We start from the raw sequence: 115,343 nt of genomic DNA, 5'->3' as shown, positions 1-115,343 counted from the left end.
CGCGACCGGCGTCGGATGCCATGTACGACGAGCTGACTCGCGACGCGCTGGCCCGTTGGGTCGAATCCGCCTTCGGCCTGGACACCGAGCGTGGGACGGGCCGGTTGGTGCGGCGTCACCCGACCACGGTGCAGAAGGCGGCCGCGGGCCTCGCCGCGTTCATCGGTACAGACGATGAGGCGGCGTGCGCCGAGGCGATCCGTGCCACGCTGGACGCGGGTGCCCGCGCCCGGCATCCGGAGACCGACCGCCCGCTGTTCGCGTTCCGGCTGCACCAGTTCCTCTCCAAGGGGGACACCGTCTACGTCTCCCTCGAAGCCGGAAACGTCCGCCACATCACCCGTGACTACCAGCTTCGGGTGCCCGGGCAGCCCGACAAGCTGCTGCTGCCGCTGGCGTTCTGTCGCCAGTGCGGCCAGGAGTACCTCACCGTCGCGCGGGTGGAACAGGCCGGGCGCACCGTTATCCGGCATCGGCGCGACGGCGACGGCGACATCGGATACCTCTACATCTCGCAGGAGTCGCCCTGGCCGGCCACACTCGCACAGGCCTTCGAGGAACAGCGGCTTCCCGACGGATGGCTCACGGCGGACGCGGGCGGCAACCCGGAGGTCATCCCCTCCCGGCGTAAACACCTTCCCCAACCGATGCGGGTACGTCCTGACGGCAACGTCGTCGACGGTGTTACCGGTGCGGCCGACGGCACGTACGCCGCCTACATTCCGGCTCCGTTCGGGTTCTGCCTGAGCTGCGGAGTCGCGTACGAGCAGACCCGCGGCAACGATTTCGGCAAGCTGGCCACCCTGGACCGGGAGGGGCGCAGTTCGGCCGTCTCGGTGCTCAGCGGCAGCATCGTCCGCAGCCTCAAGTCGGTGCCTGAAAGCGACCTCAAGCGGGATGCCCGCAAGCTGCTCACCTTCGTCGACAACCGGCAGGACGCCAGCCTCCAGTCGGGGCACTTCAACGATTTCGCCCAAGTTGTGCAATTGCGTGGTGCCTTGTACCAGGCCGCCCTCGATGCGGGAGACGAGGGTCTCCACCACGAGAACGTCGCTCAGCTGGTCACGGCCAAGCTGGGCCTGGGCCACGCCGACTACGCCGCCACCCCGGGTGAGCTGACCACGCAGCGCAGGCGTACGGACAAGGCGCTGCGCGAGGTGGTCGCCTACCGGCTCTACCTCGACCTCGAACGCGGCTGGCGGGTCACCATGCCCAATCTGGAGCAGACCGGTCTGATCGGGATCGACTACGCCGACCTCGACGAACTCACGGCGCGGGAGGAGACCTGGAAGACGACGTACGGGCCGCTGCGGGCAGCGACGCCGGAGAAGCGCGGCGAGCTGCTCCGCATCCTGCTGGACGAGATGCGCCGCGTACTGGCGATCGACGTCGAATGCCTCAGCGAGCTGGGCTTCGAGCAGATGACGGCGCTGTCCCGCCAGCACCTGAAAGACCCGTGGGCGCTTCCTGACCGGGAACCATCGCCGGTGGTCGGGGCCGCCTTCGCCCGGGCAGGGAAGGCCGGTGGCCGGCGTGGGGACCTCTACCTGTCGGGCCGCGGGAAGTACGGGCGGTACTTGCGGCGGCCGGGTCAGTTCCCCGGCTGGATCGACACGGTCGACGTGGAGGACGCCCAGCGGATCATTTCGGATCTGCTCGGGGTGCTGGCCGAGCACGGGCTGGTGGTCGTCGGCGTGCAGCCCAGGGACGGAGGCGCCCCCGGGTACCGGATCAACGCCTCCGCCATCATCTGGAAGGCGGGCGACGGCGAGTACGGCGCGCCCGAACCGTTGCGCTGGAGGTTCAGCGGCCCGGACGCCCGCCCGCGCGTCAACCCGTTCTTCCGCGACCTGTATCAGAAGTCGGCGCGTGGCTTCGCCGGGCTGTACGCCCGTGAGCACACCGCGCAGGTGCCCGGAAAGATCCGTGAACAGCGGGAGGAGGCTTTCCGCTCGGCGGTACTTCCGCTGCTGTACTGCTCGCCCACCATGGAGCTCGGCGTGGACATCGCCGGGTTGAACGCCGTGGGCATGCGCAACGTGCCGCCGACTCCCGCGAACTACGCGCAGCGCAGCGGCCGGGCGGGCCGGTCCGGACAACCGGCGCTGGTCACGACGTACTGCTCCAGCGGTAACAGCCACGACCGGTACTACTTCCGCCGGTCCGACCGCATGGTGGCCGGCTCGGTGGCCCCGCCGCGTCTGGACCTGGGCAATGAGGATCTGATCCGCTCGCACGTGCACGCCATCTGGCTGGCCGAGACCGAGGTCCGGCTCGGACGTGCGATGACCGCGTTGATCGATGTCGCGTCGAAGAGCCTTCCCATCCATCCGCACCAGTGGGTTCAGCTGGAAAGCGAGGAGGCGCAGCGACGGGCGCAGCTCCGTGCGGAGAAGGTGCTGGCCCGGGCCGTGGAGGCGCTGGAGAAAGAGACGTCGTGGTGGGACGACCGCTGGCTGGAGAACGTCGTACGGGCCGCGCCCGGTGCGTTCAACGAGGCCTGCCAGCGGTGGCGTGGTCTGTACGAGAAGGCGCTCGCCGACCGGGAGACCCAGCACCAACGGATCCTCGACCACACGCTGAGCTTCAAGGCCCAGCAACGGGCCAAGATCCGCCGCGCGGAGGCGGAGACGCAGCTGCGCCTGCTGAAGAACGAGCAGGACGGCGAGACGCTGTCCGACTTCAACCCCTACCGTTACCTCGCCTCCGAGGGATTCCTGCCCGGCTACTCCTTCCCCCGGTTGCCGCTCGCCGCCTACATTCCCGGTACGGGCCGTAACGGCAGCGACGGCGACTACCTGCACCGGTCCCGCTTCATCGCGATCCGGGAGTTCGGGCCCGGCGCACTGATCTATCACGAGGGCAGCCGCTACCAGGTCAAGCGGGTCCAGCTGCCCACCGAGTCGACCGGCGAACTCGTCACCGGCGAGGCCCGCCGCTGCGGCGAGTGCGGGTACCACCACGCCCCGAGCCCTGGTCTGGATCGTTGCGAGCACTGCGGGACGCCGCTGCCCATCCCCATGGCCAACCTGATGCGCATGCACACGGTGTTCACCGAACGCCGCGAGCGAATCACGTCCGATGAGGAAGAACGCCGCCGCGCCGGGTTCGACATAGAGATCTCCTACCGGTTCCACGACCATGGCGAACGCCGCGGCCGGCTCGACGCACAGGTCATTGATCAGGATGGGGTGACGCTCGCGGAGCTCAGCTACGGCGACAGCGCCACCGTACGCGAGACGAATCTCGGGCACCGTCGCCGGAAGAACGAGGTCGGCTTCTGGCTCGACACGGTGAACGGCCGGTGGCTCGCGGCCAAGGACGCCGGTAAGCAGCGGAATGCTCCAGGTGTCGAGCTGACGGATGAGGAGACTGGCCTGGTCGACGGTGAGGCCGAGGACGTCGTGCGCAGCATGCGCGTGGTGCCTTTCGTCGAGGACCGCCGCAACATCCTGGTGCTGCATCTCTCCGAGCCGGTGTCGCAAGAGGCCGCGGTCTCGCTGCAGTACGCCCTGGAGCGCGGCATCGAGGCGGTGTTCCAGCTGGAGGACTCCGAACTCGACACCGAGCCGCTGCCGCCCGAGCACGGCCCCACCCGCGAACGCATGATCTTCATTGAGAGTTCGGAGGGTGGCGCCGGCGTGCTCCGCCGGTTGCAGGACGAGTCCGACGCGCTCGCGCGATCGGCCCAGGAAGCGCTGCGCATCGCCCACTTCCACCCGGACACGGGCGAGGACGAGGGCGGCCCCAAGCCCGAGACTCGCTGCGAGAAGGGGTGTTATGACTGTTTGCTTTCCTTCGGCAACCAGCTGTCGCATCACCTCATCGACCGGCATGCTGCCAAGGACCTGCTGTTGGCCATCGCGCGCGGCAGCGTCGCCCGTGACGAAGACGCCGAGAAGCTGCGGGAGAACGCCGACAGCCGTCTTGAGGGCGAGTTCGTCACCTGGCTGCAGGAACACGGCTACCGGCTGCCCGATGAGCAGCAGGTGCTGGTCAGCGAGGCGCTGTCCCAGCCGGACTACGTCTACCGGCCGCCCGGCAATGCCGCCGTCGCCGTCTTCGTCGACGGTCCCGCGCACGACGCCATCCCCGTGTCGCTGCGTGACGCGGAGGCCGAAGAGCGACTGATCGACGCCGGATGGCACGTCATCCGGTTCCGCCATGACCAGGACTGGTCCGAGGTGGTGCGGGCGAACCGCAGCATCTTCGGCCCCGGCACCCGTTAAGCTCCCCGGCCCCGAGAGGAACCCCCCATGAGTACGCCCGCGCCGGAGGCCGCGGCTTTCGTCCCAGGTGCGCTGGTAAGAGCCCGAGGCCGGGAGTGGGTCGTTCAACCCGGTTCCGACAGCGAGGTGCTGGTGCTGCGGCCGCTCGGCGGTGCCCAGGACGACCTGGCCGGAGTGCTACCCGCTCTCGAGCCCGTCGAGTCCGCCGGCTTCCCGCCGCCGGGTGCCGCTGATCTCGGGGACCAGATGTCCGCGCAGCTCCTGCGCTCGGCGCTGCGCATCGGTTTCCGCTCCGGCGCGGGACCGTTCCGGTCGCTCGCCCAGCTCGCCGTCGATCCACGCTCTTACCAGTTCGTCCCGCTGCTGATGGCGTTGCGGCAGGAGACCGTACGGCTGCTCATCGCCGACGACGTGGGCATCGGCAAGACCGTGGAATCCGGGTTGATCGCCGCCGAACTGCTCGCCCAGGGGGAGGCGAAAGGCCTGGCCGTGCTGTGCAGCCCGGCGCTGGCCGAGCAGTGGCAGGAGGAACTGCAGGAGAAGTTCGGCATTCTCGCCGAGCTGGTGCTGGCCTCCACCGTGCCGAGGCTGGTACGCACCCTCGACATCGGCGAATCGCTGTTCCGGCGCTACCCGAACGTCATCGTCTCCACGGACTACATCAAGAACCCCAAGCACCGCGACGAATTCATCGCGCACTGCCCGGACCTGGTCATCGTGGACGAGGCGCACACCTGCGTCGCCGACACCTCCACCGGTCCCCGCGGTGGCCGGCAGCAGCGCTACGACCTCGTACGCCAGATCGCCAAGGATCCGAACCGGCATCTGCTGCTGGTCACCGCGACCCCGCACAGTGGCAAGGACGATCCGTTCCGGAACCTGCTCGGCCTGCTCGACCCCGCGCTGGCCACCGTCGAGCTGGACAAGGACGCCGGTCGCCGCAGGCTCGCCCGGTACTTCGTGCAGCGTCGCCGTGCCGACATCCGCAAATACCTGGTCGGCACCGACCTCGAAGAGGACACACCGTTTCCGAGTGACCGGGAGAGCCGGGACGTCTCGTACGCGCTGACCCCGGAGTATCGCAAGCTGTTCGACGCCGTCCTGGAGTACGCCCGCGAGCAGGCCCTCGACAAGAGCGACGGCGTCGTACTGCAGCGGGTCCGGTGGTGGTCGGCGCTGGCGCTGCTGCGTTCCCTCGCCTCGTCGCCGCGTGCCGCCGCGCAGACCTTGCGCACCCGTGCCGCGAACCTGGACGCGGCCTCGAAGAAGGAGGCCGACGAGCAGGGCCGCGCCGCCGTCATGGACCTCATCGACGACGACGCCACCGCGACCATCGACGCCGCGCCGGGCGCGGACCTGGACGAGGAGGGCAGCGGCCCGAGGCAGCGGCTGCGCCGTATGGCCAAGCATGCCGATGCACTGGAAGGAAAGGCGGATGCCAAGCTCGCCGAGCTGATCAAGATCGTCAAGGCCTCGCTCGCCGATGGATACCACCCGATCGTGTTCTGCCGGTTCATCCCGACCGCTGAGTACGTCGCCGAGCACCTGCGGGAGAGCCTCGGCAAGCGGACGGCCGTGCAGGCGGTCACCGGCACCCTCTCGCCCGCCCAGCGCATCGACCGCATCGAGCGCCTGGTCAGCGGGAAGACCACTGAAGACGATGAGGATGACGAGCCCCGCGCGGAGCGCCGGGTCCTGGTGGCGACCGACTGCCTGTCGGAGGGCGTGAACCTCCAGCAGGGCTTCGACGCCGTCGTCCACTACGACCTCGCCTGGAACCCGACCCGCCACGAGCAGCGGGAGGGCCGGGTCGACCGGTACGGCCAGCGCACCGACATCGTGCGGACGGTCACGCTGTACGGCCGGGACAACCAGATCGACGGCATCGTGCTGGACGTCCTGCTCCGCAAGTACACCGAGATCCGCAAGGCGACCGGCGTGTCCGTCACGGTCCCCGACGACTCCGACAACGTCATGAACGCGGTCCTCGAAGGACTGCTGCTGCGCCGGGAACAGGCCGACCAGCTCACCCTCGACTTCGGCGTCACCTCGCAGCGCGACGAGCTGCATCGGAAATGGGTCAGCGCCGCCGAACGCGAGCAGGCGTCGCGAGCACGCTATGCCCAGAACGCGATCCACCCCGACGAGGTGGCACGCGAGGTCGCCGAGGTCCGGGCCGCACTCGGCTCGGGCGCGGAGGTCACCGAGTTCACGCGCACCGCCCTCGGCAGGCTCCGCGGGCAGCTGTCCCCGATCGCCATCGACGGAACGTTCACCGCCGACACCGCCGGACTGCCATCCGCGCTGCTCAGCGGCATCGAAGCCGTGCTCGGGCCGAAGAACGCGCAGAACATCGCCTTCCGCCCGCTGCCGCCCGCCCAACGGGGTGAGGCCGTGCTGAATCGTACGGACGCGACGGTCGGCACGATCGCCCGGTTCATCCTCGACGGCGCGCTGGACCCGAAGATGGACGCCTGGCAGCGGCCCGCCCGCCGGTGCGGCGTCGTCAGGACGCGCGCGGTCTCCGTTCGTACGACGTTGCTGCTGGTCCGTTACCGCTTCCACCTGCAGCTACCCGCCAGAGACGGGACGACGCGACAGCAGATCGCCGAAGACGCTCGCGTCCTCGCCTTCCGTGGCAGCCCAGCCAAAGCCGATTGGCTGCCCGAGGCAGATGCCCTGGCGCTGCTGGAGGTACGGGCGGATGAGAACACCGCCCCGGAGTTCGCCTCCGCCACGGCCGAACGAGTGATCGGCGGCCTGGACGCCCTGCAGCCGCACCTCACGGTGTACGGGGAGGAGCTCGCGGGCGCCCTGCGTGAATCGCACAGTCGGGTGCGGGAGGCCTCCGGCGCCGCCCGGCGAGGGCTCCGCGTACGAGCCGACGGGAACGCCGACGTGCTCGGCCTGTACGTCTACCTGCCCGTGACGGGAGAGAGCCGATGAGCCGCCGTCCTGCCGCGTTGCCCGTCGGCGTCGCCACCGTCGGTGCGCTGCTGCCCGACGAGACCCTGCTGCGCATCATGGGAGGCAAGGACCTGCCCGGCACCAAACCCGCCGACTACCACCTCGGCGCCGGGGAGACCGTCAATGAGGCGGCCGAGCGCTCCTGGTCCTACCTGCGCGGAAAGTACGCCGCGCTGCGTGACAAGCTCGCCGAGCTGCCCGATGGCGATCCGGCGATCGGCGTCACCCGGGAGTACTGGCTGACCCGGCTCTTCAACGAGCTCGAATTCGGCCGGCTGCCGCTGGTCGGGGCCGGTGGGCTCGCCTCGGACGACGGCGAGAAGCAATTCGCGATCAGCCATCACTGGCAGCACGTCCCGATCCATCTGCTCGGCTGGGGTGTGCCGCTGGACAAACGCAGCAAGGGCGTCGCCGGGGCCGCCGACGCCGCCCCGCAGTCGCTGGTGCAGGAGTACCTCAACCGCAGCGCCGCCGCGCTGTGGGGGATCGTCACGAACGGCCGGCTGCTGCGGGTGCTGCGCGACTCCAGCTCCCTGGCCGGCGTGGCTTACATCGAGTTCGACCTCGAGGCCATCTTCGATGGCGAGGCGTTCGACGCGTTCGTCCTGCTGTACCGCGTCGCCCATGCCTCCCGCTTCGAGGTGCAGGGCGAGGACGCCGGCCCGGCCACATGCTGGCTGGAGAAGTGGCGCTTGGAGGCCATCGACTCGGGCGCACGCGTTCTCGACCAGCTCCGGGTGAGCGTCAAGGAGGCCATCGAGACGCTCGGCACCGGCTTCATCCAGCACCCCGACAACGGCGTGCTGCGTAAAGCCCTGGCCGACCGGGACGACAAGGAGGTCACCCCGGAGACGATGCACCGAGCGTTGCTGCGCGTCGTGTACCGGATGCTGTTCGTGTTCGTGATCGAAGACCGCGATGTGCTCTTCGCGCCGGACACCCCGTTGGCGGCACAAGACCGGTACATGGCGTTCTTCGCCACGGCGCGGCTCCGCCGTATCGCCGCCCGCCGCCACGGCGGCCCGCACTCCGACCAGTGGCAGGCCCTCACCCTGATCCTCGACGGCCTCGGCCGGAAGGACGGCCTGCCCGCGCTCGGAGTGCCCGCCCTGGGCGGCATCTTCAAGCCGACCCACGCCGACCAGCCCTTGTTCGGCTGCGCACTCGCGAACGAGCACCTCTTCAAGGCCGTCCGGTCGCTCTCGCGCGTACGGGATTTCAAGGCGCGGCGCATCCGCCCGGTCGACTTCCGTCACCTGGGTGCGGAGGAACTCGGCTCGGTGTACGAGTGGCTCTTGGAGTACGTGCCGAAGCACGATCCGGCGCAGCGGACGTTCACCCTGCTCGAACTCAGCGGCAACGACCGCAAGAAGACGGGCTCGTACTACACGCCGGCGTCGCTCGTCGACTGCCTGCTCGACACGACCCTCGATCCGGTGATCGACGACGCCGTGAAGTCCGCCCGGACGAACGAGGAGCAGGAGAAGGCGCTGCTCGCGCTGACGATCTGCGACCCGGCATGCGGCTCCGGTCACTTCCTCGTCGCCGCCGCCCGCCGCGTTGCGAAGCGCCTCGCATTCGTCCGTACCGGCGACCCCGAGCCGAGTATCGAAGACGTACGACACGCGCTGCGCGAGGTCGTCTCCCGCTGCATCTATGGCGTGGACATCAACCCGATGGCCATCGAGCTGGCCAAGGTGTCCCTCTGGCTGGAGGCGATGGAGCCCGGTAAGCCGCTCGGCTTCCTCGACGCCCACCTCAAGTTCGGCAACGCGCTGCTCGGCACGACCCCGAAGCTGCTGGCCGGCAACCTGCCGGACGACGCCTTCAAGCCGATCGAGGGCGACGACAAGAAGTGGGCCGCGGCCCTCAAGAAGCGCAACAAGGCCGAGCGTGAGGCGTACGAGAAGCGAGCCTCGCAGATGCAGGGCAAGCTGTTCGACGACTTCGGCCTCCGATCGGGCAACGCGGACCTGGCCGCGGCGGCGACCGGCATCACGGAGTCCGGCGACGGCACCTGGGGCGACATCGCGGCGCAGGAGAAAGGCTTCCAGGCCCTCCAGGAGTCGGCGGCATACGTCGACAAGAAGCGCATCGCCGACGCCTGGTGCGCCGCGTTCGTCTGGAGGAAGGTCGAAGACAAGGGTTACGTCAACGCCCGGCGGCACCCGCCCGCGATCACGATGGACAACCTGCTCGACATCAGACGTGGCGCGGTCGCTCCCGAGATCGGGGCCGAACTGGAGAATCTCGTCGAGCAGTACCGTTTCTTCCACTGGCACGTGGAGTTTCCCGAGGTCTTCCGCGTACCCGACGACGAGGAAGCGCCGGGCGTCGACGAGCGAACCGGCTGGACCGGCGGCTTCGACTGCGTCCTCGGCAACCCGCCATGGGACAAGGTCGACTTCGAGGACAAGAAGTACTTCAGCGTCGTCAATCCCTCGATCGCCGCCATCTCCGGCGCCGCACGTCGCACGCGTATCGCCGAGTGGATCGAAGAGCACTCGGAGGAAGGGGAGCTTTACCTGGCAGCACGCCGCACCGTGAAGGCCACCTTCCACTTCGCGAGCCAGTCCGGGGCATTCCCACTGTGCGCGGAGGGCCTGACGGTGAAGGGCGTCAACTCACTCCAGACCGATCAGCTCTTCGCCGAATGCTTTGCGTCCATGACTGGGCCTGAAGGTCGTTTCGGCTGCATCGTCCCCACGGCCATCGCCACCGGAGCGGGAGCCCAACATCTCTTCCAAGATTTCACTCGGCGTGGTGCGATCAAAGCCCTGTACGACTTCGAGAACCGCAAGCCGATCTTTACTGCTGTGCACTCTAGTTACAAATTCTGCATAATTTCTTTGGCGGGCAGGGCATCGCGCGAGTCCATGGCGAAACTTGCGTTCTTCCTGTATGACGCGCTTGACCTCGACGACACAAACCGCGTCTTCGAGCTCAGCCCCGAGGAGATCATCCTCATCAATCCGAACACCGGAACCCTTCCTGTTTTTCGCTCCCGACGCGATGCTGACCTCACTACGTCGATCTATCGCCGAGTGCCAGTTCTGTGGAACCAATCCGATCCGGCAGGAAATCCCTGGGGAGTTTCGCTTAAACGCCTCTTTGACATGACGGACGATTCGGAGCTCTTCCGCACAAAGGATGCTCTGGAGGTCCAAGGCTGGAGGTCTGACGGTAACGTATTCGTGCGTGATGGGGAGCGAATGCTGCCGCTATATGAAGGACGAATGGGACACCAATTCAATCACCGATTCGCTGACTCTATCGGGGAAGGGTCCGGTAGCTCGCCTGACCAGTTGGCCGATCCCCGCTTCGTTGTTCAGCCTCAATACTGGATGTCCGAAGAAAACTTTAGCAAACGTGTAAAGAAGCGGAAGCTGGAGGTCCAACCGGCCCTCCTGGGACATCGTAGAGTGGCGCGCAACACGGACGATCGGACTCAGATTGCCGCGATCATTCCGTGGGGGCCGGCATCTTATGGATGGATCGTGTCGGTCGGCCCAAATCTTAGAGAGCTATTTGTTCTTTGTGCGATCTATAATTCTTTTCCGTATGACTACCTTTTGCGTAACCTGATTTCGCAGCCTAGTATCCCGCAAAGTACCTCAGAGCAGATCGCGGTCCCAAGTCAATGCATGATTGATATTGCGGACGCCTGGTTGGGGGATGTGGCTAGAGAGTGGATTATCTCTCGTGTATATGAATTGACATATACTTCATATGACTTGCAAGATGTTTCAAATGAATTTGGGGGCGGTTGGCCATTTTTGTGGGATTGGGAGCGGCGTCGATTGTTGCGGGCCGAGCTAGACGCATTCTTCTTCCATGTGTACGGGATCGAGCGGGACAATGCTGCCTATATTATGGAGACCTTCCCTATCGTGAAGAGGAAAGACGTGGCAGCGTTCGGGTCGTACCGGACCAAGGAACTGATTCTTGAGGTCTATGACGCTATGCATCAAGCTATCCGTACCGGGCGGCCATACCAAACCATGCTTGACCCGCCTCCTGGGAAAGGGCGTCGGCATCCGGCGCCGACTGATACGTGACGGCCCAAGCTGAGTGCTTTCGCTTGTCGCGATCGACGGCCGAGCCGAAAATACGTAGTTCGGTCGATAGCCGCGTTGACGAGCTGTTCGGTATTGCGGTTACCTGGTGCCCGGATTGGGCAAGAGGGGCCGTCTCCGGGCGGGGGAGGACATAGGCGTGGGCATTGACCGCACCAGTGGCGGCAGCGCCGACGAGCCTGACGGCGCGGATCAGGGCAACGAAGAGCCCGACCAGCCCGAGTACCAGCCGTCGCCCGGCCGACCGCAGGAGCAGGTAAATCCCTCGCGCGTCGACGCAGGACGAGCGGGGATGGAGGCCAGTCGGCGGCCCGTTGAGAGCACTACCGAGACGAGTGACGGGAGCAGCGGGTCCAAGGACGCCCCGAAACCGGTGCGAGAGGCACCCCGGCAGAATGAGCAGGGTGGCGAGAACCGCGACGACACCCCCCAGAAGGATCGCAAGGAGTCGGACGCCACGCTGGGAGCGGCCGACACAGGTCCGGGGCAGGACGACGAACACAAGCCCCCGGACGCATACGCGTCCTCATTGGAACAGGCGCCGTCCTACGGTGGCTTTGCGAACCTGGGCGAGGAGTTCGAAGCTCGTGCCAAAAGTCGAGAGGCCGCAGAGCAGTACAACAACGCCGCCAATGATCGAACCGTCGAGTCCGACTCCAAGCGTGACCTTGCCTCGCCCAAGCTGGATGAGAAATCGATCAGGGAGCAGATCGACCCGTTCGCGCCTGACCTCGACAAGGTCGAGGGGCGCAAGGAGCCGTTCCAGCAGACCATCAGGGACAACGACGCTGAATGGACCGAAGGCGTCGACCGCTTCGATGATCTCCCGCCCGGCGAGAAGTTGACGGAACGGGGCGAGGACGAGGCAGAATCTAATACGGACAAAAATGTCGATCAGGATAAGCGGTCGCGGCGCGAAAAGCTACGCGATAAGCTATTCGAGCATGGTGACGACGCTCTCGACGGGACACAAGAGGGCGTCAATGCAATCGGCGGTATTTTCGATCGACCGCAACCAACTGGCAGTCATGCCATCGCGAAAACAGATCAGCCGATTATTGAAGCTTCACCTCATGGGGTCGATGCAGGGGAAGCGGCAACTGCGCTGATTGCTGGAGCGGTGGTAGCCAGCAAGCTGTATGATTGGGGGCGCGAGATGGTGGCTAGAAAGAGGCGGGATGATGACGGTAACGCCTGATCAGGTGGCGACGCTACGCGCGCTTCTGGTTGGAGACATCGAGGGGCATAAACGAGCATTTGGTCAGCTCGATCGCGAAGCTGCGAAGACTGGTTACACGGCACTGCTCGCCGCTGCATTCGCTGAAGCTGTCGAACGTAGATTCGCCAACGGCGGCACGAAGCCCGACGTGGTTGCTTTCGTTGGCAACGTGAGGGTACGTACAGAAGATCTGGCCGACTCGATTGAGCCGCACATAGCCGAACGTCTCATTCTTGCGGTATTTACCGACGAAGAAATCGACGACATTGATGCGGCAACTAAGTATCGTCTATATCCGACCCTTCTAGCCGGTCTCATCGTTGACGAACAGTTCTCTGGCCCGGAACTGGACGCGTTTCTAAGCGAGGCGCGGGAGCTGGCCGATGAGTGGTTGGCGTGAGAGCATAGGCAAAATTCCCTCTGCCTCCCCGTGGACGTTCGGCGCCTGCCAGCGGTTTCGTTGACGATCTTTGCGACCCCGACGCAGGATTCGTTCGGCTTCCTACGGCGGGACTTGCGTTACCGTATGGAATCCACGGTCATGGTAGGCCCCATGGTGTTGCGGGGACTGGAGCGCTTTGGCCGGTGGCGGGAGTCTCGCGCTCGGCGGGTGCTTCTTCAGTGAGCTTTGCTACCTCGACGCACGATGCGTTTGGCTCGCTCCATCGCGACTTACGCCATCCTGCGAGATCTGTCGTCATGTATCGAGTTCTACATCGTTAACGATCTGGTCGGCAAGCTCGCTGAGGTAAGTAAGGCTGCTTACTTCCGAGAGCGCGGTACCGAGTACATACTCGTACCTCCGTAGGTGCCGTGATACCTCCTTGGGATCAGTATGGAAGATGTCTGTGGAGACGGTTTCCGTGACTGCCAGTGGAGGATCGCTCGCGTCTGGAAAGGCGAAGAGGATCAGCTGTGACCTTGGCATGAGGCTCGTGGCCATGCCGGTGATCACAGGGAATACGCGTACCGTGACGCGAGCGTGGGTTTCGGCGATCTTGATGACGTGGTGGAGCTGGGCGTACATGACGTCGGGTGGGACGCTGAAGCGGCGGAGGCCGACCTCGTCGAGAATGACCTCGTACTCGGGGCCGCCGGGGCGGAGGACGGTGCGCTGGCGTTGGAGTCTGGCTTCGACGAGGCGTTCGGGGATGTAGGTGATCGGGCCTTCGGCCTTGGCGTGCTCGATCAGCGCCCAGATGTAGTCCGGGGTCTGCAGGATGCCGGGCATGGCGCCGGGCTGGTACTCGCGGATGGTCTTCGCGCCGGACTCGATGTCGGCGTACAGCCGCTGCCGGTCGCCCATCGCGTCGCCGTACGCGTCCCACCAGCCGCGTTCGGCGGCGTCGCGGGCGATGCGGACGATCTCGTGCCACTTCTCGCCGGTCACGCCCAGCACGTCGAGGATCTTCATGACGTCGGCGAGGTCCGGGCGGACGTGGGCGTTCTCCAGCTTCGAGATCTTCATTCTGGACTGGTGGATTAAACAGGCGAGCCGGTCGGCGGTCATGCCGCGTTCCTCGCGGAGCGTGCGTAGCTCCGCGGCGAGCCGCCGGCGGCGGACGAAGGGGCTGGTCACCGTCGACCTCCCGAGGCCGTCGATCACATGGGGGACTGGCTTTCGATTACAGCATGTGTTGTTCGAACGACGCTCCGGAATCATCGGACATCTCCGCTGGTCGGGGTGTCGGGCCGTTCCAGAGAAGAACGTTCGGATCCGGGACGCTCCGGCCGGCACTCCCGATGAACGCCGCCCGTCGACGAGCCGGGTTCGACCCGTGCGCGCGGGGGTTCGGTTCCCCAAGTGGCCTTGTCCGGTCAGGGCTGTGAGCTTCCGACCCGGCCCCGTTGCGGTGGGTGCGATGACGAGTTGAGGGGCTGGAGAACTGCCCACGGTGCACGGCGAGATGCGGGCTCACTATGACCGGCTGGCGGACAGCTACAACGAGAACTGGGCGTACAGCCCCGAGTTCATCGGCTGGATGACAGGTCACATCCTCGACCGGCTCGTCCTTGAGCCCGGCGATCGGGTGGCCGATGTCGGATGCGGTACGGCCTGTACGCGCGGGGGCCGGCTGCCTGCGTGGCGATGTCGACCGCCGTTGTCGCGACAGAACTGGTGTCTCGTTAGGTTCGTGTCCTGTTCAGCGGTATCGACCGGCTGTTCAACGAGCCCATGAGGTGGAAGCTCCCGTGTCCTGATTCCAAGGATGAAGGCGTAGCAGGACCGTAGCGGATGTCCGCCTTCGCCTGGGACGCGCTGGCGAGTGTGGAGTGAGCTTGTTACCGCTCGTCCTCGTCGGGGTCGGCGTCCCAGAGGTGTGTTCCCAGGCGTCGAGGTCGGAGGCGTGGCGGGTGCAGCCGGGGGCGTGGCCGCGTTCTTCTTGGGCGTGACCACCGCCGGTCTCGGGGCCTTTGTCGGTGACGTGCTAACCGCAGGTCCGGCATTTCCAGTAGACCGACACCGAGCCCGAGTAGGGGCCGGGCCGCAGCTCCACTCAACGAGGAGGTGGTCAGGGAAGCCGCCTCAGGCGAGGGATGGGGTAGACCCGAGGCGGCGCCGCCCAATCTTCCCAGAACTCCCGCTTGCAAGGGGGATCGGTGCGTCCATCCGCCCAAACCGTCACGGCCGTCTTGGGCGGATGGACATAGACATCTACACCTTCGGTGTCGATACGCCGGGGCGAAAACCTCGCGGGGCGTGAGCGCGCCGGCGGGTCCCGGACGGCCGCCCGGGACCCGCGATCTAGCGTCGCTCGGCAGATCCGGACGAGCGACGCCGGCGACGCCACCGGTCGACGAACCACCGCACGCCCAAGCGCCCCAGAACCCGCCACTCCTCAAACCGAAGCAGCCTGTTACCTCGCAACCGTCACTTCCTCGCTTCCCAGCCTCAAACCAAACCGCCCCACCCTTTCACCTCGATCCCACGGCCCCGCCACCAACCGTGCCCCCCGAGGCGCTGTTAGTGATCAAGGATGCTGAAAGTGCCGTAACCTGAGTACCGCCCGCTGTGACCGCGAGCGCCGGCGGGGGCTGCCCCCGCGCCCCTCGCCCTGGCAACCCGACCCCGGTCACGGTGTGACCCCCTCGCCGCGAGCCTCCCGCGCCCCCCGTAAGCCGAGGCACCCACTCGGCCGATGGACGTGGCCGGCGGCCGGCGGGGCCCGCATTGGGTCGATCTTGGTCGAGGAACATCGGAACCGTCGGTGGCGCTCCAGGCGGTACACCAGGGCCGTTACCGAGGTCGAGTTCAGGGACAGCCGTAGCGGCGAGATTGATCTTGTCGATAAAGGTCTGTCGACACTCGGAGTCCGACGACGCTTGCCCAGGTCAATCCTGTCGAGAACTCATGCCGGGATTCAACGTCGGCGAACCCCCGGACGGCGCACTCTCGACAGTCGGACGTGGCCTCAGCGTGCCTCGGGCCGAGTAAGAACCGCCGACCTCTGGGGCATCCACGCAGATTGGCCACCGTGATCATTCTCACCGCTGATGGCTGTTCCCAGTCTCAACTCACTTGTTCGCGGCCCTGTGTAGTCCTCTCCGTGCCGGGGGAGTCAGCCGGTCATCCACGCGTCACGATATGGCTAGGTGGTCACAGCGCGGCTGCAAATGACTACCACGACACCGGTAGCCTCGATGGCCATGAGTGAAGGTGTGGTCGTGGACGTGGCGCAGCTGGAGGAGGCGTTGCTGACCCGGGCGATGGGCATCGTGATCGGCCTGGCCGACATCGAACCCGACCCGCGCGCGCCCGACGTCGACGCGGAGGTCTTGGACGCCGCGCTGGCAGCGGCCACCGGCCTGCACCAACTGCTCGCGTTCCGCCGCGCCGGCACCACCGCCACCACGTTCGCCGAACAAGCCGAGGCCACCGCCGGCCTGCAGTCGGCGACCGAGCAGCTGACCAAGGCCGCCGAAGCCGTCACCGGCCTGCTCGAACTCGCCGAGTACGCCGCACGCGCCGGCGCGCAAGACCTGAACTGATTCACTGGGGCGACGGAAACGCGCTGTGCGGCACGGAGAGCGCCGCGCAGCGTCCATCCGGGCGAAGAGCATTCGTCCGGGATAAGAGCATCCATCCGGGATCTTGAGGCGCTCAGCGGGTTTGTTGGGGGTGCTAGCGGACACCGGGTGTGGAGGCTGATGGACACCACGGTGATGATCAGCGGACATGAAACCTGGCTGGTGCGCGGACGGCGGGCTGACGGTAGGCACGCGGACGGCGAAAGTGCAGGTCCTTCGATCGAGGGTACGGTCGGGGCCCCTCTTCCATCGGACATCTCCGCTGGTCGAGGCGTCGATCCGTTCTCTACGCGAACGTTCAGATCCGGGATGCTCCGCTGCGGACCGCGCCCAGGTGGGGTGTTCGCGAACCACGCGTGCGAATCGCGGTTTCCGGCGGGTGTAGGGCGCGACTGCCTGTGACCACCGATGCGTCCGGTGTGAGCTGAGGAGCATTCCGGCGGTCCCCCTGGAACGGTTCGCCGCCGACGACTTCCCGTGAGGTGTCAATGCTTCTCGTGCACTCCCGGCCGGACGCTACCGTGCCGGCCATGTACTGGCGCCGGACCTTTCCCGGCCGCCGGGATCAGGCTCACGCGGCCCGCGAATTCGTCACCGCCCTGCTGCCCGACCGGTCGCGTCTCGATGAGGTGCTGCTCGCGGTCGGCGAGCTGGTCGCGAACGCGCTGCGGCACAGCGCGTCGGGCCAGGGCGGTTCGTTCGCCGTGGGCGTCCGCCACGCCGCGGGCTGTACGGCCGTATCGGTCGCCGACGAAGGCGGCCGAGCCGAGCCGGTGGTCACGGACGCCGACGACCTCGCCGAATCCGGGCGCGGCCTGCGTACGGTATCCCTCCTCGCCGACAGCTGGGGCTGGCACGGTGATGACACCGGCCGTACGGTCACCGTCATCTTCGCGGCGGAGGCGCCCGGCACAACCCCGGGCAGTGAGCCAGCGTCGGCGGATGAGGACGACGAGCCGACACTCCCGCTGATTGCCACCGTAGACGAGCCGGCTCGGGTGCACGCCGACGGTCTGACGGCTGGGAAGCCATGACCAGCGAGTACGAGCGAGAGCTCGCCGAGCTCCGCAAGGCACTCGAGCTGCCGATCGTCGGTCATCCGCGCCGCGACGCCGAGCTCGCCGAGCTGCGGCGGCTGGTCGGAAAGTACGTCGACGACGCACGGCGGCTGGTCGGCGAGGTTGGCGACGAGACCTCGTGACGACGCGCGGGATAGAGGGGATCCGATCTCGGCTGTGGTCTGTCCGTCAGTGGTGCCACCGCGAATGCCATTCGCCATGCATCGAGGTTGCTGCAGAGCCTGTCGATGCGGGGCCTCCCGGCAGTCAGGAGCGGCTGCGGAGACTCCGGTAGAGCAGTGCGGAGGCCACGCCGAGTCCTGCCCAGAGCAGGCGTGCTTTCTTGCCGAGAGGGTGCTTCACGGTCGTTCGAACAGGCGGGCTGGGCGTTGCCAGTAGTCGTGCTCGCTGGTACTCCTCGTCGAGGATCTCGTGGAAGCGCCGCTCGCGGCTGTTCGCCGACGTGGAGAGGCGAGCTTCTCGTGCGCTCTTCCAGTAGTGGCGTCCGACGCGGCCTTGGAACATCTCGTTCGCGATGGCGCGGAGGCGCACTTCGGGAAGCGCTCTTGTCTCGAACGACAGCGACCACTCGGCAATGATCATGTTCGTGTAGAGCAGTTGCTTACGCGTTCTGGGGTCATCGGGTGATGGGACCGGTCCCCAGCATTCGTCGAGGTCGGGGTCCTCCATCGCCATCTTGAGAAGGTCGCCAACGGCCTGGCGTCGAGTCTCTTCCCGAGCGAGCTTGGCCTCTCGTGCCTGGTAGCTCAGCGTGACAACGATGCCGACCAGTGCGAGCACCGAGACGATGGCGGACGCCGCGCCGTACGTCTGGCCGATGAAGCTGAACCGCTCCCACTTGTTGGTGGCACCATGGAAGACACCCAGCGCAATCGGGGAGATGCCGATCAGAGCGACCGCGGTCAAGATGATGAGCAGTAGTACGACCGGGGTCAGCGTGCTTCTGATCCTGCGGTTACCGATTCGTTGGCGCATGCCGCTCAATTGTCGTCGCGGTCGCTACCTCGTTGGTAGCAGAGGCTCAACCTCGCGTGCGAAGTACTGCGGGAAGGGTTCCGCCAGTTTCCAGAGCGCCGCGATCTCTTCGATCACCTGACGGATGACGTCTGGGTCGTCGATGCGCCGAGCACCGCACGCCTTCCAACCCTCGTCGTATCTGACGTGGTAGAGCGCGTGTTCGTCGACCAGGATTTCAGGGATCGGGGTGTCACGTTCCAGGTCGCGAACCTGCTCGGCGTTGAGAACGCGGATCGACGTGCCTTCCTCAGCCAGGATCTTGAACCACTGCGTCTCCCACAGGAGATACCGTGACACCGGTCGCTCGACGATGCGCAGACGGCGAAGCTCGCTGCCCTGCCGCGCGTATTTCTCCGTCTCGCTGCGCGCGTCGGCTCGCTCGTTCTCGAACACGGTGAGCACCCGAGACCAGTCGCCGGCGAGGAAGGCCTGCCAGCTGGGATCGTCGTCCGGTTCGTGGAAGTACTGGGAGCGCTCGAGCTTCCAGATCGGTCTGGTGAGGTGCTCCGTCTCCTGGCGCCGCAGGGCATGGTAGGAGACGACGTCGAGCGTCTTCCCTGGTACGTCTCTTACGCGCTCAAGCATCCGGGATATCCGGTTTGGCGGCACTCAGCATGTTTCGGGGAATGACCACGAGGCGTTCGTCGGCGCCGATCCGGACATCCGGTGGCAAACGATCAGCGAATGCCGTTGTCACGTCACGGCCGACGATCGCTATGTCGCCGTTGTCGAGCTCCCAGATGTCCGGGCAGTCGTTCGTGGTGCGGCTGTTTCCTAACTCGGCTGCGGTCTTACCGAGCCGGCGTCTGAACTGAGCGTGAGGATTTACTTCCCATGGTCGGGCCACGGCCTGACTCCCCGCCTGTGAGGACACCTTCAAGAACTGTCGCATGCCATGGAGAGCGGAACAAGCTTCTACCGATGTCCTCTGGCCGTAGTGGTCGAGACGCCAGTTGCGGCGCTTAGCGCTTCGTGGCAGCACTCCCCGACTTACGAGTATTTCCACGGATGGCTGAGGCTGGCACGGTGATGACCGGTCGTACGGTCACCGTCATCTTCGCGGCGGAGGCGCCCGGCACAACCCCGGGCAGTGAACCCGCGTCGGCGGACGAGGACGATGAGTCGACACTCCCGCTGAATGCCGCCGTCGGCGAACCGGCTTCGGCACACGCCGACGGTCTGGCGGCCGGGCAGTCATGACCAGCGAGTACGAGCGGGAGCTCGCCGAGCTCCGCAAGGCACTCGAGCTGCCGGTCGTCGGTCACCCGCGCCGCGACGCCGAGCTTGCCGAGCTGCGGCGGCTGGTCGGCAAGTACGTCGACGACGCACGGCGGATGCTCGGCGAGGTGCACGCCGAGAACGCGTGACGGAGCCCCGGTCTTCCGACACGCTGAGTCGATGGCGAGCTGTGTCTTCGCTTCGGCTATTCGGGAGTTCGGGTCTCCACCTGCCTTGATCGGTTCAGGCTGGTGCGGTGCGGGCCTTTGTTCAGAACCGGTACATATCGCGGCTGGCCATCAGATAGCGGAGTGCGCCGCGCAACTCGTCCAGTTCGATCGTATGCGCCTCATAGGCAACCTTTTGGAGGTTGAGGATGAGGTTGCAGTAATGATCCTTCTTGGTTTCGGCGACGCCCGGCGCGAGGGGTGGCCAGACCTCGCGCAGCTCCCGGTCGTTAATGGCCATCTTGATAAGGTCGGTGTGCAACTGCCGGAGCGCGATCTCGCTGCTTCGCTGCTGTTCTTCCTGTGTGACGGATAGTTCTTCTCGCTGGTTCTGTAGCTCGCGTCTCTGGAGAAGGAGCGTTAGGGCGATCCCGATGAACGCCACGCCTGAGAAGAAAACGCCGACGGGCTCAAGCGCCTGTCCTATCTGGGACCAACGGCTCAGGGGCTTATCGTCGACGCGCAAGAGCAGGGCGACAGGAACAACCAGGCTGGCGGTGACCAGCGCCAGGCCGACCAGAAGGGCGGCGCCGATGGCTGCGGGCCTCGACCATCGGCGACTCACCAAACGACCATAGCGGGCAGGCAAAGATGGTCGCCTGTCCTTGATCGTTACAGCAGGCGACTATCCAGATCAGACGAGTCGTATCTAGATCAGGTACTCCTGTAGCGGGATGGCCTTTCGGCGGAGGCTCGATACGGTCTCCTCCAAAACGGTGATGACACTTGGTTCGTGTGTTAGCCATCCGCCGGCCTGCAGGCCGACCTCGCCCGCACCGTAGTCGTGGATGAGGGCGGTGTGCCGGTCGAACAGGAGGAAGTCGAAGTGTCGCTCGTCCGGCAGGTATAGAGCCGGATCGCAGCGGACGACCTCGATGTTTTCCCCCATGTCGGCGCGTATGCGGTAACTCAGCAGTTCATACTGGAGATAGGCGCTCAGTGGCTCCTGTATGAGGCGTACCCGCGCGTACTCGATGTTTCGCCGGCTGACCTCCTCATACAACGGTCGGTCAAGCTCTGCCTCCTGGCGAAGGAGCTCGCGGGCGCTCTCGATATCACCGCGTTCGTACACCTGCTGCGACTCGTTGGCTTCCAGTTCGCGGTATGTCTGCCAGCATTCGAGCTTCAGGAAGCGCGACTCTATCTGCAACCAGGCGCCCGCGAACGCCTTGCCGAACTCCTCAAGATCTAGCCTCGCGCTGTCCGTAAGCGCCCATGCCGGCGGGTACATTTAACCTTCTGGAATGTCGGTTTTGGCTGCGGTGAGTGTGTTGCGGGGGATCCTTACCACTCGCTCGTCCGGAGCGCAGCGAGCGCCGATGACGTCGAGATCGCCGATTCGGTCCGTGATGTCGACACCGATCACGGCAAAGGCGCCATCATCCAGCTCCAAGATGTCGGGTGAGCCGCTGACGCCGGTGGTGTTGCCGAGCTCGGCCGGGGTCTTTCCCAGACGACGAACCGCGTTCATGCGACACACTCCTCGCCGAGAGTAATGATGGGGATGCGCGCAGCGTAACATGAGGTTGCGTTAGCGCCAATGCATTTAGCCCTTGGCCGGCTAACGCGGTGAGATGCTCATGCTGTTCGATTATTGAAGAAAAGCGAGTGGTTTTGAGAGCACAACTGCGACGTAAGGCGGTGAAGTTCGCAGCGTGGCGCGTAGTGCACCACGCTGGAACTCGCGCCGGGTTTCTGAGTTCACGTTGAAGTCACTCGGAACAACTCGGTGGGGCGGAGTTCGGTGCGGTGGCCGGTGCGCGTCATGATGCCGGCCACCCGGACCTCGAGGCCCTGTCCGTTCGCCCGCAGAGCGCGGTCGTAGTCGTCTCGTCCGAGGGGCACCCAGACCTGGCGGCGGTAGCTCATTCCCCCGGCCGTGATCGTTCCCTGGACCACGACCCATCCGGCTTCGTTCGGGTCCTCGCGGTGCAGGCTCTTGATCTTGCCGCGCATCTCCGCCCGGGTGGTCGTCTGTCTGCGTCCCAGATCGTCGGCGGCGTGGCCCAGCATGGTCACCTGATCGGCGTTGAAGCGTATGGGCTTATCAGGCAGCCCGGTCGGCGCGGCGCCGGCCCACGCGAAACGCATCTCGATCGGGCGGTCGTGCTTGCCGCCCCCGAGCCGCGAAAGCGCCTTGCACATGGTCCTCGATATGCCATCCTCGGAGTGCTCCTCGAAGGGGGAGAGGTCGGCGGCATTGTCGGCCTGCGCGGCGGCCGTCTGGGCGCTGATCACGACCTGCCGTAGTTTGAGGAGCGCGCGTCGCTCGAACGACGTCGCCGGGAAGAGCTGATGGGCGCGGGGAAGCTCGACGTGGGTCGCGATGACGAAGCTGCCCGGCCCTGTCGTGACCAGGGCACGCTCCGGGAACTGCTCGACGACTCTCGGTTTCCGGCGCGGCAGGACCAACTCGGTGCGACGGGTCTCCTCGACGTACGCCGCCGCGATCAGCATTTCTCGGACGCCCTGGAACGCCTCGGCGGCGTCGGCCGCCGGGATCATCCCCGAAGGCGCGTCGGGGAACATGCGGAAGTACTGCCGGTCGACGTACGGCGCGGTGACGCTTCGGATGATCTCCGGTTCGGGGCGGGACTCCGCCTCGGCCAGCGTGCGGACCACCTCGTTGATCCGCTGCGGGTAGTCGCGGAAACGGGTGGAGACCGGGACGATCACCTCGAGCTGCTCGGGCTCGAGCGCCCAGATCGTGGCCCGGCCGTTCAGGTCTCCGGCTGGCCGCCATCCGGACCCGCGAAGATACTGCGCCATGTCCTCAGGCGTGAGCCGCTCGAGCTCCGCTCGGCTTGCCGTCATGACGCCTCCACGCGAGAGTGGGGAGCGCTTACCAGCGTACGAAGCGAATCTACGGTCAGCAGATTGGCTTTGGGAACGCTGACCCTCTTCTTCGTGCCTTTCGCCGCGCCCGTTACCAGGTCTTCGCCCTGTAGCGAGTGCCAGTACGCGGCTCTGCGCAGCAGCATTCCGTCCGTGGTCGCCATCGCGTACTCGCCGGCATCGCGGGGCACGACGACCAGGAACAGGTACGTCGGGAACACCGTCTCCGGATCGGCGAGAGCGTTGAAATGCGGGACCTCCAGACGGTAACGCCAGTGCGTCGCGTTCTCGTCCGCCACCGAGTCGGACTTCACCTGCACGTTGATGGGCATCGACCGGGCTCCGCGGAGTGAGCCGACGCGGTCGGGCCACAGGCAGAAGTCGATGCCGTCCAGGTCCGGCTCCGGCTTGGCGAGCCGGAGACCCGATGCGGCGATCAGCACACGGATGAACGCCTCTCCGTAGCCGCCCTGATGGTTGTTCCGATCCATGGACTCGAAGCGCCTCCCCGAGTCTAGGGTTACGGTATTGGTCAAGGAGACGTCAAGGTGTGATCGGCCGATCACATCTTTTTGTCGTCCGTGGGTGTCGGTCTTCTGTAACGTCATCGGTTGGCCGCTTGCGGCCAGCGGGCGCTCGGGATGGCATGCGTCGGCGCGCTGCAGTCAAGGCGCTGTCATTGCGTCATTACGCTTTGTTCCTCACATATCGGCCATCGCTCGATCGTCCAGGGAGAATTAGTGCCTCAGCTCGCCTTCGCCTCGAGCTTCCTCGACGAGTACGAGCGCTTGGAGAAGCCGATCCGGCAGGGCGTCCGCGCGGCGATGGAGAAGTTCCAGCAGCTGACCGTGGCCGAACTGCACGCCGACAAGGGGCTTCACCTCGAACAGGTGGACAAGGCCCGGGACCCGCGCATCCGTACGATCCGGATCACCGGCTCGTGGCGCGGCGTGGTGCTCGCTCCCGACGACGGCAGCGGCACCTTCCTGCTGCTGAAGGTCATGCAACACGACGACGCGTACGCCTGGGCGGTCAAGCGCGTCTTCACCGTCAATTCGGTGACCCGCGGCCTCGAGGTCCGCAACATCGCGGCCATCGAAGAGCTGACCCCCGTCCTCCAGCAGGCCGCCAAGTCCGCCCCGGCGTTGCTGTTCGAGAAGCACTCCGACACCGTCCTGCGCGACCTCGGCATCGACGACGGCGTGCTCCCCGCCGTACGCACGATCGTGGACAAACAGCAGCTCGAGGCCTTCGCGAAGCTGTTTCCCGAAGACCAGTACGAGGTGCTGTTCTACCTGGCCGAGGGCTACGACAAGACCGAAATCTGGCGCGACGTCGTCACGGCCCGGCGTGCGGCGGCCGAGGAGGGTACGGCGGGCTCGCCGGACCTCGCCACGGCCATCGCCAACACCCGTGACCGGATCGCGCTGGTGTCCGGCCCGAAGGAACTGGAGGACATCCTCACCAAGCCGTTCGACGCCTGGCGGATCTTCCTGCATCCGACGCAGCGCCGCGTCGCCTACCGGCCGTCCTACAGCGGAGCAGCTCAGGTCTCCGGCGGCCCGGGCACCGGCAAGACCGTCGTCGCGCTGCACCGGGTCAAGCATCTGCTGGAGAAGAACGATGACACCCGGATCCTGCTGACCACCTTCACCAACGCGCTCGCCGAATCGCTCCGGGACAACCTCGGCCTTCTCCTCGACGAGCCGGCGCTGCTGGAGCGGGTGGACATCACGACCGTCAACGCCGTCGCACGGAAAGTCGTCGACGAGCACGGCACCGTGCCGATCCTCGTCTCGGACGGCGACGCCGACACACGGCGGCGCTGGCAGCGGATAGTCCGCCGCCTCGACCTACCGTGGAACGAGCAGTTCCTGGCGCTGGAGTTCCGGCACGTCGTGCTGGCCCAGAACATCCGCTCGGTCGAGGAATACGCCATGGCGTCACGGGTCGGCCGGGGCGCATCACTGCGGGCCAGTCAGCGAGTGGACGTGTGGCGGGCGATCGACGAGTTCGTACGGCAGCTCGACGCCGAGGGGAAGCGGACGTACCTGCAGCTGTGCTCCGACGCCGCCGACCTGCTGAAGACCGCCAGGCCGAGATACGACCACGTGGTCGTCGACGAAGCGCAGGACCTGCATCCGGCGCAGTGGCGCGTGCTGCGTGGAATGGTCGCGGAAGGACCCGATGATCTGTTCATCGCCGGCGATCCGCATCAACGGATCTACGACACGAGGGTGTCCCTCCGGGCGCTGGACATCAAGGTCATCGGGCGATCCAGCCGGTTGCGGATCAACTACCGGAGCACCCAGGAGATCCTCACCTGGTCATCCGCCATCATGACGGGCGAGCGAGTCGATGATCTGGACGGCGGATCCGACACGCTGGCCGGCTACCGCTCCGCGCTCCATGGCGGACGCCCCACCGTCTCTTCGGCGAGCATCCAGGCCGCCGAGATCGACGCCTTGATCACCAAGATCCGATCGTGGCTGAAGGACGGGGTCGAGCCTTCTGAGATCGCGGTGGCGACACGTTTTCACCAGCTGGGCTCTCGCGCCAAGGAGCGATTGGAAGGGGAAGGCATTCCGGTCGTGGCCCTCAAAGACGGGCCGGATGCGTCTGCGGAGGGCGTACGGATCGCCACCATGCACGCGATGAAGGGGCTGGAGTTCCGATGCGTCGCCGCCATCGGCGTCAACGACCGTGCGTTCCCCTTCGACGCGGCGGTGACCCCGGTCGATGTGGACCGGATGCAGCATGAGGTCGACATGCTCGCCGAACGCTCACTCCTCTTCGTCGCCTGCACCCGGGCCCGCGATGACCTTTACGTTTCCTGGCACGGCAAGCCCAGCCCATTCCTGCCGATCGCATGAGCGGGACGGGGCAGACGTTTCCGCCTGGCCCTCGAGCATCGTCGGGACGAGGCCAAAGCCCCGGCGGCCGGAGCGCCGGTGACGCCGCGGTTCAAAGCCTGGTACCACAACCGATGCCAGGCGGCCGGCTGCAGAGTCTTGGCAAGGCGTACTCGATAAGGAACGGGTCGCGCTTCAGCGTTGTCTGAGCGGCCGTAACGATGCCGATACCCCGTGACCGTCGAGGGTCACAGGCCGCGCTGATCAAGGATTCTCATCAGGTTGCGCTTGCGCTTCTGCACGGTGCGGAGGGCGGCGAGGTACGCGGCGAACTGCTCCTCGGTGCCCAGCCGGCGATGGCAGTCGCGGGCCAGCAGAAGCAGCCGTGCGATCTCGTAGTAGTTGCCGTCCCCGGTGCGGCGGGTGCGTGGTTCGATTGCCCGCCGGTACACCTCCAGCGCGTCGGCCGGGTGTTCGTCACGTACGAGATCGGCGAGTGCCAGCCACTGCCGCTCGCTCGCCTGTCCCTCGGCGGCCCGCCAGGCGGCGTCGATGTCCCCTTCGTAGATCAGCACGTCTACCAGCACGGACCCGTCGTAGTGGTACAGGTCCGCGTCATCCGGCGGCGTACGCCGCTCGAGCCGGTCCAGGGCCGCCGCGCGTTCGGTGTCCCAGCACCCGGCCGTGCGTGCCGCGTCGCGCAGCTTCCGATACTCCTCGAGCGTGGGAGCCGCACTGAACCGTTCCCGACGTACGGCGACCGCGTCGGCGAGCCGACCTGCCTGCTGGTACCGGTCGACGACATAGTCCGCGAGGGGATCGACGTGCGGCCGCCGGGACGTGTCGCGCAGCCCGCGCTCGGCCCATTCCAAGGCCTCGGCTGCGCGTCCCGCACGGTCGAGCTCGTGGGCGATCCTCAGATGCGTCGCGCCGAACGGGTCGGGGTCGGCCGCGAGCGCGGCGACCAGCGCGTCCACGTTCCCTTCGACACGGGCGATCTCCTGCTTGAGGTACTTCGCGGTCCAGCCGGATCGGCCCCGTGGTGCCTCGGCGACCCGTTCGATGAATCTGGCCTGGCCCGCGTCGCCCAGCATGGGCCAGTAGCCGCCGAGGTCGATCTCGGGCAGGTTCGACCAGTCGCCGAGCATGTGGTCTGCCAGCCATTCGGCGGTCTCGACCGGGTCGATGTCGGAGGCCGCGCAGGCCTCCTGGTGCGCCGTCTCCAGCTTGTCGGCGGCCTCACCGACCGCTCCGTCGGAGTCGTCGATCTGTTCGTAGGCGTCGCACAGGAGCGCGATGGCCTCCCGGGCCAGCGTCACCACGTAGGGCGCCCTGTCGGCGGCGGTCAGCGACCGCAGCACGCCCGCCACCTCTTCGACCTGCGCCGCATAGCCGTCAACGTCCGCATACTCGACGTAGCCGTATCGGCCGAACGGTGTTATATCGAGCAGTGTCCTGATCTGGCTGCGCAACGATGCGATGTCGAGGTCGGCGTCCGCCTGCTCGGCCGCGGCCCGTACCTCCAGGCGGCGGCGCAGACTCCGGTCGTCGGCGATCTGTTCCCGCAGGAGTGCGAGCAGCCGCTCGCGGGGGAGGGCCTCCAGCCAGGTGTCCAGCCTCTGACCGCGGCCGGCGGCGTCGGCTCCTGCCTGCCGCAGGTCCAGCCCACGCTGCAGGACGACCAGGCCGACCGCGACGCAGTGCTTGCAGAAGTTGCCGTCCTCCCCATACGGGCAGTCGCACTCCCCGGACAGTTCCCCGTCGGCATCGACGGTCAGCGTGACCTCGTAGTCGTCACTGCCGTAGACGGTGGCGGTGACGCCGCCCTCGGTGACCTCCAGGCCGGCGACCGCGTCGAGATAGCCCTGAGCCCTCGCGAACGATCGGTCACCCGCAAGGTCGAGCAGGTCATCCTTGGAGAACGCTGGAACGCTGACCATGCGCACTATCCAAGCGAATTCGGCCGATTCCGGCAGACGAACGCGCGGGATGCGTGCGGGATCTACTGCGCCACGACCGGCCTGCCTTAAACGCGATCGACTCAGTCGGGTGTGACCATCCGGATGCGATCGGGAAGGCCTTCGATCAGGCCGCGTCCGGCCAGGCCGGTCAGATCGTCGGTGAGTGCGGCCCGAATGTCACCGCCCATACGTCTCCAGCCGAACACCCGGGCCACCGCTCTGCGCAGCTCCTCTTCGGTGATGCCGGGGGACTCCTCGACGGTCCGCAACAGGGCCGTCTCTCGTTCGATCACGGGGACGTCGCTGATCCGCCGGGAGACGTCCTCGGTGTTGAACCGGGGGACGACCTTACGGCCGCGAAGGGTGATCACATGATCGGCCGAGTTCTGAGCGATCCGGTCGACGTCGGGGTCCTGCCGGAGGAAGGCCTTCAGCGCGGCCTGCAGGGATTCCCGGATCCGTGGGCCGACCCGGGTGACGCCCCAGGCATCGGCGACGCGGCGGAAGAGGAGATCCTGCATCATGGGTGCCTCCGCCTCGATCACCGTGCGGAACATCCGCGTCAGCATCGGCCTCGCCCGCGGATGGTCGAGCGAGAAACCGTCCGCCACGGTGTCGAGGTGGGCCCGTCGGTAGGGCACCGCCCACGACGCGTCCGGGTCGCTGTCGACCGTGACCATGCGCACCCGGGGGGCCGGGGTTTCCGGCCGGGCGGGCGCCGCCTCGTCCTCGGTACCGGCGGGTGTCTCGGGCAGGATGGGCGACGGCTCGACGGCTTCCTCTGCAGGAGCCTGCGGCGCCGACTCCGTGCGCATGCGCTCGATCGCCTCGTCGACGGCGGTGCGCAGCCGCTGCGCGGCCTGGGCTCGTTCGCGATACCAGTCGGTGCCCCAGATGCGGTGCAGCGTCCACCCGAGGCCGCGCAGCACCCCTTCGCGGAGCCGGTCGCGGTCACGGGCGGCGCGCGAGGAGTGGTACATGGCGCCGTCGCACTCGATGCCGATCGCGTACCGGCCCGGCTGGTCCGGGTGCCGTACGGCGAGGTCGATCCGGTAGCCGGCTACCCCCACCTGCGGCTGGACGTCGTACCCCCATTCTCCGAGCGTGTCGAGGACCGACTCCTCGAAGGGGCTCTCCGGGCCCGCCTCCACAGAGGCAGGGACCGTGCGCAGCACGGCCTGACCGCGTTCGGCGTAGTCCAGGTAGCGCTTGAAGTGGTTAAGACTCGCGTTCTCGCTCTCCCGAATCGCGCCGCCGGAGATGGACGAGATGACCTCCACCCGCTGCCGGGCCCGGGTAACGGCGACGTTGAGCCGCCGCCAGCCGTCCTGGCGGTTCAGCGGGCCGAACGTCATCGTCGTCTTACCGGTCGCGTCGGGTCCGTAGCCGACCGACAGCAGGATGACGTCGCGTTCGTCGCCCTGCACCGTCTCCAGGTTCTTCACGAAGAACCCGTTGAGCCGGTCCTGGTCATCAGGGAAGAGGTGATCGAGGTCGGGGCGTTCGCGCCGGGCCTGGTCGACGGCCTCTTCGATCGCGCGTGCCTGCGCCTCGGACATCGCGATCACACCGAGGCTGAGCTTCGGCCGCGTGGCGTAGTGGTGCAGCACGCGTTCGGCGACGGCCTTCGCCTCGATCGCGTTGGTCCGGCTCCCGCCCCGGTCGTAGACGCCGTCCACCTTCGTGAAGGTGACGCCGAAGTCGTCGCCGGTGTCCCACGCGCTGGGGAAGGACACCAGCTTGTCGTCGTAGAACTCGCTGTTGCTGAAGGCGATCAGCGACTCATGTCTGCTGCGGTAGTGCCAGCGCAGGGACAGGGAGGGCAGGACGCCGACGCCCTTGCACATGTCCAGCAGCGATTCAAAGGAGTCCGGCGCCTCCTCGTCGTACTCGTCGTCCTCATCCTCGGTGTGGGCGAAGAAGTTGGTGGGCGGCAGCTGCTTCTGGTCGCCGGCGACGATGAGGGAACCGGCCCGGTAGACGCAGTTGATCGCGTCCTGGGGGAGGACCTGTGACGCCTCGTCGAAGACGACGACGTCGAAGTGGAACGACGGTGGCAGGAACTGGCTGACCGTCAGCGGGCTCATCATGAAGCACGGCTTGACCCGCTGTACGACGTCGGCCGTGCGTTCCAGCAGCGAACGCACCGGCATGTGCCGGGTCTTCTTCTGCGCCTCGTTCCGCAGGATCGCCGCCTGGCCGACGTTGGGGCGCGGCCGCCGCGCGTTGCACGCCGCGATGACGTCCGCGCGCGCGTTGGAGACGAGCGTCCGGTCGAGGTCACGGAACTCCTCGACCAGCCGGTCCCGCCCCACGGCCCGCAGCGAACCGAACCGTCCGTCCTCCCTCAGATGGTGCTCCACCCATGCGTCGAGCACCGATCGCCGCACCACGTCGGGGAACCGCCCGGCGTCGAGCCCGAGCGCCGCCGCCCGGTCGACCATGTCGTCCAGGCCGTACGCGCGCAGCACTTCCCGTCCGGCGCGCACCGCCTGCCATTCCTCCGGCCCCGAACCGTCGGCGCGCAGCGCGTCGATCGCCGCGCGTACGTCCGGAAGCGCGCCGGTCACCGTACGCCGGAGGTCGGGGCGCTCCTCGAAGAGACCACAGAAGCCGTCGAGGGCCTCCCGCCACGAAGCGTGGAGGCGGGCGAGTCCCGGGTCGGGCCGGGCGTCGAGGAGGGCGTGGGCCGTGTCCGGTGGCATCGGCCGGTCCTCACGGCGGACCGACGCGGCCCAATCGACGGCACGGCGCAGCTGATCCAGCTGCGTTGACCGGCCGGCGTACAGGTCGCCGAGCAGCATCCGGTCGTCCGCGGCGGACCGCTCGAACTCCGCGGCCCTCGCGCGGTGCGCCTGGACCCGCGCGATCACCTCCCGCGCGCGGGACAGCGTCGGCGCGGGCTCATGAGCACAGATGCCCTGGGCCAGGGACGCCGTCTGCGCGGCGGAGCGGAACACCTCCACATGCGCGGCGTACCAGCGGGCGGCGTCCGCGAGTGTGCCCTGCGCCAGCCGAGGCCTGCCGCCCGGCCGGGGAGCGGGCACGAGCCGGGCGTACCAGTCCGCGAGTTCGGCCTGGACGGCGTCGGCGGCGTCGACGGTCTCCGCCTTCGCATGGCCACCCGCCGTGACCTGGCTCGCCAGCGTCGTACGGTCGATGGCGTTCGCGGTCAGCTCTGCGATCCGTGCGGCGGCGGTGAGCGCCTGCCGGATCGCGCCGAAGTTCGTCTGGCGGTCGGCCCAGTAGCCGCCGAGCGTGCCGCTGTGCACGGCGATGGACCGGCGGAGGCGGGCGTCGGCCTCCTGCCAGGCGACCGCTTGCGGAAGACGGGCGATCACTGTCTTGTCGCATTCGCCGGTGACGGTCAGCTCGGCGACCCGCTGTTTGTCCGCGCGGTACGCGCCGGTGAGCCGGCGCACGCCGTGATGCTCGTCGGCGAACCTTCGCGCCAGGTCGGCCAGGTCCGTGGCGGCCAGAACCTTGTCGGTGAACACGCCGGCGGCAGCGGCCTCGGCCGCCGCGTGCGCGACCAGGTCCCGTTCGAGTTCGTCGGCGGCCCGCTGTGCGTCCGCCCGGCCGTCGCCGCGCAGCCACTGTTCCTCGGGACGGTCGGTGGCGCGCGAAATGGCGGTTAGCTCGTGCAGTGCGAACGCCTCCGGCAGCGTCGCCGGTGCCGACATTCCGAAGTCCGCAGCGATGTCGGCGAGCGTGTCGACGTGGCGGGCGAGCATGCGCGCGGTTGCCTCGAACTCGTCGGCCAGCGTGCGCAGCTGCGATGCGGTGAACGGCGCCGGATCGACCCCTTCGGGGACCAGCCCCGCCAACGCCGCCTCCGCCGACGGGACGCCCGGCTCGACGTCTCGTGGCAGCAGATCCCACCGGTCGCTGAGCTCGTCGGTCAGCGCCGCCTCTTCGGTCCGGATGGCACCGAGCCGGTTCGTGAAGTCGGCCACGGCCGTACGGAACCGGTCCAGCGCCGGGGCGGTGAGCCACGATACGGGCACCGGCGGTCGATCGGCGGTGGCGTCGAGCAGGTCGATCACCTGGCCCGTGTCGTCGAGCGTCTCAATCAGCAGGTACTCGACCAGCGCGCGATATGTCTCCAGTCGGCGGCCGAAGGCATCGGTTCGTTCGGCGAGGAGGTCCAGCGCGAAGCGGGGGGAGCCGGAGACCGTGAGGCCCCGCCAGGCGAAGCGCGCGCCCTCGGCCACGGGCCGCCAGGACTCGGCGATCCGTTCCGCGGCCGCGACGATCGCGTACAGCGACTCGCCGGTCAGCGCCTCGGGCAGCCGGACCGGCAGAGAGGGGACGTCCCGCAGCACGTCGATCACGCCGATGACGTCGTGCGCCGACCGGTTCAGTGGCTGCCGCACCTCGTTCATGGCGGCGGCGTAGGCGGACAGCTGCTCCCGTACGCCGCGCAGATGTCTTCTGCCGTTGTCGTCCATCCGGCCGACCGCGACAGGTCGTTCGAGCACGGCGTCGCCCAGTGCGGTCGCGACCTGTTTACGGGTGGCTTTGTGACTGTGGAGGGGCAGGATGAACGACCCGAGCCCGACGTCTTCGAGCCGGTTCTGCACGACGTCCAGCGCGGCGGCCTTCTCGCTCACGAACAGGACGCTCCGCCCCGCGTGCATCAGTGCGGCGATCATGTTGGCGATGGTCTGGCTCTTGCCGGTGCCCGGCGGGCCGTCCATGACGAACGAACGGCCGTCGAGCGCCGCGGCGACGCACTGTCGCTGCGAGGTGTCCGCGTCGAGGACGAGTGGTATCTGTTCCGGTGCCTGCAGCTCGTCGATTCGGTCGGGGTCCACCGGGTCGAAGTCGAGCGCGTCCCCTGGCAGCTCAGCCTTCGGCCCGAGGGCGATCACCTGCACCATCGGGTGGTCCAGCACCTGGTCCTCATGGTCGAGGAGATCCCGGTACATCGCCTCCTTGTGTGACTGGAACGTCGCCAGGACCACGCGATCGGAGACCTCCCAGCCGTCGCGTCCGCGGATCACGGCGCGTACGGCGTTCAGCGTCCCCGGCAGATCCTTCATCTCATCCGGGTCGGGCCAGGCGAAACCGAGCTGGGCCATCTTCACGGCCAGTGCCGGATTCGGGATCGGGTCCTCATCCTCCGCCGCGCGCAGGCGGTAGTCGCCGTGTTCGTCACGTTCCAAAGCGACCGGGTAGAGGAGCAGCGGGGCGCTGTTCACGACCTCGGAGCCCGGCTCCCGCCAGTCGAGGAATCCGGCGCCCAGCTGGAGCACCCACAGACCCGTGTCGTTGAAGGCCTGGGTGGCGATGCTCCTCAGCCGGTGCAATGCCGAGCGCAGGCTGCCATCCGTCTCCTTCTGGGTGACGATCGCGAAGTCGATGAGGCCGGCGTCGAAGTCGTCATCGTCTTCGGGAAGCTCCGCGAATTCCCAGCCTGTTTGAAGCCGGTCCAGAAATGCCAACGCCTCAGGCCGCTTGATCTCCAGAGTGGCAGTCCGCGTGTGACGAAAATTCAGTAGACGATTGCGTCCACTGATATCGATCAGACTGTCCCGCCAGGACTTCAGAGTCCTCTGCAGCTGCGCACGCTGAGACTCATTCGTCATCCGCACCCCAAGATCAAATTGGCTGGGCAGTCGTCCGACCTCGGACGGCCTCCCCGTACGTCCAGCCCGTCGGAGAGCGCGAACACCGACGGCAGCCTACTATCTTGACATATGGCCATGACGCGAGCGAGTGACGATGCTGTATCGTGACGTCGCCTTCCGCGCGGGATGCTCGGCCGCGGCGTCAATCCGCCGGCTACTCCGCGGCTCCTTCCGGCACCGGTCAGACGATTTCAATATCTCTTTGTAGACCTGATATTCCGGGTCCTTTGGCTGGTAGCTCCAAATGGCGGTGTGGAAGTGCCGATGGTGCTCGCAGATGAGACGCCCGACATGAACACCCGGTTGCTAGGCGATCACGCCTCGGCGGCGCTCCACCGGTCATGAAGATCGCGCGCTGTTTGCGCCAGCAGCGGTATGAGCCGGTGGCGACTGCGGCCTCGCGTCTTGACCGCATGGCAGTCGGGGCATAGCGCGATCATCTGGATCGGGTGGTCACGGCCGCCATCGCTGATCTGGTCGACGTGATCGACCTCCAGGACCGGCTCTCCGCGATCGTTGACGTCCGGAGCCGGGCTGCCGCATTCGGGGCTCTCACAGCGACCTTCGCTGCGGATCAGGACCGCGCAGCGTGCGGCGGCGAGCCGGATCGGGTCTTCGGTGTTGCTTGAGTGACGCCGTCCGCGCGTGCGCGCCTCCGAACGTGCGACCGACTCGCACAGTCGGGCGTAGTCACCTTTCGGGTCTGTGGTGACGTGCCTCGGCGCCGTCTTCCGGTCGGAGGCTGCACGAGGCGAGGGCTCGTCGGTCGCGACGTCTTCGTCGTAGAGGCCGACGGCGGCGAGAAGACCGCTCTCGTCGAAGTCGTCGAAGAACCGCGCGGCGATCGCCTCGATGAAGCGGATTCTCGCCACACCCGATTCGCGGGCGAGCGCGTACAGCGACGCCGACGGACCGCCTTCGGGCGAGTGCTCGGCGAACCAGGCCTTCAACGCGGCGTCGCCGTGGGCGCGCGGGACGTTGGTGTGGCCCGGCAGGTCCCAGAGCCCGGCGTGGCACAGGGCGGCGATCGGGTAGTCCGGCCGGCCCTGGCGACGTTCACCGTCGCGACGAAACTCCTCCAGCAACGGGGCCAGCGCCGCGACGGTCTCCGTCCAACGCATGAGGCGGTCTTCTCCGGTGCGGGCGCGGCCGATCGCCCACAGCAGGACGACGGCCTGCTTCAGCATCGGCTTGCCGCTGTCCGGAGCACGTCGGAGCCTCCCGATCGTCCGGACGATCTCGTCGTCGGTTCGCGGTGCGGCGGGTTCGCTGATCACCTCGAAGCCCAGCCGTTCCAGAGCGGTGACCGCGTGACCGATGCCGCCAGAGAGGTCGCCGACCGTCAGCGGAGCGTGGCCGGGCAGATGGCCGTGGGCGGCACCGGCGATGGCCTTGGAATCGTAGAGCCGTCCGTCGTACCGGAGCACGTAGCGCAGGGCGCGCCGGAACCCGTACTTGTCCAGGAAAGCGTCCCGTCCCATGCGGTCGCACTCGGCGACCGCAGCGAGGACTGCTTCGCGCGTGATGTCGGAGAGTGCCATGATCGCACCGTACGCCCGATATCCGACATAAGTGGCGCTGGCGGTTACGCGGACACCGGTCCTCCGCTGCAGCTTTAAGAGGTAGTTCACCTGGCGGTGGGCTGTTCATTCCCCGCCGAGAGGGCCGGAGCGGTCGACTATCCGGCGAATAATCCCCATATGTCTACATGGAGGTCGTCCATGGCGCGTCCCAGATGGATTGTCGCGGGCATGGCCCTACTCACCGCGTCCGTGACGGTGGTCGCCGGACCGGCCACGGCGGCCACGCCGTCGGGCGCGAACGCGCTGCCGTGGAAATCGGCGACGGTGACGTGGACGTCCACGTCGCCCGTTCCAGGGGTGGAGGTCCGTACCGCGTCGGTCTCCGTACCGCAGGCGCATCCCGTGTGGACCGTGACCGTGCAGGCTCCGGCCGTGAACCGGCTGACCGGCGCCGCCACCTGGGCGGAGCTCGGAGACGCCCAGTGGGCCGCCAAGACCGTCGCGCAGCTGGCCGCAGCCGGGATCGACGCACGCACCGAGCAGGTGCCGTGGCCCGCCTTCTCCGACACTCCGCACGGCACCGAGGGGAACCGCGTGCGCGTCGGCGGGTTCGCCGCCCAGGCGGACGCGCAGCGGCAGGCGGCCGCGGTCACCTCCGCCGGCCTGCACCCGGCCGCCGAGTGGACCGGTTACGACGTCGACCAGGCGCCCGACCGAGAGAGCGTCCACCTCGGCATCGTGGACCCCGCGCGGTTCCACGGGAGCGTCGTCGCCGATCACGGCGGTGCGGTCGCCGGGCGGGTGACGACGTCCGCTCAGGCCCGCGCGGCCGGCTCCGTCCTGGCGGTCAACGGCGGCTTCTTCATCACCTCCGACGCCGACGGCGTCCAGGGGACGCAGTCGAGCCTCGCCGCCTACGGTGGCACTCTCGACGCCCAGTCCGCCGGCGACCGGGCCGCTCTGATCCTGCAGAACAACGGCCACCGTAGCCGCGTCGCGAACCTCGTCTCGCGCGCGAGTGTCCGCGACGGTGCGGCGTCGTACGCGATCAATGGCGTCAACCGGGTGCCGGGCAAGATCCGTGACTGCGGCCGGCCGGGAGTGTCACCGACCGAACTACCACGTCAAGACTTCACCTGCACCAGCGCCGACGACCTCGTGCTGTTCACCCCGCACTACGGAGCGAACCTGCCCACCGGGGCAGGCGCGCAGGCCGTGCTCGACCACGGTGGCCGGGTGGTCGGTGTGGGGACGGGCGGCGGTACGGTTCCGGCCGGGGGCTCGGTGCTCCAGGGGATCGGGACGGCCGCGACGTGGCTCAAAGCTCACGCCGTCATCGGACGGCGGCTGGCCGTCGACGAGCGGGTCCGCGACTCGTCCGGAAAGGCCGTGCCGTTGGCCGGCAAGACCGGCATCGTGAGCGCCGGGCCGATTCTCGTACGCGACGGGCGCCTGTCGATCGACGCCGCCACGGAGGGGTTCGTGGATCCGGCGGACCTGTCCTTCGGCTACGCCTGGGCGGAACAGCGCCAGCCCCGGACCCTCGCGGGCACGGACGCCCGGGGACGGCTCATCCTCGTCACCGTCGACGGCCGCCAGCCAGGTGTCAGCGAAGGCGCGACGATCCAGGAGGCCGCCGAGCTGATGCGCGGGCTCGGCGCCGTGAACGCGTTGAACCTCGACGGTGGAGGATCGACCACGATGGCGGTCAACGGCACCCTGGTGAACAAGCCGTCCGACGCGACCGGCGAACGCCCTGTCGGCGACACCGTGCAGGTTCTCCCGCGCTGATCCGCCCGGCCGCGTCACCTGCGTGATCACGATCGGTGACTAACCGAAGAGCAAAGAAGCGGCGGTCACCCCGGCCGAAAAGCCGAGGTGACCGCCGCGTGCTTCACGAGATCGGCCTGGTCACGGCTTCAGCCGTACGACCTGGGGGTCGTGGTCGCTCGTCTGGTTCGTGTACTCGGCGTTGACGTGGACCACCTGGTACCGCACCCCGCGAGTGCTTGGGGTCACCAGGATGTGGTCGAGCACCTCCGAGATGCCGCTGTACACGTAGGTGTACCGCTCGTTCACCGGAAGCGTGGCGATCAGATCGGTAAGGATCGGCGTGCCGTGCCCGCTCGTGGAGCCCGTCTTCAGCGCCGCCAGCGCGGGGCTGAACTGGTAGTCGTTCAGGTCGCCGAGCACGACCACGTCGGACTTCTTGTCCACCTTCAGGATCCGCTGGACGAAGGAGTGCACCGCCGTCGCCTGGGCCGCGCGCTGGACCGCCGACGACTGCGCCGGGTACTGGTAGCGGCCGTCCGCGTTCTGGTCGCCGAGCTTGGAAGCGAAGTGGTTCGCGATGACGAACACCGGCTTGTTCCGGAACCGGAACTCGCCCGCGAGCGGCTTGCGGCTGGAGTTCCAGGCCGTGTTGGCCGGGTCGATCCGGCCCGGCGACAGGGTGAGGGCGGGCTTGCCCTTGAGCTTCTCGACCGCCGTCGGCGTGGTCGAGCGGTCAACGGACGAGGCGCCCCGGTCGACGAAGGACACGCGCGCCGGGTTGAACAGGTACACCACCCGGATGTTGCCGCCCGGCTGGCCGCCGTCCTTGTCGTTGACCGGGTCGATTTCGCGCCAGTCGTACTTCGGACCGCCCGCGGCGACGATCGCCGCGGTCAGCTTGGTCAGCGTCTTGTCGGCCGCGACCACACCGTCGTCGGTGGCGCCGGTGTTGTCCTGTACTTCCTCGACCGCGATGATGTCGGGCTTGGCGAGGTTCTTCACGACTCCCTGGGCGAGCCGCGTGTACTTCGTGTCGGGGTCGCCGGGCGCGAGGTTCTCGACGTTGTACGTCGCGACCGCGAGCTGCTTGCGGCTCTGCGGGGTGGCGACGACGGGCGGCAGGTTCTTGTGCTGGACCGCGCCGACCTGCGTCGCGGCGATCGTGTAGCCGCCGAACTGGGAGTAGTCGACCGGGCCCGCCGTCGCGCCCTGGAGGACGTCGCCGACCGAGACGCCCGGGTTGCTGCCGTCCGCGGTTGCGACCTCGATACGGCCGGAGGGTACGGCGTTCTCGGCGAGGAGTTCGGTGCCGCCGCGGTACGTCGTCGCCTGCGCCGGCTTGGTGGTGACGAACTGCTCACCGTACTTGTTGGACGGGCCGACCACCCGGGCGTCGTCGACCTGCACCCGCATGCCCTCGCGCGACTCCCAGAAGTCGAGGGCCGAGCGGGCCGGGTCGATCGGCGTCGACTCGATGTTGGCGCCGCCGAGGTCCGGGGCGTACTTGCCGGGGACGGTGTCCGGCTTGATGACCTCGGCCGCCGGCAACGCATTGTCGTGGGAGAGCACGGACGCCGTCGAGCCGCTGATCTCGGTGACCGACAGGTTGGAGGTCTTCTCGACCGTGTCGCCGCTGGACAGCGGGTAGTAGTCCTTGACGGTGCCCGACACGAGCACGGAGTCGCCCACCGCCACGCCCGGCGAGGAGCTGTAGACGAAGATGCCCTCGCTGGTGGCCGGGCTCGCGTCCGGTGTCGGGTCTTGGATCCAGTAGCCCTTGCTGCTGCCCGCCGACCGGATCGCGGTGACGACGCCGGGCACGTTGGTGACCTTCTCGCCGTTGTGCGGTGAGAGCCAGCTCGCGCCCTGGATGTCGTGGATGCGCAGCGGACCGGGCTCACCGCCGCCACCGCCGCCGCCTCCGCTCCCGGCGTTCGCAGCGCCGGGGGTCGGGTCGCCGGCGCTGAAGTCGGCGGAGTTGTCGTCGCTGTCCGCCTTGCCGCTTCGCTGTACGGAGGCGGTGTTGGACGCGCCCGCCGCCGGTGCCGTCTCGTTAAGTGCCGCGGTGCCGTAGCCGACGAGGTCGACCGAGGCGCTCTGGCACGCCGCCGAGTCCGCGCACGTCAGGGCGGTGGTGCCGTGGACCAGGGCGATCGTGCCGGCGGTGGCGGACATCGCGATGGTTCCGGTGGCCTGCATCGCCGGGAGCGCCTGCGTACCGCCCGCGCCCTTCGCCTCACCGACGAGGTAGAAGCCGCCCGGCGCGATCGAGCCGCTCAGCGGCGTGACCTGCCAGGCGCCGGTCGCGCCGCCGGAGTGGTACTGGACCGACCAGCCGTCCAGGCTGACGGCCGCGCCGCTCCGGTTGGTGAGCTCGACGAAGTCGTTGGTGTAGGTGGCGCCGGAGTTCCCCCCGCCGCCGTACACCTCATTGACCACTACCGACGTCGCCGGTGTCGCGGACGCCGGTGAGTCGCCGACGGCGACCAGGGTGGCGAGCGCCAGGCCGCCGACGGCGACACCCGCGATCGCCCTCGTAGACCCGGGCAAGACATGGACGCGCAAAAGTTCCTCCGATGACCGTTTTGTGTCGGCCACCATAATGGTGGTGGAACGGCCGCGAGGAAATGGCGCGTGAACGTATTTCTCGGGAACGGATCGTCGACTCTCGCCGGTGCGCACGAGCGTAGAGTCTCCGGCCGGAGAATCAGTCCGGAAACCGTCCAACGCAAAGTGATCAGACGGTCACGGAAACGGTTGGCAGTGACTGATTCCACCAAATCGACGTCACGGGAATCGGCGGGTTCTGCCAGTTCGGCCACGGACTCGACGGCGTGACCACAAGCGGCCGGGGCGCTTCGCATATCGGGTCGGCGAATGGCCTCCGGACATCGACGAGGTCGTGCAGGGAACGGTCCTTCGGGCGCTGTGCGGCATTTCCGGGTTCGGGTGGCCGGTCTCCTGCAGTCCTCGCCGGTCACCCGAGCCGCGAAAGCCGAGTTGCGGCGGCTCGTCGGCAAGTACGTCGACGAGGCTGAAGGGAGGGCGTCCGTCGCAATAGTCGTGGACGATCGCCCTCAGAGACCATGCTGGTCGAGGATTTTCATCAGATTCCGCTTGCGCTTAGAAGTCGCGTACCGACTCGGCGAACTGGCCGAACTGCGCGAAGAGCGTCGAGACGCGGTCCAGCGCCTCGCGCGGATCGATGCAGGCCGGCCGTCCGGTCGACTCCTGCAGCTCGGCCGGCCCCCGGACCACGAGGGCGAGCAGTCCCCGGTTGACCTCTCGCGCGGCGTCGGCGTTGACGAGGATCTCGTCCGCCTGCCGCTGGATCCGCTTCCCGAGGGCGGCTCGCCGTGTCTGCGGTCCGATGTGGTCGTACGATCGCCGCCGCTCCCGCCCTTGAACATGGCCGATTTTCTTATAGACAATAGTATCTGTTTGTTTGCTAGGCTCCGTGTCCAGGTCTGATGTCGCTGGAGGACGTGCGTGCAGCCGCTTCAGGCTGGGGACCCGGCCTGGGTCGGCCGGTACCAGCTGCTTGCCCGGCTGGGTGCCGGCGGCATGGGAACGGTCTTCCTGGCCCGGTCGCCCGGTGCCCGGCTCGCGGCACTCAAGCTCGTGCGGTCGGAGTTCGCCGCGGACGAGGGTTTCCGTGCGCGGTTCCGGCGGGAGATCGCCGCCGCCCGCAGGGTCAGCGGCCTGTACACGGCGCCGGTGCTGGACGCCGACGCCGACGCGTCGCTGCCCTGGTTCGCGGCCGGCTACGTGGCGGCCCCCACGCTGGCCGAGGCCGTCACCGCCATCGGCCCGATGCCGGAAGCCGCGCTGCGCGCGCTGGGGGCCGGGCTGGTCGAGGCTCTGCTGGCCATCCACGCGGCGGGCCTGATCCACCGCGACCTCAAGCCGGGCAACATCCTGCTGGCCGAGGACGGCCCCAAGGTCATCGACTTCGGCATCACCAAGGCCATCGACGCCTCGCAGCTCACGGGCACCGGTGGCGCGGTCGGGACGCCGGCGTACATGTCGCCCGAGCAGATCACCGCCAGCAGGGACGTGGGCCCGGCGTCCGACGTGTTCTCGCTGGCGGGTGTGCTGGTGTACGCGGCCACCGGGGTCGGGCCGTTCGGCGCCGGCGACTCGGCCTCCCTGCTCTACCAGGTGATGTACGGGGAGCCGCGGCTGGACGGGGTACCCGCGCCGCTGCGCGGGCTGCTGGCCGCCTGCCTGGACAAGGAGCCGGCCGAGCGCCCGGAGCCGTCGGCCGTGCTCGACGCGTTCACCCCCTCTGATCCCGGGGCGCTGATCTCCCCTGCGCTTCGCCGGGAGGTGGCGGCCCGGGAGGCGGCGGCCGCCGCGGTGTCCAGTGGACCGGTCACCCCGCCTCCGCCGCTGCCGCGGGTCGACGAGACGGCCGCGGGCGACCCGAGCCGGCGGCGCGTCCTGCGTCTGGCGGCTGCCGCGGCCGTCGGGGTGGTGGGTGCCGGCGGCGGCGCCACGGCCTGGGCACTGACCCGCAAGAGCGCGAAGCCCGTCAAGCCCGCCCCGCACGCGAGCGGCCTCGTGCCCGCTCCCGCATCCGCCTGGGCCCTGTCCTGGCCCGCGGAGTTCGCCGACCGACTGGAGCTGAGCGTCTCGGTGGCGGGCGGCACGGTGGTGTGGCGCGGGAACAAGGGGTTCTGCGGGGTCGATGCCGCCTCGGGCCGTCGGCTCTGGACCCTCAGCCGCCCGACCGGGGACATTTTCACCCCGGGGTACCGGGTCTTTGGGAGCACGGTCTTCGGCCTCGGTGCCAGAGACACCTCCCAGTCGAACATGATCTACATCATCGATCCGGCGACGGGGGCCGCCAGATCGATCGAACTGCCCGGCGACATCACCAACCTCACCGATGCGTACGGAATGATCGGCACCACGGTGTTCGTGGGCGCGAACGTGGACCACACCGGCAAGCAGATGATCGTGCTCGCCGTGGACATGGGCAGCGGGCGGGTCCTGTGGCGCTTCCCGAGCAACGCCCAGGTCATCGACGGTGTCGCCGACAGCGACTCGGTGTACATCATCACCCCCTCGAAGATCTTCGGCATCGACGCCGTCACCGGGGCCCGGCGGTGGGTCAGCACCTGGTTCACGGGTAATGGCAGATCCACGGCGTATCCCCTGACGCTCGGGAACGGCCTGCTGTTCTTCTGCGCCACCGGCGACTCCAGCTTCCAGGCGGTCAGCACCCGCGACGGGGCCGTGGCGTGGAAGAAGTCCGATTTTCTCCAAAGGCCCGTGCTGCCGTTGGGTTCCGCTGTGATCACGGTCGGGCAGACCGGGTTCTACGCCTACGACCAGGCCACCGGAGCCCTCCGCTGGCAGCGGACCTCCAGCCCTACCGCCCTTGACTACTTGGTGGCCGACGCCTCCGACAGCGGCTCCTCCCGCCTTCTCGTCGCATCGTTCTCCGACGGCAGAGACTCGGCCGGCACGAGCAACAACAGCGGTTTCTTCGTCGCCGGCACCGCAGGCGGACCGTCATGGGCGCACTGGGGGCCGTCCTACAACGACGGCGGCTGGGGTCTGGCCGTGTCCGGATCGACCATCTACGCGACCGACAACAGGCAGCTCTACTGCTTCCGGGGAGGCACCTGATGGCTGCTCTGGAGCCGGGTGATCCCGGACACGTCGGCCGGTACCGGCTGCTGAGCCGGCTGGGTGAGGGCGGTATGGGCCGGGTCTACCTGGGCGCGTCCCCTGCGGGCCGGGCGGTGGCGATCAAGGTGGTGAGGCCGGAGCTGGCGGGTGACCCGATGTTCCGTGCCCGGTTCCGTGCCGAGGTGGAGGCCGCGCGAAAGGTCAGCGGCGCCTTCACCAGCCCGGTCGTGGACGCTGATCCGGAGGGGACCGTGCCCTGGCTGGCGACCGCGTACGTGAACGGGCTCAGCCTGAAGGACGCCGTCGAGCGGTACGGTCCGATGCCCGAGGATCGGCTGCGGACCCTGGGCGCGGGACTCGGCGAGGCGCTGATCGCCATCCACCGGACCGGGCTGCTGCACCGCGACCTCAAACCGGCCAACATCCTGCTGGCCAAGGACGGCCCGCGGGTCATCGACTTCGGCATCAGCAGGGCCACCGACGGCACCAGGCTCACCGCCGAGGGCCAGGCCATCGGCTCGCCTGGCTACATGTCGCCCGAACAGATCCGCGGAAAGGACCTGGCCCCGGCCGGCGACGTGTTCGCCTTCGGCGCGGTTCTGGCCTTCGCCGCCACCGGCCGCCCGCCGTACGGAACCGGGCCCGTGCACACCGTCATCCACCGGACCCTGCACCAGCCGCCCGACCTGGACGGCGTGCCGCAGTCGCTGGCAGCGATGGTCGCCGCCTGCCTGAGCACCGACCCCGGCCGCCGCCCGCCCGCGGCGCTGCTGCCCCAGTTGCTCGCCGCCCCGCCGCTCGCACGCGGCTGGCTGCCCGACGCCATCGACCGTGAGCTTCAACAGCGCGAGCACACCCTCGTCCTGGACCTGCGAGCCGTCGCCCGTGCCAGGACACGGCGTCGGCTGCTGCTGGGCGGAGCCGCGGCGGCCGGGCTCGCGGTGGTCGGCGGCGGCACCGCCGTAGCCCTGGCGGAGACGGCCCGGAGCGGGCGCGTTTCTCCGCCCAGATTCCTGTGGCGAGCCACACCCCCCGCCACCGGAGACATCACGGCGCCCCAGGTCTTCGCGCGTACGGTCGTCGTCTTCGGATTCCTCGACAAGTCGACGGCCTTCGACGCAACCACCGGACGGAAACTGTGGTCAGCCAAGATAAGCGGCGCCGGCAGCGATAACACCCTCATCTACGCGCAGCCCGCCCAGAGCGGTGACTTCATCGCGATGGACCCCTATTCACGGGCGCAGCGCTGGAGCTTCCCCCTGCCGTCCGGCTTCAACCTCCAGCACGTGTCCGGCCCGGCCGGCGGGCTGCTCGGCCTGGCCGACAGGAACGGGACGATCATCGGTCTTGACGTCCGTACCGGCAAGCAGATGTGGACCCACCACGCTCCCGCGGCGACCGATCTCCAGGGGATCCAGGGCGGCAGCCTCATCGCAGCGTCCGGCAAGGACACCAGCGGAAAGCTGTACTCCACCCTCTTCGCGCTCGACCCCGTGACCGGCGCGGTCCGCTGGACCCGCCCGTACGCCACGCCGGGGATGACCCTGCCCGGCAGCGGAGACCTGGTCTTCAGCAGCCCCGCCCGTAACGTGCTCGACGCACTGTCGGCCGCCACCGGCCGGACGGTCTGGACCGCCAACGTCGCGGACGCGTCCGGTAATCCTGGGAGCGGGAGTCTCACGATCGCCGCGGCGAACGGGATGGCCTACCTGGGCGGCGCAATCCTCTACGCCCTGGACCTGGCCACCGGGCAGCAGAAGTGGGCCTACGAACCGACCGTGTCAGGATCCCAGGACCGGACCTTCCTGGTGAAGGGCAAGTACGCCTACGTCCTCGACAACCGGCACCTGATCGCGCTCGACGCGCGCACCGGACGGCGGCTCTGGTCGGCCAACACCCCCGCCGACGACACCGCCCCCCTGGTCGCCATCGGCGGACTGGTCTGCACCGGTGTGGCCGGCACCACGGGCCCGGGTCTCTACGGCTGGAACGCGGTCACCGGAAGGCTGGTGTGGAGCCACCCCGGGGAGGCTTCCGACAGCACCGACCAGTGGACCCTGACCAGCACCGGCCCCGTCCTGGCGGCCTCCCAGATCGCCACCCTGTTGGCCTTCCGCTTCGCCCGTGCCTGACACCGCCACCATCATTCATTGTGTCCAGGCTCGAATTCGGTGATCGCGGCGAGGACTGCTTCGCGCGTGATGTCGGTGAGCGCCGTGATCGCACCGTAGGCCCGCTACGCGACGGATGCCGCGTCGACCGGAACCTCATGGAGTGGCCCGCGCGCACCATGCTCGACGTTCGCCTGTACTGATCCCCCGTGGAGGCCTGGCGGCGAGCCGACGGCCGAACGTTCCGCGCGGTGACGCGCCGGCACGGGGCTCGTCGGACGGTGGCGTGCCATGGCCTCGCGTGCGAATCACGGTTCCGGGCGTCCGCGTTCGCCTACTGACTGTGATGGTCCGTGCGTCCAGTGTGAGCTGAGAAGCACTCCGGCGGTACGCCGCCGATCGACCACCCCCACGAGGTGTCCATGCTTCTCGCGCATCCGCAACCGGCTGCCCTCGCGCCGGTCATGTACTGGCGGGCGGTGTTCCCCGGCCGTCCCGACCAGGCCCATGCCGTACGGGCGTTCGTCGCCACGCTGCTGCCCGCCCGGTCGCGGCTGGACGAGGTCCTGCTGGCCGTCGGTGAGCTGGTGGCGAACGCATTGCGGCACACCCGCTCCGGGCAGGGCGGCTCCTTCACCGTCGCCGCCTACCACGCCGCGGGCCGTACGGAGATCTCCGTGACCGACCAGGGCGGCCCGGCCGGGCCGGCGGTCGCCGACGCCGACGAACTCGCCGAGTGTGGACGCGGACTGCGTACGGTCGCGCTCCTCGCCGACAGCTGGGGCTGGCACGGCAACGACCAGGGCCGTACGGTCACCGCCGTCTTCGCCGCGGAACCGTCCCCGACGGCCATCCTCCCCTGCCCGGACTCCGGGTCCCACGCGACCGCTGGAGGGAGGTGAAGCCATGGAAGACCAGCTCAGCGGCGTGACGACGTGGATCAAGGCGACACGGTGCGGCGGCTACACGGGCGAGGACGGCGAGGCATGCGTGCTCGTCGCCATCGTCGAGACAACCGGCGGTGAGTGAAAAGCAGCGGCCTCGGGCATCGTCCCGGGCCGCGCCCACGGGATGGGGCCGCGCGCACTTTCACGCGTACGGCTACCGGGGGTCCGGTGAGGCCGTCCGCCCGTACGACCCAGCGCGGTCGCCGGGCGGGATCGGGTTCGAGACCTCGCCGGTCGCGCCTGAGCGTACGGCCGCCTGGCTGGCCAAGCCCGCCCGCTTCATCAAAGGCACCTGGGACGACCCGGTGGACGCGGTCGCCTGGCTGGAGCGGCAGTACGCCGAGGTCGAGCCGTCCATCGCCCATCCGGAGTTGAGACGGCACGCACCGACCGTACGGACGATGGCCGCGACCGCCCTCGACACTCTGCGGCGGGGTAACGACATGGTGTGGGCCTGGTGGCTGACCGGTGGCAACTACGTCGACCTGGCCGTCGTGTGCTGCCCGAACCGCGACCGCGACGCCTGCTGCCCGCTCGGCCGGCGTTGAACCCGAGCGACCGGCCGATGCGCGCCTTGCGTGGCGTGACGTCCATCGAACGTCGCCGAGCCGGGTTCTTCGGCGTCTCTCAGAGCCTGCTGACAATCAGAGCCTGCTGACAAAGGGCGGGCGTTGGAGAACGTTGAGTGGATGCCTGGAACGTGCAGATGCGCGCCAACGGATGCGTAGGGTGGCGCCGTGACGGAGACAGCGGCCACGAGCTATGACTGCCTGTCATCTCGCCTGGTCCCGGAGCCCGAGCTGCGGACGTTCCTGAAAGATTGTTTCGAAATCGCCGAGCATGAGTTGTTCGTTGGACATGCCGATCGCATCGCCGACGATTTGCGGGATGTTCCGCGGGACGTGGTGTTCGCCGCGTTCTGCGCGTACGAGCAACAGGTGTCCGGGCACTTCGCGATGGGCTTCAGTGTCGGCATCGAGGGTCGCCTTGTCGACCGGGTCGGCCGCCAGGAGTTCGCCGAACGGTTCGCCGCGCACTTCGATGCGTACGTGCTGTACGGCGACACCGAGCCAGCAGGACTGTGGACGGTGGTCCTGCCGGACGGCAGCCGTCTTCGGGCCGGGACGGAGGGGGACGACGACCGGTGTGTGCTCTATGTGGCCACGGCGCCGATGCCAGGATTGCCCGAGGTCCGCGTGGACGAGAGTCTCTGGCAGCGCCGATGAGCCGCCGCCGACTCCTGGTGGCTGAGAGCGTTGAAGCGACTCTGCAGCCTGATCACTGTGTCAGCAGGTTCTCAGGGGAGAGCAGGTCGGCGAGGCGGAGTTCGAGGGCCGACACTCCTGGACGGAGACGCCGAGGGCGCCGCAATGCCGGTCACGGCCCATGCGCGCCCGCCTTTCGGTGCCCGTCGCGACGCCGCGACGGGCACACCATCGCGCGACGCGCCAGAGCCGCCATGTCGCGGTGCCTGTTCTTCCTCCTGCGGAGGCTCGAAACCAGGCTTGCGTGAGGACAGGTCTCCCTCCATGGTCAGCCACCGTACGCGCCGAACCGTGTTGGAACGGACGGCTCGCCGCGTCCGCGACCCGATGTGGCCGTACGACCGCTGCCACCCCGTGAGTGACGCCCCTGCTCGGGGCCATGGTGGTCAGCCGCCGATCGGTACTTCGGCTTGGTAGACCTCGCCGGTGGCGGGCACGGCCAAGGCCCATGACTTCAGCGAGCCGTGTCCCTCCCAGGGCAGGTGGTCGGAGATGCCGGTCAGCTGCTCGCTCGCGTCGCCGTTCAGCACGGTGACCTCGTCGATCGGGCCGTTCGGCATGCGGGCGCAGAAGGAGTACCACCAGATCGGCCGGTCCGGCAGCGCGTAGCCACCGAAGAGCCGATCGGCCACGACGGTGGACGGCGGGCGGTCCACGGCTGCCCGCTGCGTCGCCTGGCCCAGGCCGCCGAAGTCGCGTACGGCCAGGGGGCCGTAGTGGATCCGCAGCGCCCGCTGGCCGTCGAACCGCAGGTCCGTGTGCACGTTGCCCGCGAGTTCGCTGCCGGGCAGGGCGAACGCCGCGAACACCGGGAACACGTTGTGCAGCCAGCCGTTCAGCGCCTCGGCGACCGGATGGATCCCGTCACGGGCGATGCCGACCGACTGGTCCCAGGCCGGGGTGTCGCCCCACGCCGGGTGCTCGACCCCGACGGGCAGGCGGGCGATGAGACCGTTCGGCTGCAGCTCCGGCGTTCCGACGGCCACGGTGAGCGCGGCGTCCGGGAGCCGTACGACCGGCCCGTCGAGATGGGCCGCCATCCCGTGGCCCTCGCGGAACATCCTGGCGAGCAACTCGGCCGTCGATGATGCGTCCATGTGATCCTTCCTCGCGATGTGAACGCGAAGTGAGACGCAACGACCGTTCGACCGGGTTCCGGCGGAAGTGGCCGGGACTGCGCGGCGGTGCCCCTCGCGTCCCTTCGGCAGGGAAAGACCAGGTCAGAGCTGCTGGTACGCTATGTCAAAATTTTTCCAACCGTGTCCGGGTCACGCAAAGAGTTGACCATCGCGGAGATGTGCCGCTCGTGAACGACCGCGCCGCCAGGGTGCCGTCAACGAGACGGGCGTGTTCCACAAGATCCCCCTGAGGAGCATCCTCATGTCACGGCCCCCGTCGCAACACAAGATCGGCCGCGAGCGCCTGCTCGCGGCGGTCGGCGTGCCGATCATCGGCTCGGCCGCCCTGGTGACCCTCGCCCCGACCTCCGCGGTCGCGAGGCCCGCCTACGGTGCCGCCGACATCACCTGGCAGGCGTGCTCGCGATACGTCGGCGCCGGCTTCGAGGGTCTGCGCATGGGTCGGATGCCTCGCGTCCGGCCGCTGATGGCCCGCATGGAGTGCGGGACCCTGCGCGTTCCGCTGAACTATGACCAGCCGAACGGGCGGAAGATCAGCATCGCGGTGACCAGGCTGCCGGCCACCGACCCGGCGCATCGCCTGGGCAGCCTGGCGGTCAACCCCGGCGGCCCCGGCGCCAGCGGCTACCTGATGCCGATCAAGCTGATCGCGCGGAACCCCGCCAATGCGGGGCTGAACGAGCGGTACGACCTCATCGGTTTCGACCCCCGCGGAGTCGGCCGCAGCAGCAGGGTCGACTGCCCGGAACTGAGGCGCGCGGTCACACCGCCGCACGGGCCGCTGACCGAGCAGGCCGTCAGGCAGGCGTACGCACGGCAGGTCGCGGCCAACCAGGCGTGCGCGAAACACGACCCGGCCTTCCTCTCCCACCTGACCACCGCCAACGTCGCGCGCGACCTCGATCAGATCCGCGCCGCGCTGGGGGAGACCACGATCAGCTACCTCGGCACCTCGTGGGGGACCGCGCTCGGCGCGAACTACCGCAGCCTGTTCCCGAACAGGGTGGCCCGGATGTGGCTGGACAGCGTGATGGGACCGGACTTCCGGCTGGACGCCTACGGGGACACCACCGCCCAGGCCAAGGAGCAGAACTTCTCCCGGCAGGCCGCGTGGATCGCGAAGCGGAACGCCAGGTACGGGCTCGGCACCACGCCCGAAACGGTCAAGGCCGCCGTACTGCGTCTGGAGCGCGCCTACGACGCCGATCCCCAGAGGTACGCTCACGCCTTCATCGACGGTGGCATGATCGCTCGGCTGGCATCCCAGGCGAGCGGGCACTGGGCACCGGCCGCGGAGGCGCTCAAGGCGCTGACGAATCCGCCCGGCCCCGTCGCGCCGCCCGCGCTGGCGAGGATCTTCGAGACGTTGAACCCGCCCGACGGGTCCGACGGGGGCGACAACGCCATGTTCCGGGCGACGGTCTGTAACGAGGAAGCGGGACAGCGTGACTTCGCCTCCGCATGGACCGCGTACCAGCGGCGCCTGGCCCGTTACCCGATCACCAGCCGGCACGCCGACCCTGTGCCCACCTGCGCGGGATGGCCTTTCCCCGTGCAGCGGTGGCCGCTGAAGGCCGGAGGCGGATCGCTCCAGCTGTCCGCCCACCGGTACGAGACCACCACGCCGTACGTCTGGGCGAAGCAGATGCAGGCACTGATCGGCGGAACGGTGCTGACCGTCGACGACGACGTCCACGCCTCCGCCGTCCAGGCCCCCGAGTGCGCCGCCCACATCGTGGCCTACTTCGACACCGGACGCCCCGACGCCGGACAGTGCTCAGGTGCCCCGGAGCCACCGGACGCCCCGTGAGGCCGCCGAGCGCCGAGGCCGTGCCCGGCCCGACCGGGCACGGCCACCCGCTCGCCACCGCCGATCACCCTGAACGGCTCACCGCCGAGGCGGCGGAGGACTAGGCGGCCGGGACCCCGCAGATGCGTACGAGCTCTCCCGCCGCCCATCGGATGGACGGGTGCTCGTCATCCTGCAGGTGAAGGAGTGAGGGGACCGCGGCCTTGACGGCCTCGCGTTCCTCGCCGGGACCGTCGGCGATGTCCGCGATGAGGAGCAGCAGGGTGTTGCGCGCCCGGTTCGTGGGGATGAGCATCCGTTCCACCAGGAACGGCACGGCGGGGGCGGCCGCGGCGATGGAATCGTGTTTGGAGACCAGGAGCTCGTAGAGCCTCTTGACCGCGGCCTGAGCGGCGTCCTCGTCGTCGGAGGCCACCTTGGCGATCAGGCCGGGGATCTCGTATCCGGGGCCGCGCTTCGTCCAGAGGGACGCCCAGTCGATCTCGTCGAGCCGCAGCCGGAACCTGCGGGTCGGCCACAGCCGGTCCAGGTCGAGCCGGAGCGCCGCAGTGCCCTGGCCGGTGGTCACGTACAGCAGCCCGTCGGAGTCCAGGGTGAGGGCCTTGATGCCGGTCCCGATCCGCAGGTCCGCGACATCCATGGAGCGCAGGTCCCAGACTCGCGTCAGCCCGTTCGCCCAGGCGGCGGCCAGGGCCGGGCCGGTCTCCAACTGCGCGGAGGTGAGCGCGGCGACCGGCGACCTTCGCCGGTCGAACGCCGCCCGTGAATTTTCACGGCCGGTCACCCAGTGGCGGAGCACCCCATGGGCGTCGCCGCTCACGACGGCGCAGCCGCCGTACGCCGGCTGGTAGCAGGTGACGGCCGTCACCGGCGCGCGGTGCAGCGCCCGGTCCGCGGTCTCTGAGCCGTCGGTCGCCCAGACGTGCACGCGGCCGGTGGAGTCTCCCGCGACGACCGTCGTCCCGTCCTGGTCGGAGGCGGCCGCCGTACGTCCCGGCAGTTCGCCGAGCCCGGGGACGTCGGGCACGGCCGGCACCGGCGGCGTGGCCGCCGTCGAGATGGCCGTCCACCGGAGCCGGTCGTCCGTGCCGCCCTCGGTGAAGGACGCGGGGCCGAGGTCCTCGACGGGAGAAGGCACTTCGCTCGGTGCCTTGATCTCCTCGTCCGTCCAGGTGAGGCCGAGGGTCTCCGCGACCTGGACGACGGCCTCGCGGGTCCGGCCCTGGATCACGATCGCGTAGTCGGCGCCCGGGCCCCGGCCGTGGCGGATGAGCGCGTCGGGAGCGCCGTAGGTGAGGGCGTCGGTGCCCATCTCCTGCCAGGGCAGCAGGCCCAAGTCCCGGTACGACGCCTTGAGCCGCTCGACGATCGCGGGGTCGTCGTCGACGACCGTACGGCGGACCCGCAGGCTCCAGCCGAAGTGCGCGGGAAGCCGTTCCATGGCCAGTTGCAGGAAGAACTCGGAGATGGAACGGCTCTGCACCACCCAGCCGTCATGGGTGTTGACCATGACCTGCGGGTCGGGAAGGTGCGCCTCGGAAGCGAGGTAACCCCACTGGTCGACGTACTGGTACTCGGCCATGATGACGCGGATCTCGTCATCCGGCGGATTCTCGACCGAGTCGGGCCCGGACGGCGGCCACTGCGAGTGCGTCCAGTACAGGCGTGGCCGGAAGGCGAAGGAGTTGACGGGGGAGTCCCACCATTCCACGAGCGCCGCCGGGACGGGATCCGACTCATCGAGCTCGTACCCCGGCGCCTCGCCCTCTCGCGTCACGAGGGGTTCGCCGCCGGGATCCTCGTAGCCCCACTCGCGCTGCACCTCGTCGAGCAACTCCCAGCGCGTACGCTGCGGGGCGAGCCGTTCCGCGAACCGTCCGTAGTCGATGATCTCCGCCATGTGAGCATCCTAGGAACGTTCCATGGTAAAGATCGCAAAATCGCGGAGTTTCCGGCGAGACCTTGGCCACTGGATGCGAGCCGCCCGCAGGAGCGCAGCGGCTCCGCTCCTGCGACGCGAGACCCGTTCCGGCCGGGCTCCGAGCGCGCCGGGCTCCGAGCGCGCCGGGCTCCGAGCGCGCCGGGGTTCAGCCGCGCCAGGGCTGCGCCGCGTGGAACGCCGGGTGCACCTCGATCGTCGGAGCCATGGTCTGCAGGAGCCGGCGGGCGCGGGACAGCGGATGCTGCGGGAAGTGCTGGTCCCACCACGGATCCTCGGACCAGTTGCGCGGGAGACCGCCCTGGACCTCGGGCGCGTACGGGTGCTGGGCCCAGTAACCCATCATCTCGTCGGGCGTACGGCCCTTCCCGTGTTCCGCCATGAATCGGTCGAACGCGGCTGCGTCGCGCATCCCGGTCACGCCCTGTTCGATGCACAGGAATTTGAAGACCAGGCTGCGGTCGGCCCGCGGCAGGGTGAAGGACGCGATGTAGGCCACGCCGGGCCGGTCGGGCAGCGGCAGCTTGACGATCTGCTGGATCGTGGGGAGGCCGTGCAGGCTGACCAGGTCGAATTCGATCAGGCCTCCGCCGGAGGCGGCCGTACGCGCCACCGTGTCGCGCCGAAGCTTGTCCAGGTCCTCCAGCGGCGCCGTCAGGTCGGGAGGGATGTCGAAGACGTGCAGTTCGGCGATGTCGCCGTCGGAGTTCTGGAAGGCGCCGGGCTTCAGCTGCTCCCAGCCGGCCGGGTCGAAGCGTAGGGACATGAGGCGGCAGCTTAGTCAAAAGGGACATTCGACACCTGATCCGACCCACTGCGCATCAGGTCGACATCCGGTCGCGGGCGGAAGGTTGTCTCGCGTGAGCGGAGGTCGTCTCGCGCGAGCGCGGGCTTAGGGTTGCAAGACGTTCGCGTGTCGCGGAGAGGCCGGCTCGCGACATGCTGACGCGACCTCTGGCGGATCATGGACAAGCTCGCTGAGTTCACCGAGAACAGGCCGCGGCTGTTCGGCCTGGCATACCGGCTGCTCGGGGAGGCCGCCGAGGCCGAGGACGTCCTGCAGGACGCCTACCTGCGGTGGGAGGCGAGCGGGCCGGTCGAGGTTCCGGCGGCGTGGCTGACCAAGGTGGTCACGAACCTCTGCCTGAGCCGGCGGGGCTCGGCGCGCGCCCGCCGGGAGAAGTACGTGGGGCCGTGGCTGCCGGAACCGGTGTTCACCGACGACGGCCGGCTCGGGCCGCTCGAGACGGTCGAGCAGCGGGAGTCACTCTCGCTGGGTGTGCTCGTACTGCTGGAGCGGCTGACGCCCGCCGAGCGGGCGGCGTTCGTGCTGCGGGAGGCGTTCGGCTACCGGCACGGGGACGTCGCCGACGTACTCGACATCGACGAGGCGCACGCCCGGCAGCTCTACCGGCGGGCCCGCGAGCACGTGGGCGAACACCGGCGGCGCTTCGCCGAACGCCCCGGCCAGCGCGAGGAGATCGTGCGCCGCTTCGTCGCCGCGGCAGGGGACGGCGACGTCGCCGGGCTGGAGCGGCTGCTCGCCGAGGACGTCATCGCCTGGTCGGACGGCGGCGGCAAGACCTCCGCCGCGCGGCGCCCGGTCGTGGGGCCGGCCGCAGTCGCGCGCCTGTACTGCGGGCTGGCCAACCACCCGCGCGCGGTCGACATCGAGGTGTCGATCCGGGCGGTCAACGGCGAACCGGCGATCGTCGTGCACCAGGCGGGCGAGCTGTACCTGATCGTCTGCGTCGACGTCGCCGGAGACCGGGTCGTCGGCGTACGCGGCGTCCTCAACCCCGACAAGCTCGCGTACGCGTCGGCGCAGGAGACTCGCGCGGACCCCCGGCAGGTGTGAGCGGCAGGCGACCCGGGGCCCGCTGCGCGTCCGTGCACGCGAGACGTGAGCGTGGTGTGGGCGTGGCGCCGCGAGTGTGAGCACGGTCACCAGGCGCGATCGTCACGAAACGGCACGGCTGCCGAGTCACCCCCTTGACGGCACATCGTCGACAGAGGGGAGCGTGAGATGACGACGCGCATTCTGGTTCTCGGCGCGGGTTACGCGGGACTGGTCGCGGCCGGGCTGACGGCGCGGCACCAGGACGCCCGGGTGACGTTGGTGAACGCGCGGGACCGGTTCGTGGAGCGCGTACGGCTGCATCAGGTCGCGACCGGTCAGCGGATACGGACGCGGCCGATCGCGGAACTGCTCGACGGTAAGCCCGTGGACTTCGTCGTCGGCCGGGTCACCGCGATCGACGCCGTGGGGCGCGAGGTCGAGCTGGACGACGGGCGGCGGCTCGGCTACGACACCCTCGTCTACGCGCTCGGCAGCGGTTCCAACGCCGGCGCCGTGCCCGGGGCGGTCGAGCACGGCTACCCGCTCGCCACCGCCGAGGACGCCGAACGGCTGCGGGAGCGGCTCGCCGCCGACGGCACCGTCGCGGTGGTCGGCGGCGGGCTGACCGGGATCGAGGCGGCGGCCGAGCTGGGGGAGACGCGATCACGGGGGACCGTGCGGCTGGTGACCGCCGACCGGCTCGGCCCGGCGCTGTCCGAACGAGGCCGCGAGCACCTGCGGCGCGTCTTCGCCCGGCTCGGCGTGGACGTCCGGGAGAACACCCGGGTCGCCGAGGTTTGCGCGGACGGCCTGTCACTGGCCGACGGTGAGAAGGTCCCGGCGGACATCGTCGTGTGGGCCGCCGGTTTCCGGGTATCCGCGCTGGCCCGTGACGCGGGGTTCGCGGTGGACGAGCAGGGGCGGATGTTCGTGGACTCGGCATTGCGCTCGGTGTCGCACCCGGAGGTGTACGCGATCGGCGACGCGGCGGTCCTGCGGCGGCCGGACGGGCACGAACTGCGGATGGCGTGTGCCACCGCGCTGCCGTCCGCCCGCCAGGTGGCGCGCGCGGTGGGCGACGACCTGGCCGGGCGCGAGCCGGGCCCGTTCAAGTTCCGGTACGTCAACCAGTGCATCAGCCTGGGGCGGCGCGACGCCCTCGTGCAGTACGTACGGGCCGACGACAGCCCGGTCGAGCTCGTCCTCACCGGCCGGATCGCCGCCCTGTACAAGGAGGTGATCGTACGAGGGGCGTTCGCCGCGCAACGCCATCCCGCGATGGTCGTGCTGACCCCCGGTGGTGGCCCTTCCTGATGCCGGATCGGCCGCGCCGCAGATCCGGCGCGGCCGACGCGGGACCGCCCGTCCGGCCGCGGCGCCGATGGACCGTGTCGTCCGTGGTCCGTCGGCTCGTTACGGTGGGTGGGCCGAATATTTTTCTGGCCGGTTGTCGATTTCGGCGGGGGCCGCGTGTCGTGATTGATGACAGGAGTCGTTCGGCGGCTCGAGTGACACGCGAGGGAGACCGGAATGTCCAAGGACTTCGAGGTGCACTGGGAGGGACGGCTGCCCGCCGCTCCCGAGGTGGTGTGGGACGCGATCACCGTGCACTGCGGCGGCTGGCTGTGGCCGATCACGTACGAGCCGGGCGTCGGCGGCGCCGAGGGGGGTCTGACGGCGGCCGGCGGGACGGTGATCGCGTGGGAGCCGTCACGGCACTTCGCCACGCGCGCGGCCGACGGTACGGGGTTCAACGAGCTCGACTACCGGCTCGAACCCAGCGGCACGGGCACCTACCTGCTGTACCGGCACCGCGGTGTGATGGGCGGGGACTACGCGCTGGAGCTCGACGCCTGCCGACGGCACACGGCGTTCTACTACCACTCGCTCGGGCAGTACGTACGGCACTTCGCCGGCCGCGAGGCCGTGTACGGCACCGCCGAGGCACCCGAGATCTCCGCGCACGGAGGGTTCGCGACACTGCGGCGGGCCCTGGGCGTCGCGGACGACGTCGCCGTCGGGGACCGGGTACGGCTGACCCCGGCCGGCCCCGAGCCGATCGAGGGCGTCGTCGACTACGCGGACGAGACGTTCCTCGGCGTACGCGGGACCGACGCGCTGTACCGCTTCTACGGGCGCGACGCCTGGGAGTGGCCGGTCGGCGTGGCACACCACCTCTTCGCCGACGGCGCCGACGGCGCCGACGCGGCCGTCGGAGAGACCTGGCAGACCTGGCTGGACGGCGTCTTCGCGACCGAGGCGGTGGCGTGATGGCCCAGTACGCGGTGCTCATCTACGAACGTGAGACGTCCGCCGACCTCCCGCCGGAGGTGCTGCGGGAGCATGAACGTCTGCCCGACCGCATCGCCGAGCAGGGCGGCCGGGTCGTCGCCGGGATGGCGCTCGAGCCGAGCGGGACGGCCACCGCGATCCGCGGGAGCCTGGTCACGGACGGCCCGTTCATCGAGACCAAGGAGGCGCTGGCCGGGGTGTTCGTCATCGAGGCCCGCGATCTGGACCACGCGCTCGCCCTGGCCCGGCTGACACCGATCGTCAGCGGCGGCGTCGAGGTCAGGCCGCTGGTCGGTTTCCACGTGCTGGAGGAGAGCTGAGCGACGTCGAACGGGCGGTCGCCGACGCGCATCGTCGCGAGTGGGCGTACGTGCTCGCCGCGACGGTGCGCACGACGCGTGACCTCGACGCCGCCGAGGAGGCCGTCCAGGACGCGTACGTCCAGGCGCTGACCGCCTGGGCACGTGACGGCGTGCCAGACCGGCCCGGCGCGTGGCTGACCACCGTCGCCCGGCGGATCGCGCTCAACGCACTCCGCCGCCGACGGGCGTTGCAGGCCAGACTCCCGCTGCTCGTGGAGGGGGAGAGCGATGAGCTGCCCGACCGCGACGCCATCCCCGACGACCGCCTACGGCTGATCTTCACGTGCTGCCATCCGGCACTGGCACCCGAGGCACAGGTCGCGCTCACACTGCGGCTGGTGTGCGGGGTGACGACGGCGGACATCGCGAAGGCGTTCCTCGTCGCTGAGGCGACGATGGCCGCCCGGCTCACCCGGGCCAAGAAGAAGATCGCCACGGCGCGCATCCCGTACGCCGTGCCGTCGCCCGATGAGCTGCCCGCACGCGTCGACGCGGTGCTCACCGTCATCCACCTGCTGTACGCCACCGGGCACACCGCGCCCTCGGGTACCGACCTCGTACGCGAAGAGCTCACCGGCCGTGCGCTCGACCTGGCCCGGATGCTGCGCGCGCTGCTTCCCGACGACGGCGAGGTCGTCGGCCTGCTGGCGCTGCTCCTCGCCCAGCACGCGCGCCGGGCCACGCGGATGGACGGGCAGGGTCGGCTGGTGCGCCTGGAGGACCAGGACCGCTCCCGATGGGACCGAGAGCTGATCGCCGAGGCGGACCGGCTTGTCGTGGGAGTGCTGCGGGCCGGTCCGCCGGGGCGTTTCACACTGCAGGCGGCGATCGCGGCGCTGCACGCCCAGGCCCGCGACTACACGGAGACCGACTGGCCGCAGATCCTGACGCTGTACGACGAACTGCTGCGGATCTGGCCGTCCCCGGTCGTCGCGCTGAACCGGGCGGTGGCGGTCTCGATGGTCGACGGACCTCAAGCCGCGCTCGCCGAGGTGGAGTCGCTCGAACGCGGCGGCCGGTTGGCCGGCTACCACTACCTGCCCGCCACGAAGGCGGATCTCCTGCACCGGCTCGGGCGCGACGAGGAGGCGGTCGAGCAGTACGAGGCGGCGCTCGCCCTCAGCGGCAACGCCGCCGAACGCGAGTTCCTCACCGAACGCATCCGGTCGGCCGGACACTGAACGGACGAAGCCCGATCGGCGTGGCGTCGGCCAGGGACCGTACGGACGAAGGCCAGGCCGCGCCGGGCCGTCCGTATGGCTGGGCGACCGTCCGTATGGCTGGGCGACCGCGATCCCGTCGCTCGGGTGTCGGCCGTGTCAGGGAATGACGTCGGCGCTGATCGTGGTGGTGGAGGTCCGGCAGGTGGACATCCGGCCGGTGATGTTCGTCTGGGCGGCCGAGTTACTGGCGCAGAGCCAGCCCCGGACCGTCGCCACGCCGGCGCTGCCCTGCTTCGGGGTGTCCCTCCGGTAGTAGGTGCGGAAGACGGCCATCGCCGTCGCGCAGGCGACGCGGCCTTTCAGCACGCCGACCGCGGCCGTGGGGCCGTTGCCCGGGGGCTGGACCGTTCCGCAGTTGGTTCTCGGACCGGCGAGCTTCGGCGTATGGGCGGAGCGCGACGGGGAGGCGGGCCGGTGCGACTTGGCATGGGTCGCGGTCGGGGTCGGAGTGGTCGTCGTAGGGCTCGCCGTGGGGCTCGCCGTGGAAGACGACGGGGAGGCTTTCGAGGCGGTGCCGGGCTCGGAACCGTCACGGCAGGCGTTCAAGGCGAGCAGAACGAGCGGGAGGAGGACAAGGGCGCGACGATGCACAGGCGAGGACTCCCGGGGGCGACTGCAAGATCGGGACAGTTTCCCAGACGCGTCGTTCCTCGTCGGATCCGGGGCGTAGCACGCTTCGTCGACAGGACGCGGCAGCCGTTCGGAGAGACGGTGGGTCCTCATCAGCCCGGTGCATCCCTCCCTCCCGGCCCGTTGGTGCGGTATGCCCACGGTCCCGGGGTCCGCCTGGAGGGAGATGAAAGCATGGAAGAGCAGCTCAACGGCGTGATGTGGCACTGGTAGACGCGGCGAGCGACCCATGAGCACGGGCGGCCGTTCTGAGGGTCCGTCCCGAGGTCGCCGCCAGGTGAGGGGGCGACGTGCACTTCCACGCGTACGCCTACCGCGGGCCCGGAGAGGCCGTCCAGACCTTCGACGCCGTACGGTCGCCGGGCGGCATCGGGTTCGAGACCTCGCCCGTCCCGCCCGAACGTACGTCCGCCTGGCTGGCCAAGCCCGCCCGCTTCATCAAGGCCACCTGGGACGATCCGGCGGAGGCGGTCGCCTGGCTGGAGCGGCGGTACGCCGAGATCCAGCCATCGCTCTCGCATCCCGAACTGCAACGTCACGCCCCGGACGTACGGACCCTGGCCGCGACCGCCCTCGACACCCTCCAGCGGGGCAACGATGTCGTCTGGGCCTGGTGGCTCACCGGTGGCAACTACATCGACATGGCCGTGGTGTGCTGCCCGAACCGCGACCTCCGCTGCCCCCTCACCCGCCGCCGATCGGGCGTACGCGGTACCGGATCGAATCGGCGCGCGGAGCGGCCAGAAGCGGTTGGTAAAGGTTACTTTACGTTCTCTCGACTCGCAGTCAGGATTCTTCTATTTTGTATGCGTTGCACAGCCTTAGACGGGGGTCTGTGGTGTGATTCGTGTTGCCGTGTGCACACCAAGTGACGACTATGTGGCAAACGGTGATGGCAGGAGTGGAGAGAACGAGGATGACGGGGAATCCGAGTGACCAACATGAACCGCTTAGGCTCCCCGGCTGGTGGCCTGGGGCTCGCGGGGACGTTCGGTTTCCAACCGACGGAAGCCTGCCTACGGCCTCAAAGGCGTTGGACGGACATCTCGATACCATCGACGAGGCCATGAGGATATTGGCTGGTGAAGGATTCGTCACTGCTGAGGATGTCGGGGACTGGGATGCCGGGCAAGAACTGACGCGAACGGTCAAGGCTGCGCACGAGCATATCCTTGCGGTATATCGAGATTTTCAACGCCAACTCGCGGCGACATCTCTACTGCTCGTTAAGCAGCACCGCAGTCAAACTGACGCTGAGGAGGCATCAGCCAAGGCGTCTCGGCGACTGGACGGTGCTGACGTTCCTTCTCCACCACCGATTCTTCCGACGCAGCAGAATACGCCGTCCATGGATTAACGGGGACAGTAATGAGCGGTTCGAGGACGTATACGATCAAGACGGGTGCGCAACCGGCCGGGAATCCTGCCAACTACAACTACGTTCGGATAAAGACACTGATCGAGGCCACGAATCACGAGAAGGTTTCGGCGGCCGGTGTGGCGTTCAACAACGCGGCGAAGATCGTGGCCATGGCTGCTCACGAATTGTATCTGGTCGGCACCAAGCTGTCGGAGAAGTGGGAAGGCGCCGATGCTGATGCGGCACAGAAGGCGCTTGGACAACTGTACGCGACGGCGAACGAGTTGTTCGGGCGGAGTCAGCAGACCGGCTATGCATTGCAGACATACGGTGCAGCACTGAAGCAGTTCAAAAGTCTTCAATGGCCACAGTGGCCGGCTGATGACAGCCCGGTTCAGGACCAGCAGCGTCAGCGGGCTGCTGAGAAGGTGATGCAGGCCGTCAACAAGCAGATCGCTGCGGCCTGGAGTTCCATGCCGGAGAAGGTCCAGCAGAACCTTCCCATCCTTGATGATAAGCATCGAGGTACGCCCTACAGTTCTGGTGCCCCCTCCCCTGGGGTCGGTGGCCCTGGAGGTGGCGGTCGCGCTCCGCGTGGCGTCACTCTGCCGCACTCGTCGCACTCACCTGGATTGCCGAATTTGTCGCACGGCGGTGGAGATGGGCTTCCCATAAGCCGCGGTAGTGGACACGGTACGGACCTCGCCGGTCTTCCATCGACAGGCGGTGGGTTGGGAGCACCTCCGCCTTCGACTGGGGGGCCGTTGCCTTCCGGATCGCCTGGTGGTATTCCTTCGCTTCCCGGCGGTGGCCTGCCGTCTGGAGGTGACAATGGGCCGTCGTTGTATCCGGGCCCTGGCTCGATGCCTCAGACCGGTTCGGGCTCCAGCAGAGTCCCGTTGGAGGAACCCTCGTCCTCAGGCGTGACCAATGACGAGGCGGCGACGTTCCGGACTGCCGCGATGGAAGAGGCCGAGGCATCTCAAGCAGCGCGCAATGGACTGATGGTGACACCAGGCGCGCCAGGCGGCGCGGCAGGGACGAAGGACACCGAACGCGAACGCACCACATGGCTCGCTGAAGAAGAGGAGACCTGGGGCGCTGAGGACGACGCCATAGGCCAGGCGCTGGGGGCGCCGGCGGCGGCCGACTCGGTTGACGAGACGGAGACCGAAACGGGCCGGGAGATGTGGCTCGCAGAAGACCGAGAGGTCTGGACCGGGGGAGTGGAATCGGTGTCCGGCACGATCGGAGAGGCACCGCCGCAGCGCGACGAGACCAACACCGAGGCTCTGCTCGACAAGAGCGAGGAGACCGACATCCTGGATCCCGAGCGGCTCCAAGAGCTGCTGGACGTCATCACCGCTCCGGAAGAGGAGACACCCCGCGGTTCGAAGAATACGGTCGGTACGTCCCCTGGTCTCTTGGATGATCTGAGTAGTGAAGAGGTCAACGACATCGACCGGTTCCTGAATGGCTAGGTACCCCGCGACGTGGATGCGGCGCGCCTTCGCGATGGCCGGTGCGGTCACGGTCACCTTCACCGCAACGCCTGTGGCCGGGGCGACTCCTCAGCCCCGGAATGAGGAATGGTGGTTCTCCACCTGGGACATCCAGAAGAAGGTCTGGCCCCTTACGACCGGCCGAGGGATCACTGTCGCGGTGCTCGATACGGGGGTGAACGCGAAGCTTCCCGATCTGGCAGACGTTGTTCTCCCCGGGACCGACCTGACGGGGCGTAAGGACGACGGCCGCATCGACTTCGACGCAGCGGGCGGTGGTCACGGTACCGGGATGACGGCTCTGATCGCGGGTCAGGGGCCGACGATGGTGGGTGTAGCACCAGGAGCCAAGATCCTGCCGATCACCATCTCCCGCGAACATGCGAACTACAGCAGTACCGACGCTCAAGCGAAGGGGATCCGGTACGCCGTCGACCACGGGGCCAAGGTGATCAGCATGTCCACCGGCGGCATAAGCCCAGATGGACCGCTGCGGTGTGATTACTACCTTCAGGGCGCCGTGGATTATGCGATCAAGCATGACGTCGTCCTGGTCGCCGCAGCCGGGAACGATGGAGACACCACCAACGCGCCGGCCTCTCCAACGGCATGTCCGGGCGTCGTCGGCGTCGGCGCCGTCGACTATCAGGCGAGACCGTGGGTGCAGACCGCACGACAGCCCTACGTCGTGGTCGCTGCGCCTGGGGTGGACACCGGGTCGATGGGTAGAGCCGGGGTGTTCAGCAACAGCTCTGGGACCAGCGGGTCGACCGCGCTTACTGCAGGAGCGGTGGCGCTGGTGCGAGCGAAGTTCCCGCAGATGTCGGGACAACAGGTCGTCCAGCGGATCATCGCATCGGCACTTGATACCGGGCCTCGCGGAGTCGATCTCCAGACCGGCTATGGCCTGCTCCGCCCGTACCACGCCCTCATCGACCGGGTGGCAGCCGACGCGCCGAATCCGGTCTACGACCGCTGGGACAAGGCACAGCGACAGAGTGGGATGACCACCACGCCGTCCACCAAACCATCCTCCATCCAGTCGGTCGTTGCGAAGCCGCATCGAAAGTCCGGCGGCTCATCTTTCATCCGGTACACAGTGGCAGGACTCGTGATCCTGTCACTGGTGGCCGGGGTCGGTGTGGTCGTCTTTCGCCACAGACGGGAAGTCCTCTCATGACGGTGGAGGGTGGGAGATGGGAAGGCAGAAGAAGTCACTGCCGCCGGGCTTCGGCGTAAAGCTGAATCAGCTTCAGAAGAGGAGCAAGCAGGATCTGCGAAGGCAGGTCGCTTTCGCCGTATTCTTCTTCACTGCGTTGTTCCTGGTGCCCGGCGTTGTGACGTTCACGAGCGGCGCATCGCCTGATCTTTCGGTCCATAAGCTCCCCGCTTGGGGATTGTTGGTCGCCATTATTGGCCTGATGATTGGTGGCGACGTTCTCGCGGCGATGTCCATAAGTGGAGCCAGAGACGAGCATCGCAAGAACCGTCTGTGTCTGGTCGCATTCTGCCTTGTAGTGGCGGCTTATCTCCTGATCGCGGTGTTCGCATCCGTGTACACCTGACGCACGAGACTTGGGAGTAGGGGTATTGGATGGCCACTCTTTCCGTACGGCCGACTGATCTCGAGCACTACGGCGCCTTGGTCTCACGTGTCGGGGTCGCTGCGAAAAAAGCGCAATCGTACGTTGATGAGCACGGAGCAGACTTCGGCGGCGCGTCAGGGCGGATTTGGTCTATTGTTTCCCGCTCAAACGACGGCGCCATTGGCGCTGTGAACAAGATGCTCGGACATCTTGAAGAGATTGCCAACGCATCCAACGGTGGTCTGAGGAATGCGGCAAACTATTATCGGACGACAGAACATGACACTGCTGTCAAGGTTGATGCGACATATCCGGTGAAACGTCGCGCATTGTCGGAAAAGGATCTCACCCTTGCCCACTATGAGGATCTGACCGGCAGTCCGCTCGCGACCCACAACTTTGTGGATACGAACAATGCGCTCGCCACTCTCGTAGAGCCCGATACCACGGAACTTGGGCCGTTCGAGAAGTTCGTCAATAACCCTGGTGGTGTCTTCGACTATCTTAGTCCGTCGAATGCGGCGTGTAAGGTCATAGAGCTCATCATCCATCACGACCCGATTGAGTGGTTCTTGGAGTGGTTCGACGGTGATTGGAAGAAATGCTACGAGTGTGGGGGTGCCCTGGAAAACGTCGGGAAAATGATGGGGGCGATCTCCATTAATACGGACCGTGGCGCCAACGAGCTCCACAACCTGTGGCTGGGCAACGCTGCTGATTCCGCATGGGACTACTTCGACGGGTTGAGTGATGCAGTCGGTGAACAGCAAGAGGTGCTATCTCAACTTGGCGAGAGATACAAGGTAACGGCCATGGGAATCTGTCGGCTCCAAGAGACGGCCGCTGGGATAATTAAGGGAATGATCGACGCCGCCCTGATCGCGTCGGCTGCGGCGGCGGGTGGCACGGTTACGGTCGAAACCGGAGCGGGGCCTGCTATCGCCGGCATCATCTCCGGCGTCGAGGCGGCGCGCATCTGGGAGATGTGGGAACGCGCAAAGATGATTCCCGAGAAGGCGACCCAGGTCGGCAACAGCTTCGTGGGGTTTGCTCAATCGGCCTCTTCGAAGACCGCCAACTTCGCTAAGCATCCGCTGCCTAAGTCTGGATATAAGCCTCCCATGAAATAAGCGAACTATAAGGGAGCTGATGTGTCGTCTGATAACGATGCACTATGGGCGGAGTTGATGGATGTGGCGGGCGGTGACCCGGCGCGCGCCGCACTTGTGAGATCGAGCCTCCGAGGCATTGCCGCTGCCCCCTCGCAAAGTGCGCTAAGGGAGATGGCGCGAGACGTACTGGCTGGACGTTCCGGATTTCGCGAGGCCGCACTATCGGAGGCATATGGCCCGACTTTTACGAGGGCATTCCATGTCTTCTGTTCGCATTATGAGCAATCTTCAGAGAGTAAGCGGCGAGAGATCGTTGCCAAGGGGAACATCATTCTCGAGAAGATCAGAGAGCGGCTGTCCGAGGAGAAGGATTAAAGGGCTCCGGGAGGTCGAAGCTCAGGCCGCGCAGGTGTAGGAATCGACCATGATCTTCATCCGCGCTGATGGCCGGGTTTGGCCCTGGAGACGACGGCGTCACCCCTTCGAGGGATGCGCGAACCCGCCCATGGGACGATGCGCGGCGTCCCCGGCCCCCGGACGATGGGCGGGAGGTGATCTTCATGAGATGGAAGCTCGTCACATGCGCGGTGGCGTCGCTCACCGCCCTCCCGGTCGCTCTCACGGCGCCTGCGGAGGCCGCGCCGACCGGGCGGTACCACGCCGAGATCCGGCGGACCGCGTACGGCATCCCGCACATCAAGGCGGCGGACTACGGCGGTCTGGGATTCGGGCACGGGTACGCGTTCGCGCAGGACAACCTGTGTGTGATGGCGTCGCGGCTGGTCACGCTGGCCGGTGAGCGGTCACGGTACTTCGGACCCGACGCCCAGACCGACGATCCACTGGCGCACGCGTCGAACCTCGCCAGCGACGTGTACAACCAGGCGGAGCTGCGGTCCGGCACCGTACCCAGACTCCTTGCCCAGCCCGCGCCGCTGGGACCCACGAAGGAGGTGCGCGAGCTCGTCCGCGGGTACGTCGCCGGCTACAACCGCTATCTCCACGACACTGACGTCTCCCGGATCCCGGACCCGACCTGCCGCGATGCCGCGTGGGTACGGCCGATGACGGAGCTGGACGTCTACCGCGACATGTACCACACCACCCAGCTGGAGGGCGCAGAGCAGGCCATCGAGCAGATCGCCACCGCCACCCCGCCGTCGGCGGGCCGGAGCGCCCACGCGAAGGTCCCCGTACTGCCGAAGGCCGACGCGGGCAGCAACGCGTACGGGCTGGGCCGGGACGCGACGCGCGGAAAGGGCGGCATGGTCCTGGCCAACCCGCACTTCCCCTGGAACGGCCTCGGACGGTTCTACCAGGTGCAGCTCACCATCCCCGGCAAGCTGAACGTCAGCGGCGTCGCGCTGTACGGCACGCCGCTCGTCCAGATCGGCCACACGCAGCATCTCGCCTGGAGCCACACCGTCTCCACCGCCACCCGTGCCACGCTCTACCGGCTGACGCTCGCACCCGGAGACCCCACCGCGTACGTCGTCGACGGGCACCGCGAGGCCATGACCAAGCGCACCGTGACGGTGCCGGTCCGCGGCAAGGACGGAAGCGTCAGCAGCGTGACCCGGACGCTGTACGACTCCCGGTACGGGCCCGTGCTGGCGGACGGCTGGACGACCACGACGGCGTACGCGATCCGTGACGTCAACGCCCGTAACGTACGGGCGATGAACGCCTGGCTCGCCATGGGCCGGTCCGACAGCGTCGCGCAGCTACGGAAGGCGCAGGACACCTACCAGGGCATGCCGTTCATCAACACGATCGCGGCGGACTCGACCGGGCACGCCTACTACGCCGACGCGTCGGTCGCCCCGCACGTCACCGACGAACAGCTGAAGACCTGCGCCGTCCCCGGCCCGGATCTCGCGCTCGACGGCTCGACCTCCCGCTGCGCGTGGGGCAGCGACCCTGACGCGATCGAACCCGGCATCTTCGGCCCCGCCCACACGCCGCGCCTGTCCCGTACGGACTACGTGACCAACTCCAACAACAGTCCCTGGCTGGCCAACCCCAACGCACCACTGACCGGATTCCCGCGGATCTTCGGCGACACCGGCACCCAGCGGTCGCTGCGGGCCCGGCTGGGCCTCGACATGGTCAAGCAGCGGCTGGCCGGGACCGACGGGCTCGGGCCGCGCGGATTCGACCTGGAAAGCCTAGAGCGGACCACGCTCGGCGACCGTGACCTGAGCGCCGAACTGCTCCGCGACCAGCTGGTGGCGTACTGCCGCGCGCACCCGACGCTGACCGCCACCAACGACTCGAGCGTGGACGTACGGGCGGCGTGCCGGGTGCTGGCCGGCTGGGACCTGCGCACCGACACCGGCAGCAAGGGGGCCGTGCTGTGGCGCGAGTTTCTGGCGGCCGCGCAGGGCCCGGACGGTCTGTTCCGCACGCCGTTCGACCCCGCGCATCCGCTCATCACTCCGCGCGACCTCGACACGGCGAACCCGGCCGTAGGCCGCGGCCTCGCCACCGCCGTGCAGCGGATGACGGCGCTGCGTGTGTCGCTGGACGAGCCGCTGGGCTCGGCGCAGCGGAACAACGGCATCGGGATCCCCGGCTGCCCGGGCGATGAGGGCTGCTTCAACGCCATCTACCCCGGCAGCGAGCTCCAGGCCGGCGGCACCTACCCCGACGTGGCGTTCGGCTCGAGCTTCATCATGGCCGTGTCCCTCACCCCGGGCGGGCCGCGAGCGTCGACCATCCTGACCTACTCCGAGTCGGCCGACCCGACTTCGCCGCACCACACCGACCAGACCCGCCTGTTCTCCCGCAAGCAGTGGGTGCCGGAGCGGTTCACCGACACCGAGATCGCCGCCGACCCGCAGTACCGCACCACCCGCGTCACCGGCTGACGCTCGAACGCCGCTCCGGAGGCCGAGTTCGTACTGCTGACACCGGGAGTTCCCGGCGGGCTGCGGAACCCGCCCGGGTGGACGCTCGCCTAGGAGCAGTGTCACGGACGCCCTGTCGCCTCATACTCCGCGACAGGGCGTCCGCCGTTCTCGCGGGTGAAAAGCGATCCCGGCCGCGTAGGTCCACTGTCCTCAACGGCTGATCCGGCCGTCCGTTTTCCGCTGGTCTCTCCCGCTATGAAAGGGACTCGTGCCGGCTGCTAGCAAAGCTATCGACTCTGAGTCAGATTTCATCTATCTTGCACGAGTTGTGCTGTCTGGGGTCCGGTGTCTGGCTTCGTATCGGGGGTCGACATTGCCGAACGGACGGTGCTCGGGCGACGCATCGACCCCGGCGGCTTGAACACGAGGGGTTCTTTCATGGACGGGCGGATCCAGGCCGAGCTGGCAGCGTTGTCGAAGGGGGAGGCGGCTTTCGAGGAGGTCCTGGCAGCGGTGCGGGGACTGCTGCATGAGCTGGACAGGGGCCTGTCCAGGCACCTGGCGGAATGGGACGGGGACGCCAAGGCCGCGTACCGGCGGGCTCACAGGGAATGGCGGGCGGCAGCAGATGACATGGCCGATTCGCTAGATGACCTCAAGCAGGTGATCGGTGTCGCTCACCGCAACTATGGGCGGTCCATCAGGGCGAACCTAGCGATGTGGCACGGAAGATGACAGGCCAGAAGCCATCTACGCCTTCCGGCCCGCCTGCCGCGACACCAGGATCTGAACCACCCATTGTCGCGCTTGCCCAGGGACGACGCCCGACATCAGTACCTCCCGCCATCGCGGCTCGGGTGGACATCACCCCGGAGACGGTCGATAAGGCGGCGGGAAACTTCGCGGTCGGACAACAGGACCTGATAAACGCCTACCGGAAGCTGTCGCAGCGACTGCAGGCCGCTTCCTCGATGGCCGGGGACGACAAGGCCGCGCACCAGTTCGCCACGGTCTACCAACCGGCAGCCCAGGCCGCCTACCAGGCTTTCCACACCGCGATCGAAGCGCTCGGCGGCACGTCGCTGGGATTGACTCACACGATCAACAACCATCTGGGCGCCGACCATCACTCACGCGCCGACAAGCCCGCGGGTCCGCCGCCGCGATACCCACAGCACCAGGTGTCGACTGCCTTCACGGTCGCTGGCTCTCCTCCTGTGGTCACCGGGTTCAATTGGGCGCCCTCGACTACGATCCCCCGCCTGCGCGTCAAAGTTCCCCAACTGCCTGGCTGGGTCGCATCGGCCATCGGCGACTCCCCGAACTGGCCACAGGGCAACGACCACCTGCTCGACGAGGCCGGCAACGCCTGGCAGGAGGCGGCCCAGGAGATCGGCAAGGTCGCGTCCTGGCTCGACTGGACCATCTCCACCATCCTCGATCCCGCCGACAACACCGAACACGCCGCGGTCAGCAACTACTGGGCCAGCCTCTACAAGCCCGGCGACTCCACCACGGTGCTGTCGGGGTTGTCCACCATGTGCCAGGCCCTGGGAGGCGCCTGCCACGACTATGCCGCCACCACCCGCAAGGCCGCCGACATCGTCGCCGCGGAAACCATCGCCGAGATCATCATCCTGCTTGGCGCCGAATTCGCCGGACGACTCATCGGCCGCGCACTGCGCCCCGTACTCGCCCGCGTCGGCGCCTTCATGCTCCGCTCCGTCGCCGGCATCGCCGAACGCTACGCCATCCGCGCAGCCCTTGCTGATCTCGGCAAGGCCATCGCGAATACGAAAACTGTCAAAGTTATCCAGGCGGCCTTCGACAAGACGGTCGCGAAGAAACTCGGATCCGCACTGGAAGCGGAACGTCAGCGCCTGATCAAGGAGTTGATGGAGAGCGGTGTCAAATGTACACCGGAGAGTATCGTCATCATAGGACGTGATCCATCTGGCCGGATCGTATTTTTGGAAACAGGAAATTCTAGGGCTGGCTTGACGCATATCATTAAACGCCATGGCGCCGAGTTCGCCTCAAAGGGTATTCCGGAGAATCAGGTGCCTGAATTCTTGATGCATGCGATCGCCGAGGGAACTCAGGTAGGCATGCAGCGAACTCGTTCGATCTACGAAGTAATGTTCAATGGTAAGATGTACAAAGTTGCCGTTCAGGTCGGCAGTAACGGCTTTATTGTGGGAGCGAATATGCGATGAGTGATCCAAGAACAGTCATCCGAGTGATGACAGACTATGGTTGTTATCCTTTGTGGGTGACCTATCCCGATGGCGATCTAGAGAATTCATCTCCAGAGAGTTTCTCTATATCGCGCGAGCTTGCAGATTCGCTGAACGAATGGGCCGGAGAGTATGACGCGATCTTGAATGAAGATGATCCAGTGTCGTCCGGATTTGCCACTCCCGAAGATGAACAGAGCTTTAACGAGCGAGGCCGCACGCTCGCCGAACGATTTGCGCAGGAGGTAGGGCCGAAATACAAGGTCGCCTATTACGATATGCTTGAGTCAAAGGACATCCCGGTCGGCGCTCAGGAATAAGCGGACCACCTGCGCGTTAATGTCGTCGGCGTTAGCACCCAATAAACGTGCGGATCTCGGAGATTGAAGGCGCCAGCATATCGGTGTCGGTCGTCCCATTGCGGGGTCGCCCTGCCCTGCCCTGCCCTGCTTGCCGCCGGATGAGCATGGTTCGCCCCTTGCTGCCAGTGCATGACGGTATGTCTGTGATGGGCGGCGTCGAGGACGGTGCCAGCGGCGCATCGCGGCATTGTGTGAGACGAATGCGAAGAATAGGGGCCTGTTCAAGTGTCCAGGAATGCGCACGTCTTCGTCGGGGGTTCCTCGTCGGTTTATGAGGTTGAGTTGGTCGTGGGGCGTCAACTTTGTGGGGAATTCTCAATCGGTCTCGAGGGTGACCTCCGGCTCATGCTTGGTCAGACGGCCGTCAATCTCGGCCTTCATGAGTTCGATGATGGGGATATGACTTACGGTGGCCGAGATATTCTGCTAGCCACGGATCTTCCGATTTTGCTTGAAGTGCGTGACTTCGACAAGGATTACGGTCGGCACAACTCGATAGCGCTTCAGATTTTCGATGCCGTAGAATCTGTCGGCTGGTGGGCTGTCGCCACCGATGGCCTCCAAACGATCTTGGCTGTACAGGAATAATTGTTCACCGCTGACGGGTCACTCGGGCGGCGCTGCCGCTGCCGACATCTCGTACGGCTCGGCGGGGTGGTGCGCGACGTTGACCTCAACCCTTGTTGAGATCGTACGGTCCTCCACGACGGCAAAACGATCCGCCTTGGGGGAAATCTCATGATCCTGGTCACTGGAGCGACCGGCAATGTCGGCCGGCACCTTGTCACTCGGCTGTCGGCGGCGGGCGTTCCGGTCCGCGCTCTCACCCGCGATCCCGAAACGGCGGTCCTCCCTGAGGGAGTTGCGGCCATCGCAGGGGACCTGGCCGATCCGGACAGCCTGGAGGCTGCGCTCAAAGATGTCGAGTCGGTGTTCCTCGTCTGGCCGTTCCTCACGGCCGAACAGGCGCCCGGCGTGCTCGAGACGATCGGGCGGCACGCGCGTCGCGTCGTCTACCTGTCGTCCCTCGGTGTGGACGACGACGCCGAGCGGCAAGCCGACCTGATCAATCAGTTCCATGCGGACATGGAGCGGCTCATCGAGAAGAGCGGTCTGGAGTGGACCTTCCTGCGGGCGGGCACGTTCGCCGCCAACGCACTCGGCTGGGCCGAGCAGGTTCGCGCCGGGGACGTCGTCCACTATCCCTTCGACGGCGCCAAGGCGATCATCCATGAAGCCGACATCGCAGCCGTGGCGGCCCGAACGCTCACCGAAGACGGACACGTCGGCGCGAAGCACATCCTGACCGGGCCGGAGGCGCTGACCACGGTCGAGCGCGTACGAACCATCGGTGAGGCGATCGGTCGTACGCTGCGCTTCGAGAAGACTCCGGCCCGGGCAGCGCGGGAGCGGATGCTGGCCGACGGGTGGCCTCCCACGCTCGTGGACGCCCTGCTGAGCGCGCCTGACGACCAGCCGGCCGTGGTCACCTCCACCGTTGAGGAGATCACTGGAGCACCGGCGCGGACGTTCCGCGACTGGGCCGTCGAACACGCCGATGCCTTCCGCTGAGCCCTCTTCCGATCGCCTCGACGATGAGGTGGAACCGCTGGCCGCCCGTCTTCGCCTCCAGGGATGAACGTTGTCGGGGGTTGCGGGCCCGCGCCCGCCACCTCCCATCGCCGCGGCTCCTCGTCCCGGTAACCGCCTCTTCCCAATCCGGCCCGGGGACGAGGAGCGCGGACGTTCAGCTGCGGCGGGGCCGGTCGGGGCGTGGTTGCCTTCTGTCGGAACGGTTTCGCGCCGTCGGCTGCTCAGGCTTGGCCGCTTGAGGGCGGCCGGGCGGTGGGGTCTCCGGCCGGCCTCGTGCTGGTCACGAAGGGTGAGTTGACGAGTACCGTCCGGTGCGCTTCAATAGGACCCATCGCCCCACTTGCCTAGGCGAGTGGGACCAGGCCCCATCCATCGGATGGGGCCTTGGATTTTTTCACCACTTGATGGGGCGTCGTATTTCGCCGTTGCTGTCGTGGATCGTGTCTGGAAGCTGACAGGAGCGCAGTGCGCTCTCGCGAATCTGCCTGAAGTACGTCGGGTGTGCTCGCTCCAGCGCAATGCTGCGTTTGTAGGGGCGGTGCGGATTGGCGACTCCGACGGGCAATTCAAGCTCGTGGCAGACCAGCCGGATGGGCTCGGCGAGATCGGCGTCGTTCGTGATGACGAGGGCGGCTTCGAAGTCCCTGCGGAACGCATCGGCGAGAAGATGGGTCGCCAAATTCACGTCGGAGCCCTTCTCTTCGGTCTTGATCACCTGAACCGTTCGAGGACCGTATGTCGGAGGGTTCGCCAACGGCATCCGTTTTGTCGTCTGCTGGAAGCGGCCCAGGTGTATCGCCAGGTGAGGGATTGTGGCCAGTGCGCGCAAGTAGTACTGCTGCCGGTTGTGTCCGTGGGGATCGTTTGGCCTTGGGGAGATTTGTGCCGTGAAGTAACGAATGCGGTTGATCTGGTGCCTCGGCTCCAGTCGCCGGGTAAGGGCATCAAGATCGAGCCACTTGTACGGCGTCCCTTTGAGGCAGCCGTAGTAAAGGTTGAACCCGTCGACGTAGACGTTGACTAACATGCGGTGATGGTATCGTCACCGAGCGTTAATTCGTACCTGTGTTCGAGGCAGTCAAGGCGAGTCGGCTCGTGGTCGGCACGCCAAAGCGCCCAAACGAGAAAGATATTCGGATCTATCGCTCAACCGGGCAAATCTCCGCGTCTCGGGATTGGCGGTGCGGATCGCGGTGGTCCGCGCCGCCGAATGAGAGGTAATGGCCGCTGAGCCGTCCGCGCGCGGTTGCGAGCGACTTCGGGCCGCCTGTGGCCGGACCGCTCTCAGCGTCCCGATGCCGGGGTTACGTTGGCGGCGGCGACCCGACCGGCAGAGGAGTGACGATGTCCGATGAACGGCCCCCGGCGGCCGAGCCCCCGGTGCCCGAGATCGATACGACGGTGCCGCATTCGGCCAGGATCTTCGGGTACTGGCTGGGCGGGAAGGACAACGATCCGGTGGACCGGGCGGCCGGAGACCGGGTCCGGGAGCTGTTTCCGCAGATCGTCGACCTGGCGCGGGTCAGCCGGCAGTTCCTCGGCCGGGTCGTCCGCCACCTCGTCGCAGAGGCGGGGGTCCGGCAGATCCTCGACATCGGCTCGGGCCTGCCGACCGTCGACAACACCCATGAGGTGGCGCAGCGGGTGGCGCCCGAGACGCGGGTCGTGTATGTGGACAACGACCCGCTGGTGTTCGCGCACGCCCGGGCGCTGCTCACCGGAGCACCCGAGGGCACGACCGAGTTCGTCCACGCCGACGTGCGCGAGCCGGAGGAGATCCTCAAGGCCGCGGCACGGACGCTCGACTTCGACCGGCCCGTCGCGGTCATCCTGATGGGGGTCCTCGCCCACGTGGCGGACTACGACGAGGCCCGGTCGATCGTACGGAGGCTGCTCGACCCGCTTCCGTCCGGTAGCCACCTCGCGGTCCGGGACGGGACCGATACGGACGAGGCGTACGTCGAGGCCACCCGTCAGTACGCCGCCGGCGGCGCGGTCCCGTACAACCTCCGCAGTCCGGAGCGGATCGCCGGGTTCCTCGACGGCCTCGAACTCGTCGAGCCGGGGGTGGTGTCGTGCCCGCTGTGGCGGCCGGAGACGACGTCACCGGTGCCGGTCGAGGAGGTGCCGGTGTACGGCGGTGTCGGCCGGAAGCCCTGACCTTCCTACCGTTTGCGGCCCATGCCGCCGAGCGTCTCGACCCGGGGCGGAAGGCCGAACGGACTGTGCTCGGGACGCCACTGGGATACCGGGACCACGCCGGGCTCCAGGAGTTCCAGGCCGTCGAAGAAGCGGGTGATCTCCTCCGGCGAGCGGAGGTTGTACGGGACCGCGCCGCCGCTGTTGTAGCGCTGGTGCGCCTCCCGACGCTTCGGGTCGGTGTTGGTCCCGTCGTTGAGCACCAGGTAGCTACCGGACGGCAGGGCGTCCAGCAGCCGCCGTACGATCCCGCGCGGGTCCTTACGGTCGTCGACGTGGCCCATGATGCCGAGCAGCATCAGTCCCACGGGGCGGTCGAAGTCCAGCGTCGCGGCGGCGGCCTCCAGGATGCGGTCGGGGTCGCGCACGTCCGCGTCGATGTAGTCGGTGGCGCCCTCGGACGTGCTGGTGAGCAGGGCACGGGCGTGCGCCAGCACGAGGGGGTCGTTGTCGACGTAGACGATCCGCGTCTCGGGGGCCACCCGCTGGGCGATCTCGTGGGTGTTGTCCACCGTCGGCAGGCCCGTGCCGATGTCGAGGAACTGCCGGATCCCGACATCCCCCGCCAGGTAACGGACCGCGCGGGCGAGGAAGTGCCGGACGGCGCGGGCGGCGTCGACGATGCCCGGGAAGATCTCCCGGAACTCATCGCCGGCCTGGCGGTCGACGGGATAGTTGTCCTTCCCGCCGAGCCAGTAGTTCCAGATCCGGGCCGAGTGCGGCACGGTCATGTCGATCTCGGGCGGGGCCTGCCCGTCGGACGGCGACGGGGCGGTTCCGGGGGCCTGCGATTCGGGCGCTTCGTCGGTCACGGGGAAGACCTTTCCTCGATGCCGCGGGGAGGATGCCGTGGGGCAAACCGACCAATCCGGTTCGCACGGCCGAGGCTATCGTGAGAGGCTTCGAACGCGATCAATGTCGGTGACGGACTGTGGAGCGGAGAGACGGCATGGTCACTGTCCCCCTCGGCGGTGGCGTGGCCGACAGCGCTCTGCTGGCCTATCGCCAGGCCGGCCCGACGGTGCTGCGGATGCTCGTCGGTGCCCAGCTGCGCCGGCTGCGCGAGGCCCAGGGCCTCACCTGTCAGAGCGCCGGAGCGGCGATCCACGCGTCGCACTCCAAGATCAGCCGCCTGGAGCTGGGACGGCGGGGTTTCAAGCAGCGCGACGTCGCCGAACTGCTCACCCTCTACGGCGTGGAGGACGAGGCCGAGCGCGCGACACTGCTGACTCTCGCCGAACTGGCCACCGCGCCGCCGTGGTGGCGGGAGTACGCCGACGTCGTCCCCCGCTGGTTCGAGGACTACCTCGGGCTGGAGCAGGCCGCAAGCGTCATCCGCACCTACGAGGTGCAGTTCGTGCCCGGTCTGCTGCAGACCCCCGACTACGCCCGGGCCGTCGTCCGCCTCGCCCACGGCGACTACTCCGAGGCCACCATCGACCGTCGCGTCGCGCTGCGGATGAAGCGGCAGCGGCTCCTGCTGGACCGGGCCAACCCGCCCAAGCTCTGGGCCGTCATCGACGAGGCGGCGCTGCGCCGCCCCATTGGCGGCGCAGCGACCATGCGGGCCCAGCTCCAGCACCTTCTCGAGGTCGCCGAGCTGCCCAACGTGACGGTCGAGGTCATGCCGTTCAGCGCGGGCGGCCATGCCGCGGCCGGCGGCCCGATCACGTTGCTGCGCTTCCCCGAGGACGACATCCACGACGTCGTCTACCTCGAGCAGCTCACCAACGCCGTCTACGCCACGAAGACCGCGGACGTCGACCACTACTGGCACGTCCTGAACCGCGTTGTCATCGAGGCCGAGCCGCCGAACGCGAGCGTCAAGATGCTCCAGCGGATCCTCCGCGAGACCTGATCAGGTCGACTTCCACTTCACGTTGCCGCGGACGTAGCCGGTGACGGAGTCGACCCAAGAGCGGCCGGACTGGACCTTGAAGCAGGTGCCCTTCGCCAGCCTGTGCGGCTGGTTCAAGGTGTACCGGTGGTTCTTCGTCTTCAGCGTCACCCACTTGGTCAGGCCCACCTTGCTCTTGCAGGTGACCAGCCTGATCCCGATGCTCCCGCTGCCGGTCCGGGCGATCATGACGACCTGGAGAGTGCCCGGCTTGGTGACGGTGTAGACGTTCCTCGCCGTGCTCTTCTTGAAGGGGGCGGGGTGGAACGGGCCCCAGTTCCAGTCCCCTACGGCGGCCGTGCCGACGGACTGGTCCGGAGTGGCCGCCGAAGCGGAGGTGGCGGACAGGGCCACGGTGGCGGCACCGACGGCGATCGCCACGGCGGCGGACTTGAGGTACGGCATCATCGGCCTTTCACTCGGCGAATTGCTTGACTGACGGCGCATCCTCGCAGTGGATCATCGTGGGAGGTAGAGGCTCAGAGCCCATTCCCAGGGTGGTGAGATGGGGCGTCGGTCCTAACGGCTCACAGGGAGATGACGGCCTGGACGCAGGCGCCGGCCGGTGGTCCGCCGGTGACCACGGCGACGCCCGACATACCATGCGACTGAACGGGGGTTCCGGGGTCTCGATGCGAACACTGCTGATCGATAATTTCGACTCCTTCACCTACAACCTCTTCCACCTGCTGGCCGAGGTGAACGGACGGCCGCCGGTGGTCGTGCACAACGACGTCGACTGGTCGACGCTGGACCCACGCGACTTCGACAATGTCGTCATCTCGCCCGGCCCCGGACGTCCGGACCGTGAGCGGGACTTCGGGGTGTGCGCCCGCGCGATCCGTGAGTGGGACCTGCCCCTCCTCGGCGTGTGCCTCGGCCATCAGGGGATGTGCGAGCTGCTCGGCGGCGTGGTCGAGCACGCTCCGGAGCCCGTGCACGGCCGGCCGTCCGCGATCCACCACACCGGGCGGGACGTGTTCGCCGGGATTCCCTCGCCGTTCACGGCCGTGCGGTACCACTCGCTGGCCGTGACCTCGGTGCCGGACGAGTTCGAGCCCGTCGCCTGGACGGCCGACGGCGTGCTCATGGGGGTACGCCACCGGACGCGGCCACTGTGGGGTGTGCAGTTCCACCCGGAGTCGATCGGCACCGAGTACGGCCGCGAACTGCTCGCCAACTTCCGCGACCTCAGCGGCCCTTCCCTGCCCGGCCCGGGTTCCCGGCCGATCCCGGCGGTCGCTGCCGCACCTCGGCCGGAGTCGGTTCCGGCGGATGCCGCGTCCAGCTCCGAGCCGGTCCCGGTGGACGCTGCCGCGCCCCGGCCGGAGTCGGTCCCGGGCGACGCCTCCGCGCCGAGGCCCGAGTCGGTTCCGGTGGATGCCGCCGTGCCCAGGTCCGAGTCCGTCCTGGGGCGTGCCGCCGTTCCTCGGCCTGAGGCGGCGGTTCCGGTGGACGCCGCCGTGTCCCGGTCCGCTTCGCCGTACCGGCTCGAGGTGCGGCGGCTCGACCAGGTGCCCGATCCGGAGACCGCCTACCGTGAGCTGTTCGCCGGCCGTCCGCGGAATTTCTGGCTCGACGGTGCGGCCGGAGCCGAGGTCGGGTCGCGCTTCTCGATCATGGGCGACGGCACCGGGCCGCTCGCGGAGTTCGTCACGTACCGGACGCGTGAGCGCACCGTACGCGTGCACCGCGCGGATCGGCCCGTCGAACTCGTATCCGGGCCGTTCCTCGACTACCTCGACGCCCGGCTCCGGGAGCGCGCCCTGCCTCCGGACGAGCGACTGCCGTTCGACTTCGCCCTCGGCTACGTCGGCTACCTCGGCTACGAGCTGAAGGCCGAGACCGGCGCCGCCGCCGTGTACGACGCTCCGACGCCCGACGCCGCCCTGCTCTTCGCCGACCGCGCCGTCGTGATCGATCACGTGGCGGATTCCTGCTTCCTGCTGTGCCTCGGCGAGGGCGACGACGACCCGCGGGCTGCCGCATGGCTCGACGCCACCGAGGCCCGGATCCGCCGCCTGCCCGCCGGAGGCGTACACCGGCCGCCCGCACCTGACCTCATGTCGCCCCCAGCCGATCGCCTATCGTCCGCCGCTGAGGTTGAACCGTCCGCAGCTGATGGCCTGTCGTCCGCGGCTGACGTTGTGCCGTCCGCAGCTGATCGCGTGCCGCCCGCGCCGGGGCGAGTGCCGTCCGTGCCGGGTCACGCGCCGGCCGTGTCGTACGCGCTGCGGCACGGTGAGGAGGCCTACCTCAAGCGGATCGCCGAGTGCCACCAGGAGATTCGTGACGGCGAGTCGTACGAGATCTGCCTGACCAACATGGCCGTCACGCGGGCGGCCGTCGATCCGCTGCGAACGTACGGGTTCCTGCGCCGGATCAGCCCCGTGCCGTACGGCGCACTGCTGGACTTCCCGGGCGTCGCGGTGCTCAGCGCCTCGCCGGAACGCTTCCTGAAGGTCGGTGCCGACCGGGTGGTCGAGTCCAAACCGATCAAGGGCACGCGGCCGCGCGGCGCGACGCCGGAGGAGGACGCGGCGCTCCGCCGCGATCTGCGCGACAGCGCGAAGGACCGGGCGGAGAACCTGATGATCGTCGACCTGGTGCGCAACGACCTGGGCACCGTCTGCGAGGTCGGCTCGGTCCACGTACCGCGCCTGTTCGCGGTCGAGTCGTTCGCTCCGGTGCACCACCTGGTGTCGACCGTCCGGGGCACGTTGCGGCCGGGTGTCTCGGCGGTGGACTGCGTACGGGCGGCGTTCCCGGGCGGGTCGATGACCGGGGCGCCGAAGCTGCGCACCATGGAGATCATCGACCGGCTGGAGGAGGGGCCGCGCGGCGTGTACTCCGGGGTGCTCGGCTGGTTCTCCCTCAACGGCGCCGCGGACCTGGGCATGGTCATCCGTACGATCGTGATCACGCCCGAGGCGGTCGGCTTCGGAGTGGGCGGTGCGATCGTCGCGGCGTCCGACCCCGCCGCGGAGTTCGAAGAGACGCTGGTGAAGTCGCGGGCAATGGCCGCCGCGCTCGGCTTGAGTATCGCCATGGGTTCCGATTGAGTCATCGAGATCAGCCGTATGAGGCGAAATCGCACCATTTCCTATGACTGATCGTTAAGATCACAGCAACGGCCGTGACCTTTGAGTCCATGGGCGCACCACTGCCGGGAGAGGTCGATGCTGTACGGACGTTCGGGCGAGCAGCAAAAAATCTCGCGGCTCTTGGACTCGGCCCGATCCGGCCGAAGCGGGGCGCTGGTCCTGCGCGGTGCGGCGGGCATCGGCAAGTCGGTCCTCTTGACGCAGGCCGCCGCCGAGGCGACCCGGATGCGGGTGCTCCAGGTACGGGCGGTCGAGTCGGAGAGCGAACTCCCGTTCGCCGCCCTGCAGCTCCTCCTGCGGCCCGTGCTCGACCGTGTCGACCGGCTGCCCCCCACGCAGGCCGAGGCGCTGCGCAGCGCGTTCGGGCTCGGCGAGGCGTCGATCCGCGACCGGTTCCTCATCGGCTTCGCGGTGCTGACCCTGCTGTCCGACCTCGGCGAGGACCGTCCCGTCCTCTGCCTGATCGACGACGCGCAGTGGCTCGACGGTGCCTCGACCGACGCGCTGACGTTCGCCGCACGGCGTCTGGAGGCCGACGCCGTCGCGATGATCTTCGCCGTACGGGACGACGCGCCCGCGCTGACCGGCGCCGACATTCCGGAGCTGCGGCTCGGCCGGCTCACCCCGCAGGCAGCCGAGGATCTGCTCGCGCAGTACGCCGGGGACCTGGGCCCGCAGGTCCGCCAGCGCCTTCTCCAGGAGGCGGCGGGCAACCCGCTCGCGCTCATCGAACTGCCGAACATGCTCACCCCTGACCAGCGATCCGGCCGGCTGGGACCCCTCACGTTCGCGGTCGACGGGGCGCCCCCGTCGAGCCGGGTGGAGGAGGCGTTCCAGCGGCAGATCAATGGCTTCCCCGAGGCGGCGCGGGACATGCTGCTCGTCGCCGCCGCGGACGACACCGGAGACGTCGCGGTGGTGCTGGGCGCGGCCGAGCGGCTCGGGGCCACCCCCGCCGACCTCGAGGCGGTGGAGCGGGCCGGCCTGCTCCACGTGTCGGCGACGGCCGTGGCGTTCCGGCACCCGCTGATCCGGGCGGCCGCGTACCAGTGCGCGCCGTACGCCCGGCGGGTCGCCGCGCACCGGGCGATCGCCGCCGTCCTGGAGCGGGCCGAGGACGCCGACCGGCGGGCGTGGCATCTGGCCGCCGCCGCGACCAGGCCGGACGACCAGGTCGCCGACGAACTGGAGAGCGTCGCCCGCCGAGCGCAGAAGCGGCAGGGCGCGGCAGTGGCGTCGGCGGCGTACGAACGCGCCGCTGAACTCACCTCCGACCCTCGTCGTGCGGCCTGCCGGCTGTCCGCCGCCGCGGAACTCGCGGTCCAGGCCGGGCAGTTCGGCCGGGCGACGGCCCTGGCCGACCAGGCCCTGCCGTTCGCCGACGACCCGAGGCCCCGCGCACGCATCGACCGCGTTCGCGCCTCGGTCGAATTCGAGCGGGGGTCTCCGGGCTGCGCCGGGCGCATCATGGTCGAGGGAGCCCGGCGGCTCGCGACCTTCGACGCGACGGGCGCCGCCCACATCCTGCACCAGGCCGGCCGGAACGCATCGTTCGCCGGCGACGCCGAACTCGCCCGGGCCGTCGTCGACGGCCTCCTGGAGATCGGTGAGGACACGGTCGCGCGCGGCATGAGCACGGTGGCGGCCGTGCTGGCGGACGAGGTCGTCGACGACCTCGGCCCGGTCCGGGACGCGGTCGCGTCCCTGCGCGCGGCGCCCGAGGACGACATGGACCAGCGCCTGCTCGCCGTGTCCCTGAGCCTCATGGCGGGCAACGAGGTGGCCGCCGTCGAGCTGGCGGCCGCGGCCGTCACCCACTGCCGCGAGCACGGCCTGATCGGGGTGCTGCCCCAGGCGCTCGCACTGCTCGCCCAGGCCCACATGTTGCGCAGCCGCCTCGACGAGGCCGCCTCGGCCGCCGCCGAGGCCCTGGCCGTCGCGCGCGACACCGGGCAGGCCCACCGTGTCGAGTACCTCGGCGGCGTCGTGGCCTGGCTGGCGGCGATCAAGGGTGACGACGAGCTCTGCGACCGGCTGGTCCGGGGCGCCGACGGGGCGGGCGAGGCCGGCCGGGTGATGGCGTCATGGGCGTCGGGCCTGCTGCACCTCGGCCGCCGCCGCACGTCGCCGGCCCTCGAACGGCTCGCCCTGATCTGGAACGGAGGCCGCCGGCACCAGACCGTCGCGCTGTACGCCGCCCCCGAGGTGATCGAGGCGGCGGCCCGCGCCGGACGGCCGGATCTCGCCGAGGAACCGATGTACCGGCTCGACCGCTGGGCCACCGCGATCGGGCGGCCGTGGTCCGCGGCGGTGGTGGCCCGGTGCCGGGCACTGCTCGCCCCGGACGACGAGGCCGAGCGGTACTACGCGGAGGCGGTGCGCCTCTACGCGCATGAGGTGATCCCCGACCAGCCCTTCCAGCACGCCCGCGCCGAACTCCTCTACGGGGAGTGGCTCCGCCGGAAGCGGCGCCGCGCCGAGGCGCGCGAACACCTCCGCGCGGCCTTCGAGATGTTCGACCACCTCGGCGCCGCGCCGTGGGTCGAGCGTGCCCGCGCCGAGCTTCGCGCCTCCGGTGAGGACGCCGTCTCCGCGACCCCCGGCCCGGCCGGCCTGCTCAGCCCGCAGGAGAGCCAGGTCGTACGGCTCGCGGCGGCGGGCCTGTCGAACCGGGAGATCGGCGCCCAGCTGTTCCTGAGCCCGCGCACGGTCGGCAACCACCTGTACCGGGCGTTCCCCAAGCTCGGCGTCGGCTCGCGCAGCGAGTTGAGCGAACTGGACCTGAGCGCGCTCGGCTGACGCCGCGACCCGAACAGCCACGCTATAGCGACCGTCCGGCGGTCGTGTCATCCGCGTGGTTTTGGCCGTACGAGGGCCCGACGGTCGCGCCGTCCGTGCAGCTTCGGCCGCGCGAGCGTCGGGCGGTCGTGTCATCCGCGTGGTTTTGGCCGCGCGAGGGCCCGGCGGTCGCGCCGTCCGTGCAGCTTCGGCCCCGCGGTCGCGCCGTCCGTGTGGCATCGGCCGAGTGAGCGTCGGCGTCGCGTCGTCCGCGTGGCTTCGGCCGCGCGAGCGCTTGGCGGGCCGTACGCGGGGAGCCGGGGCGCGTCGGACCCGCGCGGCAGCGGACCCGGCCACGCGAGGGACCCGGAGTCCCGGCCGGAATTAGGTCCTGCGGCTCAAGCGCGGCTTAGTGAGGATCACTAACGTTTACGGCAAGACATCGGGTCATTCTCTTGGGGAGGTCACCGCCCCGCCTGACGTCCGTCTGCTCATTCGCGCGGTCTCGGCGACTCAATCGGCGCGCGCCGCTTCGCCGGAAGATGAGTCGCCGGTACTCAGGAACTCCAGGCACAACCGTCGCTAACGTCGTCCTCGCAAGCGCAAATCCGAGGGCGGGGTCCCCAACTCGTGCCCTCGGAACAAGTCGGACGAAAGACCGCCGGGCTTCCCGGCACACGTCAGGGGCGCCCCGTACGATCGGGACGCCCCTGACGCGCGTCCGGGCCGGGAAGGTGTCGCTCGCCCGGGCACGGCGGCGACGACCGTCGCGGACACCGTCAGGCCGAAAACAACAGGGCGCCGGTGACCACCGGAGACACGTCTGATGCCTCCCGCCCGGACTCGACCGGGTGATTCATGGTGGTCTGTGTCTGTATCGTGGCGCGAACGATGACTATGACATTCGGCCCCAGCACGGTCCTCGGCGACCGCTACCGGCTGGTCGAGCGCATCGCCGTCGGTGGGCAGGGCGAGGTCTGGCGCGCCGAGGACACCGCACTCGGTCGTCCGGTCGCGGTCAAGCTCCTGCGCGGCGAGTACGCCGACAGCGCCGAGTTCCGCCACCGGTTCCGCCTAGAGGCGCAGAACGCCGCAGCCCTGTCCCACCCCGGCATCGCCCAGGTCTTCGACTACGACGAGGGCCAAGGCGACGAGCCGCCGTACCTCGTCATGGAGTACGTGGAGGGCGAGTCTCTCGCGGCGTCGATCGCCCGGGACGCGCCGATGGACCCTGACCGCGTGCTCGAGGTCCTCGGCTCGGCGGCGGCCGCCCTGGCCGTGGCGCACGCCGCCGGGCTCGTGCACCGTGACGTCAAGCCCGGGAACCTCCTGGTCGGCCTCGACGGCTCCATCAAGATCACCGACTTCGGCATCGCCCGCGCCGTGGACGCCATCCCGCTGACCCGGACCGGCATGCTCATGGGCACGCCGCTGTACCTGGCGCCCGAGCAGGCCGTGGGCAAGCAGGCGACGGCGGCCACCGACCTGTACGCGCTGGGCATCATCGCGTACGAGATGCTCACCGGACGGCCGCCGTACGAGGGTCCGCCGACCGCCGTGCTGCTCGCGCACCGCGACACGCCCCTCCCCGCCCTGCCTCCGTCCGTCCCGTCCGGTGTCCGCGACCTCGTCCTCGCACTGACGACGAAGGAACCGGCGATGCGACCCGCCGACGCGGTGACCGTCGCCGACCGGGCCGCCCGGCTGCGGGCCGACCCCGGGGCGACGGTGGCGGGCGGAACCCGGCTGGACGGCGTTTCGATGCCGCCCGCGGCGGCACCGTTCCCGGGGATGGGGCCGTACGGCGGACCGGGGGATCCGGCCGGGCTCCAGCACCCCGTCGGCGGGCCGGGCCATCCGGCCGGCGGCGCGACACAGGTCCTGTCCGTACCGGTCCCCGACGAGCCGGCCCGGCCCCGCCGGGCACTTCCCTTGGCGGTCGGCGGTCTGGCGATCGCGCTGCTGGCCGGGGGAGTGGGATGGTTCGCCCGGCCGACGAGTCCGCACCGCCCAGCGACCCCGTCATCCTCGGCGCCGGCCGCTCCCGTGGTCTCGCACCCGTCGTCCACCGCCCGGAAGCCCGCCCCCCACCCCACGGTCAAGCGCAAGCCGAAGCCTTCCAAACGCCCCGCCACGCACCGGAAGAAGCACGGTAAGCATCACTGACCGGGCACCGACGGGATGCGGGGGCACTGATCAGCGGTCTGCTTCGCGGTACGGCGTCTCCGGCCGTTCGCCGATGTGGATGCCGCTTGTGATCTTGATTCATCCCCTGGCGCGGACGCCACCGGTGGTCTCGGCCTGGCCCCGGCATGGACGCTGCCGGTGATCGCGGTCCATCCACCGGTGTGAACGCCGTTGGTGTCGCGGTCCGTTCACCGGTGTGAACGCCGCCGATGATCTCGGTCCGACCGCCGTTGTGGCGGCTGAGGATTTCGCCTGTCATTCATCCGCGCGCCACCCTACGCGGCGTGCGGTGCCATCCCGGCCTGATGACGTATCCCCCGCAAGCAGCGGCTTTGCGATTTATTTGCTTAGAGGAGACCGTCACATGACCTCATCGTCGAGGCTGATCCGCCGGGGTGCCATCGCGGCGGTGGCCGTCGGTGCGCTGACCGCGGCGGCCATGCCGACCTTCGCGTCCGGCGGCGACCGTACCGACGCCGTCCGTTCCGCGATCAAGGGCGGCAAGGCCCGGAACGTCATCCTGCTCATCGGTGACGGCATGGGCGACTCGGAGATCACGATCGCCCGCAACTACGCCAAGGGCGCCGCCGGGCGGCTGGCCCTGGACACCTTGCCGCTGACCGGCGAGTACACCACGTACGCCGTGAACAAGAGCGACCCGAGCAAACCGGACTACGTCACCGACTCCGCCGCCAGCGGGACCGGCTGGGCCACCGGGCACAAGAGCTACAACGGCGCGATCTCGGTGACGCCCGACGGCAAGCAGCAGGCGACCGTCCTGGAGCTGGCCAAGAAGGCCGGGTTCCGTACCGGCGACGTCAGCACGGCGGAGTTGGGCGACGCGACGCCGGCGGTCCTGGCCGCGCACGTCGCCGACCGGTCCTGTGAGGGCCCGGCCGACATGGCCAAGTGCCCGCAGCAGGACAAGGTGAACGGCGGGCCGGGCTCGATCTCCGAGCAGCAGGTGCAGGCCGGCGCCGACGTCTACCTCGGCGGCGGCAAGGCCCGGTTCGCGCAGACGGTCAAGGCCGGGTCGTTCAAGGGCAAGACCGTCCTCGACCAGGCCGCCGCCGCGGGCTACAACGTCGTCACCGACGTCGCCGGCCTCGCCGCCGCGAAGCCGGACAAGAAGGTGCTCGGGCTGTTCGCGGACGGCAACATGCCGCTGGAGTGGACCGGTCCGCTCGCCAAGGTCGGCGGCACCGATCCCGCCAAGTGCACGCCGAACGCGCAGTTCAGCGGCCCGCACCTGCGCGACCTCGCCAACAAGGCGATCGGCCTCCTCGACGCGCAGTCGAAGCAGGGTAAGAAGGGCTTCTTCCTGCAGATCGAGGGCGCCTCGATCGACAAGCAGGACCACGCCGCGAACCCGTGCGGCCAGATCGGGGAGAACGTCGAGTTCGACCGGGCGGTGCAGGCCTCACTCGACTACGCCCGCCACCACCGGGACACCCTCGTGGTCGTCACCGCCGACCACGGGCACACCAGCCAGATCATCCCGCTCGAGGCCCAGAGCCCCGGCCAGACGGCGACGCTGATCACCGCGGACGGCAGCAACATGAAGATCAACTACGCGACCAACACCCCGGGCCAGTCGCAGGAGCACACCGGAACCGAGGTCCGGATCGCCGCTCAGGGCCCGCAGGCCGCAAACGTCGTCGGGGTCACCGACCAGACCGACCTGTTCGGCACGCTCACCCGAGCGCTCGACGTACGCCACTGAGTCACGTTCGCGAGGGCCGGTCACCGTGCGGTGGCCGGCCCTCCGCCATGACCCTGCGCATCGCCCTCCGCGCTCGCCCGTACCCCGGCCTCCGCTCCGGCCACGGCCTCTGCTCCCACCACCGCGCCGGTGGCAGGGCCCGGGTCGGCCGCGGCGCCCGGGGCCATCGTCGTGTCGGGTTCGGCGGCGGTCGGTGGCCCGACGGCTGCGGAGAGGACCTGGGCGTTCGGCAGGTGATAGTCACCGTCGTCGGCCTGGAGCCGGACGTACGTCAGGCCGATCTCCAGGACCGTGCCCTGGAACTCCCCGCCCAAGGGACCGGACGACAGCCGTACGTCCTCGCCGACGGCGAACGGCCTGGACAGCAGCAGGATGATGCCGGCGAAGAGGTTGGCGAGGGTCTGCTGGGCCGCGATCCCGACGAGTACGCCGGTCAGTGCGCCGCCGAGCACGAGCTGCCCGACGGGCAGGCCGAAGAGCTGCAGGGTGAGCACGAGAGTGGTCAGGCCGCCGACCAGGACCAGGACGAGCCGCACCATCGTGGCGTGGCTGGTGCCGATCCGGGGCAGCATGAGGTCCCGCACCCGGCCGGACAGCCCGAGCGTCGCGGAGAAGGCCAGCATGCAGAACACCACCGCACAGCCGGCCGCGGCCAGCTGCCACGGCAGCCGCTGACCGGGCGTCCGGGCCTGCTGCCGGGCGAGGACCGACCCGGCCACCGCGAGCACGGCCAGCGCCGCCGCGATGATCGAACGCCACGGCCGTGCCCGGGTCCGCACCTTTGCCATCTGCTCGGCCAGATGTAGCTCGTTCACCTAGTTCTCCGAAGGATGCCCCGGCCTTCAGACCGGGGAGGAACTCGGACTCCGCCAAAACCGTCCCGGCCCAGCCGGTACGGTCCAAAAACGGAGTTCACCGTAATTCGACGAACCGATTTACATGTACGTACGCCATCTGTAAGGTCGCGGTCATGCGGACGGCGTACAAGTGCCGGGCCTACCCGGACCCCGAACAGGCGGCGGTGTTCAACCGCACGTTCGGGTGTGTGCGCCTGGTGTGGAACATGACGCTGACCGAGCGCCACGCGGCCTACCACCAGCGGGGCGAGAAGACCTCCTACAGGCAGACCGACGCTGCTTTGACGGCGTGGAAGAAGACCGAGGACCTGGCGTTCTTGTCGGAGGTGTCGTCGGTTCCGTTGCAGCAGACGCTGCGGCATCAGCATGCGGCGTTCGCGAACTTCTTCGCCGGACGCGCGAAGTACCCGCGATTCAAGAACCGCAACTCCCGGCAGACTGCGCACTACACCCGCTCGGCGTTCCGCATGAAGAACGGCGAGCTGTACATGGCACGTAACGCCCGTGCCGATTTCCTGCACCGTGTGAGTACGAACCTGGTGCGCCGGGCCGACATCATCGTGATCGAAGACCTCGCGGTCGCCAACATGGTCAAAAACCACGCGCTGGCGCGCGCCATCAGCGACGCGGGATGGGGCGAGTTCCGCAGGCAACTCGAATACAAGACCGAACGCGCCGGACGCACCCTCATCGTGATCGACCGCTGGTACCCCTCCTCCAAGACCTGCTCGGCCTGCGGGCACCTGCTCACCAAGCTGAGCCTTTCCACCCGGCACTGGACGTGCCCTACCTGCCGCACCCGCCACGACCGGGACATCAACGCGGCCAAGAACATCCTTGCGGCTGGTCAAGCCGTAACCGGGCAACCCCCTGGTGATGCCTGTGGAGCTGATGTCAGACGGCAAGGGCCCTCCCTTCCGCAGCCGGCGCTGAAACAGGAAACCCACGCCGCGAGGCGCCCGGCGTAAACCGGATCGGCCACAAGGCCGTCGGGAATCCCCTCCTTCAGGAGGGGGAGGAAGTCAACCACGACCACCTTCACGCATACGAGGAGTAGAGTCCCGCCAACCGTACCGAGCGGGGTCCGACTCTCCCCGAACCCCCGGGATGCGAAGATCGCCAACAAAGATGATCTTCCCTTCCCCGAGGAGAGAGATGAGGCGGATCATCGCCGTGGGCGCCATGGTGTCCGCACTCGTCCCGGCAGTGCCCGCGCACGCCTCGAGCCTGGTATTCGCCGAGGAGTTCACGGGCGGCCTGGCCAAGTGGACCCGGCAGACCGGCTGCGGCTGGGGCAACGGGGTCGAGCTGCAGTGCTACACGGCCAGCGGTAAGAACGCCGCCGTCAAGAACGGAGTGCTGACCATCTCGGCGCTCAAGCAGAGGTATCAGAACCGTGCGTACACCTCGGCGCGTCTGGCCTCGAAATTCACGCTCACCACCGGAGACGTGAAGGTGCGCGCGCGGATGAGCCGTGCCCAGCGGGGCGCCTGGCCCGCGATCTGGACGCTTGGCCAGCCCGAGGCCCAGTGGCCGAAGTACGGCGAGATCGACCTCATGGAGAACGGTCTGGACGGCGTCTGGACTCCGCAGTACCACGTCCACACCTCCACGTCGGGCGCGGGCGGGTCCTACCGTGGTCTGGACGCCACGAAGTGGCACATCTATGAGGCGAGGTACCGGACCGGCAAGGTGATGTTCCTCGTCGACGGTAAGACGTACGCCACCAAGACCTACAAGGTGCCCGCCGGTTCGCAGTCGGACATCATCCTCAACGTCGCGGTCGGCGGAGCGGCGGGGAAACCGGCGTCCGCCTGGAAGACCTCGACCCTTCAGGTCGACTACGTCCGCGTGTATCGGTGAACTCTGTACGGCCGCCTGTATCCGGCGAAAATGGAGCAATTCCGGCGAAATTCCACAGGTAACCGTAAGGCCGAGAAATTCCAGCCCACCAGCGGTGGCGCGATCCGGCCGCCGGGCCCAAAATTCCGCTTTCGCGGGTTAGCGTCAGGTGGCACGCGAACCGCGATGGGGGCCTGATGGGCGCGCGAACCCGGGCAGAGCACCACAATCTCGACCTCGCGGGACTGGACTTCTGGGCCCGTCCCCCCGAGGAGCGGTTGGCGGCATTCGCCCGGCTGCGGGCCCGCGACCGGCCCGTCTTCGTCACCGAACAGCGGGTGCCGTTCGTCCGCTCGGGGCGGGGCTTCTACGCGCTCGTCCGCCACGCCGACGTCGTGCACGCCAGCCGCAACGCTAAGGCGTTCAGCAGCGAGCCCGCCGCGACCTCGCCCGAGCCTCCGCCGTGGATCGTCCTGCTCTTCGGGCGGCCCATGGTCAACATGGACGATCCACGGCACGCCCGGCTCCGGCGGATCGTCTCCCGCGCCTTCACCCCACGTCGGCTGGAGCGCATCGACGAGCACATCGCCGCGACGGCCACGGCGATCGTCGACGACGTCCTCGAACACGGCTCGGGCGACTTCGTGGCCGACGTGGCCGCCCGCCTGCCGATCCGGGTGATCAGCGCGATGATGGGCATCCCCGCGCGCGACCACGCGAAGGTCGCCGCCTGCGTGGACGCCATGACGGAGTACTCCGGGGTCCGGGGAGACGTCGTACGGCTCCGTACGCTCCGCCTCCTCGCGGGCAACCTCAAGGCCATCCTCGTCCTGCACCGCCTGGTCGCGCGCCTGGGCCGGGAGCGTCGCCGCAGGCCGGCCGACGACCTGGTGTCGGCGCTCGTGAACGCGGACGTCGACGGCGAGCGGCTGTCGCTGCGCGAGCTGGGCGCGTTCTTCGACCTGCTACTCGTCGCCGGGAATGAGACGACCCGGAACGCCCTCGCGCACGGGCTGAAACTGTTCACCGACCATCCGGATCAGCGGGCGCTGCTCATGGCGGACTTCGACGGCCGCATCGGCGGGGCGATCGAGGAGATCGTCCGGTACGTCTCGCCGATCATTCAGTTCCGGCGCACGCTGACCTGCGACTACGAGATGAACGGCCAGTCCTACCGCAAAGGCGACAAGGTGGTGCTGTTCTACCTGTCGGCCAACCGGGACGAGGACGTGTTCGCGGACCCGGACGTCTTCGACATCCGCCGTGATTCCAACCCGCACGTCGGGTTCGGCGGCCCAGGACCGCACCTCTGCCTCGGCGCCAATCTCGCCCGGCGGGAGCTCACCGCGATGTTCCGGGAGCTCTTCACCCGCGTGCCCGGCATCAGGGCGACCGGCGAGCCGGAGCCGCTGCTCTCCGGCTTCGACAACGGCGTCAAGCGGCTGCCGTACGAGATCTGAGGCGAATCGTCGTGGTCCTTCGCATGCGCCCGCCCATGCTGATCCTCTGCGTCACCGTCGCCGCGGCGTTGATCGCGACCCTCGGCTTCGCGGTCCGGCGCGCGGCGTCCTCGAACGACCGGCCCGAGGAGCGACCGGTCGGCGTCGTCGGGGCGCGCGGGGTGACGGACTGGCCGGCATGGGGTTTCACGCACACGGACTACAGCGCCGACACGGGACCCGCCAGCGGCACCGCCGCGACCACGATCGCGCGGCAGCCCGTCGTGCAGAACCAGCACATCATGGGGTGGGGAGCGGGCAACCCGGAGCCGTCTCCCGGCGTCTTCGACTTCCGCTCGCTCGACCAGCGGATCGCCTACATACGGAAGACCCACGGCGTTCCAGTGATCACCCTGTGCTGCGCGCCCGACTGGATGAAGGGCGGCCGGCCCGGCGCGACGGACTGGAGCAAACTGGAGGTCGCCCCGACGCCCGACCACTACCGCGACTACGCCGCACTGGCCGCTGCGGTCGCGCGGCGCTACCCGGACGTGCGCCACTTCCAGATCTGGAACGAGCTCAAGGGCTTCTTCGACACGAAGGCCGACCGCTGGAGGTACGAGGACTTCACCGACTTCTACAACGCGGTCTACGACGCCGTTAAGGCGGTCGACCCGCGCATCCAGGTCGGCGGTCCGTACATCCCGATGTACAGCTTCGTCCAAGGCCATCAGTCGTCGGTACGCGGCCCGTGGGGGAGCATCGACCAGCGCGTCATCGACGCCGTCGACTACTGGCTGGCGCACAAGCACGGCGCCGACTTCATCGCGGTGGACGGGCCGACCGCCAGCGACGACCGCGACGTCTACCCGGACGAGGTGACCGCGCTGGGCAAGCTCGGCGCGATCGACGACTGGCTGCGGTCGAAGACGACGCTGCCGATCTGGTGGAGCGAGTACTACGTCGAGCCGCAGAGCCTTCCGTGGGCCGAGAACAAGCGCATCGCCATCAACGCGGCGGCGCTCATCGAGTTCGCCCGGACCGGCGTCAGCACCGTCCTGTACTGGAACAACGAGGCGCAGGACGCTCGCTGCCAGGGGTGTCTGTGGATCAGCACGCTGATGCGCACGGGCGGCGCGCCCGGGGGCATGCTCACCCTCCTCCAGAACTTCGCCCGCTGGTTCCCCGCGGGTACGGAACTGCTCGACCTGCGGCCGACCGACGCGCACGTCCGGGTGCTCGCCCAGCGGCACCAGGCGGTCGTCGTCAACGTGAGCGACCGCCGGGTCGCCGCGCGAGTCGGCGGAGCCGAACTCACTCTCGCTCCGTACGAGGTCCGCTGGCTGCCGAGATAGCGGCCCGGCGATCGTCGTTCACGTTCCGCGCTCAGCGCCGTGCGTGCCCGAAGCGGTGAGACGGGCGGAACCCCATGCCACCATGCCCGAAGCGGTGGAACGGGCGGAACCCCATGCCACCATGCCGGAAGTGCCGGAAGTGGCGGCGATGGAACGGCCGGAAGTGGTGGCGGTGGAACGGCCGGAAGTGGTGGCGGTGGAACGGCCGGAAGTGGTGCCGGTAGTAGTGGTGCCGGTGATGCCGCCACCACCAGGGCCGGTGATAACGGTGATGCCGCCACCAGCGTCGGTGGTGACGACGGAAGTGACGGCGGAAGTGGCGGTGCCGGAAGCGGTGGCGCCGGATGTGGCGGCGACGGTTGTGATCGCTCGGCACCACGGTGCTTCCGGCGGCGATCTGAGCCGGGCCGCTCGTCAGGCCACTCGGAGCGCTGGTGACGCCGCCTCTGGCGGGTACCGGCTGGGCCTCTGCGGGCGTTCCCGCGAACAGTACGCCTGCGGTCGCCGCGCTCACCAGGGCGAGGGCGGCGCTCTTCTTTGTCAGCACATCGAACTCCTTCCACTGAACGGGCCCTTTCGGGGCCGGTCGCGAATGAGGGTCGGAGTGGGAAGGGCGCCGGAGTGGCCACTCCGGCGCCCCGTGCGGTGAACTGTCAACCCGTGCGGCTCAGGTGACGGCTATCCCGACGCCGACCGTCGCCGTCGCTAGCAGTTCGGCGACGTATCGGGCTGTTCTTGGTCAGTCGACGAACGCGAGGGCGTCACCGGCGCGGGCGAGCACGTCATCGCCGCGGATGATGGCCCGTGCACCGTCACGCCGGCCGCCGTCGAGGAACCGGCCGCGGCCGAGGAAGCCGTCGCCGTCGCCGTCGCCGTCGCGGAAACGGTTGGTGCGGAAGCAGCAGTTCCGGTCCCCGTCGAAGAAGCGGTGGCGGCGGAAGCGGAAGCGGAAACCATCGTTGCGGGCGACCGCGATGTTGTTGTTGCGGTTGTGGACGCGGACCCGGACGATGATCCGGTTTCTGTTCACGTTGACGTTCCTGTTGCGGTTGTGGGCGCTCACGCGGACGTGGTGGCGGTGCCCGTGCCACGTGGGGACCTGGGCGGACGCGGGCGAACCCGTGAGCAGGAGGCCGGCCGCGGTGGCAGCGACGACCAGACCGCCGGCGGCGCTTGTCTTCTTAAGCACGTCAACTCCTTGTTGCCGGAAATGGCTCGATGGCCATGAGCGCCCGTTTTGAGCGCCATAGGCGTACTTTCCCGACAACGCTGTTGACATGGCAATCGAGCAGTAAGGTGCTTATAAAACGACGAAACCCCAGGGCGGGAGTAATCACTCCTGCCCTGGGGCTGGTCGTTCTGTCGGCGACTCTTTACCTAGTGGCTAATGCCATGGTTTGTCCGAAAAGGCCGCTTATTGTGGTCAAAAGATTCGGGCGTTCACCGCACGCCATCGGTCCGAGTCGTCGACGCGGCTGCGCCGCTGGACGTCGACGTCAGGTCAGACGCCGGGCGCGCCAGGGGCCCCAGGCCCGCGGGTGGGCGGGTCGATCTGGAACTGCCGCTCGCGCTGGTTCTCGCGCTGCTGCTGGTTCTCGCGCTGGGCCTGGGCCTGGTCGTTCCGGGCGATCGCGATGTTGTTGTTGCGGTTGCGGATCCGGATGCGGATGCGGTTGAATAGCTCGTTCTCATTCGCGTTGAAGTTGCTGTGCCGGTGGAAGGCCGCGAAGCGGTGCGAGTGGCCCCAGCCGCCGCCCCAGCCGCCGCCCCAGGTGGGCGTGGCGGACGCCGGCGAGCCGCTGAGGAGCACGCCCGCAGCCGCGGCGATCACGAGACCGCCCAGCGTGTACGTCTTCTTCGACATCTCAATCTCCTGTCAGTGCTGAATCGGATGGTGTCGCGGGTGGTCAGGGCGTCTGCCACGAATCGGCCCCGGAGTCCTGATTGGAGCTCGCGCTCTGCCTCGGAGCGGTCCCGGGCGCCTGCTCCCGGACGGCGCTCGGCGCACCGGCCATCTGCGGACGGGCCGCCTGGACGGTCGGCGTGGCCGGTGTGGTCGAGGGAGCGCTCGACGTCGTCAAGGGAGCGCTCGCGGCGCCCGGGGCACCGGGACTCCTCGTGGCCGTGCTCGGGTCCTCGAACTGCCGTTGCCGCTGCCGTTCGAGCTGCCGCTGCCGCTGCCGCTCGCGCTGCGCCTGGGCCTGCTCGTTCCGGGCGATCGCGATGTTGTTGTTGCGGTTGTAGATGAAGATCCGGATGAAGATGCGCGGACGGTTGTGGTTCAGCGCAATGCTCCGGTGACTGTGGAAGATGCGATGAGAGCTGTGGTGATGCCAGTAGTCGGGCTGGGCGTTCGCCGGCGAACCCGTCAGCAAGACGCCGGCGACTGCGGACGCCACCAAGCCGAGAGAGGCGCTTTTCATTTTCAGCACGCCGATCTCCTTTCGTCGTCTGGGAGAAGGGCGCCGGAGCGGTCGTCCCCGGCGCCCATTCCGGACCGGACGGGTAGGCGGCCGTCACCGCGTGGCTCGTCGAGCCATCGTCGTGTGATGCCGGCGTTCACCGCCCAGGATCAGGCCCCGCTGGGCTCAGGCGCCAGGGGCGCCAGGGGCGCCAGGGGCGGCCGGGGCGGCACCCGGTGCCGCGGCCGGTGCGCCCGGTACGGCGCCGGGCCGTGCCCCGTTCGCGGGCGGGTCGAACTGGAACTGCCGCTGACGCTGGCGCTCGAGCTGCCGCTGGTTCTCACGCTGGGCCTGCGCCTGGTCGTTACGCGCGATCGCGATGTTGTTGTTCCGGTTCCGGATCCGCACGCGGATGCGGTTGAACAACTCGTTCTCATTCGCGTTGAAGTTGCGGTGGTGCGACCTGAAGCGGAAGTGGTGGCTGCTCCACCCGCCGCCGCCACCCCAGGTCGGCTCGGCGGACGCTGGTGAACTGGTGAGAAGCACACCCGTGGCGGCGGCGACTGCCAGGCCGCTGATGGCGAACGTCTTCTTCAGCACGTCGGTCTCCTTATCTCGGAATGGCGCGATGGCCTTCACGAAACGGCGCTGCTCCCCGTGTTTCGGGTGGACGCCGTTGTTTGTAACATTCCCGCGCACTTTCTCGCGGAGCTAAGATCCGGGTAAGATGGCAATAAAGACCGAATCCAGAAAACCGGACTTAGTGGTCGCTACCCTGCTTAGATCGACATCGGCCTCGAAATGCGCGAGGAAATCCTCAGGTCGAGCCCGGATCTGCTTCCGGAGTCCGCCCCGTACGGTGTGTCGCCGACGACGACACGCCGCCACGGCACTAAGTTCAAGACCCCGCGCGTACGCCCTGGGGCACCGTGTTCAGCGGTCGAAGGCCCAGGACTCGTCGTCGTCATCGGAGTCGGCCGGCCCTGCCATCCGCATTTCCCTGGAATCCCGATTATTCCGGCGACGTACGACGGCCAGGGTGAAAAGGGGTATACAGCCCGCCGCGATGGCCATCAGCCCGCCACGTGGCGACCAGATCGAGCAGGCCAGCATCACCTCGGCGACGGCGACATTCAGTGCGATCGCGGCGGCACCGGACAAAATGCTCCGTGCCGCCGGATCGAGCCCGGTGAGCAGCAGGGCCGTACAGAAGGCCGGCGTCACGAAGGCGAATACCGGTACCAAGGGGTCGGCGGCCGACGGCGCGTCAGGCAGGAGCAGGGCGATGGCGATCAGGCCACCGATGAGGAATACGCTAGATGTCGCAAAAATCCGGCGCCTGCGCATTACGACCCCAATGCCAGAAAGCGCTCGATAATGACGGCTGCGAGGGTGATGACGAGAATAGCGATCCATGGGGTGAACAGCTCGAGTCGCCGTTCCTCGCGAGGCGGGATCCGCAGGCGCACGAGCTCCCGTGCGACCAGGAGCACGATCAGCAGGGGGAGAACGACGAGGCCGAGGGGGGTCCAGCTCGTCGAGCCGAACCGGAGGCGGCCCGCCGCCACCGGCGCGGGCGGCGCGCCGGGCGGCGGCGTCCGCAGTGCGTAGACGGCGGCGTCGCCGTCGAGGAAGACCGGACGCAGCTGCGCCGCGGCGGCCAGCGTGGCCCGCATCCGCTCGGCGTACCCGGCGGGCAGGCCGTAGTTGTAGTGGTTGTACGCCTCGTTGGCCCGGGTGGTGATGAAGTAGCCGCCCGGTCGCTCGCGCAACGCCGCGAGGATCTCGGAGATGTCGGCCGGATTGGCCGGAGCGCGCACGGCCGTGTAGTCGAAGCGCTCCATCGACCGCGCGCCCCACGGCATCATCGGGAAGTAGCCCGCGTCATCGCGCGGGTCCGCCTGCCACACGACGTTGACCACGCCGGTCGGGCTCTGCCGCAGCATCGCTTCGAAGGCCCGCACCTCGCCCGGGCGTACCTGCTCGAACGTCTCATTGCCGAACCGGACGAACAGGAAGCCGCCCGCCAGCAGGAACCCGCAGACGGCGGCGGCGCAGACCGCGAGGGTACGGCGCGTCGCCGTGAACGTCGTCGGGAAGAAGAGGTACGCCGCCAGGAGACAGGCGCCGGGGAGGACGAAGAAGTACACCCGCAGGGCGATCTCGCCGCCGTAGTTCTGCAGGCCCGCGGCGAGGAAGGGCGCCGCCAGCAGGACGAGCGCGACCCGGTCGTCGAGGCGGCGCAGCCGCCGCCGTACCGCCCCGGACACCGCGAGGACCATGAGCACGGCGGCGATAAGGATCCGCACCAGCTGGATCGTCGCCAGGCTCTGGCTGCCGTTGCTCACCCGGCCGGCGACACCGCCGGTCAGGTTGGACAGCAGCGCGCCCGCGCCGGAGAACAGGTCGCCGATGTGCCCGGCCCAGTAGGCCGTCGCCATGAAACCGACCCAGCCGGCGACCATCACGGCGAGCAGGATCGGCAGACCCCGCGCCGTGCTCCTGCGGACGACCACCAGCGCGGCGCAGGTGAACAGGATCACGAAGGGCGTGAGCTGGTGGCTCGCGGTGGTCACCGCGAAGATCGCGACGAGGAGCAGCACGAGGACGCTGCGCGTGCCGACGGGGACGTCGACCGGCGGCCGCTCGCCGGACGCCATCGGCCCGCGGACGAACGTCCGCACCCGGCTCTTCCGGGGCAGCCACGCGGCGGGCCGCACCGGCGGGCGGAACCAGTTCAGCAGTACCCCGACGAACAGCAGGTAGAACAGGTAGGTGAAGCCCTGGGGGCTGAAGTAGTCCTGCCCGACCCAGTCCGCCACGACGAACAGCCACGCCGCGAACCAGCACGCGCGCCAGTTCGCGCGCATGACCCGCAGGATGAGGTACAGCGGCGCGAGGTACAGCAGCTGCGCGGCGACCGGCGCCCAGTGCAGGAGGGGCTCCAGGTCGCGCAGGCCGGCGGCCCGGGTCGCAAAGGCGACGAACGCGAAGAACCCCGGCCAGCTGAACCTCGCGTCCAGCGCGTAGTCCGCCGCGCCCGTCCGCCCGATGTACTCGACGAACCCGTAGTGCTGCCAGGCCGTCTCCGGCCGGGCGTACGGCTCCAGCGCCGGGGCGAGGCCGTGCAGGGCGACGACGATGCTCACGAGCTGCAGGAGCAGGAGCACACGGCGCTGGCGGCCCAGCCACAGCGTGACGAAGAACGCCGCGACGAGGAGGGCCGCGCCGACGAGGGTGGCCACCGGCAGCACCGAGATCAGCCCATACCCGGTCAGGTGAGCGAGCCGCACGTGCCGCAGCGGGATCCAGTACAGCCCGAGCCCGGCCGCGAACAGCGCCCAGGCCGGCCAGGACGCGGCCCGTGAGGCACGTCGCCGCCGGGCGGCCCGCTCCACCGGCGCACGCGCGGCCGCTGCGGGTGCCTCCGTCGGCGGCCCCGCGGCCTCCGGTTCGGGCGTCGCCGTCGGTTCAGGCGTCGCCTCCGGCGCCGGCGTCGCCGTCGGTGCGTGCGCCGCGGTCGCTGCGGCCGACGCGGCCGGTTCGGGCGTCCCGGTCGGTTCGGGTGTCGCGGTCGGTTCGGGTGTCGCCTCCGGCGTCGGGGTCGGGGTCTGCGCGGGTTTCGCGGTGCGGATCACTCGGAGCAGCGCCGGTGCCAGGGCCAGCGCGAGCGCGACGCTGACCGCGAGCACGGCGTATCCGGGGCCGGTCGTGCCGGGCAGCGCCAGCACCAGCGCCAGCACGCCGGCGAACCGCACCCCCTGCAGCACGGCGACCCGCCGGGTGCGCCGCCGCACCCGCAGCACGCCGATGTACACCTCGATCAGCGCCTTGGGCAGGGTGGAGAGGGCGAGCAGCCGCAGCAGCGGGGCGCCGTGCCGGGCGTAACCCGCACCGAACAGGGACAGCCCCATCGAGGCGCCGAACAGGAAGACCACGGTGACCGGCACGAGGATGAGCGTCATCCGCAGGAGTGCCGAGCGGCAGGCCGCAGCGAGCCCGCCCGCGTCGAACGCGCCCTCGACGGTGAGGGAGGTCGCCATGTTGACGGCGAGCACGTCCACGGTCGCGCCGAGGACCCACGCCAGATAGAAGAACGCGTTCGTACGGGCGTCGAGGCGCGCGGCGACCACGACGGGCACGAGGTTGCACAGGGCGTAGTAGAACAGCGTTCCGGTGTAGTCGCCGGCGATGTAGCGGCCGATCTCCGCGCCCGTGGGGACCGGCCGGTCGCCCGCGGTCGCGGCGACGTGGCGGGGGATGAACCGCTGGTGGATCAGCGCCTCGACCGGGATCAGCATGAGGAGCGCGGACAGCACCCAGGAGATCGCGATCCCGTCCTCGGGCAGCGCCCCGGCCAGGGCGACGAGCAGCACGAGCTTGAGGGCGGCGAACACCGTGTTCTTCCCGAGCACCCCGGTGGCTTGCCGCAGCCCGGTGAGCACCCCGTCCTGGGCGGTGAACAGGCTCCACGAGACGACCGACGCGACGAAGAAGATCCCGGCGCCGGGCCCGGACAGGTGTGCGAACGACGGGCCCCACCACCGCAGCGTGAGCAGGAACCCGGCGGCCAGGGTGGCGGCGGCCGCGATGCCGGCGACGTACGTGCGCAGCACGAGCCGGCTCGTGCTCTGGCCCATCTCCGGGATGAACCGGATGAGGATGAAGTTGAGCGCCGTCAGGCCGCCGAGGAACATCATGGCCTGGTTCTGCGCGGACTGGCGGCCGACCTCGGCGGCGGGGTAGAAGCGCGCGGCGAGGAGCCAGTAGCCCAGCCCGAGCACGCCGGTGAGCCCACCATTGATCATCAGGGCGTACGCGTTGCGGAACAGCGGATTGGCCAGCTCGCTCCGCAGGGCCGCCATGGGCTCCAGTGTCGCCTCTTCCTCCGCCCGCGCAAGTGACTTCTGACGCGTCACACGGATCCTCGGAGGCGTCGAACGGCGTAGCGGGACCGGCGGACCACGGCGTACCCCTTGGTCAGCGCGTGGTCGACCAGGAACCCCCGGCCTCGCAGGGCCCGCTCGAACGCCGCGAGGGACGTGCCGGCCCGGACCGTCAGCCGGGGCACGGCCAGCGTGTCGTCGTGCCCGGCCGCCAGGGCGTTCGCCACCGCGCAGGCCGCGCCGTACCCCGCCGCCCGAACCTCGCGCCGGACGCGCGCGCTGGAGTAGCCGTACGGATACGCCATCGTCGTCACCGCACAGCCGAGCCGGTCCTCCAGGAGCCGCCTGCTCCGCAGCAGCTCCGTGCGCAGCACCGCGTCGCTGAGCTGGTCGAGCTCGGCGTGGCTGTGCCCATGCCCGCCGACCTCCACCCCGCAGGACGTGATCTCCTCGGCCTGCCGCCAGCTGAGCATCCGGCCCAGCGGCCGCCCCGCGGCGTACGGCCCGGCGTCCCGGATCCAGCCCGTGGTGACGAACACCGTCGCGGGGAACCCGAACCGGTCGAGCAGCGGCAGCGCCCGCTCGTGGAAGTCGGCGTACCCGTCGTCGAAGGTGAGCACGACGGGCCGCCCGGTCGTGGGACGCCGCCGTACGAGCTCACCGAAGGTGATGGGGGTGAAGCCACCGTCCTTCAGGTAGGCGAGCTGCTCGGCGAACGCCTCCGGGCGCACCGCGAGCCGATCGGCGCCACCGATCGAGTGGTACATCAGGATGGGTACGGGGCGGGCGTCAGCCATGGGGCCTCCGGAAGGAGCCGGCCGCGTACCCGGACAGGGTGAAGGCGAGCCCGGCGACGATCGCGCCCACACGCATGAGCCCGGCCGGGTCGCCGGTGACGGCGGAGCGCATACCGCGCCCGACGCCGAGCGGCAGCTCGACCAGGGCGTGCCGCCGTTCGCTGGCGAGCCCGTCGCCGACCCCGACGCTCTGCGTGACCATCGCCTTCGACAGCCCCTCGGCGTAGCAGCGGGTGCGGAAGTACGCGAAGCGCGCGCGTTCGCCGGGCACGCGGTGCCAGATGACCGCGCGGTCGTCGAACAGCAGCACCGTCTCCGGCGCGGCCTGGCGCAGGCGGATGCAGAACTCGGTCTCCTCGCAGCCCAGCGGCCGTTTCCCGGGCGCCCGGCCGATGCCGCTGCGAAAGCCCCCGGCCACGTCGAACGCCGAGCGCCGGAACGAGGCGTTGCCGCCCATGAGGTTGCGGATCGGGCCGGCCGCCATCCCCCGGTACGTGCAGCCGACCACCCACGCGAACTCGTCGGGGAACCAGCGGGGCGCGTCGGCCGGCCAGAGCGGCAGCGTACGGCCGCCGACCCCGGCGACGTCCGGGTCGGCGTACCCGGCGGCCAGCATGGACAGCCAATCCGGGGCCGCCACCGCGTCGTCGTCGAGGAACGCGACCACGTCGCCGCGTGCAGCGGCCACACCGGTGTTCTTGCCGCCGGACAGCCCCTGCCGCCCGGTGTTGGGGATCACCCGGACTTCCGGGAGCGCTGCGCGGAGGCGTTCTCGCAGCGGCTCGTTGTGGTCGACGACGAGGATGATCTCGTGCGGCGTGAGCCGCTGCGCCCGTACGGACGCGACGGCGGCCAGGACGTCGTCCCAGCGCTGTTCGGTGTAGGCGCAGATGACCACGGAGATCTTCACGCCGCGCTCCCTTCTTCGGGGACGGTCGCGCGGCCGCCGGGGCGCAGCCGGGCGTACGCCCGCAGCACGCGGTCCGCGCCCGCGTACAGCGCCGGGCTGGCCAGCACGGCGCTGCGCGCCCGGCGCATCGGGGCCTCCCGGACCCAGTGCAGCCCGGCGGCGGCCGAGACGCGGGCAGCGCGGCCCTCGGCGATCGGGAACTCGGCGTTCTTCAGCCAGTCCTTGTACTCCCGGCCGCCGCGCCCCATGGCGATCCAGCCGATCCCCGCGTCGGCCGCCGCCTCCGCCATCCGCAGATGGCCGATCATGCCGGGGGAGTACCGGCCGAACTCCACGTCGTACGCGGGGAACCAGCCGGCCATCACCGGCCCCGCCCGTAGGCCCAGGTGGGCGGAGACGGCGCGGTCCCCGGCTCGCAGCACGCTGAGCACCCCGACGCCCGTCGCGTGCAGGTGCTCGACCAGCGCCGTGATCCACGGCACGGCGAACCGGTCGGTGCGGCCCGTCCGGCGGTACTGGGCGGACTTCCACGCCATCAGGCGCCGCAGCTCCGCCGGGTCCCGCTCGTCGAACGTGTAGCTCACCTCGTCGGCCTCGCGCCCGAGTTTGCGCTCCTTGTACCGGACGGTCTTGAGCGTCTTGGGCGAGCGTTTCCGTGCCTCGTCGGCGTACGCGGCGAAGCCCGCGGTCAGGTCCATCACCGGCTCGACGCGCGTCTCCGCGTGGTACGGCGCGAACGCCGTCTGCTCGGCCAGCAGATGGTCGAACTCCCAGACCGACAGGCGGCAGGCGCGCAGCAGCGCCCGCACGTCGAACTCCAGGTCCGGCGGCCCGACGAGGCCCTGGCAGTCGGTCAGCCCCGCGCCGATCGGTCGGCCCAGCCCGAGCGCGTGCCGCTCGTACGGAAGGAAGCCCACGATCCGCGGCCCCTCGCTGAGCACGGCCACGCGCGCGTCGTCCCGGAAACGGCCCACGGCGAGGGTGAACTCCGGGCCGAGGAACGGATTGCCGAGAGCCGCGCCGGCGCCCTGGAGCGCGCGCCAGCGCGCCAGCTCCGGCTCCCCGAGTTCGTCCGGGCGTGCGATGTCGAACCTCACCCGGCGGCCCCCTCGACGCCGACCTGCTCCAGGCGGGCCTGTTCCAGAGCGGACGGTTCGCGACCGGACCGGTCGGAGCCCGGCAACCCCCGGCCGGACCGTTCGAGACCCGGCGCGCCCTGGCCGGACCGTTCGAGAGCGGATACGCTCCGGCCGGCTCGCTCGAGGCCCAGTACGGACCAGCCGGTCCGAGCCAGCGCGTGCCGGCGGTTCACCGGTCCCCGGCGTCGCCGGACCATCGTGCGCAGCACCCGGAGGCCGTCGCGGCGGGCGTTCAGCTTGGAAACGCCCGACCTGCGGTCGAACTCATGGCTCGGAATCTCGGCGATGCGCAGCCCCGTGGTGATGGCGTTGACGCACAGCTCCGTCTCGATCTCGAACCCGTCGGCGGCCAGGCCCAGCCGGTCGACCACGGAGCGCCGTAAAGCGATGTAGCCGTAGCACAGGTCCGTCCAGCGCACTCCGTACAGCATGTTGGCGAGCCTGGTCAGCCAGAGGTTTCCGGCCCGGCGCAGGCGGGTCAGGTCGTCGGAGCCCCCGCCGACGCAGTAGCGGGAGCCCTTGACGACGTCGAACCCGCAGCAGATCAGCGCGACGAACGCGTCGATCTCCTTGGGATCCATGCTCCCGTCCGCGTCGATGGCGACGATGACGTCGCTCGTCGCCGCCTGGAAGCCGGCCCGCATCGCCGCACCTTTCCCGGCGGGTGGCTGGCTGATGACGACGGCGTCCGGTCGCAGGCGCCGGGTGACGTCGACGGTCTCGTCCGAGGATTCGCCGTCGACGACGATGACCTCGTCCACCCCGGAGAGCCGGGGCAGGAGCCATCGCAGGTTGTCGGCTTCGTTGAGGGTGGGGATGACGGCGGTGACGGTCGGCCAGGACGCGCGGTGACGCGCCGCGTCCAAGTGGTGCAGGAGCGCGCCGGAGCGTACGCCGGCGCGGTGCAGGGAGTCCGGCTCGTGCATGGTGGTGCCCCCGGTTTGGCAGGGGGTGCTCGGAGGGAATCGAGTCCGCCTGCCGAGGTCGATTGACACCATCGATGGTCGGCTGGACGACGCGGAAATCCCTCCCCCGCCTGACGCACCCCGCCTACGTCAGCCGGATGGCTCCTCCGGGTGATGGAGCCGTCACCGAAGTCGCGTTCCGGAATTCGCGGGCGGGCTGCGCGGGCGCCGGCACGGATCGGATGGCCATCTCCGGCGGCGGCCGCGTTCTCAGGATGTGAAAGCCTTTTTCGCTCTGGGCCGGATGGTGAGAGCACCGTTCCTACGGACCGAGCATGGGTTGTGTGTGCTCGGCCGGACGCTCCGAACGGTGTTGGGCGTCCTGGTTGCCCGCTTTCACTCCGCAGCCGGGCGGCACGGCTCGTGGTCGTGGTCCGGGGATGCGGGGGCGGGGTTCCTCACGCCCCGGGGCACCTGGTGCGGCCTGGACGGTCCGATGCTCCTGCTCATCGCTCTGGTGAGTAGGGGGCGGTGTCGTCCGTCGCCGGATCGGGTGTCCCAGGGCGCGTCGTCCGATCGCCACCGCCGCCGCCTCATGTCGGCGGACGGGGCGTCGAATAGTGGTGAGGGGGAGCTGCCAGTGCTGTGCGCCCCACTTGGAGGTGTAGGCCGGGTCGACGGCGACGACGGTGATGCCGAGTTCGGCCGCCATCGCCACCAGCCTGGCACGCAGCTTGGCCACGGGCATGCCGGAGATCAGCTTCCGAAACGCCTTGCGCCGCCCGTGTTTCTCGCGGGTCGTCTCCGTGTGGAAGTCGAGATCTTCGATTGCGATGGCTAGGTTGTGTCGCGTGGCCCAGTGCAGCAGGCGGGTGAGGGCGTGGCGGATCTGGGCGTCGCGGTGGGTGGTGGTGCCGGTCAGGTCGTAGTCGAAGCGGCGGGGCTCGCCGACGGGGTTGCCGTGGGTGTCGAGTCTGTAGGCGGCCAGGTGGTCGACGTTGGTGTCCACGCCGATCAGGCCACCGGCCCGGACGGTTTCCAGCGGGACGGTCTTGATCGGCGGGATGGTCCAGGAGGCGGTCAGATACCAACGCCCGCGCTGGACGTCTTCGTGGATGCGGTAGGCCACAGCCCGGTTCGCGCTGATGCGGTCGCGCCACTGCTCGCCCCGGTGCGGGAATGACACCTTCGAGGTGAGGATGTACCGGCCGTGTGACGTGTTGGCCAGGTGCGCCAGCGGCGCTGGCAGCTTGATGCTGACCTGACCGTCGGGGGTGACGCGGATGGTCTCGTTGCCGTACGGCTTGCCGGATTCGCCGTCAGCGGCCAGGAACCGGCGCGCGGCCTCCCACTCTTTACGCCATTCCGCTTTGGTGAGTTCGGCGGCATCCAGGTTGTGCCGGGTGCGCAGCAGCCTCTTGCCCCCACGCACGACGCGCACCCGCCCGGCCTGATGGTCGGCCCGCTGTTGTTCGAGCCGGTCCTGGAGTAGGCGCAGGCGCCGGGTCTTGGCGAACCACTCCTCTGCGTCGTGGTAACCACCCGGTGACCGCTTCGTTCCTTTTTCGCCGACCGGCAGGGACAGCCGGTGGGTGATCGTGGCGATCCCGGCCTCGAGGCTGCGGATGTGGGCGAGTTGGTTGCGCCGTGACAGCGCCCACTGGTCATGGGTGGCCTTGGTGATCGAACCGGCCCACCGCGAGGACGACTCGGCGGTTAACGCCCGTTTCCGGTCTGCCCACTGGCCAGTGTCATGATCCAGCCCCGCCGCACACCGTGTCTTCAGATCGGCGGAGGCCAGCGAACCCAGGTGATCACCTACCAGTCGCAGCACCTTCACATCGGCCGGCGTCAGGTCCTTGAGCCGGTCACGAACCGCCACACCGGACGGCCCGAGCACAACGAACGGCGCATCGATGGGACGCAGCTTAGCCATGTGGTCCTCTGCGCTCGGTCGACCTCGCCAGATTCACACCGTAACCATAGCGTCACTCAAAGACATGTCATGCACAGTTCCCACACTCAAATCCAGCAGTTCGCTATCCTTCGGTTCTTCCGAAAGGCTCTCGTGTCGTTCTCCCCTTCTTTCCTTTCCACGGTCGTCGACCGTCTCCGGGCGGCCGGCTGTGTCTTCGCCGAGGACGAGGCGCGGCTGTTGATCGACACCGCGCGTACGCCGGACGACCTGGCCGCGATGGTGGACCGGCGCGTCGCCGGCCTGCCGCTCGAGCACGTCCTCGGCTGGGCGGAGTTCTGCGGGCTGCGCGTCGCCGTCGACCCGGGCGTGTTCGTGCCCCGGCGCCGTACCGAGTTCCTCGTCCGGCGGGCCGCCGCCCTCGCCCGTCCGGGGGCCGTCGTCGTCGACCTGTGCTGCGGCTCCGGTGCGCTCGGTGCGGCGCTGGCCGCGATGCTCGGGGCGGCCGAGGCACACACCGCCGACATCGATGCGGTCGAGGTGCACGCCTGCGACGTCGATCCGGCCGCGGTCGCCTGCGCCCGCCGCAACCTCGCTGCCATCGGCGGCCGGGCGTACGAGGGCGACCTTTACGACCCGCTGCCCGCGACGCTGCGAGGCCGCGTCGACGTTCTGCTGGCCAACGTGCCGTACGTCCCCACCGAGGAGGTCGCCCTGCTGCCCGCCGAGGCCCGCGATCACGAGGCCCGGGTCGCGCTGGACGGCGGCGCCGACGGCCTGGATGTCCTCCGGCGGGTCACCGCCGAGGCACGCGACTGGCTCGCGCCGGGCGGGGTGCTGCTGTCCGAGACGAGCGATCGCCAGGCACCGTCAGCGCTGGCGGCCCTCGCCGGTGGCGGGCTGTCCGCTCAGGTGGCCAATTGCGACGAGACGGACGCGACGGTCGTCATCGGAATGGCCGGTTGAGGTGGGTCAGGACGCGACTCCTCGACGGGGCTGCCTGCCGCCGCCGTACACCAGCCGGCGGCAGCCGCACGTACCAGCACCGCGTCCAGGACGCGTTGTCGTCCTTATGCGTGCTCGGGAGATCAGCCGCAGTGCGAGGGCTGGGAGTACCACATGACCCAGCCGGGGTCTGACGCGCCTCCCCAGACGATGCACGAGTGCGGAGCGTTGACCCTCACCGGGCCGGCGTAGTAGCGGAGCTTGGTGCTGGACGACGGGGGGTCGTTGATGAACCCGTACGAGCCGTCGGAGTTCACCTTGGCGATTGCGGCGAGCACGTAGGTGGGGGTTCCGACGTTGACCTTCTTGGACGTGACCACACAGTCCGTGGTCCCGTTGTACAGCAAGTGGATGGTCGCGACGCTACCTAGGTCGTGGTGGTCGATCTCGTGATAGTTGCTGCCGCACGCCTCGGCCGGTGACGCCACCGCCTCCGCCGGACTACTCACAGCCACCGAACCGGCGAACATGCCCGCGACGGCGAGGGCGAGCACTGCCCTCTGCTTGAGCCTGCGCAATCTGCCACATCCGTTCTATTTCGTGATCTTGGGGCAGCAGAAGCATAAGTGGATAGCGGGGCGGTTTCGTATGATCTCGGCAACAGCATCGGACCCGACGGTCGTCATCGGAACGCTCGAGGCGGCCGGTTGACGGAGGAGACAGGTCAGGACAGGCCCAGCGACCACCAGCGCGCGGCGAGAGCGCCGAGCGTGGGCGCCGGTGGTTCGGGCATCTCCTCCAGGTACCAGGACAGGTCGCTGTAGCGGTGCAGGAGCGTGTACGCGAGCAGGCGACGCTGCAGCGCCGCGTCGAGCCGGTCGTCGCCGTATCCGTACGCGGTGAGCAGGCGGCGCAGGAAGCGGGCGTCGCCGCGGGAGACGAACAGGCCCACCGAGACGAACTCGTACTCCCTGTCGCCCGTCATGGCGGGTTCGAAGTCGTACAGGCCGGACAGCGACCATCCGCCGTCGGGCCCGGGGACGGCCAGCAGGTGCTCGCGCATGACCTCGGTGTGCAGCAGCACCGGTGGCGACTCCGGCAGCGGCACCGAGTCGAGGAATTCCGGGATCTGTGCCGCCCAGCGCGGGTCGAGGCCGCGGGCGCGCTGGCGTTCGACGCAGCCGTCCCGCTGGCCGGCGAGGAACCTCCGCCAATCCGGCGGCCCGAGTGCGGGGACACGGATCGCGTGCAGGGCGGCGAGGGCGGTGCCGAGTTGTTCGGCGAGCCGGTCGCGGTCCCGTTGGCCGGTCCGCGGCCAGACCTCGGTGAGCGGTTCGCCCCGCAGCCGCGTCATCATCACGTAACGCCAGTCTCCGAACTCGCCGGACTCCTTCACGCGAGGCGTGGGCACTGGCAGCCGTCCGTCGATCGTGCGCAGCACACGATCCTCGACCTCCCAGTGCTCCCGGCACGTCGGCGGATACAGCTTGAGCACGTACCGGTCGCCGACGGCGTAGACGGGCAGTGAGCCGTCCGGGAAACGCGTGACCTTGACGTCGCCGTGCCCAAGGCGGCGGCACAGCGCCAGGACCCCTGGCCGGAGCCGAGCCTCGTCCCGGCGCACGGTCGCGAACTGCGCTTCGGTGGTCACCACGGGCAAGGAGCCGTTCGACATCCGGCCAACGATACGGTCGGCCGGTCGGCCCGAGCGACCGAATTTCGTGCCGCCCGCCTGGGACGTTTCGGAGCCGGCCGGGCGCCGTGCGGATTTCTCGGCGGGCACAGGCAACCTGGCGGCCACGACGGCGTCTCTGGGACATGAAAGCAGAAGCGGTGACTCATGCGGCACCCCGTGGGAGGGACGTGGCGGACGCGGATTCCGCCGTCACGGCCCTGTACCGCGGTCATGCCCTGGGCCTGATGCGACTCGCGTTGATCATGCTGGGCGACCGGCCGACCGCGGAGGACGTCGTGCAGGACGCCTTCCTCGGTCTGCACCGGCGCTGGGGGCATCTCCGTGACCGGGAGAACGCCCTGGCGTATGTCAGGTCCGCGGTCCTCAACAACTGCCGGTCGGCGCTGCGCCGTCGCCGGCTGACGCCTCGCGGGCGGCACGAGCCGCCGGTCTGGTCGGCGGAGGCCGCCGCGCTCGTCGGAGAGGAGCGGCGCGAGGTGATACGGGCTCTCCAGCGCCTTCCGGCCCGCCAGCGGGAGGCCCTGGTCCTGCGCTACTTCTGCGAGCTCTCCGAAGCGGAGATCGTGCGCACCATGCGGATCAGCCGCGGCACGGTCAAGTCCACGACATCCCGGGCGCTGACCGCCCTGGCCCGCATTCTCGAGGAGGAGGAGCGATGAACACCATCGAGGAACGACTGAAGGACTCGCTCGGCGCCGTGGCGGAGACACTGCCGGCCGAGGCCGTCCCGGAACTGCGACTGCCCGCCCGTCGTCTCGTCCTCTCCCGCCGGCTCGTACCGCTGATCGCGGCCGGGGCGGTCGCCGCGGCCACCGCTGGGGTGGCCGCCGCACTGCCGGACGGGCCTCCCCGCCATCGGGCGCCTCAGGTGACGACGGTGCCGCCGCTGGGGCAGGCCGCCATCCCACCGCGCTACTACCTCGCCGCCGTCGTTCCGAACCGCATCGCCGTGTACGAGACGGCGACCCGGCGGATGGTCGCCCGGACGTCGATCGGGGGTGTCACGCGGTTGGCCGGAACGGGTGACGGCCGCACGTACTTCGCCATGACCGATCAGGGACCGCACCGGTTCTACCGGATCCGGATCAGCGACAAGGGGAAGGTCGCCGAGACCAGGCCCCTCCAGGTGAAGGCGGACGCCGGCCCCGTGGTCGCGTTGGCGGCCTCCCGGGACGGCACGAAACTGGCTCTGGCGATCCAGTCGGGGGTGGTCGGGACGGCGCCGATCAACACCATGCACGGGGCGGTGGTGGTCGCGGACGTGACCACCGGGAAGACGGTGACGTGGCGTTCCAGCAGGCCCGGCACGCTCCTGTCCGTGGCCATGGATCCGACTGGCCGCACCGTCGCGTTCGACTGGGAGGACTTTACCCGAAAGCGCGTCACGCAGATCCGGGCGCTGGACGTGACGTCGAGGAACACCGATCTGCTGGCGAGCCGGATCATGGTGAGCCCTGCGGCCGGGATCGTCGGCAAGCCCCTCGCCTTCAGCCCAGACGGACGCTCCATCGCCGCGACCTACCAGTCCGGTAGGGGCGGTGTGCAGATCGTCCGGTACCCGGTGACGCCCGGCCCGCGTCCTCGCGTCCTGCTGTCGGCCAGGCCCGGCGGCGCCTCGGAGTTCGGGGTGATCACCTTTGACCCGACGGGGACGAATCTGCTCTTCGAGGGTGGCGGGTATCCGCTGAGCCTGCTCGCGAACGGAAAGGTCATCTTGCTGGGCGACCGGAAGTACGCCGACACGGAGTCGGCAGCCGCCTGGTGAGGGAGAGGGCTCGTCACGACGCAAGTGATTACTTACAATGGGGGCATGGGCGATGGGTACTTCGATGACGGGGACCTGATCCGCGCGGTCGGCCGGGAGGGAGTGTTGATCGCGGCCGGGGGCGCCGCGTCACTCCTGCAGACCGCCCACCCGAAGATCGCGCAGGGCGTGTACGACCACAGCTACACCGCTCGGGACCCGCTGGGCCGCCTGCGCGGCACGATGCAGTGGGTGTACGCCGTGGAGTTCGGCACGCGGGAGGAGGCGGAGCGGCTGAGCTCGATCGTCCGCCGGATGCACGCCGGCGTGACCGGCGAGGACTATCGGGCCGACGACCCCGAGCTGCAGGTCTGGGTCGCCGCCACGCTCTTCGCCACCTCCGTCCACGCGTACCGGCTGCTCTTCCGGGAGCTCACCCGCGAGGAGCTCGAGACCTTCTACGAGCAGAACAAGCTCTTCGCGACGATCCTCGGCTGCCCGTACGAGACGATGCCGGCGTCGTACGAGGACTTCCGGGACTACTACGCACGGACGCTCGCCTCGCTGCGGATCAACGACGCGTCGCGGGCGATCGCGCACCAGGTGATGCATCCCCGGCTGCCGGGCGGCCGACTGAACGAGCCCGCCCTCGCGGCCATCCGCCTGCTCACGACGGGGCTCATGCCGGATCCGATCAGGCGGCAGTACGGCTGGCGGTGGGACCGCGCCCGGCGCGTCCGCTTCCACCTGCTCATCCGGTCGCTGCGGCTCGTCTACCCGCGGCTGCCGCTCCCGGTCCGCACGCTGCCCCGCGACTACTACCTGCACGAGCTGCGCGGCAGGTTCGGGCGGCACCGGCCCGCGGCGGCCTCCACCGCCTGAGAGTACGTGGGGGCGGGACCGGCAGGCCCCGCCCCCACGCGACGTCACTCGCCGGACCAGTTGGGCGCGCGCTTCTCGGCGAAGGCGGCGGCGCCCTCCATCGCGTCCTTGGACGCGAACACGGGAACGATGATCTCGCCCTGCCGGGCGAACTGCTCGTCGCTCGTCCAGTCGCGGGACTCGACGATGACGCGCTTGGTGGCGGCCAGCGCCAGGGGGGCGTTCGCCGCGACCTTGGCGGCCAGCTCCTTGGCGGCCTGGAGGGCCTGCCCGGGCTCGGTGACCCGGTTGACCAGGCCGAGCTCGGCCAGCCGTGCGGCCGGGTAGTGGTCTCCGGTCAGCGCGATCTCCAGCGCGACGTGGTACGGGATCCGCTGCGGCAGCCGGAGCAGGCCGCCCGCGCCGGCGACCAGGCCGCGCTTGACCTCCGGCAGCCCGAACTTCGACTCCGAGGACGCGACGATCATGTCGCAGGACAGCGCGAGCTCGAAGCCGCCCGCCAGGGCGTACCCCTCGACGGCGGCGATGACCGGTTTGGCCGGGGGCCGCTCGGTGATGCCGCCGAAGCCGCGGCCCCCCTTGGTCGGATCGTCACCGGTGAGGAACCCCTTGAGGTCCATCCCGGCGCAGAAGGTGCCACCGCCGCCGGTGAGGACGTACGCGGAGACGTCCTTGCGGGCGTCGAACTCGTCGATCGCACTCGCGATGCCCTGGGCGACCGCGCCGTTGACGGCGTTCCTCGCCTCGGGCCGGTTGATCGTGATGACGGCGACGCCGCCGTCCACCTCGGTCAGGACCGCATCCGACATCGTCAGGACCTCACTTGGGCTGGAAGCGGATGCCGCCGTCGAAGCGGATGACTTCGGCGTTCACGTAGTCGTTCTCGACCAGGGAACGGACGAGGTGGGCGAACTCCGACGGCCGGCCCATGCGCTTCGGGAAGACGACCGGCGCGACGAGCTTCTTCTTGAACTCCTCGGCCGCGTCGCCCTCGCCGTAGATCGGCGTGTCGATGATGCCCGGGCAGATGGTGTTGACGCGGACGCCGATGGCGGCCAGGTCACGGGCGGCGGGCACGGTCATGCCGACGATGCCGCCCTTGGAGGAGGAGTAGGCGATCTGACCGGTCTGCCCTTCCAGGGCGGCGACCGAGGCGGTGTTGATGACGACGCCGCGGCTGCCGAACTCGTCCACCGGCTCGGTCTTGGCGATCGCGGCGGCACCGAGCCGCAGGCCGTTGAACGTACCGATCAGGTTGACCTCGATGACCTTCTTGTACGAGGCGAGGTCGTGGGGGGAGCCGTCCCGGTTCACGGTCCGCGTGGCCCAGCCGATGCCGGCGCTGTTCACCACGACGCGCAGCGGCGCACCGGTGGCGACGGCCGCGTCGACGGCGGCCTGCACCTGCTGCTCGTCGGAGACGTCGACCTTGACGAAGACACCGCCGATCTCGTCGGCGATGGCCTTGCCCTTCTGCTCGTTGAGGTCGGCCACGACCACCTTGGCACCGTGCGCCGCCAGGTCCCGCGCGGTCGCCTCACCGAGTCCGCTCGCGCCGCCCGTGACGATGGCGGCAACTCCGTTTACGTCCATAGCAGGAGGTTACAGGAGAGACCAGAATCAGATTCGGGTGACGTTACTCACGCGTATCAAAATTCTTTCCCAGGGCCGGATCTCCTACTGATTCTCCACCTGAACGGAGGGCGGATGGCCGTTCCACGTGGCGAACAGCGAGGAGGTGCTCTCGCCCTTCGTGAAGTCCACCCGCAGCCACCCGGGCGCGTGCCAGGTCCGTACCTCCCACCCGGCGGCCGGTGTGGCGGAGACCAGCCGCGCCGACGTCGCGCCCATCGACAGCACGACCTGGCCGCCGTCGAGCGTGTAGCTGCGCGTGTCGGCGTGCGACGACGGGGAGGGCCTCGTACTCGACCGCGACGGCGTGGGACGTGCGGTCCGCTTCGGCGTCGCCCGCACGGTGGGGCTCGGCTCCGCCGGAGAGGGCGGCGCGGTCGAGGTGGCCGACGACTCCGGCACGCGGTCGACGACCGAGTGTGCGGGCGGCGGCCCGAACACCGCGTTGTGCAGGACCGGGCGCGCGCCGAACCAGACCAGCAGCACCGCCAGTGAGGTCGCACCACCCCAGGCGGCCACGTACGTCATCGCCCGTCGCACCGCCCCATGGTGCCGCAATCGCCGTAGTTTGTTGCTATTTCGGCGCTTCTGCCGTGTCGGGGCTCTAAGGTGCCGGGCATGGCGAATGTGCTCGTGGTGGAGGACGACCAGTTCGTACGGTCGGCACTGATCCGTGAGCTCACCGAGCGGGCCCACGCGGTCCGCAGCGCGGGCACCGCGCTGGACGCCCTGCGCGAGGTGACCCGCGCGGCGCCGGACGTCGTCATCCTGGACCTGGGCCTGCCCGACCTCGACGGCGCGGAGGCGCTGAAGATGCTGCGCGGCGTGTCCGACGTCCCGGTCATCGTGGCGACGGCACGCGACGACGAGACCGAGATCGTACGGCTGCTGAACGCCGGAGCCGACGACTACCTGATCAAACCGTTCTCCGGCGAACACCTCAGCGCCCGTCTCGCCGCGGTGCTCCGCCGTTCCAAGCCGCCGTCCCAGGGGCGGCTGTGCGAGGTCGGCGGCCTGCGGGTCGACCTGGACCGGCGCGAGGCGTACCTCGACGACGTGCTCCTCGACCTGACGCGCCGGGAGTTCGACCTGCTCGCCCACCTCGCGTCCCGCCCCGGCCACGTCGTCTCCCGCCGGGAGCTGCTCGCCGAGGTCTGGCAGCAACCGTACGGCGACGACCAGACGATCGACGTGCACCTGTCCTGGCTGCGCCGCAAGCTCGGCGAGACGGCGTCCAGCCCGCGCTACCTGCACACGGTGCGCGGCGTGGGCGTCAAACTGATGGCGCCGCCGTGAGACGCTCCCTCGCGCTGGTGTCGGCGGCCGTCACGTCGATGGTCGCGCTGGCGTTCCTCATCCCGCTCGCGCTCATGGTCAAGGAGATCGCCCGGGACCGCGCACTCGCCGACGCCGAACGTCAGGCGGGCTCACTCGCCCCGGCACTGGCCATCACGACCGACCGGACCGAGCTCGAACGCGCCGTCGCCAGCACGCAGGCGGGCGCTGCGGGTCGGATGGCGATCCACGTCCCCGCCGGGAGCCCGGCGCCGAACGGCGACGCGCCCCGTAAGGCGTCGAGCGCGGGAGCGCGCGGGGCCGGGAGCACGGTGGGGACGTCGCACGCGCGGCAGGGCGACCTGGCGACCGCGACCGCGCGCGGCCGGGCCTTCTCCGCGCCCGCGCCCGGCGGTTACGTGCTGCTGCAACCGGTCGCGCTGGACCAGGACCGTACGGCGATCGTCGAGGTGTACCTGCCCCGCCAGGACCTGGCGCGGGGAGTGCGGGCCGCCTGGATCACGCTCACCCTGGTGGCGGCGGTGCTCGTCGCCGGGTCCGTCGTCGTCGCCGACCGTCTCGGCTCCCGCGTGGTCGGCTCCGCGCGGACCCTGGCCCGGGCCGCGACCGCGCTCGGCGGCGGTGACCTGCGCACCCGCATCGACCCGCAGGGACCACCGGAGCTGCGCGAGGCCGGCCGCGCGTTCAACACGATGGCCGACCGGGTCGAACAGCTCCTCGCGGCGGAACGCGAACTGATCGCCGACCTCTCCCACCGCCTGCGCACCCCCCTCACCGCGATGCGGCTCAACGCGGCGGCGCTCGGCCCGGAACCCGCGGCCGAGCAGACGCGGCTCGCCGTCACGCGTCTCGAGGAGGAGGTCGACAAGATCATCCGGTCGGCGCGCAAGCCGAAGGAGACGTCCCGCTGCGACGCCGCCGAGGTCCTCCGCGACCGGATGGCCTTCTGGTCCGCACTGGCCGAGGACCAGGAACGCGGCTGCGAGCTGATCGGCGCGGAGCAATCCGTCGCCGTCCCGGTACCGCGCGCCGAGCTGAGCGCCGTGCTGGACTCGCTCCTGGGCAACGTGTTCCGGCACACCCCGGAGGGCACGGCGTTCGCGGTGACCCTGCACGCGGGCGCCGGGCTGGTCGGCATCCTCGTCGCCGACGCGGGCCCGGGGATCAGCGACCCCGAGGCGGCGCTGCGCCGGGGATCCAGCGGCGGCGGTTCCACCGGCCTGGGGCTCGACATCGCGCGCCGCATGGCGGAGGCGATCGGCGGCGACGTGCGGATCGACCGCTCGGCGCTCGGCGGGGCACAGGTCCAGATCTGGCTCCCCACGACCCCGAAACGACCCCGCCGGGGCCGGCGGCCTTAGGGGGCTGCTTCATGAGCCCGTTCGTCCGGCTGCACCACGAAGGTGGCCGGTGAAACAGCCCTCGGCATCCGGCGTCGCTCCGCGCGGAGTGGCCGCCGCCGGCGCGGCTTGTGAACCAGCCCTTGGCATCCGGGCGTCGCTCAGCGTGCCATGGCCGCCGTCGGCGTGGCTTTATGAAACAGGGCCGAGTCCGGTGTTGCTCAGCGCGGCGTGGTCGTCGTCGGGTGGAAGGCCGGGCCGTGGCCCGGGACCACGACGTCGGCGAGGGATGGCTGAACACCACGTCGGTCACGTCGCCCGGCTCCACGCCCAGATCCCGCAACGGGTCGAGGATCATGCCCCGGTCACGGACCATCCCGGGGTCGGTGACCACCAGCCGGTCCCCGTCCCGGACGAAGCCGACGGTGCTGGCCACGGCACCGCCGACATACCCGGTGTGCAGCAGGGCGTAGGTGGCGCTCGACTCGCGCGGACGATCGCTCATAGCCGCAGTATCCGCCGCGATGATCGTCGCCGCGAGCCGTTCGACGACCGGATGGGGCCAGGACTCCGGTCCGTTACCAGGGCACCACGCCGGCGTCTTCGAAGAAGCCGCCGGTCGGGCCGTCGTCGGGCAGGGTCGCGAGCCGGATCGCGATCGCCGCGCCCTGCTCGGGGGTACGGACGCCGCGGTGGCCGTTGAGGTCGGTCGCGCAGTAGCCGGGGCAGGCGGCGTTGATCAGGATGTCCGTGTCGCGCAGCTCCTTGGCGTACTGGACGGTGACGGCGTTGAGGAACGTCTTCGAGGGCGAGTACGCGGCCGATATCGGGCCCGTCGCGAAGGGGTCGTCGGTTTTGGACTGCCGGGTGAGGGAGCCCACGCCGCTGGACATGTTCACGATCCGCGGCGACGCCGAGCGACGCAGCAGCGGCAGCATCGCGTTGGTGACGCGGATGACGCCGATCACGTTGGTCTCCACGACCGTCCGCATGGTCGCGGGGTCGACTCTGGTGGGCTCCTGCGGCATGCCGCCGGTCACGCCCGCGTTGTTGACGAGCACGTCGAGGCGGCCGGAGCGCTCCTCGACCAGCGCGGCGGCGGCGGCCACGCTCGCGTCGTCGGTAACGTCGAGCGGCACGCCGAACGCGTCGACGCCGGCCGCGCGCAGCTTCTCCACGGCGGCTTCCCGGCGCTCCTCGTCCCGGGCGCCGACGCCGACGCTCCAGCCGAGGGCGCCCAGGCCGGTTGCGATCTCGTATCCGATTCCCTTGTTCGCGCCGGTGACCAGCGCGATCGTCTGTTCGCTCATGCATTTGATCCTGTCCGCGTCCCGGTGAGGGCTCCAACACCGCTTGGGTAACCGGCGATACCTCACCGGTATCGCCCCAGGTCACAAGCTTCCTGTCACCCCGTGTCGCGTTGTGCCGCCGGTTCTCCGTCACCCGTACCGCGTTGTGCCGCCGACTTCCCCGCCACCCCGTATCGCGCTCGGCCGCCGGCTTCTCCGCCATCCCGTACCGCGCTCCGCCGCCGGTTTTCGGCGGCGCGGCACCGGTCGTTCCGCCGGGTACCGTGGCGGCATGGAGACGCGGGAGTTGCGGTACTTCGTCGCCGTCGCGGAGGAACTGCACTTCGGGCGGGCCGCACAGCGACTCGGGATCGCGCAGCCGCCGCTGTCGCGGGCGATCCAGCAGCTCGAACGGCGGCTCGGGGTGGCGCTGCTGGAACGTAACAGCCGTGCCGTCACGCTGACCGAGGCCGGGTCGGTGCTGCTGCGCGAGGGCCAGGCCGCCCTCGACGCGGTCGACGCCGCCGACCGCCGTACCCGCCGCGCCGCCCTCGCCGAGACCGGTCAGCCCGGCCTGGTCCTCGTCACGAAGGCCGGGGCGTCCAACGAACTGTTGTCGAAGCTGCTCGACACCTACGCCGCCGAACCCGGCGCGGTCACCGTCGACGTGCTCCTGTGCGGGCCCGGCGAGCAGGAGCGGCTGCTGCGTGACGGGCGGGCCGACGTTGCGCTGCTGCACCGGCCGTTCGACTCGACGGTCGGGTTCGACGCCGAGGAGCTGTGCACGGAGGGGCAGGTCGCGATCCTGCCGGCCGGGCACCACCTCGCCGGCCGGGCCCACCTGCGGATGGCCGACGTCACCGCGCTGCCCGGTCTGCCGATGCCGCGTTGGCCCGGCCCCGACGGCACGTACCCGGACGGTCCCGGCCCGCAGGTCCGGGACCATGCGCAACTGGTCCAGCTGATCGCGCTCGGCCGGGCTTCGGCGGTCCTGCCGGAGAACTGCCGGGTCCATCTGCACGGCGACGTCGCCACCGTGCCGGTGCTGGACGCGCCGACGGTGACGACGGTGATCGCGTGGCCGCCGCACAGTCGGTCCCAGGCCCTCGCCGGGCTGGTCCGAGCGGCGACCCGCCTCTAGGGCGGGCACGTGCGTCCGTGATCGGAAAGGGACCATCGAGCGGAGCCTCGGACCGGTATCCCGGGAACCGGGCGGAGTGCTGATCGTTGATCACCGTATGGCGCTGAAAGAGCTCTATCCGGCGATCGATCCGTATGACTCGGGTCTGCTCGAGGTCGGGGACGGCAATCGGATCCACTGGGAGGTCTGCGGGAACCCTGCCGGCAAGCCTGCGGTCTTCCTGCACGGCGGCCCCGGCGGCGGACTGCTGCCCTGGTTCCGCCGATTCTTCGATCCGGCGGCTTATCGGATCGTGCTCTTCGACCAGCGCAACTGCGGTGCCAGTCGGCCGAACGCGGGGGACCCGCGCGTCTCGCTGGATTACAACACGACCCCGCACCTGATCTCTGACATGGAACGGCTCCGCGAGCATCTGTCCATCGACCGCTGGCTGGTCTTCGGGGGAAGCTGGGGCAGCACCCTCGCCCTCGCGTACGCCCAGGCCCACCCCGACCGAGTCACCGAACTCGTGCTGCGGGGCATCTACCTCGTCCGCCCGTCCGACGAGGCCTGGGCGTTCACGCCGACCGGCGCCGCCAAGCTCTTTCCCGCCGAGTGGGAGGC

Annotated in this window: 96 protein-coding genes and 1 pseudogene (2 of these 97 cut by a window edge); 54 read left to right on the top strand and 43 right to left on the bottom strand. The window is 69.1% G+C overall.

What is annotated here, in order from left to right:
- From AB0I04_RS23315 to AB0I04_RS23295, 5 genes are all read left to right on the top strand, one after another.
- Positions 1–4,229: the 3' portion of a DEAD/DEAH box helicase gene (locus AB0I04_RS23315; protein ID WP_360887868.1), read on the top strand. Its footprint begins 940 nt before the window's first position; the window shows 4,229 of its 5,169 coding nt (coding positions 941–5,169); the start codon falls outside the window, past its left edge; the stop codon is at positions 4,227–4,229.
- 27 nt (positions 4,230–4,256) lie between these two features.
- Positions 4,257–7,175 carry a helicase-related protein gene (locus AB0I04_RS23310; RefSeq protein WP_360887865.1) on the top strand — a complete coding sequence of 973 codons (2,919 nt, stop codon included), beginning with the start codon at positions 4,257–4,259 and terminating at the stop codon, positions 7,173–7,175.
- Positions 7,172–11,254 carry an N-6 DNA methylase gene (locus AB0I04_RS23305; RefSeq protein ID WP_360887862.1) on the top strand — a complete coding sequence of 1,361 codons (4,083 nt, stop codon included), beginning with the start codon at positions 7,172–7,174 and terminating at the stop codon, positions 11,252–11,254. Before AB0I04_RS23310 ends, AB0I04_RS23305 begins: the two co-directional genes overlap by 4 nt.
- Positions 11,255–11,411: 157 nt before the next feature.
- Positions 11,412–12,470: a hypothetical protein gene (locus AB0I04_RS23300; protein ID WP_360887859.1), complete on the top strand. Its 1,059-nt coding sequence runs from the start codon at positions 11,412–11,414 to the stop codon at positions 12,468–12,470.
- Positions 12,451–12,891, top strand: coding sequence for a hypothetical protein (locus AB0I04_RS23295; protein WP_360887856.1), 441 nt, complete (start codon positions 12,451–12,453; stop codon positions 12,889–12,891). The genes AB0I04_RS23300 and AB0I04_RS23295 overlap by 20 nt, the downstream gene beginning before the upstream one ends.
- A gap of 139 nt (positions 12,892–13,030) precedes the next feature.
- Here the strand turns inward: AB0I04_RS23295 and AB0I04_RS23290 are convergent, their stop codons facing one another.
- Both AB0I04_RS23290 and AB0I04_RS23285 read right to left on the bottom strand, forming a co-directional pair.
- The gene (locus tag AB0I04_RS23290) at positions 13,031–13,192 is read right to left on the bottom strand and encodes a DUF397 domain-containing protein (protein ID WP_360887853.1); all 162 of its coding nucleotides are present in this window, start codon (positions 13,190–13,192) and stop codon (positions 13,031–13,033) included.
- Positions 13,189–14,229, bottom strand: coding sequence for a helix-turn-helix transcriptional regulator (locus tag AB0I04_RS23285; RefSeq protein WP_360887850.1), 1,041 nt, complete (start codon positions 14,227–14,229; stop codon positions 13,189–13,191). Before AB0I04_RS23285 ends, AB0I04_RS23290 begins: the two co-directional genes overlap by 4 nt.
- A 1,910-nt stretch (positions 14,230–16,139) precedes the next feature.
- Here AB0I04_RS23285 and AB0I04_RS23280 point away from each other — a divergent pair.
- The 3 genes from AB0I04_RS23280 (at position 16,140) to AB0I04_RS23270 (ending at position 17,721) form a co-directional block, all read left to right on the top strand.
- Positions 16,140–16,481 carry a hypothetical protein gene (locus AB0I04_RS23280; RefSeq protein WP_360887847.1) on the top strand — a complete coding sequence of 114 codons (342 nt, stop codon included), beginning with the start codon at positions 16,140–16,142 and terminating at the stop codon, positions 16,479–16,481.
- A 569-nt stretch (positions 16,482–17,050) separates the two neighbouring features.
- Positions 17,051–17,554, top strand: a complete 504-nt coding sequence (locus tag AB0I04_RS23275) for an ATP-binding protein (protein ID WP_360887844.1) — start codon at positions 17,051–17,053, stop codon at positions 17,552–17,554.
- Positions 17,551–17,721: a hypothetical protein gene (locus tag AB0I04_RS23270; protein WP_360887841.1), complete on the top strand. Its 171-nt coding sequence runs from the start codon at positions 17,551–17,553 to the stop codon at positions 17,719–17,721. Before AB0I04_RS23275 ends, AB0I04_RS23270 begins: the two co-directional genes overlap by 4 nt.
- Before the next feature lie 124 nt (positions 17,722–17,845).
- On the opposite strand, the gene AB0I04_RS23265 is transcribed toward AB0I04_RS23270, so the two are convergent.
- Genes AB0I04_RS23265 through AB0I04_RS23255 form a run of 3 tightly spaced genes read right to left on the bottom strand, consistent with a single transcriptional unit; the run spans position 17,846 to position 19,463 of the window.
- Positions 17,846–18,574, bottom strand: coding sequence for a DUF6082 family protein (locus AB0I04_RS23265; protein ID WP_360887838.1), 729 nt, complete (start codon positions 18,572–18,574; stop codon positions 17,846–17,848).
- 24 nt (positions 18,575–18,598) lie between these two features.
- Positions 18,599–19,225, bottom strand: coding sequence for a DUF6879 family protein (locus AB0I04_RS23260; RefSeq protein ID WP_360887835.1), 627 nt, complete (start codon positions 19,223–19,225; stop codon positions 18,599–18,601).
- On the bottom strand, positions 19,194–19,463 hold the full coding sequence (locus AB0I04_RS23255; protein ID WP_360887975.1) for a hypothetical protein: 270 nt from the start codon (positions 19,461–19,463) through the stop codon (positions 19,194–19,196). The genes AB0I04_RS23260 and AB0I04_RS23255 overlap by 32 nt, the downstream gene beginning before the upstream one ends.
- Positions 19,464–19,624: 161 nt before the next feature.
- Between AB0I04_RS23255 and AB0I04_RS23250 the strand changes: the two genes are divergently transcribed.
- Together AB0I04_RS23250 and AB0I04_RS23245 are read left to right on the top strand one after the other, a co-directional pair.
- Positions 19,625–19,816, top strand: a complete 192-nt coding sequence (locus tag AB0I04_RS23250; RefSeq protein WP_360887832.1) for a hypothetical protein — start codon at positions 19,625–19,627, stop codon at positions 19,814–19,816.
- Positions 19,813–19,983: a hypothetical protein gene (locus tag AB0I04_RS23245; protein WP_360887829.1), complete on the top strand. Its 171-nt coding sequence runs from the start codon at positions 19,813–19,815 to the stop codon at positions 19,981–19,983. The genes AB0I04_RS23250 and AB0I04_RS23245 overlap by 4 nt, the downstream gene beginning before the upstream one ends.
- 121 nt (positions 19,984–20,104) lie before the next feature.
- On the opposite strand, the gene AB0I04_RS23240 is transcribed toward AB0I04_RS23245, so the two are convergent.
- The 5 genes from AB0I04_RS23240 to AB0I04_RS23220 form a co-directional block, all read right to left on the bottom strand.
- On the bottom strand, positions 20,105–20,626 hold the full coding sequence (locus tag AB0I04_RS23240; RefSeq protein ID WP_360887827.1) for a DUF6082 family protein: 522 nt from the start codon (positions 20,624–20,626) through the stop codon (positions 20,105–20,107).
- Positions 20,627–20,710: 84 nt separating this feature from the next.
- The gene (locus AB0I04_RS23235; RefSeq protein ID WP_360887824.1) at positions 20,711–21,292 is read right to left on the bottom strand and encodes a DUF6879 family protein; all 582 of its coding nucleotides are present in this window, start codon (positions 21,290–21,292) and stop codon (positions 20,711–20,713) included.
- Positions 21,293–21,532 (bottom strand): hypothetical protein, encoded by a 240-nt coding sequence (locus AB0I04_RS23230; protein WP_360887821.1) that lies wholly within the window; start codon positions 21,530–21,532, stop codon positions 21,293–21,295. It lies immediately after the preceding gene.
- Between the two features lie 230 nt (positions 21,533–21,762).
- Positions 21,763–22,875 carry a hypothetical protein gene (locus tag AB0I04_RS23225; RefSeq protein WP_360887818.1) on the bottom strand — a complete coding sequence of 371 codons (1,113 nt, stop codon included), beginning with the start codon at positions 22,873–22,875 and terminating at the stop codon, positions 21,763–21,765.
- Positions 22,872–23,387 (bottom strand): DUF4365 domain-containing protein, encoded by a 516-nt coding sequence (locus tag AB0I04_RS23220; RefSeq protein WP_360887815.1) that lies wholly within the window; start codon positions 23,385–23,387, stop codon positions 22,872–22,874. Before AB0I04_RS23220 ends, AB0I04_RS23225 begins: the two co-directional genes overlap by 4 nt.
- A gap of 249 nt (positions 23,388–23,636) precedes the next feature.
- On the opposite strand from AB0I04_RS23220, the gene AB0I04_RS23215 reads away from it, so the two are divergent.
- Positions 23,637–25,769 carry a DEAD/DEAH box helicase gene (locus AB0I04_RS23215; RefSeq protein WP_360887813.1) on the top strand — a complete coding sequence of 711 codons (2,133 nt, stop codon included), beginning with the start codon at positions 23,637–23,639 and terminating at the stop codon, positions 25,767–25,769.
- A gap of 227 nt (positions 25,770–25,996) precedes the next feature.
- Here the strand turns inward: AB0I04_RS23215 and AB0I04_RS23210 are convergent, their stop codons facing one another.
- From AB0I04_RS23210 to AB0I04_RS23200, 3 genes are all read right to left on the bottom strand, one after another.
- A complete protein-coding gene (locus AB0I04_RS23210) occupies positions 25,997–27,688 on the bottom strand; it encodes a DUF6880 family protein (protein WP_360887811.1) in 1,692 nt (563 codons plus the stop codon).
- 101 nt (positions 27,689–27,789) lie between these two features.
- Positions 27,790–33,300 carry a DUF3320 domain-containing protein gene (locus AB0I04_RS23205; RefSeq protein ID WP_360887808.1) on the bottom strand — a complete coding sequence of 1,837 codons (5,511 nt, stop codon included), beginning with the start codon at positions 33,298–33,300 and terminating at the stop codon, positions 27,790–27,792.
- A gap of 356 nt (positions 33,301–33,656) precedes the next feature.
- Positions 33,657–34,883 (bottom strand): HNH endonuclease signature motif containing protein, encoded by a 1,227-nt coding sequence (locus AB0I04_RS23200; RefSeq protein ID WP_360887805.1) that lies wholly within the window; start codon positions 34,881–34,883, stop codon positions 33,657–33,659.
- Positions 34,884–35,063: 180 nt separating this feature from the next.
- On the opposite strand from AB0I04_RS23200, the gene AB0I04_RS23195 reads away from it, so the two are divergent.
- Positions 35,064–36,656, top strand: coding sequence for a phosphodiester glycosidase family protein (locus AB0I04_RS23195; RefSeq protein ID WP_360887802.1), 1,593 nt, complete (start codon positions 35,064–35,066; stop codon positions 36,654–36,656).
- A 120-nt stretch (positions 36,657–36,776) separates the two neighbouring features.
- Here the strand turns inward: AB0I04_RS23195 and AB0I04_RS23190 are convergent, their stop codons facing one another.
- Both AB0I04_RS23190 and AB0I04_RS23185 read right to left on the bottom strand, forming a co-directional pair.
- Complete coding sequence (locus tag AB0I04_RS23190) at positions 36,777–39,188, bottom strand: lamin tail domain-containing protein (protein WP_360887799.1); 2,412 nt, start codon at positions 39,186–39,188, stop codon at positions 36,777–36,779.
- 573 nt (positions 39,189–39,761) lie between these two features.
- Positions 39,762–39,896, bottom strand: coding sequence for a hypothetical protein (locus AB0I04_RS23185; RefSeq protein ID WP_360887796.1), 135 nt, complete (start codon positions 39,894–39,896; stop codon positions 39,762–39,764).
- A gap of 231 nt (positions 39,897–40,127) precedes the next feature.
- On the opposite strand from AB0I04_RS23185, the gene AB0I04_RS23180 reads away from it, so the two are divergent.
- The 7 genes from AB0I04_RS23180 to AB0I04_RS23150 all read left to right on the top strand — a co-directional run bounded on the left by AB0I04_RS23180 (position 40,128) and on the right by AB0I04_RS23150 (position 46,562).
- The gene (locus AB0I04_RS23180) at positions 40,128–42,275 is read left to right on the top strand and encodes a PQQ-binding-like beta-propeller repeat protein (protein WP_360887794.1); all 2,148 of its coding nucleotides are present in this window, start codon (positions 40,128–40,130) and stop codon (positions 42,273–42,275) included.
- Complete coding sequence (locus AB0I04_RS23175; protein WP_360887791.1) at positions 42,275–44,410, top strand: PQQ-binding-like beta-propeller repeat protein; 2,136 nt, start codon at positions 42,275–42,277, stop codon at positions 44,408–44,410. The genes AB0I04_RS23180 and AB0I04_RS23175 overlap by 1 nt, the downstream gene beginning before the upstream one ends.
- A 20-nt stretch (positions 44,411–44,430) precedes the next feature.
- On the top strand, positions 44,431–44,592 hold the full coding sequence (locus AB0I04_RS23170; protein ID WP_360887788.1) for a hypothetical protein: 162 nt from the start codon (positions 44,431–44,433) through the stop codon (positions 44,590–44,592).
- A gap of 219 nt (positions 44,593–44,811) precedes the next feature.
- Positions 44,812–45,291: an ATP-binding protein gene (locus tag AB0I04_RS23165; protein ID WP_360887972.1), complete on the top strand. Its 480-nt coding sequence runs from the start codon at positions 44,812–44,814 to the stop codon at positions 45,289–45,291.
- Between the two features lie 4 nt (positions 45,292–45,295).
- Positions 45,296–45,418 carry a hypothetical protein gene (locus AB0I04_RS23160; RefSeq protein ID WP_360887785.1) on the top strand — a complete coding sequence of 41 codons (123 nt, stop codon included), beginning with the start codon at positions 45,296–45,298 and terminating at the stop codon, positions 45,416–45,418.
- Complete coding sequence (locus AB0I04_RS23155; protein ID WP_360887782.1) at positions 45,411–45,884, top strand: hypothetical protein; 474 nt, start codon at positions 45,411–45,413, stop codon at positions 45,882–45,884. The genes AB0I04_RS23160 and AB0I04_RS23155 overlap by 8 nt, the downstream gene beginning before the upstream one ends.
- 189 nt (positions 45,885–46,073) lie before the next feature.
- Positions 46,074–46,562, top strand: a complete 489-nt coding sequence (locus AB0I04_RS23150; protein ID WP_360887779.1) for a hypothetical protein — start codon at positions 46,074–46,076, stop codon at positions 46,560–46,562.
- A gap of 425 nt (positions 46,563–46,987) precedes the next feature.
- On the opposite strand, the gene AB0I04_RS23145 is transcribed toward AB0I04_RS23150, so the two are convergent.
- The gene (locus AB0I04_RS23145) at positions 46,988–47,698 is read right to left on the bottom strand and encodes a hypothetical protein (RefSeq protein WP_360887776.1); all 711 of its coding nucleotides are present in this window, start codon (positions 47,696–47,698) and stop codon (positions 46,988–46,990) included.
- A gap of 283 nt (positions 47,699–47,981) precedes the next feature.
- On the opposite strand from AB0I04_RS23145, the gene AB0I04_RS23140 reads away from it, so the two are divergent.
- The gene (locus tag AB0I04_RS23140) at positions 47,982–49,550 is read left to right on the top strand and encodes an alpha/beta fold hydrolase (RefSeq protein WP_360887773.1); all 1,569 of its coding nucleotides are present in this window, start codon (positions 47,982–47,984) and stop codon (positions 49,548–49,550) included.
- A gap of 100 nt (positions 49,551–49,650) precedes the next feature.
- Here AB0I04_RS23140 and AB0I04_RS23135 read toward each other — a convergent pair whose 3' ends face one another.
- The gene (locus tag AB0I04_RS23135) at positions 49,651–51,450 is read right to left on the bottom strand and encodes a hypothetical protein (RefSeq protein ID WP_360887770.1); all 1,800 of its coding nucleotides are present in this window, start codon (positions 51,448–51,450) and stop codon (positions 49,651–49,653) included.
- Positions 51,451–51,637: 187 nt separating this feature from the next.
- A complete protein-coding gene (locus tag AB0I04_RS23130; protein WP_360887767.1) occupies positions 51,638–52,255 on the bottom strand; it encodes a hypothetical protein in 618 nt (205 codons plus the stop codon).
- A 198-nt stretch (positions 52,256–52,453) separates the two neighbouring features.
- Between AB0I04_RS23130 and sigJ the strand changes: the two genes are divergently transcribed.
- The 5 genes from sigJ to AB0I04_RS23105 all read left to right on the top strand — a co-directional run bounded on the left by sigJ (position 52,454) and on the right by AB0I04_RS23105 (position 57,164).
- Positions 52,454–53,347, top strand: coding sequence for an RNA polymerase sigma factor SigJ (gene sigJ, locus AB0I04_RS23125; protein ID WP_360887764.1), 894 nt, complete (start codon positions 52,454–52,456; stop codon positions 53,345–53,347).
- A 168-nt stretch (positions 53,348–53,515) separates the two neighbouring features.
- Complete coding sequence (locus AB0I04_RS23120) at positions 53,516–54,643, top strand: FAD-dependent oxidoreductase (RefSeq protein ID WP_360887761.1); 1,128 nt, start codon at positions 53,516–53,518, stop codon at positions 54,641–54,643.
- A gap of 216 nt (positions 54,644–54,859) precedes the next feature.
- The gene (locus AB0I04_RS23115; protein WP_360887758.1) at positions 54,860–55,600 is read left to right on the top strand and encodes a hypothetical protein; all 741 of its coding nucleotides are present in this window, start codon (positions 54,860–54,862) and stop codon (positions 55,598–55,600) included.
- Positions 55,600–55,941 carry a YciI family protein gene (locus AB0I04_RS23110; RefSeq protein ID WP_360887755.1) on the top strand — a complete coding sequence of 114 codons (342 nt, stop codon included), beginning with the start codon at positions 55,600–55,602 and terminating at the stop codon, positions 55,939–55,941. The genes AB0I04_RS23115 and AB0I04_RS23110 overlap by 1 nt, the downstream gene beginning before the upstream one ends.
- 50 nt (positions 55,942–55,991) lie before the next feature.
- Entirely contained in the window at positions 55,992–57,164 is a 1,173-nt protein-coding gene (locus AB0I04_RS23105; RefSeq protein ID WP_360887751.1) for a sigma-70 family RNA polymerase sigma factor, read from the top strand.
- A gap of 138 nt (positions 57,165–57,302) precedes the next feature.
- Here AB0I04_RS23105 and AB0I04_RS23100 read toward each other — a convergent pair whose 3' ends face one another.
- A complete protein-coding gene (locus tag AB0I04_RS23100) occupies positions 57,303–57,797 on the bottom strand; it encodes a hypothetical protein (protein ID WP_360887748.1) in 495 nt (164 codons plus the stop codon).
- Between the two features lie 329 nt (positions 57,798–58,126).
- Here AB0I04_RS23100 and AB0I04_RS23095 point away from each other — a divergent pair, with 329 nt between their 5' ends.
- Positions 58,127–58,708, top strand: a complete 582-nt coding sequence (locus tag AB0I04_RS23095) for a hypothetical protein (protein ID WP_360887746.1) — start codon at positions 58,127–58,129, stop codon at positions 58,706–58,708.
- 152 nt (positions 58,709–58,860) lie between these two features.
- On the opposite strand, the gene AB0I04_RS23090 is transcribed toward AB0I04_RS23095, so the two are convergent.
- Entirely contained in the window at positions 58,861–58,998 is a 138-nt protein-coding gene (locus AB0I04_RS23090; protein ID WP_360887743.1) for a hypothetical protein, read from the bottom strand.
- Positions 58,999–59,204: 206 nt separating this feature from the next.
- Between AB0I04_RS23090 and AB0I04_RS23085 the strand changes: the two genes are divergently transcribed.
- The 10 genes from AB0I04_RS23085 to AB0I04_RS23040 all read left to right on the top strand — a co-directional run bounded on the left by AB0I04_RS23085 (position 59,205) and on the right by AB0I04_RS23040 (position 70,419).
- On the top strand, positions 59,205–60,677 hold the full coding sequence (locus AB0I04_RS23085) for a hypothetical protein (RefSeq protein ID WP_360887740.1): 1,473 nt from the start codon (positions 59,205–59,207) through the stop codon (positions 60,675–60,677).
- A 16-nt stretch (positions 60,678–60,693) separates the two neighbouring features.
- Positions 60,694–61,878: a S8 family serine peptidase gene (locus tag AB0I04_RS23080; protein WP_360887737.1), complete on the top strand. Its 1,185-nt coding sequence runs from the start codon at positions 60,694–60,696 to the stop codon at positions 61,876–61,878.
- Positions 61,879–61,894: 16 nt separating this feature from the next.
- Positions 61,895–62,263 carry a hypothetical protein gene (locus tag AB0I04_RS23075; RefSeq protein WP_360887734.1) on the top strand — a complete coding sequence of 123 codons (369 nt, stop codon included), beginning with the start codon at positions 61,895–61,897 and terminating at the stop codon, positions 62,261–62,263.
- Between the two features lie 29 nt (positions 62,264–62,292).
- The gene (locus AB0I04_RS23070) at positions 62,293–63,414 is read left to right on the top strand and encodes a hypothetical protein (RefSeq protein ID WP_360887731.1); all 1,122 of its coding nucleotides are present in this window, start codon (positions 62,293–62,295) and stop codon (positions 63,412–63,414) included.
- 542 nt (positions 63,415–63,956) lie between these two features.
- Positions 63,957–66,266, top strand: coding sequence for an acylase (locus AB0I04_RS23065; protein WP_360887727.1), 2,310 nt, complete (start codon positions 63,957–63,959; stop codon positions 66,264–66,266).
- 420 nt (positions 66,267–66,686) lie between these two features.
- On the top strand, positions 66,687–66,983 hold the full coding sequence (locus AB0I04_RS23060) for a WXG100 family type VII secretion target (RefSeq protein WP_360887724.1): 297 nt from the start codon (positions 66,687–66,689) through the stop codon (positions 66,981–66,983).
- 122 nt (positions 66,984–67,105) lie between these two features.
- Entirely contained in the window at positions 67,106–68,464 is a 1,359-nt protein-coding gene (locus tag AB0I04_RS23055) for a hypothetical protein (RefSeq protein ID WP_360887723.1), read from the top strand.
- Positions 68,465–68,520: 56 nt separating this feature from the next.
- On the top strand, positions 68,521–68,805 hold the full coding sequence (locus tag AB0I04_RS23050) for a hypothetical protein (RefSeq protein WP_360887720.1): 285 nt from the start codon (positions 68,521–68,523) through the stop codon (positions 68,803–68,805).
- Positions 68,806–69,192: 387 nt separating this feature from the next.
- Entirely contained in the window at positions 69,193–69,435 is a 243-nt protein-coding gene (locus AB0I04_RS23045; RefSeq protein WP_360887718.1) for a hypothetical protein, read from the top strand.
- 150 nt (positions 69,436–69,585) lie between these two features.
- Positions 69,586–70,419: an NAD(P)H-binding protein gene (locus AB0I04_RS23040; RefSeq protein ID WP_360887715.1), complete on the top strand. Its 834-nt coding sequence runs from the start codon at positions 69,586–69,588 to the stop codon at positions 70,417–70,419.
- 415 nt (positions 70,420–70,834) lie between these two features.
- On the opposite strand, the gene AB0I04_RS23035 is transcribed toward AB0I04_RS23040, so the two are convergent.
- Positions 70,835–71,467 carry an NYN domain-containing protein gene (locus AB0I04_RS23035; RefSeq protein WP_360887711.1) on the bottom strand — a complete coding sequence of 211 codons (633 nt, stop codon included), beginning with the start codon at positions 71,465–71,467 and terminating at the stop codon, positions 70,835–70,837.
- Between the two features lie 317 nt (positions 71,468–71,784).
- On the opposite strand from AB0I04_RS23035, the gene AB0I04_RS23030 reads away from it, so the two are divergent.
- A complete protein-coding gene (locus AB0I04_RS23030; RefSeq protein WP_360887708.1) occupies positions 71,785–72,600 on the top strand; it encodes an SAM-dependent methyltransferase in 816 nt (271 codons plus the stop codon).
- 5 nt (positions 72,601–72,605) lie between these two features.
- Here AB0I04_RS23030 and AB0I04_RS23025 read toward each other — a convergent pair whose 3' ends face one another.
- A complete protein-coding gene (locus AB0I04_RS23025; RefSeq protein WP_360887705.1) occupies positions 72,606–73,451 on the bottom strand; it encodes an SAM-dependent methyltransferase in 846 nt (281 codons plus the stop codon).
- 137 nt (positions 73,452–73,588) lie between these two features.
- Here AB0I04_RS23025 and AB0I04_RS23020 point away from each other — a divergent pair, with 137 nt between their 5' ends.
- Positions 73,589–74,497: a helix-turn-helix transcriptional regulator gene (locus tag AB0I04_RS23020; protein WP_360887702.1), complete on the top strand. Its 909-nt coding sequence runs from the start codon at positions 73,589–73,591 to the stop codon at positions 74,495–74,497.
- Here AB0I04_RS23020 and AB0I04_RS23015 read toward each other — a convergent pair whose 3' ends face one another.
- Positions 74,498–74,944: a hypothetical protein gene (locus AB0I04_RS23015; protein WP_360887699.1), complete on the bottom strand. Its 447-nt coding sequence runs from the start codon at positions 74,942–74,944 to the stop codon at positions 74,498–74,500.
- A gap of 224 nt (positions 74,945–75,168) precedes the next feature.
- On the opposite strand from AB0I04_RS23015, the gene pabB reads away from it, so the two are divergent.
- The 4 genes from pabB (at position 75,169) to phoA (ending at position 84,328) form a co-directional block, all read left to right on the top strand.
- Positions 75,169–77,598, top strand: coding sequence for an aminodeoxychorismate synthase component I (gene pabB / locus AB0I04_RS23010; RefSeq protein ID WP_360887696.1), 2,430 nt, complete (start codon positions 75,169–75,171; stop codon positions 77,596–77,598).
- A 117-nt stretch (positions 77,599–77,715) separates the two neighbouring features.
- On the top strand, positions 77,716–80,439 hold the full coding sequence (locus AB0I04_RS23005) for an AAA family ATPase (RefSeq protein ID WP_360887693.1): 2,724 nt from the start codon (positions 77,716–77,718) through the stop codon (positions 80,437–80,439).
- An 870-nt stretch (positions 80,440–81,309) separates the two neighbouring features.
- Positions 81,310–82,584, top strand: coding sequence for a serine/threonine-protein kinase (locus AB0I04_RS23000; RefSeq protein WP_360887690.1), 1,275 nt, complete (start codon positions 81,310–81,312; stop codon positions 82,582–82,584).
- Between the two features lie 385 nt (positions 82,585–82,969).
- Positions 82,970–84,328, top strand: a complete 1,359-nt coding sequence (phoA, locus tag AB0I04_RS22995; protein ID WP_360887687.1) for an alkaline phosphatase — start codon at positions 82,970–82,972, stop codon at positions 84,326–84,328.
- A gap of 20 nt (positions 84,329–84,348) precedes the next feature.
- Here the strand turns inward: phoA and AB0I04_RS22990 are convergent, their stop codons facing one another.
- Positions 84,349–85,143 (bottom strand): mechanosensitive ion channel domain-containing protein, encoded by a 795-nt coding sequence (locus tag AB0I04_RS22990; RefSeq protein WP_360887684.1) that lies wholly within the window; start codon positions 85,141–85,143, stop codon positions 84,349–84,351.
- Positions 85,144–85,298: 155 nt separating this feature from the next.
- Between AB0I04_RS22990 and AB0I04_RS22985 the strand changes: the two genes are divergently transcribed.
- The 4 genes from AB0I04_RS22985 (at position 85,299) to AB0I04_RS22970 (ending at position 89,821) form a co-directional block, all read left to right on the top strand.
- Positions 85,299–86,153, top strand: a complete 855-nt coding sequence (locus tag AB0I04_RS22985) for an RNA-guided endonuclease TnpB family protein (RefSeq protein WP_360887681.1) — start codon at positions 85,299–85,301, stop codon at positions 86,151–86,153.
- A gap of 187 nt (positions 86,154–86,340) precedes the next feature.
- Entirely contained in the window at positions 86,341–87,048 is a 708-nt protein-coding gene (locus AB0I04_RS22980) for a glycoside hydrolase family 16 protein (protein WP_360887678.1), read from the top strand.
- A gap of 176 nt (positions 87,049–87,224) precedes the next feature.
- Positions 87,225–88,487 (top strand): cytochrome P450, encoded by a 1,263-nt coding sequence (locus AB0I04_RS22975; RefSeq protein ID WP_360887674.1) that lies wholly within the window; start codon positions 87,225–87,227, stop codon positions 88,485–88,487.
- An 11-nt stretch (positions 88,488–88,498) separates the two neighbouring features.
- The gene (locus AB0I04_RS22970; RefSeq protein ID WP_360887671.1) at positions 88,499–89,821 is read left to right on the top strand and encodes a xylan 1,4-beta-xylosidase; all 1,323 of its coding nucleotides are present in this window, start codon (positions 88,499–88,501) and stop codon (positions 89,819–89,821) included.
- A 31-nt stretch (positions 89,822–89,852) separates the two neighbouring features.
- Here AB0I04_RS22970 and AB0I04_RS22965 read toward each other — a convergent pair whose 3' ends face one another.
- The 12 genes from AB0I04_RS22965 to AB0I04_RS22910 all read right to left on the bottom strand — a co-directional run bounded on the left by AB0I04_RS22965 (position 89,853) and on the right by AB0I04_RS22910 (position 102,796).
- Positions 89,853–90,368 (bottom strand): hypothetical protein, encoded by a 516-nt coding sequence (locus tag AB0I04_RS22965; RefSeq protein ID WP_360887668.1) that lies wholly within the window; start codon positions 90,366–90,368, stop codon positions 89,853–89,855.
- A gap of 192 nt (positions 90,369–90,560) precedes the next feature.
- Positions 90,561–91,010, bottom strand: a complete 450-nt coding sequence (locus AB0I04_RS22960) for a hypothetical protein (RefSeq protein WP_360887665.1) — start codon at positions 91,008–91,010, stop codon at positions 90,561–90,563.
- Between the two features lie 312 nt (positions 91,011–91,322).
- Positions 91,323–91,685, bottom strand: a complete 363-nt coding sequence (locus AB0I04_RS22955; protein ID WP_360887662.1) for a hypothetical protein — start codon at positions 91,683–91,685, stop codon at positions 91,323–91,325.
- 43 nt (positions 91,686–91,728) lie between these two features.
- Positions 91,729–92,253 (bottom strand): hypothetical protein, encoded by a 525-nt coding sequence (locus AB0I04_RS22950; RefSeq protein ID WP_360887659.1) that lies wholly within the window; start codon positions 92,251–92,253, stop codon positions 91,729–91,731.
- Between the two features lie 156 nt (positions 92,254–92,409).
- Entirely contained in the window at positions 92,410–92,823 is a 414-nt protein-coding gene (locus AB0I04_RS22945; RefSeq protein WP_360887656.1) for a hypothetical protein, read from the bottom strand.
- 333 nt (positions 92,824–93,156) lie between these two features.
- Positions 93,157–93,570, bottom strand: coding sequence for a hypothetical protein (locus tag AB0I04_RS22940; RefSeq protein WP_360887653.1), 414 nt, complete (start codon positions 93,568–93,570; stop codon positions 93,157–93,159).
- Positions 93,570–97,142: a hypothetical protein gene (locus tag AB0I04_RS22935; protein ID WP_360887650.1), complete on the bottom strand. Its 3,573-nt coding sequence runs from the start codon at positions 97,140–97,142 to the stop codon at positions 93,570–93,572. The genes AB0I04_RS22940 and AB0I04_RS22935 overlap by 1 nt, the downstream gene beginning before the upstream one ends.
- Complete coding sequence (locus AB0I04_RS22930; protein WP_360887647.1) at positions 97,139–97,906, bottom strand: polysaccharide deacetylase family protein; 768 nt, start codon at positions 97,904–97,906, stop codon at positions 97,139–97,141. Before AB0I04_RS22930 ends, AB0I04_RS22935 begins: the two co-directional genes overlap by 4 nt.
- Complete coding sequence (locus AB0I04_RS22925; RefSeq protein WP_360887644.1) at positions 97,899–98,816, bottom strand: glycosyltransferase family 2 protein; 918 nt, start codon at positions 98,814–98,816, stop codon at positions 97,899–97,901. The genes AB0I04_RS22930 and AB0I04_RS22925 overlap by 8 nt, the downstream gene beginning before the upstream one ends.
- Positions 98,813–99,913, bottom strand: a complete 1,101-nt coding sequence (locus tag AB0I04_RS22920) for a GNAT family N-acetyltransferase (RefSeq protein ID WP_360887641.1) — start codon at positions 99,911–99,913, stop codon at positions 98,813–98,815. Before AB0I04_RS22920 ends, AB0I04_RS22925 begins: the two co-directional genes overlap by 4 nt.
- Entirely contained in the window at positions 99,910–100,881 is a 972-nt protein-coding gene (locus AB0I04_RS22915) for a glycosyltransferase family 2 protein (protein ID WP_360887638.1), read from the bottom strand. The genes AB0I04_RS22920 and AB0I04_RS22915 overlap by 4 nt, the downstream gene beginning before the upstream one ends.
- A 301-nt stretch (positions 100,882–101,182) precedes the next feature.
- Positions 101,183–102,796 carry an IS200/IS605 family accessory protein TnpB-related protein gene (locus AB0I04_RS22910; RefSeq protein WP_360887635.1) on the bottom strand — a complete coding sequence of 538 codons (1,614 nt, stop codon included), beginning with the start codon at positions 102,794–102,796 and terminating at the stop codon, positions 101,183–101,185.
- Positions 102,797–102,928: 132 nt separating this feature from the next.
- Between AB0I04_RS22910 and AB0I04_RS22905 the strand changes: the two genes are divergently transcribed.
- Positions 102,929–103,741, top strand: a complete 813-nt coding sequence (locus tag AB0I04_RS22905; protein ID WP_360887632.1) for a putative protein N(5)-glutamine methyltransferase — start codon at positions 102,929–102,931, stop codon at positions 103,739–103,741.
- A 122-nt stretch (positions 103,742–103,863) separates the two neighbouring features.
- Here the strand turns inward: AB0I04_RS22905 and AB0I04_RS22900 are convergent, their stop codons facing one another.
- Positions 103,864–104,298: a hypothetical protein gene (locus AB0I04_RS22900; RefSeq protein WP_360887629.1), complete on the bottom strand. Its 435-nt coding sequence runs from the start codon at positions 104,296–104,298 to the stop codon at positions 103,864–103,866.
- Positions 104,299–104,444: 146 nt separating this feature from the next.
- Entirely contained in the window at positions 104,445–105,395 is a 951-nt protein-coding gene (locus AB0I04_RS22895) for an aminoglycoside phosphotransferase family protein (RefSeq protein WP_360887626.1), read from the bottom strand.
- A 188-nt stretch (positions 105,396–105,583) separates the two neighbouring features.
- On the opposite strand from AB0I04_RS22895, the gene AB0I04_RS22890 reads away from it, so the two are divergent.
- From AB0I04_RS22890 to AB0I04_RS22880, 3 genes are read left to right on the top strand one after another with little or no spacing between them, the layout of a single operon-like run.
- Positions 105,584–106,075: a SigE family RNA polymerase sigma factor gene (locus tag AB0I04_RS22890; protein WP_360887623.1), complete on the top strand. Its 492-nt coding sequence runs from the start codon at positions 105,584–105,586 to the stop codon at positions 106,073–106,075.
- Positions 106,072–107,181, top strand: coding sequence for a hypothetical protein (locus tag AB0I04_RS22885; protein ID WP_360887620.1), 1,110 nt, complete (start codon positions 106,072–106,074; stop codon positions 107,179–107,181). The genes AB0I04_RS22890 and AB0I04_RS22885 overlap by 4 nt, the downstream gene beginning before the upstream one ends.
- 45 nt (positions 107,182–107,226) lie before the next feature.
- Entirely contained in the window at positions 107,227–108,042 is an 816-nt protein-coding gene (locus AB0I04_RS22880; RefSeq protein WP_360887617.1) for an oxygenase MpaB family protein, read from the top strand.
- 44 nt (positions 108,043–108,086) lie between these two features.
- Here AB0I04_RS22880 and AB0I04_RS22875 read toward each other — a convergent pair whose 3' ends face one another.
- The 3 genes from AB0I04_RS22875 to AB0I04_RS22865 all read right to left on the bottom strand — a co-directional run bounded on the left by AB0I04_RS22875 (position 108,087) and on the right by AB0I04_RS22865 (position 110,214).
- Positions 108,087–108,851, bottom strand: coding sequence for a crotonase/enoyl-CoA hydratase family protein (locus AB0I04_RS22875; protein WP_360887614.1), 765 nt, complete (start codon positions 108,849–108,851; stop codon positions 108,087–108,089).
- Between the two features lie 10 nt (positions 108,852–108,861).
- Positions 108,862–109,635, bottom strand: coding sequence for an SDR family NAD(P)-dependent oxidoreductase (locus AB0I04_RS22870; protein WP_360887611.1), 774 nt, complete (start codon positions 109,633–109,635; stop codon positions 108,862–108,864).
- A gap of 84 nt (positions 109,636–109,719) precedes the next feature.
- Positions 109,720–110,214, bottom strand: a complete 495-nt coding sequence (locus AB0I04_RS22865) for a hypothetical protein (protein ID WP_360887608.1) — start codon at positions 110,212–110,214, stop codon at positions 109,720–109,722.
- Between the two features lie 78 nt (positions 110,215–110,292).
- Between AB0I04_RS22865 and AB0I04_RS22860 the strand changes: the two genes are divergently transcribed.
- Together AB0I04_RS22860 and AB0I04_RS22855 are read left to right on the top strand one after the other, a co-directional pair.
- A complete protein-coding gene (locus AB0I04_RS22860; RefSeq protein ID WP_360887605.1) occupies positions 110,293–110,970 on the top strand; it encodes a response regulator transcription factor in 678 nt (225 codons plus the stop codon).
- Positions 110,967–112,331 carry a HAMP domain-containing sensor histidine kinase gene (locus tag AB0I04_RS22855; protein WP_360887602.1) on the top strand — a complete coding sequence of 455 codons (1,365 nt, stop codon included), beginning with the start codon at positions 110,967–110,969 and terminating at the stop codon, positions 112,329–112,331. The genes AB0I04_RS22860 and AB0I04_RS22855 overlap by 4 nt, the downstream gene beginning before the upstream one ends.
- A gap of 277 nt (positions 112,332–112,608) precedes the next feature.
- On the opposite strand, the pseudogene AB0I04_RS22850 reads toward AB0I04_RS22855, so the two are convergent.
- Both AB0I04_RS22850 and AB0I04_RS22845 read right to left on the bottom strand, forming a co-directional pair.
- A pseudogene (locus tag AB0I04_RS22850) lies at positions 112,609–112,815 on the bottom strand (hypothetical protein); the annotation flags it as partial.
- 73 nt (positions 112,816–112,888) lie between these two features.
- Positions 112,889–113,620, bottom strand: coding sequence for an SDR family oxidoreductase (locus AB0I04_RS22845; RefSeq protein WP_360887599.1), 732 nt, complete (start codon positions 113,618–113,620; stop codon positions 112,889–112,891).
- 271 nt (positions 113,621–113,891) lie between these two features.
- Here AB0I04_RS22845 and AB0I04_RS22840 point away from each other — a divergent pair, with 271 nt between their 5' ends.
- Together AB0I04_RS22840 and pip are read left to right on the top strand one after the other, a co-directional pair.
- Positions 113,892–114,740 carry a LysR family transcriptional regulator gene (locus AB0I04_RS22840; RefSeq protein ID WP_360887597.1) on the top strand — a complete coding sequence of 283 codons (849 nt, stop codon included), beginning with the start codon at positions 113,892–113,894 and terminating at the stop codon, positions 114,738–114,740.
- Between the two features lie 103 nt (positions 114,741–114,843).
- Positions 114,844–115,343 carry the 5' portion of a prolyl aminopeptidase gene (gene pip, locus AB0I04_RS22835; RefSeq protein WP_360887970.1) on the top strand. The gene runs 451 nt beyond the window's last position, so 500 of the gene's 951 nt are visible here — the first part of the coding sequence; it begins with the start codon at positions 114,844–114,846; its stop codon lies beyond the right edge, outside the window.

The sequence above is a fragment of the Actinoallomurus sp. NPDC050550 genome (assembly GCF_040655075.1).
In the GTDB taxonomy this organism is placed as follows: domain Bacteria; phylum Actinomycetota; class Actinomycetes; order Streptosporangiales; family Streptosporangiaceae; genus Actinoallomurus.
The sequence above is the reverse complement of the archived record's forward strand: the minus strand, read 5'-3'. Positions and strand labels throughout refer to the sequence as shown.

What these genes read in the sequence shown, in the direction of transcription:
- AB0I04_RS23310 (WP_360887865.1), top strand. Translation starts at nt 4,257, where the DNA reads ATGAGTACGCCCGCGCCGGAGGCCGCGGCTTTCGTCCCAGGTGCGCTG.
- AB0I04_RS23305 (WP_360887862.1), top strand. Translation starts at nt 7,172, where the DNA reads ATGAGCCGCCGTCCTGCCGCGTTGCCCGTCGGCGTCGCCACCGTCGGT.
- AB0I04_RS23295 (WP_360887856.1), top strand. Translation starts at nt 12,451, where the DNA reads ATGATGACGGTAACGCCTGATCAGGTGGCGACGCTACGCGCGCTTCTG.
- AB0I04_RS23290 (WP_360887853.1), bottom strand. Translation starts at nt 13,192, where the DNA reads ATGACGACAGATCTCGCAGGATGGCGTAAGTCGCGATGGAGCGAGCCA.
- AB0I04_RS23280 (WP_360887847.1), top strand. Translation starts at nt 16,140, where the DNA reads ATGAGTGAAGGTGTGGTCGTGGACGTGGCGCAGCTGGAGGAGGCGTTG.
- AB0I04_RS23275 (WP_360887844.1), top strand. Translation starts at nt 17,051, where the DNA reads ATGTACTGGCGCCGGACCTTTCCCGGCCGCCGGGATCAGGCTCACGCG.
- AB0I04_RS23270 (WP_360887841.1), top strand. Translation starts at nt 17,551, where the DNA reads ATGACCAGCGAGTACGAGCGAGAGCTCGCCGAGCTCCGCAAGGCACTC.
- AB0I04_RS23265 (WP_360887838.1), bottom strand. Translation starts at nt 18,574, where the DNA reads ATGCGCCAACGAATCGGTAACCGCAGGATCAGAAGCACGCTGACCCCG.
- AB0I04_RS23250 (WP_360887832.1), top strand. Translation starts at nt 19,625, where the DNA reads ATGGCTGAGGCTGGCACGGTGATGACCGGTCGTACGGTCACCGTCATC.
- AB0I04_RS23245 (WP_360887829.1), top strand. Translation starts at nt 19,813, where the DNA reads ATGACCAGCGAGTACGAGCGGGAGCTCGCCGAGCTCCGCAAGGCACTC.
- AB0I04_RS23235 (WP_360887824.1), bottom strand. Translation starts at nt 21,292, where the DNA reads ATGTACCCGCCGGCATGGGCGCTTACGGACAGCGCGAGGCTAGATCTT.
- AB0I04_RS23230 (WP_360887821.1), bottom strand. Translation starts at nt 21,532, where the DNA reads ATGAACGCGGTTCGTCGTCTGGGAAAGACCCCGGCCGAGCTCGGCAAC.
- AB0I04_RS23225 (WP_360887818.1), bottom strand. Translation starts at nt 22,875, where the DNA reads ATGACGGCAAGCCGAGCGGAGCTCGAGCGGCTCACGCCTGAGGACATG.
- AB0I04_RS23220 (WP_360887815.1), bottom strand. Translation starts at nt 23,387, where the DNA reads ATGGATCGGAACAACCATCAGGGCGGCTACGGAGAGGCGTTCATCCGT.
- AB0I04_RS23210 (WP_360887811.1), bottom strand. Translation starts at nt 27,688, where the DNA reads ATGGTCAGCGTTCCAGCGTTCTCCAAGGATGACCTGCTCGACCTTGCG.
- AB0I04_RS23205 (WP_360887808.1), bottom strand. Translation starts at nt 33,300, where the DNA reads ATGACGAATGAGTCTCAGCGTGCGCAGCTGCAGAGGACTCTGAAGTCC.
- AB0I04_RS23200 (WP_360887805.1), bottom strand. Translation starts at nt 34,883, where the DNA reads ATGGCACTCTCCGACATCACGCGCGAAGCAGTCCTCGCTGCGGTCGCC.
- AB0I04_RS23195 (WP_360887802.1), top strand. Translation starts at nt 35,064, where the DNA reads ATGGCGCGTCCCAGATGGATTGTCGCGGGCATGGCCCTACTCACCGCG.
- AB0I04_RS23175 (WP_360887791.1), top strand. Translation starts at nt 42,275, where the DNA reads ATGGCTGCTCTGGAGCCGGGTGATCCCGGACACGTCGGCCGGTACCGG.
- AB0I04_RS23165 (WP_360887972.1), top strand. Translation starts at nt 44,812, where the DNA reads ATGCTTCTCGCGCATCCGCAACCGGCTGCCCTCGCGCCGGTCATGTAC.
- AB0I04_RS23160 (WP_360887785.1), top strand. Translation starts at nt 45,296, where the DNA reads ATGGAAGACCAGCTCAGCGGCGTGACGACGTGGATCAAGGCGACACGG.
- AB0I04_RS23145 (WP_360887776.1), bottom strand. Translation starts at nt 47,698, where the DNA reads ATGGACGCATCATCGACGGCCGAGTTGCTCGCCAGGATGTTCCGCGAG.
- AB0I04_RS23140 (WP_360887773.1), top strand. Translation starts at nt 47,982, where the DNA reads ATGTCACGGCCCCCGTCGCAACACAAGATCGGCCGCGAGCGCCTGCTC.
- AB0I04_RS23135 (WP_360887770.1), bottom strand. Translation starts at nt 51,450, where the DNA reads ATGGCGGAGATCATCGACTACGGACGGTTCGCGGAACGGCTCGCCCCG.
- AB0I04_RS23130 (WP_360887767.1), bottom strand. Translation starts at nt 52,255, where the DNA reads ATGTCCCTACGCTTCGACCCGGCCGGCTGGGAGCAGCTGAAGCCCGGC.
- sigJ (WP_360887764.1), top strand. Translation starts at nt 52,454, where the DNA reads ATGGACAAGCTCGCTGAGTTCACCGAGAACAGGCCGCGGCTGTTCGGC.
- AB0I04_RS23120 (WP_360887761.1), top strand. Translation starts at nt 53,516, where the DNA reads ATGACGACGCGCATTCTGGTTCTCGGCGCGGGTTACGCGGGACTGGTC.
- AB0I04_RS23115 (WP_360887758.1), top strand. Translation starts at nt 54,860, where the DNA reads ATGTCCAAGGACTTCGAGGTGCACTGGGAGGGACGGCTGCCCGCCGCT.
- AB0I04_RS23110 (WP_360887755.1), top strand. Translation starts at nt 55,600, where the DNA reads ATGGCCCAGTACGCGGTGCTCATCTACGAACGTGAGACGTCCGCCGAC.
- AB0I04_RS23085 (WP_360887740.1), top strand. Translation starts at nt 59,205, where the DNA reads ATGAGCGGTTCGAGGACGTATACGATCAAGACGGGTGCGCAACCGGCC.
- AB0I04_RS23080 (WP_360887737.1), top strand. Translation starts at nt 60,694, where the DNA reads ATGCGGCGCGCCTTCGCGATGGCCGGTGCGGTCACGGTCACCTTCACC.
- AB0I04_RS23075 (WP_360887734.1), top strand. Translation starts at nt 61,895, where the DNA reads ATGGGAAGGCAGAAGAAGTCACTGCCGCCGGGCTTCGGCGTAAAGCTG.
- AB0I04_RS23070 (WP_360887731.1), top strand. Translation starts at nt 62,293, where the DNA reads ATGGCCACTCTTTCCGTACGGCCGACTGATCTCGAGCACTACGGCGCC.
- AB0I04_RS23065 (WP_360887727.1), top strand. Translation starts at nt 63,957, where the DNA reads ATGAGATGGAAGCTCGTCACATGCGCGGTGGCGTCGCTCACCGCCCTC.
- AB0I04_RS23060 (WP_360887724.1), top strand. Translation starts at nt 66,687, where the DNA reads ATGGACGGGCGGATCCAGGCCGAGCTGGCAGCGTTGTCGAAGGGGGAG.
- AB0I04_RS23045 (WP_360887718.1), top strand. Translation starts at nt 69,193, where the DNA reads ATGCTTGGTCAGACGGCCGTCAATCTCGGCCTTCATGAGTTCGATGAT.
- AB0I04_RS23040 (WP_360887715.1), top strand. Translation starts at nt 69,586, where the DNA reads ATGATCCTGGTCACTGGAGCGACCGGCAATGTCGGCCGGCACCTTGTC.
- AB0I04_RS23035 (WP_360887711.1), bottom strand. Translation starts at nt 71,467, where the DNA reads ATGTTAGTCAACGTCTACGTCGACGGGTTCAACCTTTACTACGGCTGC.
- AB0I04_RS23030 (WP_360887708.1), top strand. Translation starts at nt 71,785, where the DNA reads ATGTCCGATGAACGGCCCCCGGCGGCCGAGCCCCCGGTGCCCGAGATC.
- AB0I04_RS23020 (WP_360887702.1), top strand. Translation starts at nt 73,589, where the DNA reads ATGGTCACTGTCCCCCTCGGCGGTGGCGTGGCCGACAGCGCTCTGCTG.
- AB0I04_RS23015 (WP_360887699.1), bottom strand. Translation starts at nt 74,944, where the DNA reads ATGATGCCGTACCTCAAGTCCGCCGCCGTGGCGATCGCCGTCGGTGCC.
- pabB (WP_360887696.1), top strand. Translation starts at nt 75,169, where the DNA reads ATGCGAACACTGCTGATCGATAATTTCGACTCCTTCACCTACAACCTC.
- AB0I04_RS23005 (WP_360887693.1), top strand. Translation starts at nt 77,716, where the DNA reads ATGCTGTACGGACGTTCGGGCGAGCAGCAAAAAATCTCGCGGCTCTTG.
- AB0I04_RS23000 (WP_360887690.1), top strand. Translation starts at nt 81,310, where the DNA reads ATGACTATGACATTCGGCCCCAGCACGGTCCTCGGCGACCGCTACCGG.
- phoA (WP_360887687.1), top strand. Translation starts at nt 82,970, where the DNA reads ATGACCTCATCGTCGAGGCTGATCCGCCGGGGTGCCATCGCGGCGGTG.
- AB0I04_RS22985 (WP_360887681.1), top strand. Translation starts at nt 85,299, where the DNA reads ATGCGGACGGCGTACAAGTGCCGGGCCTACCCGGACCCCGAACAGGCG.
- AB0I04_RS22980 (WP_360887678.1), top strand. Translation starts at nt 86,341, where the DNA reads ATGAGGCGGATCATCGCCGTGGGCGCCATGGTGTCCGCACTCGTCCCG.
- AB0I04_RS22975 (WP_360887674.1), top strand. Translation starts at nt 87,225, where the DNA reads ATGGGCGCGCGAACCCGGGCAGAGCACCACAATCTCGACCTCGCGGGA.
- AB0I04_RS22955 (WP_360887662.1), bottom strand. Translation starts at nt 91,685, where the DNA reads ATGTCGAAGAAGACGTACACGCTGGGCGGTCTCGTGATCGCCGCGGCT.
- AB0I04_RS22940 (WP_360887653.1), bottom strand. Translation starts at nt 93,570, where the DNA reads ATGCGCAGGCGCCGGATTTTTGCGACATCTAGCGTATTCCTCATCGGT.
- AB0I04_RS22930 (WP_360887647.1), bottom strand. Translation starts at nt 97,906, where the DNA reads ATGGCTGACGCCCGCCCCGTACCCATCCTGATGTACCACTCGATCGGT.
- AB0I04_RS22915 (WP_360887638.1), bottom strand. Translation starts at nt 100,881, where the DNA reads ATGCACGAGCCGGACTCCCTGCACCGCGCCGGCGTACGCTCCGGCGCG.
- AB0I04_RS22910 (WP_360887635.1), bottom strand. Translation starts at nt 102,796, where the DNA reads ATGGCTAAGCTGCGTCCCATCGATGCGCCGTTCGTTGTGCTCGGGCCG.
- AB0I04_RS22895 (WP_360887626.1), bottom strand. Translation starts at nt 105,395, where the DNA reads ATGTCGAACGGCTCCTTGCCCGTGGTGACCACCGAAGCGCAGTTCGCG.
- AB0I04_RS22885 (WP_360887620.1), top strand. Translation starts at nt 106,072, where the DNA reads ATGAACACCATCGAGGAACGACTGAAGGACTCGCTCGGCGCCGTGGCG.
- AB0I04_RS22880 (WP_360887617.1), top strand. Translation starts at nt 107,227, where the DNA reads ATGGGCGATGGGTACTTCGATGACGGGGACCTGATCCGCGCGGTCGGC.
- AB0I04_RS22875 (WP_360887614.1), bottom strand. Translation starts at nt 108,851, where the DNA reads ATGTCGGATGCGGTCCTGACCGAGGTGGACGGCGGCGTCGCCGTCATC.
- AB0I04_RS22870 (WP_360887611.1), bottom strand. Translation starts at nt 109,635, where the DNA reads ATGGACGTAAACGGAGTTGCCGCCATCGTCACGGGCGGCGCGAGCGGA.
- AB0I04_RS22860 (WP_360887605.1), top strand. Translation starts at nt 110,293, where the DNA reads ATGGCGAATGTGCTCGTGGTGGAGGACGACCAGTTCGTACGGTCGGCA.
- AB0I04_RS22845 (WP_360887599.1), bottom strand. Translation starts at nt 113,620, where the DNA reads ATGAGCGAACAGACGATCGCGCTGGTCACCGGCGCGAACAAGGGAATC.
- AB0I04_RS22840 (WP_360887597.1), top strand. Translation starts at nt 113,892, where the DNA reads ATGGAGACGCGGGAGTTGCGGTACTTCGTCGCCGTCGCGGAGGAACTG.